General features: G+C 69.1%; 117 protein-coding genes and 1 pseudogene (1 of these 118 only partly in view). 50 read left to right on the top strand and 68 right to left on the bottom strand.

Translation table 11 applies throughout. The features are described from left to right. From ABCR94_RS28455 to ABCR94_RS28420, 7 genes are all read right to left on the bottom strand, one after another. On the bottom strand, positions 1–2,097 hold the 5' portion of the coding sequence (locus ABCR94_RS28455; RefSeq protein WP_347123065.1) for a tyrosine-type recombinase/integrase. The gene continues 333 nt to the left of window position 1, outside the view; 2,097 of the gene's 2,430 nt are visible here — the first part of the coding sequence; its start codon is at positions 2,095–2,097; its stop codon lies beyond the left edge, outside the window. Next, positions 2,090–3,286, bottom strand: a complete 1,197-nt coding sequence (locus ABCR94_RS28450; protein ID WP_347123136.1) for a tyrosine-type recombinase/integrase — start codon at positions 3,284–3,286, stop codon at positions 2,090–2,092. The genes ABCR94_RS28455 and ABCR94_RS28450 overlap by 8 nt, the downstream gene beginning before the upstream one ends. A gap of 391 nt (positions 3,287–3,677) precedes the next feature. Continuing rightward, positions 3,678–5,477 carry a hypothetical protein gene (locus ABCR94_RS28440; RefSeq protein ID WP_347123050.1) on the bottom strand — a complete coding sequence of 600 codons (1,800 nt, stop codon included), beginning with the start codon at positions 5,475–5,477 and terminating at the stop codon, positions 3,678–3,680. Beyond that, the gene (locus tag ABCR94_RS28435; protein WP_347123135.1) at positions 5,474–6,616 is read right to left on the bottom strand and encodes an AAA family ATPase; all 1,143 of its coding nucleotides are present in this window, start codon (positions 6,614–6,616) and stop codon (positions 5,474–5,476) included. The genes ABCR94_RS28440 and ABCR94_RS28435 overlap by 4 nt, the downstream gene beginning before the upstream one ends. 193 nt (positions 6,617–6,809) lie before the next feature. After that, the gene (locus ABCR94_RS28430; RefSeq protein ID WP_347123134.1) at positions 6,810–7,031 is read right to left on the bottom strand and encodes a hypothetical protein; all 222 of its coding nucleotides are present in this window, start codon (positions 7,029–7,031) and stop codon (positions 6,810–6,812) included. A 251-nt stretch (positions 7,032–7,282) separates the two neighbouring features. Beyond that, complete coding sequence (locus ABCR94_RS28425; protein WP_347123049.1) at positions 7,283–8,575, bottom strand: MFS transporter; 1,293 nt, start codon at positions 8,573–8,575, stop codon at positions 7,283–7,285. Between the two features lie 93 nt (positions 8,576–8,668). Then, a complete protein-coding gene (locus tag ABCR94_RS28420) occupies positions 8,669–10,249 on the bottom strand; it encodes an IS1182 family transposase (RefSeq protein ID WP_347119510.1) in 1,581 nt (526 codons plus the stop codon). Between the two features lie 130 nt (positions 10,250–10,379). Here ABCR94_RS28420 and ABCR94_RS28415 point away from each other — a divergent pair, with 130 nt between their 5' ends. The 4 genes from ABCR94_RS28415 to ABCR94_RS28405 all read left to right on the top strand — a co-directional run bounded on the left by ABCR94_RS28415 (position 10,380) and on the right by ABCR94_RS28405 (position 14,152). Continuing rightward, complete coding sequence (locus tag ABCR94_RS28415) at positions 10,380–11,273, top strand: IS982 family transposase (RefSeq protein WP_347117916.1); 894 nt, start codon at positions 10,380–10,382, stop codon at positions 11,271–11,273. A gap of 32 nt (positions 11,274–11,305) precedes the next feature. Further along, positions 11,306–12,493 (top strand): hypothetical protein, encoded by a 1,188-nt coding sequence (locus ABCR94_RS28410; RefSeq protein ID WP_347123048.1) that lies wholly within the window; start codon positions 11,306–11,308, stop codon positions 12,491–12,493. Positions 12,494–12,518: 25 nt separating this feature from the next. Further along, the gene (locus ABCR94_RS39235) at positions 12,519–12,971 is read left to right on the top strand and encodes a hypothetical protein (RefSeq protein WP_521978018.1); all 453 of its coding nucleotides are present in this window, start codon (positions 12,519–12,521) and stop codon (positions 12,969–12,971) included. Positions 12,972–13,054: 83 nt separating this feature from the next. Next, entirely contained in the window at positions 13,055–14,152 is a 1,098-nt protein-coding gene (locus tag ABCR94_RS28405; protein ID WP_347123042.1) for a hypothetical protein, read from the top strand. A gap of 18 nt (positions 14,153–14,170) precedes the next feature. Here ABCR94_RS28405 and ABCR94_RS28400 read toward each other — a convergent pair whose 3' ends face one another. From ABCR94_RS28400 to ABCR94_RS28325, 16 genes are all read right to left on the bottom strand, one after another. Beyond that, on the bottom strand, positions 14,171–15,064 hold the full coding sequence (locus tag ABCR94_RS28400; RefSeq protein WP_347117916.1) for an IS982 family transposase: 894 nt from the start codon (positions 15,062–15,064) through the stop codon (positions 14,171–14,173). Between the two features lie 63 nt (positions 15,065–15,127). Further along, positions 15,128–15,928 (bottom strand): glycosyltransferase, encoded by an 801-nt coding sequence (locus tag ABCR94_RS28395; protein WP_347123133.1) that lies wholly within the window; start codon positions 15,926–15,928, stop codon positions 15,128–15,130. Further along, on the bottom strand, positions 15,925–16,704 hold the full coding sequence (locus tag ABCR94_RS28390; protein ID WP_347123139.1) for a hypothetical protein: 780 nt from the start codon (positions 16,702–16,704) through the stop codon (positions 15,925–15,927). The genes ABCR94_RS28395 and ABCR94_RS28390 overlap by 4 nt, the downstream gene beginning before the upstream one ends. A gap of 15 nt (positions 16,705–16,719) precedes the next feature. Then, positions 16,720–17,721, bottom strand: coding sequence for a DUF8094 domain-containing protein (locus ABCR94_RS28385; RefSeq protein WP_521978016.1), 1,002 nt, complete (start codon positions 17,719–17,721; stop codon positions 16,720–16,722). Between the two features lie 95 nt (positions 17,722–17,816). Then, positions 17,817–18,362, bottom strand: coding sequence for a hypothetical protein (locus ABCR94_RS28380; RefSeq protein ID WP_347123032.1), 546 nt, complete (start codon positions 18,360–18,362; stop codon positions 17,817–17,819). A 52-nt stretch (positions 18,363–18,414) separates the two neighbouring features. Next, positions 18,415–19,182 carry a hypothetical protein gene (locus ABCR94_RS28375; protein WP_347123030.1) on the bottom strand — a complete coding sequence of 256 codons (768 nt, stop codon included), beginning with the start codon at positions 19,180–19,182 and terminating at the stop codon, positions 18,415–18,417. A 35-nt stretch (positions 19,183–19,217) separates the two neighbouring features. Next, positions 19,218–20,162, bottom strand: coding sequence for a hypothetical protein (locus tag ABCR94_RS28370; protein WP_347123028.1), 945 nt, complete (start codon positions 20,160–20,162; stop codon positions 19,218–19,220). 423 nt (positions 20,163–20,585) lie between these two features. Next, the gene (locus tag ABCR94_RS28365; protein ID WP_347123027.1) at positions 20,586–21,086 is read right to left on the bottom strand and encodes a hypothetical protein; all 501 of its coding nucleotides are present in this window, start codon (positions 21,084–21,086) and stop codon (positions 20,586–20,588) included. Then, positions 21,083–22,015 carry a ParB N-terminal domain-containing protein gene (locus ABCR94_RS28360; RefSeq protein WP_347123023.1) on the bottom strand — a complete coding sequence of 311 codons (933 nt, stop codon included), beginning with the start codon at positions 22,013–22,015 and terminating at the stop codon, positions 21,083–21,085. Before ABCR94_RS28360 ends, ABCR94_RS28365 begins: the two co-directional genes overlap by 4 nt. After that, positions 22,012–23,517, bottom strand: coding sequence for a VirB4 family type IV secretion system protein (locus ABCR94_RS28355; protein WP_347123021.1), 1,506 nt, complete (start codon positions 23,515–23,517; stop codon positions 22,012–22,014). Before ABCR94_RS28355 ends, ABCR94_RS28360 begins: the two co-directional genes overlap by 4 nt. A 28-nt stretch (positions 23,518–23,545) precedes the next feature. Then, the gene (locus tag ABCR94_RS28350; protein WP_347123020.1) at positions 23,546–24,004 is read right to left on the bottom strand and encodes a DUF6238 family protein; all 459 of its coding nucleotides are present in this window, start codon (positions 24,002–24,004) and stop codon (positions 23,546–23,548) included. A 55-nt stretch (positions 24,005–24,059) separates the two neighbouring features. Next, complete coding sequence (locus tag ABCR94_RS28345; protein WP_347123018.1) at positions 24,060–25,532, bottom strand: SCO6880 family protein; 1,473 nt, start codon at positions 25,530–25,532, stop codon at positions 24,060–24,062. 81 nt (positions 25,533–25,613) lie between these two features. Then, on the bottom strand, positions 25,614–26,984 hold the full coding sequence (locus tag ABCR94_RS28340; RefSeq protein ID WP_347123016.1) for an SCO6881 family protein: 1,371 nt from the start codon (positions 26,982–26,984) through the stop codon (positions 25,614–25,616). Between the two features lie 29 nt (positions 26,985–27,013). Next, positions 27,014–27,700, bottom strand: coding sequence for a hypothetical protein (locus ABCR94_RS28335; protein WP_347123012.1), 687 nt, complete (start codon positions 27,698–27,700; stop codon positions 27,014–27,016). Beyond that, positions 27,700–28,014: a DUF6112 family protein gene (locus ABCR94_RS28330; protein WP_347123006.1), complete on the bottom strand. Its 315-nt coding sequence runs from the start codon at positions 28,012–28,014 to the stop codon at positions 27,700–27,702. Before ABCR94_RS28330 ends, ABCR94_RS28335 begins: the two co-directional genes overlap by 1 nt. Positions 28,015–28,151: 137 nt before the next feature. Continuing rightward, complete coding sequence (locus ABCR94_RS28325) at positions 28,152–29,276, bottom strand: C40 family peptidase (RefSeq protein WP_347123004.1); 1,125 nt, start codon at positions 29,274–29,276, stop codon at positions 28,152–28,154. Between the two features lie 511 nt (positions 29,277–29,787). Here ABCR94_RS28325 and ABCR94_RS28320 point away from each other — a divergent pair. The 4 genes and pseudogenes from ABCR94_RS28320 to ABCR94_RS28305 all read left to right on the top strand — a co-directional run bounded on the left by ABCR94_RS28320 (position 29,788) and on the right by ABCR94_RS28305 (position 32,559). Then, complete coding sequence (locus tag ABCR94_RS28320) at positions 29,788–30,543, top strand: DNA-methyltransferase (protein ID WP_347123001.1); 756 nt, start codon at positions 29,788–29,790, stop codon at positions 30,541–30,543. A gap of 250 nt (positions 30,544–30,793) precedes the next feature. After that, a complete protein-coding gene (locus tag ABCR94_RS28315; RefSeq protein ID WP_347122999.1) occupies positions 30,794–31,357 on the top strand; it encodes a DUF4913 domain-containing protein in 564 nt (187 codons plus the stop codon). Further along, positions 31,354–31,839, top strand: a pseudogene (locus ABCR94_RS28310) (hypothetical protein). The gene ABCR94_RS28315 and the pseudogene ABCR94_RS28310 overlap by 4 nt, the downstream one beginning before the upstream one ends. A gap of 18 nt (positions 31,840–31,857) precedes the next feature. Continuing rightward, the gene (locus ABCR94_RS28305) at positions 31,858–32,559 is read left to right on the top strand and encodes a hypothetical protein (protein WP_347122998.1); all 702 of its coding nucleotides are present in this window, start codon (positions 31,858–31,860) and stop codon (positions 32,557–32,559) included. Positions 32,560–32,629: 70 nt separating this feature from the next. On the opposite strand, the gene ABCR94_RS28300 is transcribed toward ABCR94_RS28305, so the two are convergent. Next, a complete protein-coding gene (locus ABCR94_RS28300) occupies positions 32,630–33,547 on the bottom strand; it encodes an IS982 family transposase (protein ID WP_347122997.1) in 918 nt (305 codons plus the stop codon). An 89-nt stretch (positions 33,548–33,636) separates the two neighbouring features. Further along, positions 33,637–33,867: a hypothetical protein gene (locus ABCR94_RS39230; RefSeq protein WP_521977991.1), complete on the bottom strand. Its 231-nt coding sequence runs from the start codon at positions 33,865–33,867 to the stop codon at positions 33,637–33,639. 21 nt (positions 33,868–33,888) lie between these two features. On the opposite strand from ABCR94_RS39230, the gene ABCR94_RS39225 reads away from it, so the two are divergent. The 17 genes from ABCR94_RS39225 to ABCR94_RS28215 all read left to right on the top strand — a co-directional run bounded on the left by ABCR94_RS39225 (position 33,889) and on the right by ABCR94_RS28215 (position 47,421). Next, a complete protein-coding gene (locus ABCR94_RS39225) occupies positions 33,889–34,329 on the top strand; it encodes a hypothetical protein (protein WP_521977989.1) in 441 nt (146 codons plus the stop codon). Between the two features lie 146 nt (positions 34,330–34,475). Next, entirely contained in the window at positions 34,476–34,826 is a 351-nt protein-coding gene (locus ABCR94_RS28290) for an SH3 domain-containing protein (RefSeq protein ID WP_521977987.1), read from the top strand. Positions 34,827–34,934: 108 nt separating this feature from the next. Continuing rightward, positions 34,935–35,423 carry a hypothetical protein gene (locus ABCR94_RS28285; protein WP_347122995.1) on the top strand — a complete coding sequence of 163 codons (489 nt, stop codon included), beginning with the start codon at positions 34,935–34,937 and terminating at the stop codon, positions 35,421–35,423. Next, positions 35,420–35,869, top strand: a complete 450-nt coding sequence (locus tag ABCR94_RS28280; RefSeq protein WP_347122993.1) for a hypothetical protein — start codon at positions 35,420–35,422, stop codon at positions 35,867–35,869. The genes ABCR94_RS28285 and ABCR94_RS28280 overlap by 4 nt, the downstream gene beginning before the upstream one ends. A 10-nt stretch (positions 35,870–35,879) precedes the next feature. Continuing rightward, positions 35,880–36,290: a hypothetical protein gene (locus ABCR94_RS28275; protein WP_347122992.1), complete on the top strand. Its 411-nt coding sequence runs from the start codon at positions 35,880–35,882 to the stop codon at positions 36,288–36,290. 41 nt (positions 36,291–36,331) lie between these two features. Continuing rightward, on the top strand, positions 36,332–37,183 hold the full coding sequence (locus ABCR94_RS28270) for a winged helix-turn-helix transcriptional regulator (protein ID WP_347122990.1): 852 nt from the start codon (positions 36,332–36,334) through the stop codon (positions 37,181–37,183). Continuing rightward, on the top strand, positions 37,180–37,689 hold the full coding sequence (locus ABCR94_RS28265; protein ID WP_347122985.1) for a regulator: 510 nt from the start codon (positions 37,180–37,182) through the stop codon (positions 37,687–37,689). The genes ABCR94_RS28270 and ABCR94_RS28265 overlap by 4 nt, the downstream gene beginning before the upstream one ends. Continuing rightward, positions 37,686–38,915: an MFS transporter gene (locus tag ABCR94_RS28260; protein ID WP_347122981.1), complete on the top strand. Its 1,230-nt coding sequence runs from the start codon at positions 37,686–37,688 to the stop codon at positions 38,913–38,915. The genes ABCR94_RS28265 and ABCR94_RS28260 overlap by 4 nt, the downstream gene beginning before the upstream one ends. A gap of 36 nt (positions 38,916–38,951) precedes the next feature. Further along, a complete protein-coding gene (locus ABCR94_RS28255) occupies positions 38,952–39,254 on the top strand; it encodes a hypothetical protein (RefSeq protein ID WP_347122979.1) in 303 nt (100 codons plus the stop codon). Between the two features lie 45 nt (positions 39,255–39,299). Beyond that, entirely contained in the window at positions 39,300–40,529 is a 1,230-nt protein-coding gene (locus ABCR94_RS28250; RefSeq protein ID WP_347123130.1) for an ATP-grasp domain-containing protein, read from the top strand. Beyond that, a complete protein-coding gene (locus ABCR94_RS28245; RefSeq protein ID WP_347122977.1) occupies positions 40,526–41,395 on the top strand; it encodes an SPDY domain-containing protein in 870 nt (289 codons plus the stop codon). The genes ABCR94_RS28250 and ABCR94_RS28245 overlap by 4 nt, the downstream gene beginning before the upstream one ends. Positions 41,396–41,425: 30 nt before the next feature. After that, positions 41,426–41,902: a hypothetical protein gene (locus ABCR94_RS28240; protein WP_347122974.1), complete on the top strand. Its 477-nt coding sequence runs from the start codon at positions 41,426–41,428 to the stop codon at positions 41,900–41,902. A gap of 97 nt (positions 41,903–41,999) precedes the next feature. Then, the gene (locus ABCR94_RS28235) at positions 42,000–43,055 is read left to right on the top strand and encodes a SpaA isopeptide-forming pilin-related protein (RefSeq protein WP_347122969.1); all 1,056 of its coding nucleotides are present in this window, start codon (positions 42,000–42,002) and stop codon (positions 43,053–43,055) included. Positions 43,056–43,277: 222 nt separating this feature from the next. Further along, complete coding sequence (locus ABCR94_RS28230; RefSeq protein WP_347122967.1) at positions 43,278–43,604, top strand: DUF6087 family protein; 327 nt, start codon at positions 43,278–43,280, stop codon at positions 43,602–43,604. Positions 43,605–43,613: 9 nt separating this feature from the next. After that, complete coding sequence (locus ABCR94_RS28225; protein ID WP_347122964.1) at positions 43,614–44,354, top strand: hypothetical protein; 741 nt, start codon at positions 43,614–43,616, stop codon at positions 44,352–44,354. Between the two features lie 1,942 nt (positions 44,355–46,296). Then, positions 46,297–46,587, top strand: a complete 291-nt coding sequence (locus tag ABCR94_RS28220) for a hypothetical protein (RefSeq protein ID WP_347122959.1) — start codon at positions 46,297–46,299, stop codon at positions 46,585–46,587. 15 nt (positions 46,588–46,602) lie between these two features. Next, positions 46,603–47,421, top strand: coding sequence for an SPDY domain-containing protein (locus ABCR94_RS28215; RefSeq protein WP_347122956.1), 819 nt, complete (start codon positions 46,603–46,605; stop codon positions 47,419–47,421). 156 nt (positions 47,422–47,577) lie between these two features. Here ABCR94_RS28215 and ABCR94_RS28210 read toward each other — a convergent pair whose 3' ends face one another. From ABCR94_RS28210 to ABCR94_RS28165, 10 genes are all read right to left on the bottom strand, one after another. Then, positions 47,578–48,276: a hypothetical protein gene (locus ABCR94_RS28210; protein ID WP_347122955.1), complete on the bottom strand. Its 699-nt coding sequence runs from the start codon at positions 48,274–48,276 to the stop codon at positions 47,578–47,580. Positions 48,277–48,354: 78 nt separating this feature from the next. Beyond that, positions 48,355–48,795 (bottom strand): hypothetical protein, encoded by a 441-nt coding sequence (locus tag ABCR94_RS28205; RefSeq protein ID WP_347123129.1) that lies wholly within the window; start codon positions 48,793–48,795, stop codon positions 48,355–48,357. Between the two features lie 83 nt (positions 48,796–48,878). After that, a complete protein-coding gene (locus tag ABCR94_RS28200; RefSeq protein WP_347122953.1) occupies positions 48,879–50,597 on the bottom strand; it encodes a relaxase/mobilization nuclease domain-containing protein in 1,719 nt (572 codons plus the stop codon). Between the two features lie 14 nt (positions 50,598–50,611). After that, positions 50,612–51,256 (bottom strand): plasmid mobilization protein, encoded by a 645-nt coding sequence (locus ABCR94_RS39220; protein ID WP_521977980.1) that lies wholly within the window; start codon positions 51,254–51,256, stop codon positions 50,612–50,614. Then, positions 51,253–51,489 (bottom strand): hypothetical protein, encoded by a 237-nt coding sequence (locus ABCR94_RS28190; protein ID WP_347122949.1) that lies wholly within the window; start codon positions 51,487–51,489, stop codon positions 51,253–51,255. Before ABCR94_RS28190 ends, ABCR94_RS39220 begins: the two co-directional genes overlap by 4 nt. A gap of 86 nt (positions 51,490–51,575) precedes the next feature. Further along, complete coding sequence (locus ABCR94_RS28185; RefSeq protein ID WP_347122948.1) at positions 51,576–51,767, bottom strand: hypothetical protein; 192 nt, start codon at positions 51,765–51,767, stop codon at positions 51,576–51,578. Next, complete coding sequence (locus tag ABCR94_RS28180) at positions 51,764–53,473, bottom strand: collagen-like domain-containing protein (protein WP_347122947.1); 1,710 nt, start codon at positions 53,471–53,473, stop codon at positions 51,764–51,766. The genes ABCR94_RS28185 and ABCR94_RS28180 overlap by 4 nt, the downstream gene beginning before the upstream one ends. Further along, positions 53,470–54,111 carry a WhiB family transcriptional regulator gene (locus tag ABCR94_RS28175; RefSeq protein ID WP_347122945.1) on the bottom strand — a complete coding sequence of 214 codons (642 nt, stop codon included), beginning with the start codon at positions 54,109–54,111 and terminating at the stop codon, positions 53,470–53,472. Before ABCR94_RS28175 ends, ABCR94_RS28180 begins: the two co-directional genes overlap by 4 nt. Positions 54,112–54,272: 161 nt before the next feature. After that, positions 54,273–54,971, bottom strand: a complete 699-nt coding sequence (locus ABCR94_RS28170; protein ID WP_347122944.1) for a zinc finger domain-containing protein — start codon at positions 54,969–54,971, stop codon at positions 54,273–54,275. A 2-nt stretch (positions 54,972–54,973) separates the two neighbouring features. Beyond that, on the bottom strand, positions 54,974–55,870 hold the full coding sequence (locus tag ABCR94_RS28165; protein WP_347122942.1) for a helix-turn-helix domain-containing protein: 897 nt from the start codon (positions 55,868–55,870) through the stop codon (positions 54,974–54,976). Positions 55,871–56,954: 1,084 nt separating this feature from the next. On the opposite strand from ABCR94_RS28165, the gene ABCR94_RS28160 reads away from it, so the two are divergent. The 4 genes from ABCR94_RS28160 (at position 56,955) to ABCR94_RS28145 (ending at position 59,904) form a co-directional block, all read left to right on the top strand. Continuing rightward, positions 56,955–57,404, top strand: a complete 450-nt coding sequence (locus ABCR94_RS28160) for a helix-turn-helix domain-containing protein (protein ID WP_347122940.1) — start codon at positions 56,955–56,957, stop codon at positions 57,402–57,404. Positions 57,405–57,600: 196 nt separating this feature from the next. Continuing rightward, on the top strand, positions 57,601–58,131 hold the full coding sequence (locus ABCR94_RS28155; protein WP_347122938.1) for a secondary metabolite protein: 531 nt from the start codon (positions 57,601–57,603) through the stop codon (positions 58,129–58,131). Beyond that, positions 58,128–59,318: an MAB_1171c family putative transporter gene (locus tag ABCR94_RS28150; RefSeq protein WP_347122936.1), complete on the top strand. Its 1,191-nt coding sequence runs from the start codon at positions 58,128–58,130 to the stop codon at positions 59,316–59,318. The genes ABCR94_RS28155 and ABCR94_RS28150 overlap by 4 nt, the downstream gene beginning before the upstream one ends. Further along, positions 59,311–59,904 carry a phosphatase PAP2 family protein gene (locus ABCR94_RS28145; protein ID WP_347122934.1) on the top strand — a complete coding sequence of 198 codons (594 nt, stop codon included), beginning with the start codon at positions 59,311–59,313 and terminating at the stop codon, positions 59,902–59,904. The genes ABCR94_RS28150 and ABCR94_RS28145 overlap by 8 nt, the downstream gene beginning before the upstream one ends. Positions 59,905–60,003: 99 nt before the next feature. On the opposite strand, the gene ABCR94_RS28140 is transcribed toward ABCR94_RS28145, so the two are convergent. Beyond that, positions 60,004–61,281, bottom strand: coding sequence for an IS701 family transposase (locus ABCR94_RS28140; protein ID WP_347122932.1), 1,278 nt, complete (start codon positions 61,279–61,281; stop codon positions 60,004–60,006). Between the two features lie 128 nt (positions 61,282–61,409). Here ABCR94_RS28140 and ABCR94_RS28135 point away from each other — a divergent pair, with 128 nt between their 5' ends. Then, positions 61,410–61,781, top strand: a complete 372-nt coding sequence (locus ABCR94_RS28135) for a hypothetical protein (RefSeq protein WP_347122931.1) — start codon at positions 61,410–61,412, stop codon at positions 61,779–61,781. A gap of 287 nt (positions 61,782–62,068) precedes the next feature. After that, positions 62,069–63,649: an ISL3 family transposase gene (locus ABCR94_RS28130; protein ID WP_347122929.1), complete on the top strand. Its 1,581-nt coding sequence runs from the start codon at positions 62,069–62,071 to the stop codon at positions 63,647–63,649. Between the two features lie 628 nt (positions 63,650–64,277). Here ABCR94_RS28130 and ABCR94_RS28125 read toward each other — a convergent pair. Beyond that, on the bottom strand, positions 64,278–64,868 hold the full coding sequence (locus ABCR94_RS28125) for a hypothetical protein (RefSeq protein ID WP_347122927.1): 591 nt from the start codon (positions 64,866–64,868) through the stop codon (positions 64,278–64,280). 53 nt (positions 64,869–64,921) lie between these two features. Between ABCR94_RS28125 and ABCR94_RS28120 the strand changes: the two genes are divergently transcribed. After that, positions 64,922–66,301, top strand: a complete 1,380-nt coding sequence (locus ABCR94_RS28120) for an IS1380 family transposase (RefSeq protein ID WP_347117434.1) — start codon at positions 64,922–64,924, stop codon at positions 66,299–66,301. A 137-nt stretch (positions 66,302–66,438) separates the two neighbouring features. Here ABCR94_RS28120 and ABCR94_RS28115 read toward each other — a convergent pair whose 3' ends face one another. The 18 genes from ABCR94_RS28115 to ABCR94_RS28030 all read right to left on the bottom strand — a co-directional run bounded on the left by ABCR94_RS28115 (position 66,439) and on the right by ABCR94_RS28030 (position 84,079). Further along, positions 66,439–67,104 carry a hypothetical protein gene (locus ABCR94_RS28115; protein ID WP_347122925.1) on the bottom strand — a complete coding sequence of 222 codons (666 nt, stop codon included), beginning with the start codon at positions 67,102–67,104 and terminating at the stop codon, positions 66,439–66,441. 1 nt (position 67,105) lies between these two features. Next, positions 67,106–69,193 carry a methyltransferase, FxLD system gene (gene fxlM / locus ABCR94_RS28110; RefSeq protein ID WP_347122923.1) on the bottom strand — a complete coding sequence of 696 codons (2,088 nt, stop codon included), beginning with the start codon at positions 69,191–69,193 and terminating at the stop codon, positions 67,106–67,108. Between the two features lie 18 nt (positions 69,194–69,211). Then, positions 69,212–70,471 carry a lanthionine synthetase C family protein gene (locus ABCR94_RS28105; RefSeq protein WP_347122921.1) on the bottom strand — a complete coding sequence of 420 codons (1,260 nt, stop codon included), beginning with the start codon at positions 70,469–70,471 and terminating at the stop codon, positions 69,212–69,214. Then, on the bottom strand, positions 70,458–73,556 hold the full coding sequence (locus ABCR94_RS28100; RefSeq protein WP_347122919.1) for a lantibiotic dehydratase: 3,099 nt from the start codon (positions 73,554–73,556) through the stop codon (positions 70,458–70,460). Before ABCR94_RS28100 ends, ABCR94_RS28105 begins: the two co-directional genes overlap by 14 nt. 89 nt (positions 73,557–73,645) lie before the next feature. After that, the gene (locus ABCR94_RS28095) at positions 73,646–73,786 is read right to left on the bottom strand and encodes an FxLD family lanthipeptide (RefSeq protein ID WP_347122917.1); all 141 of its coding nucleotides are present in this window, start codon (positions 73,784–73,786) and stop codon (positions 73,646–73,648) included. Positions 73,787–73,892: 106 nt separating this feature from the next. Continuing rightward, positions 73,893–74,021, bottom strand: a complete 129-nt coding sequence (locus ABCR94_RS28090) for an FxLD family lanthipeptide (RefSeq protein WP_347122915.1) — start codon at positions 74,019–74,021, stop codon at positions 73,893–73,895. Positions 74,022–74,033: 12 nt separating this feature from the next. Then, a complete protein-coding gene (locus ABCR94_RS28085; RefSeq protein ID WP_347122913.1) occupies positions 74,034–74,228 on the bottom strand; it encodes a hypothetical protein in 195 nt (64 codons plus the stop codon). 205 nt (positions 74,229–74,433) lie between these two features. After that, complete coding sequence (locus ABCR94_RS28080; RefSeq protein ID WP_347122912.1) at positions 74,434–75,009, bottom strand: DUF6624 domain-containing protein; 576 nt, start codon at positions 75,007–75,009, stop codon at positions 74,434–74,436. After that, complete coding sequence (locus tag ABCR94_RS28075) at positions 75,006–75,569, bottom strand: hypothetical protein (RefSeq protein ID WP_347122910.1); 564 nt, start codon at positions 75,567–75,569, stop codon at positions 75,006–75,008. The genes ABCR94_RS28080 and ABCR94_RS28075 overlap by 4 nt, the downstream gene beginning before the upstream one ends. 83 nt (positions 75,570–75,652) lie before the next feature. Continuing rightward, on the bottom strand, positions 75,653–76,147 hold the full coding sequence (locus tag ABCR94_RS28070) for a winged helix-turn-helix transcriptional regulator (protein WP_347122908.1): 495 nt from the start codon (positions 76,145–76,147) through the stop codon (positions 75,653–75,655). A 125-nt stretch (positions 76,148–76,272) separates the two neighbouring features. Next, positions 76,273–77,526 carry an acyl-CoA dehydrogenase family protein gene (locus tag ABCR94_RS28065; protein ID WP_347122907.1) on the bottom strand — a complete coding sequence of 418 codons (1,254 nt, stop codon included), beginning with the start codon at positions 77,524–77,526 and terminating at the stop codon, positions 76,273–76,275. 87 nt (positions 77,527–77,613) lie between these two features. Further along, on the bottom strand, positions 77,614–78,255 hold the full coding sequence (locus tag ABCR94_RS28060; RefSeq protein ID WP_347122905.1) for a GAF domain-containing protein: 642 nt from the start codon (positions 78,253–78,255) through the stop codon (positions 77,614–77,616). Beyond that, the gene (locus ABCR94_RS28055) at positions 78,255–78,923 is read right to left on the bottom strand and encodes a GTP-binding protein (protein WP_521977969.1); all 669 of its coding nucleotides are present in this window, start codon (positions 78,921–78,923) and stop codon (positions 78,255–78,257) included. Before ABCR94_RS28055 ends, ABCR94_RS28060 begins: the two co-directional genes overlap by 1 nt. Beyond that, the gene (locus ABCR94_RS28050; protein ID WP_347122903.1) at positions 78,895–79,308 is read right to left on the bottom strand and encodes a DUF742 domain-containing protein; all 414 of its coding nucleotides are present in this window, start codon (positions 79,306–79,308) and stop codon (positions 78,895–78,897) included. Before ABCR94_RS28050 ends, ABCR94_RS28055 begins: the two co-directional genes overlap by 29 nt. Then, complete coding sequence (locus ABCR94_RS28045) at positions 79,305–79,823, bottom strand: roadblock/LC7 domain-containing protein (protein ID WP_347122901.1); 519 nt, start codon at positions 79,821–79,823, stop codon at positions 79,305–79,307. Before ABCR94_RS28045 ends, ABCR94_RS28050 begins: the two co-directional genes overlap by 4 nt. Before the next feature lie 70 nt (positions 79,824–79,893). After that, the gene (locus ABCR94_RS28040; protein WP_347122899.1) at positions 79,894–81,420 is read right to left on the bottom strand and encodes an ATP-binding protein; all 1,527 of its coding nucleotides are present in this window, start codon (positions 81,418–81,420) and stop codon (positions 79,894–79,896) included. A 47-nt stretch (positions 81,421–81,467) separates the two neighbouring features. Beyond that, complete coding sequence (locus ABCR94_RS28035; RefSeq protein ID WP_347122898.1) at positions 81,468–83,351, bottom strand: glycoside hydrolase family 15 protein; 1,884 nt, start codon at positions 83,349–83,351, stop codon at positions 81,468–81,470. A gap of 233 nt (positions 83,352–83,584) precedes the next feature. Beyond that, positions 83,585–84,079 (bottom strand): DUF6415 family natural product biosynthesis protein, encoded by a 495-nt coding sequence (locus tag ABCR94_RS28030; protein WP_347122896.1) that lies wholly within the window; start codon positions 84,077–84,079, stop codon positions 83,585–83,587. Positions 84,080–84,267: 188 nt separating this feature from the next. On the opposite strand from ABCR94_RS28030, the gene ABCR94_RS28025 reads away from it, so the two are divergent. Beyond that, complete coding sequence (locus tag ABCR94_RS28025; protein WP_347122894.1) at positions 84,268–85,656, top strand: NsdA family TPR-like regulatory protein; 1,389 nt, start codon at positions 84,268–84,270, stop codon at positions 85,654–85,656. A gap of 72 nt (positions 85,657–85,728) precedes the next feature. Beyond that, positions 85,729–86,211, top strand: coding sequence for an SAM-dependent methyltransferase (locus ABCR94_RS28020; protein WP_347122892.1), 483 nt, complete (start codon positions 85,729–85,731; stop codon positions 86,209–86,211). Between the two features lie 44 nt (positions 86,212–86,255). Here the strand turns inward: ABCR94_RS28020 and ABCR94_RS28015 are convergent, their stop codons facing one another. Together ABCR94_RS28015 and ABCR94_RS28010 are read right to left on the bottom strand one after the other, a co-directional pair. Beyond that, positions 86,256–86,690, bottom strand: coding sequence for an ATP-binding protein (locus ABCR94_RS28015; protein WP_347122890.1), 435 nt, complete (start codon positions 86,688–86,690; stop codon positions 86,256–86,258). After that, entirely contained in the window at positions 86,690–87,226 is a 537-nt protein-coding gene (locus ABCR94_RS28010) for an ATP-binding protein (protein ID WP_347122888.1), read from the bottom strand. The genes ABCR94_RS28015 and ABCR94_RS28010 overlap by 1 nt, the downstream gene beginning before the upstream one ends. 237 nt (positions 87,227–87,463) lie before the next feature. On the opposite strand from ABCR94_RS28010, the gene ABCR94_RS28005 reads away from it, so the two are divergent. After that, the gene (locus tag ABCR94_RS28005) at positions 87,464–88,843 is read left to right on the top strand and encodes an NsdA family TPR-like regulatory protein (RefSeq protein WP_347122887.1); all 1,380 of its coding nucleotides are present in this window, start codon (positions 87,464–87,466) and stop codon (positions 88,841–88,843) included. A gap of 1 nt (position 88,844) precedes the next feature. Here the strand turns inward: ABCR94_RS28005 and ABCR94_RS28000 are convergent, their stop codons facing one another. Further along, complete coding sequence (locus ABCR94_RS28000; RefSeq protein ID WP_347122885.1) at positions 88,845–89,876, bottom strand: NAD-dependent epimerase/dehydratase family protein; 1,032 nt, start codon at positions 89,874–89,876, stop codon at positions 88,845–88,847. A 904-nt stretch (positions 89,877–90,780) separates the two neighbouring features. Between ABCR94_RS28000 and ABCR94_RS27995 the strand changes: the two genes are divergently transcribed. From ABCR94_RS27995 to ABCR94_RS27955, 9 genes are all read left to right on the top strand, one after another. Beyond that, positions 90,781–91,092 carry a helix-turn-helix transcriptional regulator gene (locus ABCR94_RS27995; RefSeq protein ID WP_347122883.1) on the top strand — a complete coding sequence of 104 codons (312 nt, stop codon included), beginning with the start codon at positions 90,781–90,783 and terminating at the stop codon, positions 91,090–91,092. A gap of 8 nt (positions 91,093–91,100) precedes the next feature. Further along, a complete protein-coding gene (locus ABCR94_RS27990) occupies positions 91,101–92,417 on the top strand; it encodes a tyrosine-type recombinase/integrase (protein ID WP_347122881.1) in 1,317 nt (438 codons plus the stop codon). Between the two features lie 78 nt (positions 92,418–92,495). Beyond that, positions 92,496–93,347 (top strand): HipA family kinase, encoded by an 852-nt coding sequence (locus ABCR94_RS27985; protein ID WP_347122880.1) that lies wholly within the window; start codon positions 92,496–92,498, stop codon positions 93,345–93,347. Then, positions 93,344–93,730 carry a DUF3037 domain-containing protein gene (locus tag ABCR94_RS27980; protein WP_347122879.1) on the top strand — a complete coding sequence of 129 codons (387 nt, stop codon included), beginning with the start codon at positions 93,344–93,346 and terminating at the stop codon, positions 93,728–93,730. Before ABCR94_RS27985 ends, ABCR94_RS27980 begins: the two co-directional genes overlap by 4 nt. 176 nt (positions 93,731–93,906) lie before the next feature. Beyond that, positions 93,907–94,668 carry a 3-oxoacyl-ACP reductase FabG gene (gene fabG, locus ABCR94_RS27975; RefSeq protein WP_347122878.1) on the top strand — a complete coding sequence of 254 codons (762 nt, stop codon included), beginning with the start codon at positions 93,907–93,909 and terminating at the stop codon, positions 94,666–94,668. A 32-nt stretch (positions 94,669–94,700) separates the two neighbouring features. Then, positions 94,701–95,480: an SDR family oxidoreductase gene (locus tag ABCR94_RS27970; RefSeq protein WP_347122876.1), complete on the top strand. Its 780-nt coding sequence runs from the start codon at positions 94,701–94,703 to the stop codon at positions 95,478–95,480. Positions 95,481–95,620: 140 nt separating this feature from the next. After that, positions 95,621–97,201 (top strand): ABC transporter substrate-binding protein, encoded by a 1,581-nt coding sequence (locus ABCR94_RS27965; protein WP_347122874.1) that lies wholly within the window; start codon positions 95,621–95,623, stop codon positions 97,199–97,201. Between the two features lie 123 nt (positions 97,202–97,324). After that, positions 97,325–98,014: a uracil-DNA glycosylase gene (locus ABCR94_RS27960; protein ID WP_347122872.1), complete on the top strand. Its 690-nt coding sequence runs from the start codon at positions 97,325–97,327 to the stop codon at positions 98,012–98,014. 84 nt (positions 98,015–98,098) lie between these two features. Continuing rightward, the gene (locus ABCR94_RS27955) at positions 98,099–98,572 is read left to right on the top strand and encodes a hypothetical protein (RefSeq protein ID WP_347122870.1); all 474 of its coding nucleotides are present in this window, start codon (positions 98,099–98,101) and stop codon (positions 98,570–98,572) included. Positions 98,573–98,682: 110 nt separating this feature from the next. Here ABCR94_RS27955 and ABCR94_RS27950 read toward each other — a convergent pair whose 3' ends face one another. The 3 genes from ABCR94_RS27950 to ABCR94_RS27940 form a co-directional block, all read right to left on the bottom strand. After that, the gene (locus ABCR94_RS27950) at positions 98,683–99,165 is read right to left on the bottom strand and encodes a hypothetical protein (protein ID WP_347122868.1); all 483 of its coding nucleotides are present in this window, start codon (positions 99,163–99,165) and stop codon (positions 98,683–98,685) included. Positions 99,166–99,238: 73 nt separating this feature from the next. Beyond that, positions 99,239–99,751 (bottom strand): DinB family protein, encoded by a 513-nt coding sequence (locus ABCR94_RS27945; protein ID WP_347122864.1) that lies wholly within the window; start codon positions 99,749–99,751, stop codon positions 99,239–99,241. A 57-nt stretch (positions 99,752–99,808) separates the two neighbouring features. Further along, positions 99,809–100,405 carry a TetR/AcrR family transcriptional regulator gene (locus tag ABCR94_RS27940; RefSeq protein ID WP_347122862.1) on the bottom strand — a complete coding sequence of 199 codons (597 nt, stop codon included), beginning with the start codon at positions 100,403–100,405 and terminating at the stop codon, positions 99,809–99,811. A gap of 84 nt (positions 100,406–100,489) precedes the next feature. Between ABCR94_RS27940 and ABCR94_RS27935 the strand changes: the two genes are divergently transcribed. Both ABCR94_RS27935 and ABCR94_RS27930 read left to right on the top strand, forming a co-directional pair. Then, positions 100,490–101,710 carry an FAD-dependent monooxygenase gene (locus ABCR94_RS27935; RefSeq protein WP_347122861.1) on the top strand — a complete coding sequence of 407 codons (1,221 nt, stop codon included), beginning with the start codon at positions 100,490–100,492 and terminating at the stop codon, positions 101,708–101,710. Positions 101,711–101,720: 10 nt separating this feature from the next. Beyond that, positions 101,721–102,626, top strand: coding sequence for a Gfo/Idh/MocA family protein (locus tag ABCR94_RS27930; RefSeq protein ID WP_347122859.1), 906 nt, complete (start codon positions 101,721–101,723; stop codon positions 102,624–102,626). Here the strand turns inward: ABCR94_RS27930 and lnt are convergent. From lnt to ABCR94_RS27915, 3 genes are all read right to left on the bottom strand, one after another. Continuing rightward, entirely contained in the window at positions 102,550–104,139 is a 1,590-nt protein-coding gene (gene lnt / locus ABCR94_RS27925; RefSeq protein ID WP_347122858.1) for an apolipoprotein N-acyltransferase, read from the bottom strand. The genes ABCR94_RS27930 and lnt overlap by 77 nt on opposite strands. Before the next feature lie 147 nt (positions 104,140–104,286). Further along, complete coding sequence (locus tag ABCR94_RS27920) at positions 104,287–104,805, bottom strand: nuclear transport factor 2 family protein (RefSeq protein ID WP_347122856.1); 519 nt, start codon at positions 104,803–104,805, stop codon at positions 104,287–104,289. Between the two features lie 221 nt (positions 104,806–105,026). Then, the gene (locus ABCR94_RS27915; RefSeq protein WP_347122855.1) at positions 105,027–105,203 is read right to left on the bottom strand and encodes a hypothetical protein; all 177 of its coding nucleotides are present in this window, start codon (positions 105,201–105,203) and stop codon (positions 105,027–105,029) included. A 365-nt stretch (positions 105,204–105,568) separates the two neighbouring features. On the opposite strand from ABCR94_RS27915, the gene ABCR94_RS27910 reads away from it, so the two are divergent. The 4 genes from ABCR94_RS27910 (at position 105,569) to ABCR94_RS27895 (ending at position 108,688) form a co-directional block, all read left to right on the top strand. Then, positions 105,569–106,411, top strand: a complete 843-nt coding sequence (locus ABCR94_RS27910; protein ID WP_347122853.1) for a pentapeptide repeat-containing protein — start codon at positions 105,569–105,571, stop codon at positions 106,409–106,411. 121 nt (positions 106,412–106,532) lie between these two features. Next, the gene (locus ABCR94_RS27905) at positions 106,533–106,847 is read left to right on the top strand and encodes an alpha-amylase inhibitor (RefSeq protein ID WP_347122851.1); all 315 of its coding nucleotides are present in this window, start codon (positions 106,533–106,535) and stop codon (positions 106,845–106,847) included. Positions 106,848–106,939: 92 nt separating this feature from the next. Beyond that, entirely contained in the window at positions 106,940–107,581 is a 642-nt protein-coding gene (locus ABCR94_RS27900) for an HAD family hydrolase (RefSeq protein WP_347122850.1), read from the top strand. A gap of 183 nt (positions 107,582–107,764) precedes the next feature. Beyond that, a complete protein-coding gene (locus ABCR94_RS27895) occupies positions 107,765–108,688 on the top strand; it encodes an N-acetylmuramoyl-L-alanine amidase (RefSeq protein ID WP_347122849.1) in 924 nt (307 codons plus the stop codon). Positions 108,689–108,725: 37 nt separating this feature from the next. On the opposite strand, the gene ABCR94_RS27890 is transcribed toward ABCR94_RS27895, so the two are convergent. The 4 genes from ABCR94_RS27890 to ABCR94_RS27875 all read right to left on the bottom strand — a co-directional run bounded on the left by ABCR94_RS27890 (position 108,726) and on the right by ABCR94_RS27875 (position 111,225). Beyond that, the gene (locus tag ABCR94_RS27890; protein WP_347122848.1) at positions 108,726–108,998 is read right to left on the bottom strand and encodes a DUF4873 domain-containing protein; all 273 of its coding nucleotides are present in this window, start codon (positions 108,996–108,998) and stop codon (positions 108,726–108,728) included. Positions 108,999–109,203: 205 nt separating this feature from the next. Then, positions 109,204–109,395, bottom strand: coding sequence for a CsbD family protein (locus ABCR94_RS27885; RefSeq protein WP_347122846.1), 192 nt, complete (start codon positions 109,393–109,395; stop codon positions 109,204–109,206). 101 nt (positions 109,396–109,496) lie between these two features. Next, a complete protein-coding gene (locus ABCR94_RS27880) occupies positions 109,497–110,372 on the bottom strand; it encodes an undecaprenyl-diphosphate phosphatase (protein ID WP_347123117.1) in 876 nt (291 codons plus the stop codon). A 121-nt stretch (positions 110,373–110,493) separates the two neighbouring features. Next, positions 110,494–111,225, bottom strand: a complete 732-nt coding sequence (locus ABCR94_RS27875; RefSeq protein WP_347122844.1) for a TVP38/TMEM64 family protein — start codon at positions 111,223–111,225, stop codon at positions 110,494–110,496. Between the last annotated feature and the right edge of the window lie 234 nt (positions 111,226–111,459).

Below are 111,459 nucleotides of genomic sequence, written 5' to 3'. Positions count from 1 at the left end.
GACGTCGCGGTATTCGTCGTCGGAGCGGAGCTGGCGACGTTCGTTGAGGTGGGTGAGGTAGTGGCGGACGACGTCTTCATCGAAGACGGCGACGTAGCCACGCGTTGTCTGGATGTTGAGGTGGCCGAGCAGGGCGGCGCCGATGTGGATGGGAAGTCCGCTGTTGACGAGCTCGGTGGTGAAGATTCTTCGAAAGTCGTGCGGGGTGAACTTGACTGAGCGGAACGCAGGATGGCGTTCAGCGAGGTCCCTGCCGCGTCGTTCGAGCATGCTCAGGACGGTTACGGGGCTGATCACGCTGCGGGTGGAGCCGATCTTGCGCTGGAACAGGAACGGCATCGGAGGGCTCCAGACCTTGTCGTGCGGGTCGAAGCGGCGCAGGAGTGGGACGGGGTTTCCGTCGCGGGTGTGCCGTCGGATGACGGAGGCGATGACGTGGAACAGCTCGGCGGACATCGGGATGACGCGCTCACGATCTGTTTTGGACGGGCTGACGACCAGGAGGGCGATCATCTCGCCGCTGTTGCGCTGGTAGTGACGGATGCTGAGGTGACTGACCTCGCACATCTCCTCGATGCGGACGCCCGAGTGGCGCAAGGTCTCGACCGCGGCCCAGTCCCAGAAGGCTGTCTCCTCCTCTGCTTCGATCATGATCAGCTTCCCGGCGTCGTCCCGGACACGGACGGGCGTGCGGTGGCCGCCGCGGGCGAGCGTGAGATCCTCCTCGGTCAGGACGCGGCGGTAGGTGCGGCCGACGTGGGTGAAGGGCGCGTCGCCGGCTGATGCTGATGCCTGTTCCAGAAGAGTGCGGGTGTGGTCGTAGCGCTCCTCGACGTGTTGGACGAGAAGTGGCAGGAGCGGCTGGCGCTGTCGGGTTCGGTCGGCGGACCGCTCGTTGACCCGGCGGCGGCGCTTTGCCAGTCCGCGCAGTTCGCTGGGCGAGACAGGACACGGGGCGACCCAGGGGGCCCAGCGTTCGGGTTCGTCGGCGGCCCAGGTGTGCAGGTCGTAGTAGAAGCTGCGGACGGCGATGACGATGGCGTCGACGCCGATGCGGGGCTTGCCGTCCTTGCGGATGCCGATCTTCTTGCGCCAGGCGCTGTAGAGGTCAGCCGGGATGCTCAGATCGGCTTGCTCGGGGTTGATCTCTTCGATGCCGGCCCAGAAGTCGTGGGCGAGGTGTCGGACGATATTGACCAGGGAGGCGTAGTCGGTGTCGGCCTTGCGGCGGTGGAAGTAGTCGAGCAGGAGCCGGCGGACGCTCTGGTTGCGGATGGTGTGACGGTCGACGAGTTCCTCGAGGGTGAGCTGGCCGCGGTGCAGGGCCTGACGCATGGTGGCGGGTGTGCTGGGCGAGAAGTGCCCCATTGCGTGGAGGACGTTCCAGGAAGCGCGACCGGCGAACACGTTGGCGTCCTTCTTGCCCGGCCGCAGGGAGGCTTTGGCTTTCCGCGATTCGTGGGCGTGGTGGAGGAGGGCCGCAGGGGTGAGATCGGCGAAGCCGATGCCCTGGACCGCGAGCAGGGAGCACACGTCGAAGAGCGCTTCACGTTTGTGCGGCCAGGAGATGTCATGGGCGGTGACGTGTTCGGCGTACTTCTCCAGCAGCGGGTCCTTCTGGGCAGCGATGAACTGGTCGGCGAACCCGTTGAAGTTGTGCTTCTTCATCACCAGCAGCGTGGGCTGGACGATCCGCAGGCAGAACAGCGTCTTGATGCCGATGCTGTAGTTCTGCCCGTACCGGTTGGTGCCTAGATCGGCGGCGTTGATATCGCCCAGGCCCAGTGGGCTGGCATCCCAGCGGCGCTGCCAGGTGCTGCCCTCGAACCGGTCAAGGTAGGCCAGGACACGCCGGGTTGAAGCCCGGTGCTGATCGGCGGTCTGCGCGGCAGCTGCTGTACAGACGTCGTGCGCGAGTTCGCCGATGCGCTGTGACGAGGCGGTGGACAGGTCACCGAAGGGACGGGGCCGTGTGGTCGGGGAGGCTGGGCGGGCCTCGATTTGGCCTGCGACGAAGCGGCCAGCGAAGCCGGGCTCGTCGCTGACCTGGACGTGGCGGCGGCTGACTCCGGTGGTGGGGCGCGTCAGGTCAGCCACCGAAGACCGCCTCGATGTCCGCAGTGGCGTAGCTCGCGGGGTAGTGCCGTGGCGGCCGGGGCGCGGAGTAGTGCTCGGTGAGCTTGTCGAAGAGCTCCTCTATGTGGACGGCCAGATAGCGGCTGGTGGTGTGGATGTCAGAGTGCCTCATGATCGTCTGGACCTCGGGGAGTGTGAGTTTCCCGCTGTTGGCCATGCGGTAAGCGGCGGTGTGCCGCAGATCGTGAAGGGACCAGTTCGTGCCCAGCAGCGTGTTCGCTCGCTGCATGACACGGCGCATCGCCCAGTAGGTCAGCGGACGCTCGGGTCCGCGGATCGTCCGCCAGACCGGTGCACCCTCGGCGGGAGTGCCCGCCGCGTCGAGATAAAGGGCCAGGCGGAACAGCCCCTGCGGGGAGACCGGCACCGCTTCCCTGGCCCGCGTGCCTTTGGTGATCACGTAGATGCGCTGGCCGGACCAGTCGATATCACCGACCTCGATGCCGAGGAGTTCCTCGGCACGGGCGCCGCTGGAGACGTAGATCTCCAGCAGTGCCCGGTCCCGGTCGCAGTTCATCGCGGCGAACAGTTCGTCCCACAGTCGGTCGGGAATGGAGCGCGGCGGCCGGTCGGGCACTCGCTGCCGCAACCGGGCCCGTCCGACCAACGGCGTGGGCTCCAGCGGACTACGGTGTCCCAGTGCCCGGCGCCGCTGTGACGAGTGCGGCACTGGGTTCACGACCGGACCTTGCCCCTGATGGGCGTGGAACTCGTAGAACCCGCTGATCACCGTCAGGGCGTGGTTGATGGTCCTCGGCGCGTACCCGGCCCCCAGAGACGCCTTGCCCGTGCGGAGATTCACCGCTCCGGCCACCTGCGCGTCGGCCCTGTGCCGTTGGCGCTGTGGGTTGGCCGCCGAGCGAAGCCAACCCGTCAGCACGGCGACCTCGGACTCCGTCGCGCGGTCCCACTCGGTGCCCAGCAGCCAAAGCAGGCGGAACCACCGCAGCATCCCGTAGCCGTAGCTCCGGCAGGTCAGCGGGCTGGAATCCCCAAGCGCCAGGTCCCGCAGAAATGCTGTGACCGGCTCGACCTCGGCTCCCACCGGGTCGAGCACTGCGTACGGCGGATGCGCCCGGTTCACCTCGACGACTCGTCCGAGGCGGGGAATGACCCGCTGCCCCTCCATCAACTCATCGCGTACATCCATCACTTGCTCCTTGATTGTGGCATGTAACGCCGTGACCAACGAGGCGAGGACGGTGCAGTTAACAGAGCAGTCCTTGGCCGCGAGCCAGCGGGCGAAGCCGGCCCGCTTGGCGGCGGGACGGTTGGACAGGTCATGGACTACCTGGTGGGAGCACGAGTGCTCGACAGTCCACTGAGTACGGACCCCCGGGGAACTCCGTTTGCTGGGCGTTACGTTCGAGGTCGGGCTGCTGGTCTGGGGCTTCAAATCGAGTGCCTTTCGTAGGCGGTTGGGGTGGTGCCCTGCGTCGTTGCGGAGGGTCGTGCATCAGATGCACGATTCATGCGGCGGGCGGAGGCGGTCTGGAGTGCTCGGCGGTGGTCTCTGGGACGCTTCCGCCTTCTGCGTCGTCTCAGCGTGTCCTGCGGATGGCATCTGTGGCCGCCTTGGCGATGGCGACGGGAGCGCTGGAGGGCCGGGGCAGGTGCAGCAAGGTGGCCCCCGGCAAGTGGCGGGACTCTGCGGTGAGGGTGAGCTGGAGCACGGCGCAGCCAGCGGTCGTGAGCTGCTTGACACGGGTGACGGCTTGAGCGGTTTCGTCGCTGCCGTACCGGGCGTCGGTGACGATCACGAGGAGGCGGCCGGCGCCGTGACGGCTGAGTTCGAGGCCGTGGTCGAGTGCGTCGATGGCGTCGCCGAGGTTGTGGTGGCCGCCGTTGGTTGCGAACGTCGTCACGCGCTCTGGCGCTCGGTGGGTGGGCCGGATCAATGCGGTCAGGTGCCTGTCATAGGCGATGGTGGCGGTAAGGGAGTCGGGGTCGGTCAGGGCCGCTGCGCGCGCCACGATCCAGGCAGCGGACGCGACGGGCGCGCAGGCGGCACGCATGGAGCCGGAGACGTCGACGGCGATACCCACACGCAGCGGTGGGGTGGGGGAGTTGCGGCGGCGGGTGTGGGTGAACGGTTCCGCGGTGGGGACCGACCCGGCCGCGCGTTGAGCGTCGCGGGCGAGGGCCGCGCGCATGTTGAGGCGGCCGGGCGGGGTGGGGCTGGTGGTCCGCTCCTCGGTCCGCTCGCGGTAGGCGGCGGCACGCAGGGCGCGGCTCAGGCGCGCGGCGGCACTCTGCTCGGCGGCGGTGGGCCTGCGGGTGCCGGTGACCGGGTTGTCGCGGGGCGACGGTTTGCCGTCGGGGGTGACGGTGGTGCCACGGGCGTTGAAGACCGACTTGGCGGTGGCGGCGGCTTTGCGTCGCTGGCCGGCCCGCTGGGCGCGGTCCCGAGCCTGCGCTTTGGACTGCGCGGCCACGGCGTTGGCCGCTGCATCCTGTGCCGCGAGGTCGGCGGCGTCGGTGGCGGCCGTGCTGCCCATGACGACCCCCACGGCGCCGGACAGCAGATCGGTGAGGTTCTCCGGCACGGGCAGGGCAGGGGCCGCGATGTCCAGAGCGTCGCACCATTCTTGACCGTGCGCGAGCATGGTCGTGGCGTCGTCGTCGGCGCACTGGTGGGCTGTGGTCCAGATGCGGGTGAGCGTGGCCAGCAGGTCTGCGCCCAGCACCTTTTCGCACAGATCGGCGACCGCCCGGGCCTCGCCGGCGTCCAGGATGCCGACGTCACGGCGGCCGAGGACCAGGGCCGCCACGCCAGCGGCGTGCTCGATGCCCTGGAGGGTGGGGTGGGCGATGTCGGGCATGACCAGGGTTCGGGCACTGGTGCGCAGGTACGTGCGGTCCGTGGGCCGCGTGATCAGGTGTGCGCCTTCGATACGGCTCTCCTCCAGCAGGAGCGCGGCCTCGACGACACGGGGGTTCGCTCCGGCAGGCTGTGTCCAGACGGAGTGGGCCGCGTGCGCGGCCTCGTGGACGAACACTCCCCAGGCGGCGGGATACCGCTCCTCGTCGCCCACGATCCGCGGATGGATCTCGTGGGGCTGGAGCGGGGCGAACAGGCCGGCGTCGAACTCGACCTCGCCCAGAGTGGGGAAGAACGCGGCCGGTGCGCCGCTGCGCGTGCCGGGGCGGCAGGTGACGAGGAGGTCCTGGCGGCCGGAGAGGGCGACCAGCCGATCGCCGAGTTCGGCTCCCACGCGCAGCCACGCGGCCGGGGAGGAACGGGATTGCGCGGGCGGGGCGCCGTCGTCGTCCCAGCGCGCGAGGTCGGCGTCGTCGTCCCGCGTGGTGGCGCGGGACTGGACGTGGTGGTGGGCGCTCATCGCGAGAGGCCCCGGTGCGCGGAGCCGGTGCTGCCCGGGGGCTGCCGGACGGCCGAGGCGGAGAGCTGTTTGCCGAGGGTGAGGGGCGCGATCTTCTTGACGCCGACAGCCTTGATGACGGCGTCGGCGACGGCGTCGCGATCCTCCACAGGAGCGATGCCGACGAGGTTCGCGAGCGCGGCCTTGGTGCCGAGGACGGCCTCGGTCTTCTGGTAGCTCAGCAGTTCCCGCAGTTGGGGGGCCCAGCCCAACTCGCCGAGTTCGACCTGGCGGGCGAGGTTCCGGGCGACCCGGACCACCCGGGCATCGATCCTCAGCGCCAGGGCGAGGTCGTAGTCCGTGCCGATCTGGATCTGCACGCTGAACCGGGACGACAGCGCCTCCGACAACACCGCCCCGTGGACGCCGGGATTGTGGCCCGCCACCACGTAGAAGCCCGGCTCGGCCTTGATGGTCTCGCCCTTGTGGGCCTTGACCTGGATCTGCCTGCGCCCGTCCATCGCGGGATACAGCGCCGCCAACACCTTCGGTGAGATCAAGGTGGCATCGTCGATCAGCAGGGCACGGCCCTCGGTCATCGCGGTGACCAGCGGACCGTACTGGAAGACGTAGCCTCCCGCGTCGGCCTGCGTGTACTCGCCGATCAAGTCGCCGACCGTGGTGTCGCCGTCACCGGCGACGGTGAGCAGGTCCGGGAACGCCGCCTCGACCAGACTCGTCTTGCCGGTGCCCGGAGGGCCGTAGAGCAGCACCGGCACCTCGGCGTCGCGCAAGCGATTCAACGCCTCGACGTCAGGCAGATCGGCCAGCTCCCGGGGGTGGTAGACCTGGCCCCCCGCGCGGCGGATCGGGCCGGTCTGCCTGGGCGTGGCTGCCGCGGGAATGGTCGTGCGGGCCGTGCACGCCTGGGCGCGGGGAGAGCGGGTGCCCGGTGGGCTGATCACAGCAGTCTGCGCGGCTGCGGCGGATTTCGCGTTCGCGCGGAACTCCGGTTGCCCGGTTCCGCCTTGGTCGGCCTCGCCGCGTCGCACCAGGGTGAGGGCGGCGTTGCGGACGGCGCCGTGGGAGTGGCCCAACTGCCTGGCCATGTCCCCGATGGTGAGCGTGTCCGCCGGCCGGTCGGCCAGCAGTCGGGCCACCTTGGCCCGTAGTTCGCCGCCCTTGGTGCGCGCCGGACTGGTAGGCGTTCCGGGGGTGGTCAAAACGAGGCCCCTTCAACAGGTGCGGGTGTGGGCGGGGTTGGCGATGAGCTGGAGAGGCTGGCCGCTCTCGAAGCGACCACGGACTGTGCCGACATCGGCGACCGGGCCAACCGGGGCGCACCGTCGACGCTCACCGGCCGACCGAGGGCTCGGCGCAGGTGCAGGGGATGGCCGGAGACGAGCAGCTCGCTGGCCGCCGAGCAGGCCCGTGCGTCCGCTCCGTACCGGGTTCCGCCGCTCGGCAGACGCAGCCTGGCGTCTCTTCGAAGCCGTCCTGGAGCAGGATCCGCCGGGCGGCGGCGTTGTAGCCGGTGGTGGTGATCTCGCCGGTGATGGTGTGCCGGATCGTCATGAACGGCTCTGCTGGTGCTTCGGGCACGGCGGATCTCCTATCGGTGGTGGCGGGAAAGCGGTGGGGTGTTGGGCGAAGGCGAGGCAGGCTCGGAGCTTCCAGCACATCAACGGTGCGTGGCTGGACCACGAACGATGGGCAATGACTGCCGACATGCTCCAGGGCGGGCCTCACCGCCCCGCAGCTACCTGACTCGCCTGTCCGCACGTTCTGATAGCCGGGTGTACCAACGACAGCCGTAGGCGATCTCCTCAAGTGTGTTTGCTGGACGTTGAGTTGGGGTGGTGATATGTAGCTCGGGGTGAGGCGGCGGCGTTGCCCGCGCCGGGGGATCGGGCGGGGACGGTGTGGGAGCGCGCGGCGAGCAGGACGGCAAGCGCGAAGGCGGCGCCGACCGCGGGGAGCGCGGCGCTGTCGAGGGGGTGCTCGGCGAGGCGTCCGGCGAGCGCGGTGCCGGCGGACTGTCCGGCGCCGATCGACAGGATCAGCCACGCGTACGCCTCGCTGGTGCGGCCTGCGGGGGCGAGGGCGTCGGTGGCCTGGTAGGCGCAGGCGACCACGACCGTGAGGAACGCGCCGGGCACGACGACCGCGGTCGTGGCCGTGTACGGGCCCAGCAGGGCAAGGAGCGGCAACCACCCGGCCAGGAACGCGCCGCCTGCGATGACCAGGCGCCCGGTGGCGGTGCCGGCCTGGGCACGGCGCCCGTAGAGGAGGCCGCCGAGGAAGCTGCCGGTGGAGAACGCGGCTGGGATGATCCCGGACAGCATGTCCTGCCCGTGCTGCTTAGCCATGGCGATGGCCCACACGTTCATGGCGCCGATCGCGAACCCGACCCCGGTCAGCGAGACGAACAGCAGCACCAGGCCGGGGCTGGTCAGCCGCCGCTGCGGTCCGGGGCCCCTGCTTGCGGACTGTGCGGGGCGCCAGTGCCGGGAGGGCGGCGTGAGGGCGACGGCGACGGTACCGGCCAGGCCGAGGACGGCGCTGGCGGCGAGCGCGAGTGACGGGCTGTGCGCGGAGGCGAGCGCGGCGACGAGCAGCGGGCCGACGATGTACAGCAGGCCCTGAGTGCCCGTGTCGAGGGCGAGCGCGGCGTGCCGCAGCCGGGGGTCGGGCAGCACGCTCGGCCACAGGGCCCGTAGCCCAGCCTCCAATGATGGCGCGCTCAGGCCGGCGGCGACCACGATCGCCGTGGCGAGGGCCGGCCCACCGTGCGGGCCCGCCAGGGGCAGGGCCACCAGGAGTGCGGAGTTGAGCAGCGCGGCGGGGAGGTGCACGGCCGTCTGCCCGTGGCGGTCCATCAGGCGCCCCTTGACCGGCTGCGCCACAGAAGAGGCCAGCCCGTACAGGGCGCTGAGCAGCCCGCCGAAGGCGATGCTGCCTCCGGTCGCGGTGACCCACAAGAGGATGGCCACCGGGACCATGCCGTTGGGGAGGCGGCCGGTGAGGGTGCCGCCGAGCAGGCGGACGACGTACGGGCTGCCCAGCACCGCGCCATAGGTGATGCGCGGTGCCGGGGCCGGAGGGGCGGTCAGGGACAACGGGTGCTTTCTCTTAGAGAGCGGTGCCTAGAAGTGCACTGAAAATCTTGTCTTGGGTCTCGGCTGGATCGGGATGGGACATCCCCGGCTGGCCTATGTGGTGGCAGGGGTGAGTGTCCAGGTGCCGCTGGTGCGGGTGAGTCCGAGGTTGATGAGTCGGCGGAGGTTGAGGGCGGCGGCGCGGTTGTGGAGCCAGGTGTCGTTCTTGAGGACGCCTCGGTAGGGGACCCGGCGGTTGCCGCGGGCGACGAGCCAGGCGATGGCGCGTTCGACCGGTGGTCTCCAGCGGCGGTACTCGTCCTGCCATTCCTTGCTGGTGGCGGCCTGGTGTCGGGCGGCTTTGAGGGTGTCGTATTGGGGGTGGACGCTGAAGACGCGTCCGGTCTTGGACGTGGTGCAGCGCTCGCGCAGGGGGCAGTCGCGGCAGAGTTTCTTGAACTGGGCCTGGCGGTTGCCGCCTTTGAGGGGGCGGCCGAGGGTGACGGTGTTGCCCGCCGGGCAGGTGACGGTGCCGGCGGAGGTGTCGACCTGGAAGTCGTCGCCGGTGAAGCCGCCGGGGATGGTCTGCCGCAGCGGTGGGGGCTTGATGACCAGGGTGTGGCTGTCCGCCTGGAGGTTCTCGCGTAACTCGCCGGTGCCGTAGGCGGCGTCGCCCAGCACCGTCAGGTCCTGGTCCTCGTCGGCGAGGAGGTCCTCGGCGACGGCGGCTTCGTGGTTGTCGGCGCCGCTTCCGGCGGTGAGGGTGACCTCGGTGAACAGTCCGGCCTCGGGCTCGAAGGCGGCGTGCGCGCGGAAGCCTTCCTGGTGGCGGCTTCGGTTCTTGTGGATGTGCCGGGAGGTGGGGTCGACGGTGGAGACCACGCGGTCGTGGGCGGTTCCCTTGGTGATCTGCCAGCGGCCGTCCCGGCCGTCGGAGCCCTCGACGGGTTCCACGTCCTGCCCGGCGATCAGGGCCAGCAGGGCGAGGGCTTGGGCCGCGCGCTCGCCGAGTTCCTGCTCGGGGAGCCGGCCGAGCAGGTTCAGGGCGTCGCTGACCAGGGCGTCGACGAGGTCGGCCCGCGCGGCCTCGTCGTTCCATGCGATGCGGGGCTTGCCGGGGTCGGTGTAGTCGTGGGCGGTGCACCACCGCGAGACGACCTCGCCTGCGCCGGGGACCTCGCGGATCACTTGCCGGATCGCGGCGACGAGCTGGGTGACGGTGTCCTGGGTGGCCACCGCGTCGTCCAGCACGGTGGAGTCCAGCGCCCGGCGGTGCTTGCCCTTGAGGACACCGGTCGCGGCCACGACCTCCTTGACCTTGGTGAAGATCCGGTTCGGATCCGCCGAGCGTTGCAGGCGACGACGGAAATAGGTCAGCAAGGAGGGGTCGAAGGCGGTGTCGTGCAGTCCAAGACCGCAGGCCGCCTTCCACCGCAGGTCGCACCGCAACTCCTGGACGGCATCGAAGTCCGAGACCCCGTACAGGCTTTGCAGTACCACTGCGGCGGACAGCACCTGCGGCGGCATACTCGGCCGGCCGTTGGCCGAGGGGTACATGTCCGCGAACATCGACCTGGGGAACAGCGTCTCGCGGTGCTCGGCCAAGAACGCGAACACGCTCCCGGCCGGGATCAGCTCCCGGCAGGTCTCCCACACATCCGCCCCGACCGGCTCCCCGGCCCAGTCCCCCTGCATGAAAACGATTCTGGCCCCATCCCACCCAGGACGGGTCCAGAACCCAACATTTTCAGTGCACTTCTAGACGAGTCATTCCGAATGCTGACGGTGTGTCCGGGAACGCAGACAGGGCGTCCAAGATCGTTGTGTGACGAACAACCTAGACGCCCTGCTGACCGCACTTTACGTGAAGATCGACGACGAGATCGGAGGCACCCGGTGGCTGGGCAGACCGCCGCAGCTGACGGATTCCGAGCTTGTTTGCCTCGCCGTCGCACAGGCGCTGCTGGGCTTCACCTCGGAGTCGCGGTGGCTGCGGTTTGTGGACTCCCGTCTGGGGGCGATGTTCCCGTACGTGCCCAAGCAGCCGGGTTGGAACAAGCGGCTGAGGGCCGCGTTGCCGCTGGTCAAGAAGGCGATACGGCTGCTGGCAGTGGACACGGACTTCTGGTTCGACCCGCACTGGATCGTCGACTCCACGCCGGTGGAGTGCGGTCGCTCGCGTCCGACGGTGAAGCGGTCGGACATGGCCGGCTGGGCCGGTTACGGGTACTGCGCCAGCCACAGCCGGTTCTTCTGGGGCCTGCGCCTGTTCCTGGTCTGCACCCCGACCGGGATGCCGATCCTGTGGGCCCTGGCGAACCCGAAGATCGACGAGCGGGAGGTACTTACCGCGATGCTCGACCGTGAACCGGAGACGGTTACGGACCGTCCGGGATTGCTGGTGATCTCGGACAAGGGTTTCGCCTCCAAGGAGTTCGAAGCCGATCTGGCCTTGCGGGGCGCGGAGTTGTTGCGGCCGTCGTTCAAGCGCGAGAAGAAGCGCAGGGGCGAGAGCCTCCTCAAGTCGGTGAGACAGCTCATCGAGTCGGTCAACGACACCCTCAAAGGCCAGCTCGACCTGGAACAACACGGCGGGCGGACCTTCGAGGGCGTCGCTGTTCGCGTCGCCCAGCGCATCCTCGCGATGGCCGCAGCGATCTGGCACAACCACCAGACCCGCCAGCCGATCACACGGTCACTGATCGCTTACGACCACTGATCATTCGGAATGACTCGTCTAGGACCACCGACATGACCAACCCGCCCGATGCGGAACTCATCCTCTCAACCAGCCACACCCACGGCCTCGTCGCCATCGCAACCGGCGAGAGCTTCCTCCAAGCCCGCGACGTGCTGCGGGAGGCCGGGTTCAGCCGTCTGCCCGACGGCGCCTTCGCCTCACCTCTGAGTGACGCGCAGGCAGCTCGCGACACCGCCAGCGCCCTGGTGCACGGCGCTCACGAACGCGGCGTGAGCATCACCACCAGCAGCCGTCCCTACCTCGGCGACACCGGCCAGGAGATCGCCGCCCGGCTGCCCGGCACTTGGAGCGCGAAGCTGGAGATCTACCCCCGCCAGCACTGGCAGGAGGACCTCGTCGGCGCCCTGTGGGACAGCGGAGACCTCCTTCAGGCCATGCTCCACGACCGCGTCCCGTGCGCGGTCATGCTGAACAACCACGCCGGCACCGAGCTGCTGCTGATCGAACGCCCCGGGCACGCCAGCGGCTATCTCGTGGGCGCCTTCGCCACCGAGGAGTACGACGACAACTGGGACGAGCCGAACGCGCCGCGCAGCCTCGCGCTGCCCGCCGCACCGGACCTCGCCGCACGCGCCGTCGCCCACACCTTCCTGCCCAACTACCGCAGGGCCCTGCACCACCGCCGGATCGACACCGTCATGACCGCGTTGAACCGGATCCGCCCGGAGCACGAAACTCTGCAGGCGATCAAGGAATCCGGGCGGAACAGCGACGGTGTGCCGCTCGCCAACTCGCGGCTGCAGCCGGAGATGGAGCGCGTGTTCGCCGACCACGCCTGGCTCTCCTTCCGCGACGTCCTCCAGCACACGCCGACTCTGCTCACCCGGTGCCGACCCGCCGCGAGTCCCTGGCCGCAGGACGCTGCCGCCCTGACCCGGCTGCGCGAGGCACTCGCCAGCAGTCAGGACACCTGGGCTCAGTTCAACAACCTGCGCGCGGAGCTCTACTCCACCCCCGCGGTCCTGCCGGCCCGCGAGTGGAGCCAGATCCGCAGCGAGCTCGGCGCCGCCGTGCTGCCGGCGATCGAAACATGGCTTGCCGACAGCGAGGCGTTCGAGCGCCAAGCCCGCGCCGCCGTTCCCGGCGGGCCCATGGCCCTGTCCGCGCCCAGCCCGCGTCTGCTCACCTCCCGCCCGGCCCAGCCCGCCACCACCAAGCTGGCGAACGCGCATCTCTGACGTCGTAGAAGAAAAGGATTCCCCCCTGTCTGATCATTTCCGCTTCGGTACCCACCCCGACCTGGGCTTCGTCGCCGCCGCCTCACGTGAGTTGCCCCCACATCTGGCCGACTGGTATCTCACCCGCGAGCAGTTCGAACCCGTCCCCACCCATCCCGGGCTGTATCGGCTCAGCGAACCCGAGCGCGACGGCCCCCGCCGCACGCGTCAAGCCGTAACTGATCTGCGCCGTCAAGGATATGCCGTGCAGGCTGACATGGTCCTCGAACCCGTTGCCCCGGCCAGGCCACCACGCCCGGTCCTGCCGGACGGGCTTGGGGAGCGTCGCACCCGGCTGGTGCAGGCCGCCACCGGCCGAACCACGCAGCGCAGTGTGCCACCCACGACCTCGGCGCCTTCGGCCCGGCCGATCCCGCCGAAGCCCACCTACGCACCGACTGTCCACTTGACGGCCTCGGGCTCCGGACGGTCCCGGTGAAGCCCACCACCGGGCCGGCCCCCGGCAGTCCCCCGCCCGCGGTAGCCGACGCCGCGCACCGAGCGCGTGACTTCCGCCTACGGATGTCCGTCATCGACACCGAGGCCGAGACCGCGCTCGACCTGACACGCGACCGCTCCGGGCGCACCGTTCACCCGAGCGCCGCGGTAGCCGCCCGCGCCCACCGCGACCAGGCAGCGGTCGAGGCGTACACCACCTACCTCGCCCCGTACGCAGACGTACTGCTTGACGCCGCGCACCGGGCGCTCGACGAGCTGCCGCCCGCCTCGCACACCGCTGGGTGGCAAGCCGTGTTGGACAGTCTCGCCGCCTCCGCCTCCGAGGTCCGCCGCGCCCTCGACCTCCCCGCCGCCCCCGGGTCGGCAGCCGAACGCGCGCAGCACAAGGCGCTGTGGCCGCACCTCAGCGCCTGGGCGGACCACAGCCTCATCGCCACCAACCTCGCCGATCAGCACCAGCAACCCCAGCCCCCGCTGGCCGGCGAGGAACAGCAGCGGTGGACCGAGCGGGCCCAGGCCGCGCGCCGTCGCGGCGAACTGGATCTGATCGAGTCGTGGTACGCCGCGGACGGCCAGCCGATCACCCTCGCCTACCTGGTCGAGGACGAGGACACCACGGTGATCGCCCTACGGGGCGACCCGGACGCACCCGGCTTTCAGGTCATCGGGCACTACGCCCACGAATACGAAGCCGGGCAGGCACTGCCCGCCGCAGTTCCGCCCGGCGTACTGCGCGCGGACGTCTCCCGGTTCAACCGCCCCGAGCCCGCCCCCGAGGTGTCGCCGCAGGACCTCATCCGGGAGGTCGTCGAAGCCCAGGCCGCCGGCGACGTCTCCAACGCACTACTCACCGTCACCCAGCGCGGCTACAACGCGGGCCCCATGATCCGCCTGAAGGAACTCGTCGACACCGCAGGCCAGTTCGCCACCGCACTGGAGACGGTGCAGGGCCGGCAGGTCGCCGCCCGCCTCGCCGCACTCGGCCGGCAGCTCGATTTCCTCGCCCACGAAGTGCACGAGGCGGCCGAAGACCTCGGCGCAACCGTCGCCGTGCTGCCGCCGCACCGCGTCCCCCGCCCACGGGCCCGCCCGCGCCCCGCCGTGGACACCACACCGCCCACACCGCCACCCCGCACCACCGCTCCCGCCCGCCACCACTAGACGAGTCATTCCGAATGATCAGTGGTCGTAAGCGATCAGTGACCGTGTGATCGGCTGGCGGGTCTGGTGGTTGTGCCAGATCGCTGCGGCCATCGCGAGGATGCGCTGGGCGACGCGAACAGCGACGCCCTCGAAGGTCCGCCCGCCGTGTTGTTCCAGGTCGAGCTGGCCTTTGAGGGTGTCGTTGACCGACTCGATGAGCTGTCTCACCGACTTGAGGAGGCTCTCGCCCCTGCGCTTCTTCTCGCGCTTGAACGACGGCCGCAACAACTCCGCGCCCCGCAAGGCCAGATCGGCTTCGAACTCCTTGGAGGCGAAACCCTTGTCCGAGATCACCAGCAATCCCGGACGGTCCGTAACCGTCTCCGGTTCACGGTCGAGCATCGCGGTAAGTACCTCCCGCTCGTCGATCTTCGGGTTCGCCAGGGCCCACAGGATCGGCATCCCGGTCGGGGTGCAGACCAGGAACAGGCGCAGGCCCCAGAAGAACCGGCTGTGGCTGGCGCAGTACCCGTAACCGGCCCAGCCGGCCATGTCCGACCGCTTCACCGTCGGACGCGAGCGACCGCACTCCACCGGCGTGGAGTCGACGATCCAGTGCGGGTCGAACCAGAAGTCCGTGTCCACTGCCAGCAGCCGTATCGCCTTCTTGACCAGCGGCAACGCGGCCCTCAGCCGCTTGTTCCAACCCGGCTGCTTGGGCACGTACGGGAACATCGCCCCCAGACGGGAGTCCACAAACCGCAGCCACCGCGACTCCGAGGTGAAGCCCAGCAGCGCCTGTGCGACGGCGAGGCAAACAAGCTCGGAATCCGTCAGCTGCGGCGGTCTGCCCAGCCACCGGGTGCCTCCGATCTCGTCGTCGATCTTCACGTAAAGTGCGGTCAGCAGGGCGTCTAGGTTGTTCGTCACACAACGATCTTGGACGCCCTGTCTGCGTTCCCGGACACACCGTCAGCATTCGGAATGACTCGTCTAGAGGTCAGCGGTGCGCGCGAGGCAGCGGTCCTGCGGCAGGCTCCGGCGGTCGGGTGTCGAGGCGGACCTCGGCTGGTGGGTGCGCAGGGCGTCGCGCAGGCTGCGGCCGTACTGCCAGGCGTGCTCGCGGGCCGCCGCCTCCAGCTGGTCGTATCCGGGCTGGGCCGTGAGCTGGCCGGTGTGCTTGCGGTATCTGTACACAGCGGCAGGCAACAAGATCCCGGGGGCCAGATTCGAGATGCCGACGGCCGTGCAATAGTCCTCGCCCTGGACGAGGCCGCCCATCGGGGCGGCGCGGACGAGGTCGGTGCGCGCGAGGATGGTGGTGGGCCCGATCGGGATGGTGTCCGCCGGGGACTTCCAGTACGTCCACACGTCGCCGGCCTTGTGCCGGCCGGGCGGGGTGGGGCATCGCCACAGTCGGGTGGACCCGTCGGGATGGAGGTCTTCACTCCATCCGGCACACCAGCCCACCCCGGCCGCTTCCAGGGCGTTCAGCCGCATGGACATGGCATCGTCGGTGAATTCGTCATCGTCGTCCGCCCAGTTCGTATAGGGGGTACGGACCTGGGCCAGGGCGAGGTTACGGGCGCAGGCGGCACCGACTGGGCGGGGCAGGGCCAGGGTGCGGACGCGCGGGTCCTGCGCGAGCGCGGCGGGCAGCCGGTCGGGTGAGATCCCGTCGAGCGCGATCAGGGCCTCCCATGGCACGGACTGCCGGGTGAGGCTGGCGTGCATGGCGGCTAGGTAGCCGAGCCGGTCCTCGCGCAGGCGGCTGGCGATGACGACGGTGATCAGAGGCGTGGCGTGCGGGGACAGGGAAGACTCCGGGGAATGAGGAGGGACTGGCAGCGTGTGGCGGGGTGCCGGGGTTCGCCGCCGGTCAGTGCGATGCGCGGCGCGCGGGGGGCTGGACCGGGCGCGGGGGCGGCTGGGGCGGTCGGACTGGCGGTCTGCGCTCCGTGGGCGGAGGCGGCGTTGTGCTTGGCTACCGCGAACGTGGGGCTGAATCGCAGCTCGGCCAGTCGCCGCGCTACCTGTTGGGTGCGCTGGATGGCGTCTTCGCTGCTGACCGTCGCGGGCAGGTAGCACTGGCCGGACGCGGGATCGAGGCGGAAGTCGTCCCTGCCGAGGCTGATGTCGACGGGCAGGTGCGGTCCGGCGCCCGCCCTGCTCTGGACCATCATCGACGCGACGCGGAAGTCGAACAGCTGACGGCGGTGGACCGCCGCGCTGGCGCGGGCCGGATCCGCGGGAACCGTGATGCCCCGCGGGGCGGTGACGCCGACGGTATGGCGGTGACCGGTTCCGGCGGGAAACAGCGGGGCCACGACGAACTGGTTCCGCCGGGTGGGGTGTTCGGTGACGTACAGCTGGGCCCCGCCGACCGAGGTGAGGACCGAGCGGTGAGCCGGTGCGGGACGGAACGCGATGTATGCGAGGGGGCCGGAGTCCCAGATACGGTCGCTGGCCGGATCCTCGGCCAGCGGGGTGGGGTGGGCGTCGGCTCGCCACCGGCCGGGCAGCCGGGCGCCGAGGGCCTGCACGAATCCGGTGAGGTCAAGGTGGGGCAAGGGCACCTCCGTGGGCTACGCGCGCTCCGACCATCCGGAGGCAACCGGCGGGCCGGAGGCGTCGGTGCGGGCGCAGGTGTAGCCGATGAGCCGGGACGGGGCGGCCTTTGCGGGGACGGTGGCCGCGTCGTTGCACACGAACGTGTACTGGATGGAGCGGCGCGGTACGCCGTGGAGCCAGGCCCGGTCGTCCTTGCCGGGGTTGAGCTGCAGACCGGAGTGGGCGACGGCGTCGGTCTGGGTGTGCGTGTGGGAGAAGAGGATCAGGGCGCCGCCGTCGGTGGTCTTGAGCGCGTGGGCATCCTTGTAGCGGTTGGTGCCACCGGCGAACACGGTGGTGCCCTGGTCCCCGAACCGGGTGCCGGTCTTGTCGTGGACCATGATCTGCTGCTTGCTCGCCGTGGTCGGCTCGAAGACCTTCGTCCCGGTATTCGTGCCGCCGGTGGCGAAGTTGTCGAGGACCGCGGTGCGCAGAAGGTCGGCGCCGACTGCCAGCTGCTTGTTGTCATTGGCGGCGACGGCCGTCGCGTAGCCGTCCTGGTCCAGGGCGACGTTCGGCAGCTGCTTGCTGTCGAGGTCGACGACGGAGACCATCTCCCAGCGCTGGTGCTGGGGACGTTCGGCGAAGACGGCCAGGCGGGAGGGCTTGTCCTGCCGGTTGGAGAGCGCGGCGGCGAACCAGCGGTCCTGTCCGGGCGCCAGGCGCGGGATGTACAGCTTGGCGCGCGCGGTGTCGTAGGACCACGGCTTGTACGGCTTGCGGTCGGCCTTGGGCAGGCCCTCGGTCTCGGTGTAGTCCGAGAGGGACATCGCCTTCAGCGGGCCGTCCTCGGCGGTGTCGAGCAGGGCGCGGTCGCGTGTGGCGTTGGCCCTGTTGTTGATCTTCGAATAGTTGGTGATGACGTCTCGGGCCTGGGCGGCGCTGAGGGCGGGCGTCGGCTTCGGAGCGGTGGTGGCGCTGGCGTTGGGAGCCTTCTCGTTGCCGGGGTTGGCGCTGTTGTTGGCGCAGCCGGTCAGGGCCAGGGCGAGACAGGCGGCGGAGACGATCAGCGGCAGAGTGCGACGGGCGATGCGGATAGGGGGCTCCAGAATTCTTCGGGGCGGGGGCGGGATCAGTGACTGCGGGGGGAGGCGGCCGAGGGTGCGGCGGGCCGTTGGGCAACGGGTGCGGCAGATGGAGCCTGCGGGCTGTGGGCGGTGCGCGGCGGGGTGAGTCGCATTGCGTCGGTGAGCAGTTGGCGGCCCGCCTTGTTGAGGTGCCGACGGGCACTGTCGAGCCGGTCATCCAGCTCAGAGCCCGTGGACCGTTGGGTACCGACGCGATCCGATGAGGGCGAAAGGCGGGCCGCTTGGCGCAGGCCCCCGGCGTGGGCGACGGCTTCACCGAGATCGGCCAGGGCACGGCCGAGAGTGCCCACGGTGTGCGTCAGCGCGGTGACCCTGCACTGGGTGGCCCCGGCCTGTTGCCCGGGGTGGCCCTTCGCCTCACGATCGGCGTACGCGGCGGCGGTCGCGACGTGGGTGAACAGACCGGCGATCTCGCGGACGCTCTCGTCCAGTGCGTCGAGATTGTCACTGGCCGACTGTGTGGCGGCGGTGTGCGGCAGTTCGTTGGCCGCGTGATGGATGCGCTCGGCCAGATTGTGCAGCTGGCTCATGGCGTCGAAGTCGGGAAGCAGAAGAACTCCGTGGGACACGAGCGGGCGAGGATCAACGGTGGTGCGCGCGGACGGTCCCCGCCGCTGCCGGCGGAAGGCCAGGGCTGGTGGTGGGGGCGGAATGGCGAAGGTTTACACCGATGCCCTCGGCCGTGAGCTGTTGGGCCACGGCCTGGACCAGCAGTGCGCGACCGCTCTCGCCGTATGAGGCGGGGAGGAGGAATGCGGCCTGGTGCGGGGTGTACTGAAAGCCGTGGGCGTACAGCGTCGCGCGGGCATCAGGCGGCACGCTCTTGTAGGGGGCGCCCAAGGCCCCGTCGGCGTATAGCGTCAAGGTGAGGACCTGGGAGACCTGCGGAGGGCCGAGCCGGTGCGGGGGCTCGGGCTGGTCCGCCGCGTTGCGGAGAACCTTGTGCAGGGCGTGCTGGTAGCGGGGGAGTACCCGGCGGGCGACGTGGGCAGCGGCGCGTGCGGGGTCGTTGGGGACAACGATGCCGTTGGGCTCATCAACACCGGCGAAGTGGTGAGGCTTGATGCCATCCCCGTCCGGTTCGAGCGGCGCAACCACGAACTGGTGGCGATACCGCGGCCGGTCGGACACATAGAGCTGCTGGTTCTCGGGACCGTGGAGGAGGGCGTCGTGGGAGAGCACGTAATTGCTGACGATGTAGCCGACGTGGCCGACGTCCCAGAGCCGGTTGGTTGTGGGGAACTGGTCCTCGTACTCGGCGTGGGCCTGGTGCGTGATCGTCCAGGCTCCGGGCAGGCGCTCGGCCAGGCCGGTGGCGAAGGCGGACAGGTCGGCGTTTCGGGTGGGCATGGGCTCCTGGGGTGACGGGGGCGGGGGTGGCGGCATCAGCGTGTGTGCCGTGGACGAGCGGGAGGAAGCGCCGGCAGGGGCAGAGGCGGTGCGTGGGCCGGGAGCGCTGCTGGCCGGTGTGCCTGCGGGGGTGTAGTGAGGGATCGCATCCGGTCCTCGGCCACGTGAAGATCTTCTCCGAGGGCGCGGATCTCGGCAGCGGCGTGAGCCAGGTCGTCCGACAGATCGAAGCCGTCGTCCTGCTCGGCTTCCTTGGCCTTCTCACCCGCTGCTTCGAAGAACTCTCCGAGCCGCCCCAGAAGGCCCTGGGTCGGATCCAGGACCTGGTGCAGTAGCGCGGCTGCCTCGGCATGCGACTCGGCTCCGTTGAGGCGGTCGGTGAGAGCCAGGACGGCGTCGCCGTAGACGTAGGCGGCGGGGCCGTTTCTGTCGGTGGCCTCGTGCCGGGCCTGGTGGGCGCGGGGGCGCGGGGCTGTGGACGTGAGTGGGCTTCCGGTCGGCGTGGGAAGCAGCCCGAGTTGGGCGAGCCGCTGGTCGATGGCCTCGATCAAGTGCGAGGCGCTGCCGCCATTGCGGAATTCGGGCCTCCCAAGGGCGCCGGGGTCCGTGGAGGGGGTTGAGTCGTAGATCAGCTCGAACAGCGCATGATCGTCTCCGTGTTGGCGGGTGACGATCCAGCCCTCCGGATCCCCCGGCGAACGGTTGGACGCTGGCTCCTGCGGCGGGGCAATGATCAGGTAGCTGTCGTCGGGGAGCGCGACGTGCACCAGGAACGCGCTCAGCCCGACCTCGATGTCGCACTTCAGCCCGCGCTGCCGCAGGGGCATGGTGATGTGTGTGTGGCGGCGCCACAGCTCCTGCCACCACCCGGTGTTCACGTCGCGGTGCTCGGGGAGGGGCGCCAATAGCGAGGTGTCGACAGGTACGAGGTGCTCGCTGTCGGGGAGGGCGCTGGGAGTGTCCTTGCCGTCAGTGTCCACGGCCGCTCCTGCATGGAGCAGTGCCGCGAGGGAACGGCGGTACTGGACGGTGTTGCTGCGCAGGGTGGACGGGGAAGGTGTAGTCGAAGTCGTACTCGTCGTATGTGTTGATCAGTCCGTGTTCCAGCTGGGTCTCGCGATCAGCGACCTGGTCCATGAGGTCGTCGTTCTCGGTTTGGCACTGCTGGTATTCGGCCCAGTCGGCGTCGCTGAAATGGGCGGGGTGGTTCAGGGGACTCCTTGGGGGGTGATGCTGACGTGGATGGTTCGGGGTGACTAGCACCTCAACCGGGGCGATCTCCGGCCGACTGGTGGTAGACCTCGCACCGCTTTGAGGTGACGACGGATCCGGTCGGCCCGGTGACGGAGCGGCCCGGGTCCGCAGGCTGACAGCGCAGAAGGGTAAGGAGCGAGGCGGCGGGCCTAGGCCACGTCGAAGGCGAGGTCGTCGAGGGTCCCCTGCCGGTACTGGAAGACGACTTCTTCGAGTTGGGAGAGCCGCTCGCAGGACGGGTTCTCACGGAAGGCGTCGGTGCGGTCGAGGGCGTACTGCTGCTTCTCGGCCTCTGCGCTGATGACGCGGACGGTGTTCCGGGAAGACAGGCGGGCCCACTGGGTCATGTCGGTGGGCGTTGCGTCCTTCATCCACATCCAGATGCCATTGCCGAGCTTGAGGACACTCCCGGGGTGGTAGAGCCCGCCGGTCTTGTGGTGGCGACGCGGGCTGCGGCGCTCGCCGAAGTCGCGCATCATGGCCTGCGTGGCCTTGTAGATGGCCGCGTCGTACAGTTCCTTGTTTTCGCGCAGGCGCCCGGACAGCGCTGCTTGGAAATCTGCCGTGTGGATACGTCCGATGTCGGTGGTGACCTGTTCGGCGGCTTCGAGGGCGATCCTCCGCAGAGCCGGGTTGAAGGCGTGCCTCACGGAAGATCGCGCTCCTTCCACACCGACGCCATCTCGGCCAGGGCGGTCGCCGCGTGCTCGATTACCTCGCGGGTCACGGCGCGTCCGGGCGGAGCGAACTCAGGGTCGTACAGAGCGAAGGTACGGCTGCCTCGGATCTGGGCGAGCGAGGGCAGGACTTCGCACAGCAGTTGCGTGGCGACCCTGCGCTGCCGCAGGTCCTCTTCCATCCGCGCTTTCCGCTCTGCCCAGGCACCCTGCAAGGTCAGCTCCCCTTCGACCACGCGGTCGGCGAGCCGGGGGTCCTCGGCACGAAGCCGAGCAAGCTGAGATTCCGCAGAGTCGGTCTGCGCCTTCTTCTCCCGAGCGGTGTTGTACGCACCGTCCAGGCCCATAGCGCCACTGATCACCGCGTCAACGAGATTGGGCGCGTATTGCCAGACGATGCTCGCTCGTCCGATCACGGCTCGGGCGACCCCAAGCTGCTCCCCGAGGTCCCGCACCGTTTGTCCCTTCTCGGGACGAGAGCCTTGTCCCGGGTCGGGACACGGCTCCTGTCCCTTCTCGGGACAGACCTCATACCCCAAGACTGAACGGGCCTTCACGGTAATCATCGCGGACTGACCTTTGGTGAAGCTGCGGCGTATGAGGTTGACGGACAGGCTGTAGGTATCGGGGGCATCACCGTCGTATGTGACGAAGGCCGGGTCGATGTCGAGGCGCTCGCACGCCGCGAGCCGGCCGCGGCCGTCGAGAATGCGTCCTGTGTGGTCTAGGACGATGGGCTGCATGAGCCCGTTTTCCTGGATGTCGTGAGCGAGGGCAGTGAGGTCATCCTCGTCGAGCTGAGGGATGAGGGAGTTGGTCGGGTGGGATTCGATAGCGATCTCCTCGCTGGAAAGAGAAAGGTGGTGTGACTGGCGGTTCTGGTGGGGTGAGAGTTTCCTCAATGCATCCGGGCATCGGTGTCGAATAGCGACAACTCGTGTGTGTGGAGCAGGTGTTGGACGATAAAAGATCGTCCTGCGACCTTCCACAGGCCCCGACCGCGGTTGAGGTGCGCGATGGCGTCCATCTCGACGGAGGTCAGGCCGAGCAGGGAGGCGGCGGTGTGGAGCTGGTCGGTTTCTTGCCGGTAGATGATGCGGGTGCTGCAGTCGGCGAGGAGGCCCTCGGCGAGGGCACGCCCTCGTGATCCGGCGTCGCCTGCGGTGAGCAGGTCGCTGAGTCGGTGGATCACCATGAGGTTGGCGATGCCCAGGCCGCGGCTCAGTTTCCATTGCGCCTGCATGCGTTGCAGGAGGCCGGCGTGGCGCATCAGGCGCCATGCCTCGTCGTAGACGATCCAGCGCCGCCCGCCGCGCGGGTCGGTGAGGGCGGACTCCATCCAGGCGGAGGCGCAGGTCATCGCCAGGACCAACGCGGTGTCGTCGCCGGAGCCGCCGAGCCGGGACAGGTCGATGGTGAGCATCGGCGCATTGGGATCGAAGGTCACGGTGGAGGGGGCGTCGAACATGCCGGCCAGGTCGCCGTGGATCAGCCGGCGCATGGCGTGGGCCAGGTCGCGGGCTGAATCGCCGAGCCGTCCCGACATCATCCCGGCGGCCTCGTCGAGGGTGGCGGGGTTGTTGAGGGTGGTGGCGATGTCACCGAGCAGTGCGGTGCGGCCGGTGGCGGCGGCGCGGGTGACGACGCTGTCGAGGGCGATGTCCAGCGCGGTGTGTTCCATGGGCAGCAGGTCCCGGCCGAGGACGGTTCGGGCGAGGGAGCCCAGCAGGAGGAGGCGCCGCTTGCGGATCTCGCCGACCCAGTCGGCCTCGGAGACGCTCTGCGGCCTCGGTGCCGCGTCCAGCGGGTTGAGCCTGCCGGGGAGTCCGGGGCCGAGGGCAACAGAGGTGCCGCCCAGGGCGTTGGCCACCGCTGTCCACTCGCCCTTGGGGTCGCACGGCACGTAGACGCGGTAGCCGAAGGCGACCGAGCGCAGCGCGAAGCTCTTGGCCAGCGCGCTCTTGCCCTGGCCGATGACCCCGGCCAGCAGGATGTTGGGGTTGGTGAAGCCTTCGATCTTTCCGTACAGGGCGAACGGATCGAAGACGAAACTGGCTTCGGCGTGGACGTCGCGGCCGATGTAGATGCCTTCGGCGCCGAGGCCGCCTTCGGCGAGGAAGGGGTACGCGCCGGCGGCCACGGCGGTCGTCATGCGGTGCGCGGGCAGCTTCAGCCGGTTCTTGCGGGCCGAGGCCGGTCCGGGCCGTCCGCCCAGGGGATAGAGCGGGGCCGGTGTGTCGTGCTCGGCGGGGGCGCTGCCTGAGCGGCGGGGGCCCGCTTCGGCGCGGGCCTTGGCGGTGGCTTCGGCCAGCTGGCTGCGGGCTGCTTTGCGGCTGGCCCGGTCGCCCCCGTGGGGAGTGAACAGGGGAGACGCGGAGGCGCGGCGGGCGGGCCGGTGGCTCATCGGAGGCCCTCGATTCTACGGACGGTGCTCATCGCGCGCAGAGCGTGGTGTGCGCGCGGAGATCGGTGGGGGTGGTCTTGCGCCGGATGATGTGGCCGGCGGCGAGGTGGCGCTGGCAGATGGTCAGCACGGGCGGTCCCGCCGGCAGCCGTTCCGGATGACACTCGCTCGCCTCGGCGCTTTCTGTCGATGTGTTGCTGGGCAGCAGGTGGAAGGCCGAGTGGATCTCGGTGGTGGCCTGCCAGAGCCGGGTGTGTGCGCTGCTGAGGTGTCGGCCTGCCGCGGGGTGCGGTGGCCGGGTGGTCTCGGCGAGCTGATCGAGGAGCTGGTGCAGGGCGGTGAGGTGAGCATGGAGCACGTCGAGGTGCACGCGATCCGCCGGCGCTGTGCGGGCGGTGGTTGCCTGGGCGCGGGTGTGGTGGCGGACTCCGGCGCTCGCGGCCCGGAGGTAGGGGTGCCCGTCGTCCGGACGCGGGTGAGAGGTCAAAGGTGGTGATCCTTCCTGCCGGGAGGCAGGGACGGCGGCGGTGGTTCCGGCCCGGTCACAGGGCGGTCCGGGCGAGCGGCAGTGCGGCGAGGGTGAAGGCGTCGGGCTGCTGGTAGTTGAGCCGTCGCAGGTCGACGCCGGAGGTGACGGCGTGGGTTTCGATCTGGGCGCAGGCGGCGTCGAGGAGGGCGTCGGTCTCGGCGGTGACGGTGACCAGGCCGGTCAAGGCGACGTCGGCGTGCCCGGCGATGAGCTGTCGCTCTCGCGTCTTGACGTCGGCGTATTCGACGGAGTCTTCCTCGCTGTCGACCTGCCCGCGCCGTACGCGCTCGTTCGCGTCGGCGATGATGGCGGACTTCTTTCGCTGGACGTCTCGCAGCGCGGACTCCAGTGCCTGCGGTGCGTAAATGAGGGACAGACTGCGCCGCACGCCGGCCGTGAACATGATTCCGTGGAGGAACCCCGCCCCCATTTCGGTGCGCGGCCAGTTCTCCACCCAGTACGTGGCGTGGTGGGCGGAGTCGGTGGTGAGCCGGTCGTACTCCTCGAACTGGACGACGGGGCCGGCGGCTGCGGGGTCCGCCTCGGCGCGGCCGTTCTCGGACCACTGCTGGAGGGCGGCGAGGGCCTTCGGGTCGTAGGCGGTGCGGATGACCGCGGCGATCTCCCGCGAGCTGAGCCATCCCGTCACCATCAGTCCCGCGCCGCGGGCGGCTTGGGAGATGGAGGCGGTTGTCTGTTCCATGACGGTGAAGGCGCCCGGCAGCCCGCCGCCAGCCTGCGAGATCAGGCGCTTGGCGGCCTTGAGGTCGAGGGAGATGGCGAGGTAGGTCTCGTGCGGTGCGGCGGCGGGGCCGGCCGAGGTGACGAGTTCGGAGTAGATCTGTCCGGCGACGGGGGTCTGGGGTTGGCCGTTCTGGGTCCAGTGGCGGGTGAGGGTGTCTCCGCTGTCCGGGACGGTGCGCTCCAGGACCTGAACGGTGGCGATGTGCCCGGTGCGGGCGATGCCGGCCAAGGCGCGTCCCCAGCTGTGGACGTTGTGGTTTTGCGTGGCGGGGTCGAGCAGGGCGAAGGCGCGGCTGGTGACACGGGCGATGGTGGTCAGGGTCTGGTGATGCGGGTCGTGTACGGCGGCGGCGCCGTTGGCGGAGTCGCCGGGGGTGACGACTTTGAGGGAGGCGGCGGTGCCGGGCAGGTGCAGGATGCCGTCCTGGCGGGGCCGGGTGACGGGCCGGGCGAGCCAGAGCGTCTGGCCGGTGCGCCGACGCTCGGCGTATCGGGCCACGATCGGCGCCCAGTCGATCAGCGAGCGGCCATGCCGTCGGATCGCGACGAGCGCGGCGACCGCCGCCCACAGTGGGGTCAGAGCGATGGCACCGAGCAGGCCGGTGGACACGACCGTCATCAGCAGCAGCGCCAACGCGCAGGATGCGAGAGTTAGTTGGGGGAGAGAGAGTCCGAGGAGGATGCCGCGGCGGGACCGGTGCGGGAATTTCACCGTGACCGGGGCTATTGAGAGGTCAGTCAAGAGGCAGGTCCTGGGGGCGCTGGTGGAGCCCGGGTGCGGGAGATGCGGAGCACCTCCCGCACCCGGGAAGCGGGCAGAGAGTTAGAGGCCGGTCGGTGGCGGTGGCGGCTGCGCCGCTCCGCTGGCCGTGGCGGGCTGTGCGCCGGAGGACGGCGGGGCGCCCTGCGGCGGCTGGGTCGTGGTCGGCGGGGTGGACTGCCACCCACCGCCCTGCCCGGACGCGGCACTGGCTCCGGAACCGTCCGGTCCCTGGCTGCCGCCCACCTGGCCGCTGGTGTCGTCGGAGACGCTCGTGGGCGGGGGCTGGACGGCCTTCTCCAGGCCGGACTTGACGGCATCGCCGCCGGGCGAAACACCCGTGCCGCCGCCTGGCGAATCTTGCTTTTCGCTGCATCCGCCGGTGGGGTTGGAGGCAATGTCGCCGGGGAATCCCCCGCCGGCGTCGGGGCCCTGCGGGGCGGCGCCCGCTCCGGCTGCCGCACCGCCGGTTCCGGCGGTGGCCGCCATCGCGGCGGCCTTGCGTCCGGCCTTCTCCGCGTGCTGCTTGGCGAGCTGGGCACCGGCTCCACCTGCGCGGTGGATCGTTTCTCCGTCGGAGCCCTCGGCTGCCCAGTGCACGAATTTGAACGTGGCGTACGGGCACAGCAGGACCAGGACCATGATGACGATGCCGGCCATGACATCGGCGAGGGCGGCGATTCCGTCCTTGGTCTCGGTCTTGCCCATCGCGGCGATACCGAGCACGAAGATGATCGTCATCAGCAGCTTGGAGACCACCAGGGTGGCGGTGGCCTCGATCCAGCCGCGACGCCACCGGCGTGCGGCCTCCCATCCGCCGCCCGCTCCGGCGAAGATCGCCAGGGTGACCATGATGAGGATGCCGACCTTGCGGACCATCATCACGCACCAGTACATGACCGCTCCGATAGCGGCGCCGAGGCCGGCGAGCACCGTGACGAGCCAGCCCATCCCGGTCAGGGCCGCGATCTGCTGGACCTTCACGATGCGGCGCACGGCGGACGCGATGTCCAGGTTCGCTGCCTTGAACAGGCCGGCCGAGAGGGCGTCGACCACCTCGATGGCGACCGTCGTCAATGCGATGGCCGCGAAGGCGAAGATCACGCCCGAGGCGGTGCCGGTGAACGCCTGGGTAAGGGCCTGTCCGTCGCGTTTGATGGCCGCTCTGACCAGCTGGGCGCAGAAGGTGGCGACCAGGATGATCAAGCCGATCGGCAGGAGCATCTGGTAGTTGGCGACGAACCAGCCTGCGTGGAGATCCACCTTGGTGGTGACGTTCACGGCGGTGGCGGCCAGGTCGGCCGAGGCGGCGGCGAGTTCGCCGGCGCTCTTGGCCATCCAGTCACCGATCGCCTTGGCAGGGTCGGACGCGAAATCCACCGCGTCGCCCACCGAGCACATCGTGTCGGTGAGGGGGAGGTCGCAGAAGCCCATGGGGAGGTCCTCCTTTCAGTTGGGGCTGGTCACTGCGCGACGCGCGGAGCGATGGCGACCAGGGAGCAGTCGTGGCTCGGCCGGCACTGCACCGCGAGAGTCACGGCACGCTCTTCGGCTCCGGCTCCACCCTTGTGCCAGGCGATCTGCTGCTTGCCATTGACGGTCACGGCGTAGATGTACGCCTCGGTGATCGCGGACGGGTCGTCGGCCAGGGCCTGCTTGAACGCGGAGGGATAGTGGCCCTCGGTGATCGCAGAGGTCGCGTGCTGCTTGTTGTCGGCCATCCGCGACCACAGCAGCGGGGCGGGGACCTGAGAGGTGACGGAGTTCCAGTCGGCGTACTTGGTCTCCTTGGACATCCACGCGTTCATGCCGGCGAGTTGCTGGTCGCGGCTGGTGTCGCGGGTGTCGTAGGACCACAGCATCTCGGCGGCGGCCTTGGCGTAGGCGACCGGCTCGGCGATCTGCGGCGGCTTGGGCACCGACCCTGATCCGGCGGCGGCCTTGGGGGCGGCCTCGGAGGAGGACGGGCTGTTCGCCGGGGACGGGGCGGCGTGGTTCTGGCCCTGCTGATCGCTCCCGGTCATCCAGGCGACGGTGGCCGCGAGGGCGAGCAGGATGGTGACGACCAGCGCCACGATCATGATGCGCTTGTTGGCCGACCAGCCGACACCGTAGGAGGACAGGGAGACGGAGGGGAGTCGTTTCTGCATTACTGAACCTGCGACCCCAGGCCCGAGAAGAAGGCCACGATGCCGTTCGCGGCACCCAGGCCGAGAGCGGCGCCCGCGGCCACGACCGCGCCCTTCTTTCCGTTGGCCTCGGCCTGATGGCCACCGCTGTGGTGGCCCCAGGCCCACACACCGAGGGAAATGGCGAGAGCACCGACGACGGCGATGATCCCGAACATGTTGATCGAATTGACGACGTTCTTCAGGACGGCCAGACCCGGTAGTCCGCCACCCTGGGGCTTGATACCGGGGTCGAAGGCGAGCTGGATGAGGCGGTCTGCGAGAGGTAGGGGCATAGGCGTAGCGGGGCTCCTTGCATACGCAGGCCAGGCGAGGGGCCGGCGGGAAAGGTGAGAAGAGGAGGGGCGCGCTCGGGGCGCGGGAAGTGGCCGCGGTGGCGGCCCGCCCGGAGAGGTGTCCGGGCGGGGCGGCGTCAGAGGACGCGGCGGACCACGAGGATGTTCCAGTCCTTGATCGGAGTGATCCGGACCGGCTTGGATGTGCGTGGCGCCTCGATCACGAGGCCCTCGCCCATGTACATGCCGACGTGCTCAGGACGGCTCGCGGTGCCGCGGCTGAAGATCAGGTCACCGGGCTGGAGCTTGCTGGGCGAGACCGGCTTGCCCTCGTTGACCTGTGTGTACGTGGTACGGGTGAGCTTGATGCCAACGTGGGCGTACGCCTGTTGCATCAGGGAGCTGCAGTCGCAGCGCCCCATCGGGTCGGGGCCGTGCGAGTCGGTGCAGGTGCCGCCCCACTGGTACTGCGTGCCGAGCTGGTGCATCGCCCAGTCCAGTGCCTTGCGGGCCTTGGGGGCGGCATCCTTGGGGATCTTGTATCCCTTCGGGACGCTCCCCTCGGGGATGCGCCCGAAGCCGGAGCCGTCCTTGCCCGGAGCGCAGCCGGTGGCGGACTCCTTGCTGGGGTCGGGCTCCTTGTCGTCCTGGTCCTGGCCGGTGCTCGGGAAGGTGGCGGCGATGGCCTTCTGCAGCGCGGTAGACAGGTCCTCCCACTGCGCGTACGCGTCGGGAAAGCCCGATGCCTGGACGGCCTGGGCTGCCTGTGTGACGGTCATCTGCTGCCAGCCGTCCACCTTGAGCAGCGCCTTGTAAAAGCGCTCGCTCGCGTAGACGGGGTCGCGGATCTGCTGGGCGGTACCCCATCCCTGGGAGGGGCGCTGCTGGAATAGGCCGAGGGAGTCGCGGTCTCCGTAGTTGAGGTTGCGCAGCCGCGATTCCTGCATCGCGGTGGCGAGCGCGACGATCTGCCCCTTCTTGGGCACGTCGAGACTGATGCCGGTGGCCACGATTGTCTGTGCGTGGGGCACTTGCTCGGCGGGCAGGTCCAGCCCCTTGATCCCGACGTCCTTGCCGGACGCACCATCGAGAATCTTGGTGACCTGCTTGGCGACCTCGCCGGGATCGATGTCGGTCAGGCAGCTGCTGAAGGAGCCGGTGCTCTGCACGGCATCGGCGGAGGAGGCCACCATCATGGCCGTTCCGGCGAGCAGAAAGGGGGAGAGGCAGACGACGCCGATGCCGGCGGCGAGCGCCTTCAACCGGAGCGGATGACAGGCGCGTCAGCGATGGCGGGCAGGGGCGGGTAGCGAGACGTCATGGACGTGTCCTTCGGGGTGCGGTGTCCGGCGTGCCGCGAACGCGTGACGTGCTGGAAGGGCGCGGCAGCCGGGGTGGGCGATCGGGGGAGGCCGGCGCGGGCGAGTTGCCGCTCGCTGCGCAGGGCCGGGCCGTGCGCTAGGTGTGCCGGGGCAGGGGGAACCTCCGAAAGGCGTGGTGGGGGAGTAGCCAGTGGCGGTGTGCGCCGGGCGTTCCAAAACAGTAGGTGCGGATTGGCGGTTGACCAAAAAGTTGGTGCGAGGGGTCGGAAACCGGACCCTCATCACGCACTTCTTGGTCAACGGCGGATTCGCACCTACAGTTTTTGAACTCCCCCTCTCCCTCCCCGGTCTGTGGCCCCGGGCATTTCTATGCCCACTTTTGGCCCGCGGGGATTCATGTGCGAGACGGCGAGTTCCCTCCGCGCTTCCACACCCGAATTGGGGTTCCTCTTTGCCTTTTTCCCTGCACCAGGGCGACGCTCTCAGTGTTCTTGCCGGCCTGCCGGACGACTGCGTCGACTCCGTCATCACCGACCCGCCGTACAACTCGGGTGGCCGGACTGCCAAGGAGCGCACGAGCCGTTCCGCGAAGCAGAAGTACACCTCCGTCGACGCTCAGCACGCCCTGCCGGATTTCACCGGCGAGAACATGGATCAGCGCAGCTACGGGTTCTGGCTGACGCAGATCATGACCGAATCCCACCGGATCACCCGCACCGGGGGCACCGCGCTCCTGTTCACCGACTGGCGCCAGCTGCCCACCACAACGGACGCGATCCAGGCGGCCGGCTGGCTGTGGCGTGGGGTGCTGGCCTGGCACAAGCCGCAGGCCAGGCCCCAGAAGGGCCGGTTCACACAGAACTGCGAGTTCATCGTCTGGGCCTCGAAGGGCCCCATCGATGCCGCCCGAAACCCGGTCTATCTGCCGGGCCTCTACAGCGCCTCGCAGCCGTCGGGGGCCAAGCGCCAGCACATCACCCAAAAGCCCGTCTCCGTGATGCGAGAGCTCGTCAAGATCAGCCCCGAAGGCGGCACAGTGCTCGACTTCTGCGCCGGATCCGGCTCCACGGGCGTCGCCACCCTGCTGGAAGGCAGGGACTTCATCGGCGTGGAGAAGACCGAGCACTACGCGTCGATCGCCGCCGACCGGCTCACCGAGACGATCCGCGACACCCTCACGCAGGACGACGTGATCCTCACCGCCTGACGCCGCATACGCAGCACCCTGTGGCGGAATTCATCGCCGTCCCCGGTTCGGGGTTACGCCCCGCCGCACATTTCCCGTGATCCGGCGCGCGGTCCGCTCTCCGTCGATTCTGCATCCCCATTTCCACGCCTTCTAGGAGGCCACGCTCCTCATGTCTGAACCCGTAGAACATTCGCCCCAGGGGGAGTTGGAGCCGGTCCGAATTCCGGACCCCCAATCGGAGGGAATCGAGGCCAGCGTCCGGCGGCTGATGGAACAGTCGACGCAGCAGGCGCGGCAGCTCGACCGTCTGGCCTCCGCACCGGAGGACCCCGCAAGCTCCTCGCCTTTCGCGGCGTTCGGCATGCCCGGATTCGGCGGACCGCCCACGCCGCCGCCGCCCGAGCCGCACCCGATCATGGAACTGGACGGCGAGGACCGCGAGGACGAGCTGGACGCCCTCTCGGACTGGGTGGACGACTTCCTCCTCCCGGTCTATGGCGCGGAGGTCACTACGGCGGCGCCCTGGTGCCTGCAGTGGCAGGAACACGACGACGTCGTGGCCTGGCTGCACGCCCTGTGGCTGGCCTACCAGCAGCACAAGGACCCCGAAGCCGGGCTGAGCGGTCTGTTCGTGTGGCACCGGGACTTCCTCACCCACGCCATCGTGGCCATCCGTGCGGCGGGAGGTCCGCTGTCGGCCTGCATGACCTCTCCGGAGCGTCCCGCGCACCGAATTCTTCCCGGGCCGCCTCCGTCGGCACGCACGGAGAAGGCGACGACAAGCGCGTCGGCACCTGCCAAGCCCGCTGAGCTGGACGAGCCGACGTCATGAACAGAGGGCAGCAGCAGTCGGCCTTCGGCCTGAGCTTCGACCCCCGCGCCCTCACCGACCTCCTCCAGGCGCCCAGCGATATCCGCGATCTCACCCTCGCCCACCTCCAGGAGGTGGTGAACGCCGAGCGCTTCGGGCTGCCGCTCACCGGTGACCTGGAGGGCTAGCGCAAGCTGTTCGTGGACTCCCGGAAAGACTGGCGCGTCGTCTACGGCGTCCGCCCAGCGCCCGAGGAGACCGCACACCGGCGGGAGATCCACGTCGTCGCGATCCGGCCTCGCGCCGGTAACGACGTCTATGACGAGGTCGGCCGCCGACTGGGGATGGCCCGCCGGCCGCTGAGCGCCCGCACCCACGCGGCACGCTCCCGCCCTCCGCAGCTCACGACCCGCAGCCCGGCGCCGAGGCCGGATCCGCTGCCCGCTGCGATGCCGGGCCTGCCTCGGCTCGCGCAGAACTCCTCGCACCAGCACATCCGCTGAGAACACGGAGCCCCATCTATGGCCTCTGATCCCGCGCCGACACCAGTTCGGCGTGCGGTCTCCCCACTCGACCACCGCATCGAAGCCGTCACCGGCCACGATGTCGACACCCTGTGGGCCCACCGCGACCGCGGCGTCCTCGACGCGCCACACGCCCGCCTGGTCGACCGCCACCGCGAGCTGGCCCAGGCCCAGACCGGTGTGACCTTCTACCGCACTCTGCTCCACCGCCTGTCCAGCGGCGAGTTCGACGTCGACAGCGATCTGTTCGAGTCGATCGACCGGGCCGTGGACCAGCTGGAGGAAGCCGCCAAAGTCCGCTATGTCGCGACCCGTCGGGTGTTCGCCGCGTTGGAACCGATCGAGGCCACGTCCCAGCGCAAGGCGCCGGACGGCCCCGCGCGGCTGTCAGCCATCGACCACGCGGCACTGGTGTCCGTCGAGGTCGGCGCCCGGGTGCAGCCGAACCTGTTCACCGATCAGATGTACGTAACCACGACCTCCGGTAACGGACTTGCGTACGCCGACCTCCAGCGCGTTGAAGCCGCCGGACTGGTCGCTCGGGACACCACCCAATCCGTCGAGGCCGGGCAGTGGCTCACCTTGACCGACACGGGCCGCACCGCGCTGGCCGTCAGCCGCAGCCACCGGACGGCAGCCCCACCGGTGGCGCCCAGGCCCGCCACCTCGCCCACTGCGCCCACGCGCCCCCACCGCTGAACCAGGGCGCCCCCGAGGAGATCTATGCCCAAACCCGAACTCAACCTCCGCCTAGATGGTTGATGTGCTTTTACGTGCTGGTCAGCGGGGTGAGGTGGTCGTAGTGGATCAACGAGCGTTTCCTTTCGGCTCCGCAGGCCCAGTTGTGCCAGATGGCCACGTTGAGTGCCAGGAGTCGCTGGAGCACCCTGGCCCACAGTCCGGCGATGATCCGGCCGCCGTGCTGGTCGAGTCCGAGCTGGCCCTTGAGGGTCCAGTTCACCGACTCGACGCGCTGGCGGAGCCAGTTCGGGAAGATCCCCGGGTCCGGCTCGCCTTTGCGGGCGGGCCGGATGACGGTGATCCCCATCGCGGCCATGTCAGCCTCGAAGTCGGCTCCGGCGAAGCCTTTGTCGCACACGCCGGTAGTGCCCGGCTCGGGCCGGTTCTTGTCCAGCGCGAACATCATCCTGACCGCGTCGCGTTCCTTGACCAGCTTGGGATTGACCAGGATGAAGCCGGTGATCAGCCCGTCCGGAGCACACACCAGCATCAGCTCGGCGCCCCAGTAGAAGCAGTGGTGCGAGGCGTCGTGCCCGTAGCCGGCCCATCCGGCCAGGTCCGAGCGTTTCGCGGTCTCCCGGGAGGCACCGCAGCGCACCGGGGTGCCGTCCCACAGCCGCACGGTGTCCGCCGACGACGGTGTCCGGGCCGCCAGCCAGCGCAGGGCTGTCTCCATCAGATCGCCCGCGCCACGCACCCGCCGGTTGTACTCGCTTTGCGAGAGCAGCCGCGGGAAGAGGTGCCCGACCAGGGAAGGGGCCGAGCGCAACCAGTGTCGCTCGCCGTTGAATCGCAGCAGCACCTGGGCCACCGCCAGACACACCAGCTCCGCGTCGGTCACCTCCAGCGGATGACCGGCCCCGGTGCGAGGTCGCCGCGAAGGGATGATGCCGTCGTCCAGCTCGACGTACAGTGCGATGAGGAGAGTGTCCAGGTCGGTGTTCACGGCGATCCCCCCGGGGTGAACGTGTCTCAACACCACCGATTCTGGGCACTCTTCGCCTTTCTGGACAGCCCCGAAAGCACATCAACCATCTAGATGACTTCGAGGCCGCAGACCCTCAGACCAAGAAAGCATTCCTGTACGCCGTCGAGATCAACGATCAGGACCTGCTCCCGCTGGCCGAGCACCACAGCCCTTCCGGAGCGGACAGCTTCTATGTCCTGCACGACGGCTCGGCCACCTGGGGAATCCCCGGAGAACCGCAGATCGTCGCCCTGCACCTTCAACGCGACCTGGTAGCCAAGACGTTCCACTTCGAGCACGCTCCGCTGCCCTTGCCGTCGATGGCGCAGTCCTGGCTCATCCACCGCGGCTGCCCTCCCGACAAGATCGCCCTCAACCCCGGCCTAGGCCCTCCGCCGGCCGATGAGGCAACACGGGCCCTGGAGCAGCGGCTCAGGGGAGACGGTGACCACTTCGCATACGGGTACTCCTACACCAGCGACAGCTCGGACGACATGGTCACCGTTGTGGCCCTGCGTGCCATGGACGAGCGGGCCCTCTCCCCGTTTCGCGTCGTAGTTGAGGAAGTCGACACCACGGTATGGACCCACACCCTGCGCGAGGGCGGATTCGCCACGCGCGAAGAAGCCGTCCAGTGGTGCAACGACCGGATCGGCGGTACGGCCGGCCCGCTCCCGCCCGTCCACCCAGCGGCGTCACCGACCCGCCCGGCTTCCCTGCCGAAGACTCCCGCTGCACGCCCTCCCGGCCGAGCACGCTAAGCACCAACCCCGCCTGGTGCGGCGCAACATAGCCGACGATCGCCGGTTAGCCAAACCGGCGAATCTCCGGACTCTTATACAGCCGACGGAACAAACCGCGGCGCCTTTCCACGCAATCCCTATGCCTGCACGGAGGTTTCTTCCGCATGCGCTCAACCCGAATTGCCATATCCGCCGTGATGCTCGGCGCACTTGCTCTGCCGGTGCTCTCCGCCACCACCGCGAGTGCGGCCCCCGCCGCCAATACGGCAACGACTGCCCGCGCGAGCTGCAACTCTCGCCCGCCGCTCCCGTACGCCGTCCACACCAAGGCCGTGACCATCCGATCCAAGGCCAGCACGAAGTCCACCGCAGTCGGGGTGCTCTACAGGAGTCACCGGTTCACCGTGGCCAAGAAGAGCGGCAACTGGCTTTACATCAAGGACAAGACCACCGGCGTAAAGGGCTGGGTCTCCGGCACCTACGTCTACCGCGACGTCCGCATGTGCCTCAGCTAGCAGCCTCGGCGCGGCAACCCGCCTAGGGGGTAGTGGAGTTACCCGGCCGGCTGTCAATTTCTTTCCCCTGAAGCCCAGGCGTGAGCGCCTTCCAGAAAGGAGTTTCCCTTGTCCGACGACATATCCGACGGTACTGAGGACGTCGTGGGCGTGCTCACCGAGCAGATCGAAAGCCACTTCGAGATGGGCATGGATCAGTTGAAGGCCGCAGTTGCCCTCGCGCCAACTGCTCATCCCGACGCCACCGAGGTCGTCAAATGGCATGGGCTGCTCGTCGAGTCCCAGACGGTGCTCGACCGCGCGGAGGACAACCTCCTCGGGGCGCTGCAAGCGCAGCCCAGCGAGATCGACGACCCGACGATGGGCCTGGCCCAGCACGTCAACGCAGCCGTTGCCGCACGCGACGGTCGGGCCCTGGTCGTGCGGTGGCTTCTTGACCCGGATGCACCGGGGAAGAAGGGCCTCGCTGCCGAACGCCTTGCCCGGTTCAGCCGTGGGTCGCGGACGGGACCGGTGGTGCAGACCAGCGCTCCGCCCCGACTTGCGGTTGCACCTGGGCCGGCGTCGTTGCCGCGAGCGGGCAGGGGCGCGCTGTGAGCGGCCGGATCAAGGCCAGCACTCTCGACGGCCAGATCCAGAGAACCTTCGGAGCTCCGATCTCCGAGCTGTACACGACAGCAGCCGGTCCCGAGGCGTCCCCCGCGATGACCCGTGCGCTGGAGCTGCGGTCGTTCCTCGCCCTGGCCGAGGAGCAGGTCGCCCGCGTCCGCGACCGCGTGCATGAGGCGATGGCGCCCGACCGAGACATGGGCGAACTGTCAGCCGAGGAACTGCGCGTTGACGCGCAGTGGCTGGAGGCAGCGCTCGACGCCGGCGACGGCTACCGAGTCGCGCTCGGCGAGCTGCTGCACACCCTGCCGATACTCCACCAGCCACCCCGTCCCGTCCGCCTGGCGCAGCCGACAGTCGCCGCCGCCCCGCCCCCGGCCATCGCCGCCCCAGCACCCCGTCGTGCCGGGGCGGCGACGACCCGCCGACCGTGAGAGCCGCCGCTTGCCCCACCTCACGTCCACCGAGATAGCCGGACGGATCGAGGACCTGTACGGCGCACCGATCGCCGACCTCGAAGCCCACGCCCAGGACCAGGTGCCCGGCATGCTCGCCGCCCTGCTCGGCATGCACCACGGCCTCGCCCTAGCGGAGCGCGGCATAGCCGTTCACCGCGACCTCCTCGCTCAACTCGTCCGCCCTGAGCGGCAGATCGACCGACACGAGGTCTCCCACCTCCTTGACGGCGCCCGCCGGCTCGCCGAAGCGGTCGCTGTCCGCGAGGCCCAAGCCAAGTCCCTCTCGGCCGTTCTGCAAAGCCTTGCTCGGGTCACCACGCCCGCGCCGTCCCCGGTCCCCGCGCCGTCCGCTCCCGCCTCGCCTGTTCCGGCCGGGAGCCCCGCACGATGCCACTGATCTCGGCGGGCAACCCCCTTACGCATCCAGGAGTTCTTCCCTTGGCCATCACCGCTCTGCCCCCCGACACCGACGCCGACATCGCCCGGGTCACCGAGGCCCTCGCCATGATCACCCCGCGATGGAACGTAAGGATCTTGCTGGCCCTGTCCGGCCCGGCGCTGCGCTACAGCGAGATCGCGGGCAAAGTCTCCTGGCTGCAGAGCGGCCAGCTCCACCCCAAGCTCAAGTCGCTGTGCGACGCCGGCTTGGTCGAGCGCACCGAGCACACCTCACGGCATGTGACCTACGGCCACACGGATCGGGGCACAGCCCTGCTGCCGGTCCTGCCGATGATCGTCACCTGGGCCGAGGAGCACCTGGAGAAGACAGAGCGGCCGCTGCCCGCCATTGAGCAGATCGAGGACAGCCTCACCCTGCTCACCCGGCGCCACGCCGCCGCCGTCCTGTGGGTGCTCAAGTCCCGCGAGGAGGTCAGTGGCCGGGCCCTGGCCAGGATCATCATGCCCCGCAGCGACTGGACCAACATCTACCCGCCGCTGCGCCAGCTCACGGCCGACGGCCTGGTCGACACCGACGGCACCGGCCAGCCCTACCGCCTGTCCGTCGCGGGCCACGGACTGGGGCCCGTGTTTGGGGCCCTGTCCGCATGGTCCGCCGGGCGCTCTTTGACACGGGCCGCCCAGCACCCGATCTGGGGGCGCCCGGAGGCCGCACCCACCCCGAAGACGTGGGTCAGTAACCAAACGCGGCTGCCAACTCCCGCCGCACCACTGCCGCCTGTCCGGCCCCGACAGACCACCCGCCCGACATGGCAGAACCCGGACCTGTTCTCGCACACTGCGACGGCCCGCCCGATGGCCGCGCTCCCGGCGGGAGGCCCGCGCCGATGACTGCCTCCCTCACCACTGCCGACATGCGCAATGCCTGCGCCTTCCTGTCCTCGCCGGCCCTGATCCGTCTGATCACCGAGATCGACGACAACGGGCCGATCCCGCCACGCAGGCTGGCAGTCACACTCCCCGACCTCTCTGCGCACCACCTTCGCCGGACCACTGACGCGGCCCGCGCCCATGGCCTCGTCCGGGTCGGACCCGGCGTCGGGCTGGACCTCACCACCTCCGGCTCGGAACTGGCCGACGTCTACGACGCAGCCGCCCGTTGGGCTCGGCGCCACGCCTACCCTGCTCCGATCTGCGACTTCACCACCCGCCTCCAGCACACTCTCTCCCTCGTGGCGCCCGCACCCCTCGCCGACCCGGCCGACGACTCCCACCGTTCGACGGTCGAAGACCTGCCCGAGGCCGACGCAGACCTGGCCCACATCCGCGACCGGCTGGCCCTTTGGCTGGCGGCCAACCCGCAGGTCACCCTCTCTGCGCCCGAGCCCGTCGCGTGAGCGGTGGCACCACACCGTTGCCCGCCCGCCGCACTGCGGGACTCGTGCGCGGCATCTACCTGCCGCGCAGTGCCGATGCCGGCGCATTCGCCATGACGACGTACGGCATCCCGTTGCTCGTGCTGGCCGCGACAGGCTCCGCGGCCCTGACGGGCTTGGCGTTCGCACTGGAGTGGACGCCACGGCTGGGGGCGTTCGTTGTGGCGGGGGCGATGGTCGACCGGTACGGCACCACGACGGTGTTCCGCATCGCCTCCGTGGCACGGGCCTTGGTCGTTCTGGCCGCTGTCTTCGTCCTCCCGGCACAGGCACATGGCCTGGGCGCGACGCTCACCGTCATGCTCCTCGCCGCCAGCACGGGAGTGCTCACCGAGTTCTCCTACATTGCGGCCGAGACCGCGGGCGGCACCGCCAGCCGTGAGGCCGGCGAGCACGCGCACCGGGTGCAGTCGGTCCTGCTGGGGATCGATCAGGTCGCAACCCTGGCCGGGCCCGCGCTCGCCGGGCTACTGCTTCAGTGGACGGGATCCGCCGGGATGCTCGCCACGATCGCCTGCTTCTCACTGCTCGGTGCCGCCCTCGCCCCCAACCAGCCGCTCAAGCCGTCGCCCGCCGAACCGGTTCCGGTGATCAAAGGGCTTCTTACCGGCTGGGCCACCTTGCGGTCCCTGCCCACCCTGGCCTGGCTGGTGGCCGGGCTGACCTTGTCGAATCTGACGCTCGGCCTGCTCCAGGCCGCCACCCCGGTGATCGTCGTCAAACAGCTGGGACACTCCAGCGCCTCGGTCGGCCTGATCTGGTCGGCCGCCGCCGTGGCCTCTCTGCTCGCCATCGCAGCCTGCCGCACCGCGATCGACCGGTACGGACTCTGGCCCGTCGGAGCCCTCTCCGCAATGGTCGCCGCCGGCGCGTGTATGACACTCGCCGCTGCCCACACCTACGGCATGTACCTGGTGCTCATCGCCGTCCTGATGGCCGGCGAGGGCGGCATGACCGTGGTCCTACGCACCCTGCGCTCCCAGCTGATCCCCGCCGAGGTGTTCGCCAGCACCTTGTCTCTGACGATCTTGCTGCTCCTGCTGCCCTTCCCGATCGCCGGCGTGCTGGTCGCGGCAACTCCGCTCGACCTGCTCGGCCACGTCATCACCGCATGCGCCGCCCTGCAGGCCCTCGGACTGTTCCTCGCCTTCGCCCGCCTGCGCACCGATCCCGCCCTGCGTACCTGACCCGTTGCTCATCCCCAGCCTGTGGAGAACCTCCCCATGTCCCCTGCCTGCCCCGGGGCGAACCGTGCGAGTGGTCGCACCATCACCGAGCAGTTCCGCGCCTTCCACGCCAAGAACCCGCACGTCTACCGCGCCCTGGAGCGCATGACCGCCCGCCAGCTCGCTGCCGGCGCCACGCGCATCGGCCTCAAGAACCTCTTCGAAGACCTCCGCCGACAACTCCCGCACGGCATAGGCGGACTGAACAACAACTTCACGGCCCTCTACGCCCGGCAGTTGATCGCCGCCCACCCCCGCTGGGCGAGCGCGTTCGAGCTGCGCCGCCGCCGCGCCGCCTGACAGCTCCTGCCCCTGTCCTGGCGCCCCATCGATTCGGAGAACCCCCTGTCCGCTCGCCCCCTCGTCCTCATCGTCTCTCCCGGCGATGAGACATCTCGCTCCTACTGCCTTGAGCAAGTGGCCGCCGCCTACGACGTCGTCCTGCTGACTGGCACCGAGCCGTCATGGGAGAAGCCGCACATCATCGACCACGTCGTCGCCGAACTCCACGACGACACCGACCTGCTCGCCGCCGCCCGTGCGCTGGCCACACGCCACGACCTCGCCGGCGTCGTCACCTGGGATGAGTGGCACCTCGTGGCGACCGCCCGCCTTGCCCGCGCCCTCGGTCTGCCCGCGAACTCCGTCGAGGTGATGCGGGCCTGCCGCAACAAGGCCATCGCTCGAGCGCTGTTCGCCCGCCACGGGGTGCCGTCGGCCACCTCGATGAAGGCCCGGACCCTGCTGGAGGCAGGACGGGCGGCGGCGACGTTGGGCTTCCCCGTCGTCATCAAGCCCGCCGCGTTCGCCGGCGCCATCGGCGTGATCCGCGTCGATGGGCCCGAAGAGCTTCCTGCGGCCTTCGAGTTCGCCTCGGCCGGTGCGAGCCGCAGCCGTGAGGACACTGGCGTGCTGGTCGAGGAATACCTCGACGGGCCGGAAGTCTCCGTCGAGTGCGTCACCCATCGCGGTGTGACCACCGCAGTCGCCGTGAACCGCAAGCAACTGGGGCCCGCCCCGTACTTTGACCAGATCGTCCACACCGTCGATGCCACCGACCCGCTCCTGGCTCAGATCACCCCGGCCGCCGCTGCTGCGGTGAAGGCGCTGGGGATCACTACCGGCGTGCAGCACGTCGAGCTGCGCCTCGTGGACGGCCGGCCCCGGCTGATCGAGGTCAACGCACGCGTTGCCGGTGACATGATCGGCCATCTCGTCCGCCTCGCCACCGGCATCGACCTGCCCAAGGCCGCCGCCGACCTCGCCTGCGGCCGGGCACCGGACATCACCCCGACCCGCAGTGGGGCGGCGGGCATCCGCATGCTCTACCCGGACGCCTCCGGCACCCTCACCGCACGGCACATCACCCAGCCCTTCGCCGCCCACACCCCCTGGCTGCGGCAGGTCCGGTGGATCCGCGAGATCGGCGACCGGCTCGTTCTGCCGCCCGAAGGCGACCTGTTCACCGCCCGAGCCGGGTTCTACATCGTCACCGGCCGCAACACCACCGAGGTCAACGAGCGGCTCAACACGGCAGCCGACGAGATCACCGTCACCACGCAGGCCGACCGATGACCCAGCAGCCCGACCCGCGCTACGACATCGACGGGGACGTCTTCGTCTCCCCGCGCTATCTCGCCTCCACCACCGGAATTGGTGACCCTGCCCTCGCTCCGCTTCTGGGCCTCGGCTGGGACCTCCAGCACGACGACCTCGGCAACGTGTACGTTCACGCCCCCGACCGGAGCGTTCGCCTCGGCTACCTCCCCGAAGGCGAGGACGACGGCCTCTGGCGCATCAACGCCTACGAGGACCCGTTCGGCCCGCCGGCCTGGGGCGCCTGCTTCAACGACCGCACCCCCACCGAGTTCGTCCACGCCTTCACCACGGCACTTGCCAGCGCCCACAACCAGGGCCCGGACGCCTACCTCGCCCGGCCGCTCTCCGGAACCGAGCACGACCCCTTTCTTGCCGTCGCCCCCCTCCTCCAGCAGGGCTGGGAGGTAGAACCCCGCAACTGGGGCGTCTTCGCCGTCCAGTCGCCGGACGGGCTCGCCGGAATGGAGTTCACCGCCGGCGACCTCAACCCAGAAACCGAACTGACCACGCGCGACGCCCGCTGGCAGCTCTGGGCCGGTAAATCCATCGACCGACCCGCCTGGTACGCCACCGCCAGCACCAACACGCCCGTCGCCCTGCTCGCCGCTGTCACTCAGAGCGTCGCCGACCCGGCCCCGCTGCCGAGGTGGCGAGAGGACACCTTCAGCTACATCAAGGGCACGGCCCAACTCACCCCGATCCTCCCGCCGGAGCCGCCGGCCCCCACCCCACTCGACATCCAGCGGGCCGCCGCATCACGCCGCCCGGCTGCCCTCCCCGCACCCAGCGTGCAGCGCTGGAGCACCACCAGCCGACCAGCCCTGCCCGGCCCGCGCCGATAGCACCAGCGCGACCTCGACCGGAGACCCTCCTTGTCCCTGCAGGCCCCCGAGTTCTTCGCCGAACTCTCCCTCCCCTTCCACGACAGCACCGCCGTGGGCAACACCTACTACGCCACCCCCGTCGCGGGCGCACCACTGCGGCTGCGAATCGGGTTCACCGGAACCATCTATGCGGACACCTACGGCGGCCTGCGCCTGGCCGTCATCCACGCGGACCGGGGCGAGATCGACGCGGTCGCCCTGAGCTTCGTGGATCACGGCACCTTCCACCGTCGGGACGAAGCGCAGCGCACCTCCGCGAACACCAAGCGGTACGGCACGTTCGACACCTACCACTGCCCCGGCCAGCCGCCGTGGGAGGGCGCCGTCACCAGCGGACTGCGCGACGCGATCGAGCAGTACACCGCGATCTGGTTCCCCGGTGCTTGGACCACGTCCGCGCCGAGCCGCGCTCCGGGCCGTACCGCTCACAAGGCTCCCGCCCCGCCAACTACCCGCACCCGCTGAATCCCCGTCCCCCACCTCACGCGCAGGGCCCAGCGGAACCCAGCTCCGGCCGGACCCGATGCCCCCTTCACCCCCTGACCAAGGAGCCACGCCTCACGTGCATGCTCGTATCGTCCGCGGCGCCGTCCGATCCGCTGCCATCGCCGCCGCGGTGACCGGCACCCTCACCTGGGCACCGGCCGCGACCGCCCAGCCGTCCGAGCCAACGCCCTCGGCCCCCACTGCCCCCTCCAAGAGGCCGGCACCGGAGGCGGGGAGCATCGCCATCACCAAGAAGGACGCGGCCGGGGACGTTCTCCCCGGTGCTGCGTTCCTCCTCCTCGATGCCACCGGCCAGGAGGCAGCCCGAGGCAAGACCGACGGCCAGGGCAAGCTGACCTTCCCCGACCTGACTCCCGGCGTCTACCGGCTCAAAGAGACGGCCTCCGGTAGCCCGCTCCACGGTGTCGTCGCCGACCAGGACGTCATCGTTACCCCGGGCGCGCCAACGGACCTGGCCATCACCGACCCGTTCAAGGCCGCCAAGGTCCTCCTCCAGGCCAAGGACGACAAGACCGGAAAGCTCTTGTCCGGCGCCACCGTGAATATCGGAACAGGCCGTCAAACCTTGCTCACCCTCACCACCGGGGCGCAGGGCACGGCCACGGGAGAACTGCCCGTGACCAGCCGTGAGAGTGACTTCTGGGTCAGGCAGGTCAAGGCCCCCCAGGGCTACGACCTCTACAAGCCCGCGAAGACGGTCACTACCGGCCCAGGCGCCCCGGTCACCGTGACCATCACCAACGCCAAGACCGCAACCACGCCGAAGCCCGACCCGTCCGAGAAGCCGACGGACAAGCCCACGCCGAAGCCCGACCCCTCCGAGAAGCCGACGGACAAGCCGACCGACAGCCCCTCTGGCAGAACGCGTCCCACGACCGCCGACGCCGCCACGCCGGACGCTGACTCCTCGCCCGCCCCGGTGGCAGTCGCAACCGAGGAAGCAACGCCGAAGGCCCCGGACGGCTCCCTCGCTCACACCGGAGCCGACGCCACCCCGTGGCTACTCGGTGCCGGCGGACTCCTCGTCGCCGTGGGCAGCGGCGCCCTTATCGCCGCTCGCCGCCGCAAGGCGGCCGAGCCCGAGCAGGACAGCAACGGCGAGACCAGCTAATCCACGATCACCCTCGACCAGCAGGCCCCCCGAGAGAGACTCTTTCGGGGGGCCTGCTGCGTATGCGCTCTGAGCCATGAGGCGGAGGAACACTTCGATCGCGTGCCTAGTTCCGCGTCCTGGACGGTAGGCCCGGACGGTAGCGCTGTGATGGCAGGTGCGGCCCGGTTGAGCGCGGGCCGAGGATGGCGGCACGGGGCGCGGATACGCCACGATGCTGCGATGCACAACGAGGAGCCGTTGGAAGAGTGGGCGCGGAGGCGCGAGGAGCGCCGGAGCGCATCGAGGGGAAAACTGCGGGCGGTCCCGCTCACAGAAGGTCCGTACCGCGGGGCGCACGTCGATGCGGACGTGCCTCGGGTGATTCAGGAGTGGACCGGTACGCAGTGGGCGACGGTCGGCGTCGCCGACAACCTGGCCGCTGCAAAGGTGTTGTTGTACCCGCCGCAGCCGGTCGAAGAGAAGTCCGCCGAGGGACACCGCCCGCTGGGGCTGGGCAAGGGGCAGGGCCGACACAGGAAGCCGAATCCAGCGGAGGAGCGGGACTAGGCTGCCGCAGTGACTGCCGCTCTCCAGCTTCCAGGCGACCCATCCGACCTGCATCTGCGCATCAGCTATGCGGATGCGCTGCTCGACACCCCGCACGCGGATGCTCTGGAGCGGTGGGACGTGGTCATTCTTCACGGCCACGATGTGCACGACGGCCCCCGATGCCCGACCGCGCCCGGCGAGTGCGTCACCCACCACTGTCCGGCGTACGCCCCGGACGGCACGGAGGTCGGGACCATGACCTTCGTTCGGATTCACGTCGATCGCGGCCAGAACGCCTTCTGGGCGTTGGAGGAGGAGGGGGAAGATCTCTACGAGATCGCCCAGGCCGTCCTCGATCCAGACACCGGGAATTTTTCCGAGGCTGCCAGCGAGACTCTGGAGTACGCGGGCACCGGGCTCCTCGTCATGGACCGTGTGACCCTGAACGAAGGGTGGCGCGGGCACGGGCTCGGCGCGGTGCTCGCCCTGGAGGTGATCCTCCGACTGATGCCTGGATGCCGGGCCATCGCCTGCTCGCCGGGCATCACCGACCTCGCTGGCAAGCGTCTGCGGGACCAAGCCGAATGGGAACGCGTGAGGGCCAGAATCACTCGCGGCTGGGAACAGCTCGGATTCCGCCACCACCAAGGAACGGTCTACCTTCTCTCGCCAACCTCTCAGGTACTGGAGGAGCAGCGTGATGTGCTGCGTCGGCGGCTCGCTGCACTCGGCGCATCCTGGCGGGCGGCGCAGTCCGAACCCTCGTAGTGAGCCGTCCACGGGCGCTGGAACCAGCGGCGTCACAAGGTGTGGGTGCCCTCAAGCTTCCCTTCAAGGGCGGCCTCGACTACCCCCTGGACCTGGCGCCGAACTGCCGCTGGTTGCTCGACGAGGTGCCGCAGCCCCGACCTCACCTTGTGTTGACGCAGGCCACTGGCGGAACGGCGGGGTCATTCGCCGCCGCCTTGGATGACTGTGCCGTGCCATCGTCCAGGTCTACTGCTTGCCTCGCTCTCCGCGACGGACTACCTCCACCACATGCGGTCCTCCGATCAGTCGCGGGGATAGCACGGGAAGACGCTGACACTCGGCACACAAGCGAATGGCCTCCATCCGCTTGTGGAGATTCCTGGCGCGGAAGATGGTCTCGACCCGCCAATGCGCGCTGCAGGTGCGCTGTGGCGCACTGGGCGCGCTCCCCGGGACCCTTATTGCCGCATACGGGTAAAGGAATGAAATTAAGGACTTATCGGGAAGGCGGGGCTTCGGCTCGACCGCAAGGCATATCGTCATCTGTGCGATGTCGGCCCGTCCGGCGCGTGCAACTCCAAGGACCAGCCGATGAGTTCGTGGCCATGCCACTCCCATTTGGTTCATTGGAGGCGCACATGAAAGACGGAGAGTCTCGCGACAAGGGGAAGGGACCAGCAAAGGTCTTGGTCGCCCTCGTGTCAGCAGCGGCCAGTCGCATTATTGCCGACTGGTTCAACGACTGGAGGAGGCGCCATGGCCTGTAGCTGATCCCCTGTCACCCTTTGCTGACCGCAACGCGGCCAGTTGGCCGGGTCTGAAGAACCCGTCCTTGCAGGGTCACGCCTTGCCGGGCGTGATCCCGCTCTTTCGTTGGCGGCAAACTATGACCCCGGCGTCGCCCATTCAATGGTCAGCTGCGTCAAGTTAATAGCGCCGTCCCAAGCACTGTAGCGCGCGGTCCCCGCGCATGCGGGGGTGTTCCCCACACGGGGGGGCGCACCGGCGATGCCCAAGCTGTGATTCCCGCGCATGCGGGGGTGGTCCTGAGCGCAAGGCCGGTGAACTGGTGCCTGCCTTGCGGTCCCCGTGTGCGGGGATGGATCGGCAGAGCGGCTCCTCAGAAGGGCCGAAGATCTGTGGGTCCTGGGCGCGGGGATGGGCCGCACTCCGCGCCCAGGACCGCAAACGCACAGCTTTAAAGCCAATTATGCAATGAAGCTAAATACCGCTCCTGGGCCACCTACGCTGCCAGCTGGACGTCACCGAGGTGCCAGTACCGGTGCCCGGACCGGGGCGGAGCAGCCAAGTCGCTCTGTCGGCCCTCGGGTCCTGGCCTTTTGACCTCAGAGCTGATTGCGGCGACAGCTTCAACAGCGGTCAGCGGAACGGTCTTCCTCGCAGTGACCTGCCGCTAGGGTTCCCACCCCGGCGCCTCCGCCGTTGCCGGGTTCCCGGTTGGCGCGTTCGTCGGTGCCAGCCTCGGATACGTGGCCGATCGGCCGGTGAGTGGCAATTTGCCGTGGGATTCGCACAGAGGGCTTGGGATCCCACAGTGGGATGCCAACGGGCAGTTCGCCGGGGGCAGACAGGAAAGACTGGCCAACAAGGGCAGGGGCATGTCAACCTAGATCACATCGCGAGAAACACCAGGTCAGAGAGGTTTCCGCTTGTGGCCGTGGCTCCTGTTAGTCCCGGATTCTCCACCGCTGTCGGAGCCTTGCGGCTGCGTGCGTGGCAGCTCGGCCCGGCCGGCCCACGCTCGTCCGGGACCACTTCTCCGCCGAGGAGTTCCACCTGATCGTCGCCGTCACTCTGGCGCACGTGCTGGAACCGCCCGGCGTGAGTATCGCCCGATCAACTGCGTCGGAAGAAGCCCTCCCCCCAGAGTGCGTGCCCGGCTGCCAGCGGCATGACCGTTCCACCGCTCACCGTTTTCCCTTGCACCAGGAGGCTTTCTGTGACGCACACGGAGATGACCGTCGGCGATCTCGTCGACCTTTTGAACGCCTGTGATCGGAGTGCTCCCGTGAGGCAGGCGATGAATCCTTTCTTCCCGATGGCGCATCGCCTGGCGCAGGTTGTGCAGTCCGTGGACGAGACCGGGCAGTCCGTCGTTTACCTCGCCGAAGGGCGGGACGCGGACACTCAGCTCGGCCATCTGCCGCCCGAGGTCGCCGTTGAACTGGCCTGGCACGGGCCAGTCCAGGCACCTCCGCGCCGCCCCCGCCGTACCGCCGGCGGCAAGTAGTTCCGCACCTAGCCTTTGGAGGCGCCCCTGTACCCCGAACTCCCGCTCGACCCGTCAGCCCCGGCTGGGGCCCAGCCCGCGTACTGGGTCGGTCCTCGGCACCTGGCCGGTGACGACGGACGCCTCTACGACACCGTCGCCGACACGCTCACCGGCCTCGGCTGGACGAACCTGACGATCGTCCGCGGGCGACACGAGCCGGACGAAGCGCAGGCCCGGCAGGTCCTGCGCAGCACCGTCCTGCACATCAGCCCCGACACCCTGCGATGGGCCCAGTGGGTCCTGGCAGACGAGCCGTTCCACCTGGGGGACCTGCCGATCGCCTGGCAGGTCTCCGCTCGCGCGGACACGAGCAGCCCGCTCGCCGCGTGGTCGGCCTACTTCACGCTCGATGTTCCCGGGGAGGTCCTCGTCGACTTCCTCGTCGCGCTCGACGCCCGCGAACAGCCTGCCGTGCCGCTTGCCAGCCCCAGCCTGGTCATCGACGCCGTCACCGCACACGGCTGGCTTCGCGACGTCGACCAGCCCCACGCGGGAGCGATGGACCCCACACTCACCTCGCACCTCAGCCTCGGCGAGGTACCGCCCCTCATCCAGGACGCCGACCCACGCGCCCTGACCACCGAGGCCGATGATGCGGGCCCGGTCGGATGGCAGGCATGGGCCGAGCCCACGCTCGGCGCACCGTGCCTGTGGGCGGCGTCCTTCGGTGCCAGCGCGCCGCACGACCTCATCGCAGCGTTCGCGGCCTCTCTTAGCTCCACCGCACCGGTCCTTCGGCGAGTGTTGCCTGAGAGCACTCGGGAGCGACTCCTGCGTGCACCGGCGAGCTAACGGCCAGCGATTTCCCTCGATTCGACGAATGTAGCCCGGCCTCCCCGAAGGGGGAGGCCGGGCTACTCGTTTGTCTACCGCTGAGTCTCGTGGGCGCAACGCGCTGCCGCCCCCGACCGGCTCGGTCGGGGGCGGCAGTTCTATGTCGGGCTCGGGTCAGCTGGTTGCTGTCGCCTTGGCGAGGGCCTTGCCAAGGTGGCTGTCGACGAGGGCCGGGGAGCCGGAGATGATCAACAGCACGCTGCCGTCACGGATCGCGGTCTGCTTCACCACGGTGTCCCGCCCACCGGCGGAGAAGGTCAGGAGCTGGCTCCACTGCTCGTCACCGAGGCCGTGGGGCGCGGGCAGCTCCTGCGAGGCCATGTCGATCGCGGTGGCGCCCGCGACGACCTGATAGGTCGGGCACCCGGTCAGGGCGTCGAAGATCTCGCCGATGCCCTTGGACAGTTTTCCAGCGGCATCGCTGTAGAGCTCTTCGGAGACCTCCGAGTTGCTGCCGCCGTTGTACGTGAAGGTGGCCTTCGCCTGCCGGGGGAAGGTGAGCGAGCCGCCGGTCGCCGCGTCGCTGCCCAGCTCGTTCAGGGCGGGGCATCCCACGACAGCCACGTCGTCGTGCTGAGAGGGGCGCTCGGGCTTGCGCAGGTAGCCGCTGCCGAGGTTGCTCTCGTCGAGTAGGCGCTTGCCCAGTGCGGCCGACGACAGCGGAGTGGCGTGCCGGTCGGCACCGGCTGGCTTCCCTGCGTGAGCGGAGGCGGCGGTGTCGTTCTTGGTCCCGGTGTTCTCGGCGGAGCAGGCAGGGAGGGAGAGAACCGTGATGGCGGTGAGGGAGAGGGCGGTGGCGACGCGAACGCGCATGGTGGACTGACCCCTTGGTGCTAGGTGACGGGTGGTCAGTGCGGGCGCGTGCGCCCGGTGGGGTCGTAGGGGTGGTGGTCAGTGGCCGAGGTGGCGCAGGCAGTCCTCGAACGTGGCGTGCGTCGCATCCGCCGGTCCGGTGTGCCGGTTGTACCAAGCGGTGTCGAGGCGTGTCTCGTGCTGCTGGTGGCCCAGACGGCAGCGCAGCCAGATCTGGTCGTGGGTGGATAGAACGAGCCAGTCCCGGTACGCGCCGCACTCGGCGCAGCCGACCAACTCGCCGTCCAGGACGAGCGGCTGCTTCCACTGCGTCATCCGGCCGTCGAGCTGGTCATGGCTCGGCATGCGCAGATCCGGCGGAAGGAAGTCGTCCACCACGGGGGCCGGCTCGGCCGGCTCCATCACGGCCCGAGCCTGTTCAACCTCCGATGGCCCCTGACCCTCCAGCCGCGCTGCCTCAAAGAACCAGCGCTGCGCCTCGCTGGGCTCCGCAGCCCGGCGTCGTATCCGGTGAAACACCTTGGCATCCTCCCTCGTCTCGCCCTGCACGCATCATGATCGTGCCCCAACTCGCCGATCACTTCAATTCACAAAGTCCACAGTCACGGCCGTGTGCGCTGAGACCCGGACCGGCCCGGTGTCCGCTGCCCCGCCGGCCGCGGCGAAGGACCGGTTCCCGGACGGTGGTTGACTTGGTCGCTGGTGTCGGCGGGCAGGCCCGCAGTCCGGCGCAGTCGCCACACCAGGACGTCGCTGACGGACTCCGCTGTGCTGAGCTCTCGTCGCTCCGCGGCGTCGGTGAGGAGAGCCGCCGGATCGTGGCCAGCCGCTTTGACGTCGCCCAGGGTGGCGGCGAGCGCGTGCCAGCCGGGCTCGGCGAGGATCTGCTCGGCCAGCTCCGGCAGCGCCTCGCGCAGCATCACCATCTGCCGCTGGAGAAGGGGCTGGTTCAACTTTCGGCCGCGCCGGTGAAGGGCTCCGAGGGGCTGGGCAGCGGCGGTTTGGTAGGCCGAGCGCAGATGCTCGGCAGCTTGGCGGGCGGCATCGGCCTGCTGCGCGTGCCCCCTTTTCGCATGCCAGAGCGCGGTGGCGGTGATGAGGAAGAACAACATGTCGATGGCCATCGCAGTGGTCGCGCCGTCTTCGTCCCGGCCGAGGGCAGGGCCACCGTGCATGAGGTCGCGGGCGGCCTGCCGCAGGCCGCGGTCGCTCCCGCGCTCGGCACGGACGTGGGAGCGGGAGGCCCGCTCGAACGCGGATGCCGCGTCGCGAAGATCATGGCGGGTGTGGGCCGCGGAGGTCTTCGCGAGCGCGTCCAGGACCTCACCAGCCGACGCGATGTACGCGGCGGCGACCGCGTCGTCGCCGTGCTCGACGATCGTGATCGCGGTCCAGACCGCCGATGCGGTCCGCCGGCGCGCGGCAGAGGGGCTGTCCGGTGTCGCGCGGACGGGAGTATCTGCCGACGGGGTCTGGTCGGGGTTCTCGGCGGACCAGCGCTCCCGGATCCGGGGCAGCGAGAGGTCGGGGGCGAGGCGCGCACCGGGGTAGAACACCGGCTCGTCGTCCTTGTTGCGGTCGTCGGGCAGAGCAACTTTGTAGCCGAGTAGGTCGCCGGAGGGGGCCTCACGTGTGCGGATCAGCAGGCCGGCGGCTGCCAGGCGGTCGAAGAACTCGCCCTCGCTCGTGGCGCCGGCCACCGCACGGCGTACGGTCTCGCGCAGCTCCTCACGCGCGGTCCGCTCGCGGCCCTGGCGCTTGGCCTTGTGGCGCTCGGCGCTGGTCGGCCGCTTCGCGGCCGTGCCGTCGCCCTTGTTGAGGCGGCGCAGGCCCAGCTCTGCTTCGAGGGCGCGGGCTTGGGTCTGCACGCGCGCGGCATCGTTGTTGAGCTCGGGTTTGTATCCGTCTTCGCGGACCAGGGTGGCGACGATGTGGATGTGGTCGTCGGCGTGCCGGACGGCTGCCCACCGGCAGCCCCCACCCATCTCGGAGTCGTCGATGCCGGCGGCGGCGACCATACGGCGAGCGACGTCGCCCCACTCCTCGTCCGTCAGGATCCGGTCCTCGGCAGCATTGCGGACGGAGAGATGCCAAACGTGCTTCTTCGGCTGTTCCGCCTGGTCGACGTTCTCGACGGGCTGGTCCAGAAGCTGCTGGAGCTGCTTGAGGGTCGCGGAGGCGTCGCGGCCGGGGTCGGGGGCGTAGTGGTTCCAGGAGGCAACCAGGTGCGGGTCGGTGTGCTCCTCGAACTTGCCCGGCCCATACAGGTAATAGAGGAGGCCGAGGGTGCGCTGCCCGCGCTTCTGGATTCTGGGGATCATGCTGGTGGGTAGTCCTAGGCGTGTGCGACAAGCTGGTCGGCGGCGTGCTGGACTCGTTGGACGGCCCGTTCGGTGGCCGCGAGAACGGCGTCGAGTTCGGTCGGATGGGCGCCGGAGTTGATCGCGCGGCTGATCTGGTTGAGGTTGCTGCCGACGTGCCCGAGGTAGCGACTGGCGGCGAAGAATTCGGCGATCACCTCTCGCTCGCCGGCAACTGCGCTGGCGGTTCGGCCGAGGTCGCGGGCGGCGCTGAGAGCGCATCGGGCGAGGAAGCCGGCGACGGTGAGGCCGGCTGCTTGGGCGCCGGCGCTCACTCGGGCGAGTTCGTCGTCGCTGAATCGTGTGTTGCGGACATGGGGTCGTTGGCGGCGCTGGTACTTGCGGCGTCGGGTACGGGGCTGCTTCGGCTCGTCGTGGTCGGGCTCGGCGGGGCTGTCTGTGTCTTGTTCCCGTCCTTGTGGCTGCGATCCGCCCTCGGTCGCAGCCTCTTCGTCTGGTGCCCCCCGGCGCCGGACGGCCCCCTGCCCCGATGGGGTGGGGGCACCTTTGGATACTCCGCTCAAGGCGGAGTATCCAAAGGGATAACTTGCTCGCCCTGAGACCGAGTTGAGGTCCGCCGCAGGTTCCTGGGTGTTGTCGTTCTGGGCCGAGCCTGTCATCGCGATTCGGGCCTCACGGAACGGATGTGGTGCTGGATGGTGGCGGCCAGTTCGAGTACGTCGGCTGATCCTGCGAGGACGCGGACGGGTCCCTCGGGCTCGTGCTGGACGAGCCACTGGCCACTCGGTACGAGGAGTGCGGCGTGGAGGAGCCGTCGGCGGACCAGGACGGCCGCCCAGGCGTCGGCCTCTGCGGTTGTGGGCGCAGATCGGCGGGCGGGACGCGGGAGCACAGCAGTGACCTCCTGGAGTGGGGCGGTGGCCCGGCACGAAGCCGGGCCACCGGTTGCGAATCGCGTTGAGCTGCTGCTTTGCCGGTTCAGCCGCACTCGGGGCAGCGCCCGACGTGGCTGCTGAGCGCCCGGGCCATCCGTGCCTTAGTCGATGTGGCCTGCTTGGCGCTGGACTTCGCTGCCGGCCTGCCCTCGTGCCGGACAGAGTGGGCGATCATGTAGCCGATCTCCCGCTCGTACTCCGCACGGACGGTCTTGAACTGGTGGCAGGTCTTCATCGGGCGGTGCTCCTTGTCTTGGTGGTGTTGTCGCTCCGCAGTTGCTGGAGGACGAGGCTCAGACGTTCGTTACGCCCGCCCTTGAGGTCCTCGCGCCGGAGGATCTCCCGGAGCTGGACTCGGGTGATCGCTTCGTTGCCGTCGCGTGCGAGCACTGCGGGGACATGGGGACGGACCTCCTGGATGAGCTGGTCCACGGACTGCTCCGGCTCGCGCCGCGGACGCTGCGTCCGCGGGCTGCGGGACCGACCGTTTCGTGTGCCCTTGTTTTTGACCTTGGCGGTCGTCTGCCGCCGGAGGGGGACTTTGTGTCCCCGGTCCCCGGTGGGTTCGGTCCCCGTGTCGGTCGGTCCCCGGTCCCCGGTGGGTTCGGTCCCCGTGTCGGTCGGTCCCCGGTCCCCGGTGGGTTCGGTCCCCGTGTCGGTCGGTCCCCGGTCCCCGGTGGGTTCGGTCCCCGTGTCGGTCGGTCCCCGGTCCCCGGTGGGTTCGGTCCCCGTGTCGGTCGGTCCCCGGTCCCCGGTGGGTTCGGTCCCCGTGTCGGTCGGTCCCCGGTCCCCGGTGGGTTCGGTCCCCGTGTCGGTCGGTCCCCGGTCCCCGGTGGGTTCGGTCCCCGACTCGGTGCCCCCCGGTCCCCGGTGCGACTCGTGAGCCTGAGCAGGAACTTCAACCGCAGGGTGGTCGGTCCCCTCGTCACTGTCCCCGGTCCCCGCGCCAGAGTCCCCGGGGACCGGGCCCCTCTGCTCACCCGGTCCCCGGTCCCCGTCCGGTCCGGCGTCATCGTGGGGATTGTCGATGGGGACCGCTGAGCTCTGGGCGCTCGGCAACGGGGCCGCGGCAGCCGTGCCCTCCCTCTCTTCCGGGGCCCAGGGGGAGGGCAGGGGGACCGTGGCGAGCGCGAGTGCGTGCCGGCGTGCCGCGAGCTGGTTGAGCAGTTCACCGCGCTGGATGGGGTCGGTGCCTACCGCAGCTCGGCCGATCGCCTTCGATAGCCGCCGCGTAAGTCGTCGGCCGCGGCGATTCTGCTGCTGCTCGGGGGTGCGCTCGGCGAGACGGGCGGCGAGGGCGACAGCGCGGGCGGTGGCCCGGTCTCGGGTGATCTGCGCGGCGTCGCGGTCCCGGGCGGCGATGCCGAGGCGCGAGAGCAGTCGTTCGCGCACCTCCCGCCCGAGGGTGGCGACCAGGCCGTGGGATGACGCTTCCGGGGTACGCAGGCGCAGTTCGATGCCCATGGCCAAGTGCCAGAGCATCGCTGCCATGATCGGGCCGACGAAGGCGCGGACCAGCCCGCCGACGGGGCCGCTCTCGGCGAAGGCGGGGATCACCTGCACGCCGGTGATCACCCAAACCAGCGTGCCCGGCAGCCCCGGCGCCCCCTGGGTTGCCAGGTTCTGGCGCGCCATCAGCGCAGTTGCGAAGAGCGCGAGTTCGGCGGCGGCGAACATACCGATGCGCTCCGCGGTGCCAGCCATATTCAGGTAGTCGGCCGCGAAGCGCCAGCTCGTATCCGCGCTGTAAGCGGTGCAGGCGAGCGCGGCGAGCGCGGCCACCTTCACCGCCGGACTGCCGAGACGCTCCTGCGGACGCGCATTCCGGCGCCGGATCGCCCAGCCGCTCAGGACCAGGGCGAGGGCGGCGACGGGAACGCCGATGACGAGGAGGAGGGACAGGTCCAATACGGCACCGAAGGACAGGACGGAGGGGGTCATGCGGCCTTTCCAAGAGGGGCGCGCGCCGAGGTCGACGTCACCGGGCGGGATACCGGCTGACTCGTGCCGGGCCTGGTGGGCGCGAGGCCGCCTGTTGTTGACGCGCCCTGCGTCCGCTTCTTCTTGGGCCTTGGCACCCCATGGGTGCGGTCCCGGTCGAAGATCTTGTGAGCGGCATGCCGGAGCAGGTCACGGGCGTGCTTGTGGCTGATCTGCAGGGCGACGGCGAGCCGGCCGGTGCGCCAGCCCCGGACGTAGGCGTGGTCGATGACGATCTGGCGCTCAGCCTCGGTCAGGTGCACATCGCGGCCGTTGAAGATCGCGCTCACGCGGGTGTAATCAAGGCGCTGGGGCAGCCCGTCGTGCCAGGGTCGCCGTTCGGCTTCGGTGAGCCCACCCCAGACGCCCTCCTTGAGAACGTTCTCCAGGGCGTAGTTGAGGCAGTCGCGACGCACCGGGCACAGGCTGCACAGCTCCTTTGCCTCGGCGATGGCCTCGTGGTCCCGGGGCAGCGGGAAGAACGCCGCGTCGGCGTCCACGGGGTCCATTCCGTGGCACACACCGCTGGTCTGCCAGCTGGTGTCGCCGATGCCGCGCAGGCCGGTGGCCGGCGCGTCGTGGGTGGTGATGTGGCGCATGGTGGTCTCCGATGTGCTGCGCGTCAGCCGGTCGGGGCCGACGTGGGCAGACGCGGCGTCGGGTGCCTGCGGCTGCGGCGCAGGGGCGTGCGCCGCCGCCGCGGCGGGACAGTGATGTGGCGGCGGCGCATCGGACGGGATGCGCCGACGGTGGCAGCCGATCAGGCCATCGCGGGCTGCTGGACCTGCTGTGCCTGTCGGGCGGCGAGGTCGAGTCGGCTGGGGTGCGGGGTGGCTCGCAGGGCGGTTCCGCGTGCTTTGTCGTCGGGGCCGATCCTTCGGCGCCGACACGGCTCACCAGCCGGGGCCAGGCACCACTCGCAGCGGACGCCAAGGGAGTCGGGCTGGCCCTGGGCGACGGCTGCCTCGCGGGCTGCGCGGGCGCGCCGGTAGGGCGCGAGGGTGGCTCGGGCCGTGGGCGGTATGCAGGAGCCGACCTCTTGCAGCCTCGCCTCCAGTTCCGGATCGAGCCGGCCGCTGGTGATGGCGCGGTACTGCGCGGGCTGCGCGGTGCCGGTGGCGACCGCGCGTCGGGTCCCGACCAGCTCGGCGGTCCAGGCGGCCTGGTCGTCCGGGTCGACGGACGGCGTGGGGTCGGTGTGGCGGCCCAGGCGGTCGCGCCGGTAGCTCTCCCAGGGGCGGGCGACGTCCGCAGGCAGGATCGGGTACGGCGAGAGCCGGATGTGCTGGCGGGCGGCGACTCGGGCGTCCCAGCCGTGCGGGGTGGCCATCGGCATGTCGCCGAGCAGCTCGTGCCACTGGGCGAGCTGGTCGCGCGCTTCGCCCTCGTCGGTGCGAATGGTGCGGTGGTCGAGTCGGCCGATGTAGGCCAGCAGGGCGGCGATTTCGCGGCGGTCCACGGTCAGCCCTCCGTTCCGGTCGGCTCTTCGAGGGCGGCGAGCAGGGCTGCGGTGTGGGCTTCGGCGCGGGTCATGCCGCCCGGCGTGGCGGTGCCGCCGCCCGGCAGGGCGTAGAGGTTCGTACGCCCCGGGGCGTGCTCCCGGGCGATCCAGGAGCGCCAGTCGGCAGCCCAAGCCCCTGCCGACCGGGGCTTCCAGTCGGCGCGGTGCAGCCGCCACTTCGCGTCAGCGGCGGCGAGGCCCCCCTCGCCGAGGCGGTCGAGGTGACCTTGTTGGCGGGTCCAGGTGTGAGTGTCTGGGTCCACCTGCCACTCGGCTGCCGGGGCGACGGAGGTGCCCCCACTGCTGTACCTACGGTTCACCTTCGGTTCACTACGGTTCTGGGGTGTGGAATCCGTACCTTCGAGGGTGCGGATTCCTGACCGTCGGGGGTGCGGATTCCGTCGCGAGGGGGCGGAAGCTGCACCGGTCGGATTCCGTGCTGAGGGTGCCGAATATGTGCCCTTCGTGGGCCAGATCCCGTGCCGCTGGAGCTTCTCCGGCTCCAGCTCGGGCACCGGATCGGTGTCGGACGGCTCGACGGGCGCGTCCGGGTCTTCCTCCCTGGCCGCGTCGACCTTGGCCTGGAAGGCGGCGGCGCGGGGCAGGCGGTAGACCGTCGTGCGAAGCGGGCCCAGGTAGCCGTCGAGCAGCTCCAGCTCGTCGCCGGCGGCGAGCGCTCGCAGAGCCGCACGTACGGCGGTCCTCGAAGCGTTGGTCCGCTCGACCAGGCTCGTCATTGAGGCCCAGGCGACGCCCTGCTTGTCGGGGACCCGGTCGGCGATCGACAGCAGGACCAGACGTGCGGTGCCCCGGCTGGAGCTGTACTTCCACACCCATTCGCGGGCATCGACGCTCATCGGTTGCCCCCGCCCACGAGGCGGGACCGACGGTTTGTCGAGGCCGTATTGGTGTGCCCCGGCTCAGGGCGGGAAGGCGCCGAGCTGGAGGCAGCTGCCGCGCAGGCCAGTTGGTTTGGCCTTTTGCGCAGGGCAGGAGGCATGCAAGAATCCCCTTTGTAGTGTTGCCACGCTGAGACGTCCCGCGGAAGGGATCAGCGTGGTGTTGGTGGGCAATCGCCGCCCTTGCCGGGGCGAGATTTGCCGTTGAGTGTTCGGCGTCCGGGAGTTGCTATCTCTCGGGCGCCGTTGCTTTTTTGCGGACCGATGCGGCGGTCCCTGCGTTGCTCGCTCCTCACGTTCGCCGTGCCGGGCTGCCCCGGGGACGACGAACATACGCAGAGACCCGCGTCAAGATCCAGAGTTGGTTCTTAACCTCTGTACTGGTTGCAGAGTGTGACGCTTGGGCAGGCTGTGTGACACGTGTCGGCACCCCCGCACGGGGGAGTCCAGTGCCCGTGTGATGCATGCGTGGTCGAGGCGGCGGGCAGCCGGCAGCGCCCTTGCCGGAGCGATGCTCTCGGCCCATTGCGGACTTCGAGGCTCATCGCCTCTCGTCGGGCGTGCTACTGCCCGACGAGAGGCGATGAAGATACGCGGAACCGTTTCGCAGGATCAGGCGCAAGTAACGAGCTGTCGACCAGCGGCAGGCCCAGCTGTGGCCGCAACGAGCGCGCGTCCCGCGGGAGCGCGTGGCGGCTCGGAGTACGCCAGACAGATCCTGTGCTCTCGTGCTGAACGCGCGACCTATGTGGTCGAAAAGCCAGGTCGGCGGGCATCGGTGGGTCCATCCTTTGTTGGCAGCTGAGGGGCTGTTACTGCCGATCCTCTGGGCGCGGCTGGGGCCTGCCCGTGCCGGTTGTGGAGTCCAGGAAGGCCAACGCCTCTCGCCACATCCGCACACTTTGGTGTCGACTGGCGTAAAAGATACGCTGTAGTGCGCACTCATTGTCAACACTAAAGTGCGCAGCGTTCCGATTTTGTTCTCAGTCGACACTGAAGTACGGTGCCTGGGTGCTTTGCATTAGAGAGAGCGGGTGAAACCGTGACGGACGCCGGTCAGAGTGCTGATGGCATCGCCGATGGGCGTGATGGGCGGGAGCTGACACTGGCGCAGAAGCTCTCCCACTTGTTTGCGACGCAGAGGAACCCACAGACGGGGCGCCCGTACACCGTTGGTGACGCCGCAAGGGTGACCGGGGTCTCGTCAAGCCTCATCACGCAGTTGAAGTCTGGGGCGAAGCCGAACCCGACCGTGAAGACGGTAGAAGCGCTCGCCAGTCTCTTTCACGTCTCGCCGTCGTATTTTTTTGCCGACTTCGATGCCGAGGAAGGTGAAAAGGTGCGCGCCTCAATGGAGTTGATCGCCGCAGTCTCGGACAATGACGTTCGCGGTCTCGCATTTAGGGCCAACGGACTCTCTGCGGACAGCCTGAAGTTGATCAAGGCGGTAATCGAGAACGCGCGGAAGGCCGAAGGTCTTACCGAGCAGTAATGTATGTCACGTCAGGGAGTCTTTCGCCTGGTCAGGGGCATTTATCCGTTTGCGTGCTGAGCGATCTTCGGGGAACCATCTCCCCATCTATGTATAGGGCACCGGCATGGTGTGCTAGATACGTGGCGCCCTTTTGGGGTGATGGGGGAGAAGCGGAGTCGCGAAAATGTTCAAACGTCGTGACCGAAGCCGTGAGGTGTACCTGCGCAAGCTGTGCATCGAGCAGCTGCGGGGTGTCGAGTTGCCTCACGCACTCACCATCGAAGAGATCTGTCTGCGGATCTCGGTGAAGCGCGGCAGGCCGCTGCATCTGCATCAACTCCCAGAACTGGGAGGCGTGAACGCCCCTTGCGGGGTGATCGTCAGTTTCGACAGCGGCGACCACATCTTCCATGCTGCGGCCACCAGCGAGCGTCATCGCGAGCAGATCATCCGTCATGAACTCGCCCACTACCTCCTTGAGCACAACGGGAACGGTCTAGGCGGCGGAGACCTCGTGGGAGCCCTTCTGGCGGCTCTCCCTGCGGGGGTGGAGCCCGAGGCCGTCCTCAGCGTTCTGGGTCGAACCAGTTATGACACGGAGCAGGAGCGTGACGCCGAACTCGCGGCATCCATCCTTGGGGAACTGTTTCAGGAGCTGGCCGTATCCGATCTGCAGGGGCGCGATGCGAGGCTTGAGCGCTTGGATGACGCGTTCGCCTACCCACGTAAGGACCGGCGCTCATGAGCAAGCAGATCTTGGTGGCCACGCTGCTGTGGGTGGTGACCCTGTGGCGTCTGCCCGCTGTGCGCCATTCACACAAGCAGAGATCGTTGGCTCTCACTTTTGCCGCGCTTGCCACATCGCAGACCTTCGACCTAGCCGTTGTCCAGAGTGCAGTGGACGCCATGGTGCCGTTTGCCCGCTTGGCGCCGTTGCTCAAGCAGGTGCTCGGTGTGGCAAGCGCCGCTCTCCTCTTGGACTTCGTCGTTGCTGTGGTCCGGCCGGAGGGTTTCGCGCGTCGTTTCCGACTGTCCGCGATTCTCACTGCCGTGCCGCTGATGCTGGTGTTCTACACGCTCGCCAACTGGGTGCCGGCCACCATCCATGCAGGGCGAGGGCCCTACTCGCTCTTCGCGGTCCTCTACATAGCCGTCTTCACCTTGTACATCGGCACCTCCATGGTTGTGGCCACGTGGCTGTTCATCGGAGGGGCACGGCACAGCCGCTCAGTGTGGACCCGCTCAGGTCTGGCGCTGCTCGGGCTCGGGACCGGCGTCGGCAGCCTCTACGCGTTCCAACGTGTCGTCTTCGTCGCGCTGAATATGATCACCGACACCGTGCACGCGGAGTTGGAGAACGTGTTCTCCACCGACTTGAAGCTGATAGCCATCGTCAGTATTGCGCTGGGGAGCTGCCTTCCGCCGATCGCGGGGGCGATCGAAGCGGTCAAGCAGTGGCGTTACCTACGCGACCTCGAACCGTTGTGGCGCGGCCTCATCGGAGGCGCACCACAAGTAGTGCTCAGCACCCCGATTCCTCGCCGGCGGCTGAGCATGAGGCTGCACCGGCGCATCATCGAGATCGGCGACGCGTCGCTCGCCCTGCGTGAGTACGTGCCGGCAGAACTGCAGCGTCAGGCCAAGCGACAAGCCGCCACAGCGGGCAACCTCGAAGGCGAGACGGCCGACGCCGTCGCCGAGGCCATGTGGCTGCACGTTGCGACCCAGACCGCACGGCACGCCGCACCCCTGCCAAATACCGAGCACCCGATGCCTGGCGGAATCGGGAAGGGATACGAGGCTGAGCTGCAGTGGCTCCGCGCAGTCAGCCATGCCTACCGAACGAGTCCGCTGGTCGACTCGTTTGCCCCGACGCCTCCATTGCCAAAGCTCTTGCACACAGACGATGACGGGATGTTCCTGCATGACTGACACGACCACAGGAGCCGAATCGAAAATCGCTCGGATCATCACTGACTGGCTCGAACCGAAAAACTGGATTCTCGCCGTCACCCTGTTGATCGGATGGCACGCAGGGGGATGGGCTGGCCTGCTGTGGGGAGCGGAGGCGGCCCTGTTCGCCGCCATCATCCCGATCCTCTACATCAAGCACGGCGTGAAACAGGGACGCTGGGGAGACCGCCACGTCGGCGCCAAGCCCGCCCGACTTCTCGTCATGGCCGTCATCCTGTCGTCAGTCGCGGTCGGCATCGGCCTCATGGTCGTTGGCAACGCACCTCAAGCCATGATCGCCCTGGTGGCCTCCATGCTCATCACCCTCGCGGTGTTGATGGCCATCACCGTGGTTTGGAAGATCAGCGTTCACCAGGCAGTCTCTGCCGGCGCGAGCGCCATGCTCGTGCTGACCTACGGCCCGTGGATGCTCTTCGCGTTCGCTCTGGTTGTCATCGTGGGCTGGTCCCGGGTGGAACTCGCCGACCACACACGAAACCAGGTGATCGCGGGCACCATCCTCGGTACTGCTGTAGCGGCTGCCACCTTTAGCCTTCTTCGTTAGTAGGACTCCGTTAGGTTGCTCTGACTCTGAGGTTCTGGCTGGTGGTGGATGTTCTGGGCAGGGGGCGGTGGCAGGTGGTGCAGGTGCCGGTCCAGCAGTTCAGCAGGTCTTGGAGGGTGTCGAGGATCTGGTAGAGGGTGAGTCCGCTGTATCGGCTTTTGGGGCCAGGCGCTGTTCGGTGAGGAACGCGTGGGCGGCGGTGACCAGGGTGACGTGGTGGTGCCAGCCGGTCCAGGAACGTCCCTCGAAGTGGTCCAGGCCGAGGCCGTGTTTGAGTTCGCGGTAGTCGTGCTCGATGCGCCAGCGGATCTTGGCGAGGCGGACCAGTTCGGCGACCGGGGTGTCTGCGGGCAGGTTGGACAGCCAGTAGTCGGTGGGTGCCTCGGCGCCGGCCGGCCATTCGGCCAGCAGCGTGACCTCGGGCAGGACACCGTCCCAGCCGCCTTCCTGCGCGGTGGCCGCGGCCTGGGCCAGACGGCGGGCTTTTACTCCGGCGGGCCGCACCCGCAGGGCCAGGAAGTACGAGCGCATCACTCCGTGGGAGCCTTCCCGCCAGGCCACGTCGGTGAACGCCTGCCGCCCGTGACCGGCCGCCAGCGCGGCGACCGAGAACGGCTTGTCGCGGTAGCGGGGCTGCGGCTTGCGGCCGTTGCCGGACCACGCCGGGGCGGTGGGCTGCAAGTGGTGAGGGTGGACGGTCACGTCCGAGCGGATCGCCACCACGTAATCGATGCTGCGATGTTCCAGTCCGTCGCGGAAGTCGGCGTTCTGCCCGTAGCCGGCGTCGGCCACCACCGCCGGCGGAACCAGACCCCATCGGGCCAGCTCGTCGATGGTGTCCAGGGCCAGGCGCCACTTCTCCCGGTGCCCGATCTCGTCAGGGATCCCCGTCTTGCGCCGGCGGACCGGATCGTCCGCCCACTCCTGGGGCACGAACAGGCGCCACTGCAGCGGGCAGGAGGCGGTGTCGGAGACCGCGTGCACGCTCACCGCGACCTGGCAGTTGGCCTGCTTGCCCAAAGCGCCGCAGTACTGGTGGGCGACCGCCACCGACATCCGGCCGTCCTTGGGGAACGACACGTCATCGACCGCCCAGGCAGCCGGGCCGACCTGCGGCACCATCCGCCGCGCGATCCGCCGTCTCACCGGCACCGGATCCCACGTCGACTGGTTCACGAACTGCTGCAGGTTCTGCTCGTTGCCGTCCGGCAGCCGCGCGGCCATCGGCTGGATCGACTTGCGCCGCCCATCCAGCATCAGCCCCCGCAGATAACAGTCGCCCTTGGCCCGCTGATCCTTCCGCGGCACCGAGGCGAACACATCAGCGACGAACAGCGCCAACTGCACCCGAGCACGGTTCACTTCATGTGCGTCCACACCTTTAACGTGCCCCCGAACAGGACCGAGAGACAGACGTAACGGAGCCCTATTAGCGCGGTGGCGGGCAATCTCTGGGCCGGACGGTACCTGCACTCACCGCGATGCCGTCGCCTACAGTCGAAGCCATGAGCATTCCGGAGCCTGAACAGGCCCGCCCCTGGCACCCGCACCGGGACGGACCTTGGCCGGAGGTCTGGACGTGGCCGCATGGCGCACGCCCGGCGCTCTCCGTCTGGTCAGCCGGGAAATGGCGACCCGCACGGGTCATGGCCCGGCAGAACTGGGCCAATGGCGCCGTGTACTACCAGGTCGAGGTTGATCCACTCGGGGACTCGCAGATCTACATCCGCACGTACCGATGGCCGCAGCCCGGCCTGCGGGCGGCGTACGGCAGCAACTTCCAGCCGTCGACGGCCGCCCGCGTGGAGCGGCAGAGGAACATGCCCCGGCGGGCCGACGTCCATGTACGCAAGCGCGCAGGTCAGCCTTCTTGTTAGAAGCTGCCCTACGTTTTTGGAGCGGCCGGAGAGGTCCATGGTCGGCAGGGAGCCGGCGCTCTGCCGATGGGGGAGAGCGCCGGCAGCCGAGATGACATCGTGCCAGGTCAACCCGTGTTTCTGGCGCTGACGTTGCCCGACAACCGGTCCCGTCCATCCGCATGTGACCGGTCGGGTCAGACGTGGAGCCCGGGCCGTAACCAAGAGTGACATCACAACTGGCCGTACGTGGGGATTCCGAAGGTTCTCGCAAGATTTTCGTGAACCGGTGACAACCCGTCACATCGGTGGCATCGTCCGTACTGTGTGCTGACTTGCTGGACGTCGTGTTTCCGCAGCTTGGCCCGGTAGAGGTGGGGCAGGTGCAGCGGGATGGTGGCGTGGTGCGGGTGACCGCGCGTACTCGGGAAGGCGTACCGGTGTCTTGCCCGGGCTGCGGGGTGGCGAGTGTGCGGGTGCACAGCCACTACCAGCGGCGCATCAAGGACTGCGCGGTCGGTGGGCAGCCCGTGGTGATCGAGTTGAGGGTGCGGCGCCTGTTCTGCGACCAGGAGCTCTGTCTCCGGCGGACCTTCGTGGAGCAGGTCGACGGACTCACGATTCGCTACGGCCGCTACACGCCGGGGCTACTGGCCGTACTCGGCGCGGTGGGCCTGGCGCTGGCCGGCAGCGCCGGGGCGCGTCTGGCCCGGGCGCTACAGGTCACCATCAGCCGTGTGACGCTGATCTCCCTGGTGATGGCGCTGCCAGAGCCGATGCTGAGGTGCCCGCGCGTGCTGGGGATCGATGATTTCGCCACCAAGAAGGGGCACCGGTACGGGACTTGTCTGGTCGACCTGGAGACCCACCGGGTGATCGATCTGCTGTCCGGCAGAACCTCAGAGGTAGTCGAGGAGTGGCTGCGCGCCCATCCTGGCATCGAGATCATCTGCCGCGACCGGAGCGGAGCGTATGCCAACGCCGCCCGAGAAGCCGCCCCCAAGGCGGTGCAGGTCGCCGACCGGTGGCATCTGTGGCACAACCTCGGACAGGCCGTCGACAAGACCGTCGTGCGCCTGCGCCGGAATTGGAGCCCCGCCCCGGCCACGGTGAAGGAGCGCGCCGCGCCTCTGGCCGATCCGGCCGAATCCCACCTGGTCAAGCGCACCCGCGAGCGGCACGCGGCCGTTCATGCGCTGATGGACCGGGGCGCGACCATCACCGTGATCACGCGTGAACTGCACCTGGACTACAAGACCGTGCGCAGGTTCATGCAGGCTCACGACGTCGAGGAACTGCTCGGCCTCGGACCGAGCGGCCGTTACGGCATCCTCGACCGGCACGCCGATTACCTGGTGCGTCGTTTCGCCGAGGGCTGCCATCGTGCCGACCTGCTTCACCATGAGCTCCAGGCCCGAGGCGTTCGCACCAGCGAGCGCACCGTCCGCCGCTTCGTCCACCGCCTGCGCGACGGCGGCGTCGCGCCCGCCAAGGCCCGCACGCCCCGCGAGGTGGCCGGGCTCCTGCTCACCCACCCCGATGAGCACTCCGAGCAGGACAAACTGCAGCTCAAGGAACTGCGCGAGCGTTGCCCCGCGCTGGCCACGACCGCCGACCTTGCCGCCGATTTCGCCAAGGTCCTGGTCAACCGGCTGGGAGCGGACGAACTCGACTTCTGGATCGCCACCGCGAAGTCCAGCGGCGTCACCGAGTTGGTCTCCTTCGCCGACGGCCTCACCCGCGACCTGGCCGCTGTCCACGCCGGGGTCACCCTTGAATGGAGCTCCGGCCAGGTCGAGGGCCAGAACAACAGGATCAAGCTGCTGAAACGGCAAACCTACGGCCGTGCCGGACTACCGTTCCTACGTAAACGCGTCACTTGTGGATGATCCATGACGGGTTGTCACCGGTTCACGAAAATCTTGCGAGAACCATTCCGAACTGGCCGCTGACAGAAAAGTGCCTCGGCCACGGCTGCACCAGCTGGGCATGGAACAGCGCCCTGCAGTTCGCCGACTGCTTCTTCAGCCGCGCAGGAACCACATGGATGTACGAGCACGCCCGAGACACTCTGCACCCCTGAGTGCCCGATTCTGCCTCTATCGCGAACGAGACTTCCGCGAAAGCCAGGTCGACTGAGAACACCGACCCTCAGCAATTGCAAACGATCTGGCATTCCAGCAGGTCAAGGGCTCGCCATCTGACACACGCGACGTGACAGGACAGCTGGAGGAGTGCCTGCGGCGGCCCCCGGAGCCGCCAACTATCACGGACAGGTCCCGCCAACTGCGCTGAATAGAAGCGCCTTGACCTGCGAGGACTCCGCGCGGGCGATCCGCCAACTACGACGCACGGTCACATCCGGGACTGCTGGTCTGGCTTCTGGCGGCTCCGGGCGGAACGCGGCCGAATCGCCGACACCGTGAGCAACAGGCCGTAAGCCGTGTGACCTTGGCTGGCACGGGGCCCAACGGGTTCCCTCCTTTCGTGGATAGGCCAGGGAAGGCCGGTTGGGCGTCACACCTCCGAATTGGAGATGTCACCACCCCTCAGCGATCGAGACGAGTTGGAGCTGCCCCGGCAGGTGAGGTGGCGTTCCCATACGTCAGAGGCGAGCGACATGGCGTCCCGCAGGGCCTCCTCCAGGGGTGCGGGAATCTGTCCCTGGCCGAGTCCGGCCGCAGCGACGGCAGCTGACAGCGTGTGGTATTCGCTGTGGCTCATCTCCCTCTGGCACAAGGGATGGGCAATGACGTCACGCGCGATGTATCCGTCCCCGGACGTCGCTGCCTCCTGGGCGAGGCGGCGCGACGCTTCGACCTGGCGGGGATGTGGGGAGAGGTCGAGCACGGCTAGTCCGACACGGGTGCGGAAGACGGCAAGCTCGGGGATCTTACTGAGGGCCAAGTAGTTTCTGACCATCGCTGCAACGGCGCCGACCGGGTTCTCGTCGGCTGCGGTGTGGCAGAGCACGGCGAGGCACGCAGCGACCGAGTGCTCCCACTCCTCAACCAGGGTGCTCCTGTTCAGGAACTCTAGCCTCGGGCTTTCGTGACGGGTGATGTCCAGTTGGTGACCGGGACAGCAGAAAGTGCTCCTGACCTGCAACGATAGGACTTACTGAGGGTCCTGTACGTGGCAAGGAAAGAAGCACTTCCCAGGTGAAGAAGAGTATCGGGTCCTATCCGCCTGTCCGTATCCAGGGCGGTGGCCGCTCGGTGGTCTCGCAGGCCGGATCGGTGCTGCTGGTCGAGACGGTCCGCAAGTCCGGGCTTGATCAGGCGATATCGACGGCCATGGCACCGTGGCGCAAGCCTCGGGCCGTGCACGATCCGGGCAAGGTCTTGCTGGATGTCGCGCTCGGAGTCGCTCTGGGCGGGGACTGCCTCGCCGATGTCGCCATGCTGCGGGCGGAGCCCGACGTGTTCGGCCCGGTGGCATCCGACCCCACAGTCTCCCGGCTCATCGACACCCTCGCCGCGGCCGGCCCGAAGTCCCTCACCGCGATCCGGTCGGCGCGGGCCCAAGTACGCTCGCACGTCTGGGAACTGGCCGGGGCACAAGGTCCGGCCGCCGACGGCCAGGTGATCGTGGACATCGACGGCGTGCTGGTCCTTGCGCACTCCGAGAAGCAGGACGCCACCGCGACCTGGAAGAAGACCTTCGGTCATCACCCGCTCGTCGCGTTCGTCGACCACGGCCAGGCCGGTTCCGGCGAGCCGGTGGCCGCGCTGCTTCGGCCCGGCAACGCGGGTTCCAACACCGCGAGCGATCACATCACCACCACGGGTATGGCTCTCGCCCAACTGCCCAAAGCCCTGCGGCGCGGGCGCCGGACGCTGATCCGTACCGACTCCGCCGGTGGCACCCATGCCTTCCTCGACTGGCTCTCCAAGCCGGGCCGGTGGCTGTCGTATTCCGTCGGAATGACCATCACCGACGCCATCCATCAGGCGGTGCTGAAGATCCCGAAGAAGGCGTGGACGCCGGCCTACGACGCGGGCGGCACCGAGCGGCCCGGTGCCTGGGTCGCGGAGATCACCGACATGCCCGACCTGAGCACGTGGCCGAAGGGAATGCGGCTGGTCGTCCGCAAGGAACGGCCACACCCCGGTGCCCAGTTGCGCTTCACCGACCTCGACGGACTGCGGCTGACGTGCTTCGCGACCAACACCAAGGGAGGCCAGCTCGCCGACCTGGAACTGCGTCACCGCAGACGGGCCCGCTGCGAGGACCGCATACGAAACGCCCGCGACACCGGCCTGCGCAACCTGCCCCTCCACGACAGCGCGCAGAACCGGATCTGGCTGGAGATCGTCTCCCTCGCACTTGACCTCCTCGCCTGGATGCCCATGCTCGCCCTGACCGGCGACACCCGCCGCTGGGAACCCAAACGCCTTCGCCTGCGGCTGTTCTCAACCGCCGCACGACTCGTCACCACCGGCCGCCGCCGCTGGCTCCGCCTGCCCGCCCGATGGCCCTGGACCAGCGTCCTCACTCAGGCGATCGACCGGCTCCAGGCCCTGCCGAACCCCGGCTGACCAGCCACTTCAACCACCCCAACAACCCTCACCACCACCCCGGGAAAGTGGAACCCGGCGCCCACCCGACGCGAGAGCCGGGCCCTCAACCTGCCACACCACCGGAAAACCGTCACTCCACAAAAGCAGAGCCCCCGTCAGCAGACCGACGAGGACTCATGAACGATCGAGGCTAGGGCGCCATTGGGCTGCCCCCCGAGGCAGTGGACGAGCACTTCCACTTGCCGCCCGTCGAAGAGGCGCTGGCCCACGCCGCGGTGCTGCTCGGCGTGGGCCAGCGCGCGGTCCCATTGGCCAGCCACGACGAGGGCGCGGGTTCCGTCACCGAGGAGGACCGTCCACAGCCACTGGCACACCTGCTGATGGTCGGCCGCCGACTGTGTGAGGTGCTCGAAGGACATAGCGCGGCCGTCGATGACCGCTTCCGTCTTCGATTTCACCGCTTGGTTCAAGGTGTCGAGCAGGTGGTACGCGCCGTTGCCATCACCGCCGCGGATGCGCAGACGAGCCAGGTTGACCAGAGGTTCCAGGGCGTACCGGGCTTCCTGCGCGCTCAGGGGCAGAGCGCGCAGGAAGCCCTCGGCGTGACGCCAGCACAGAGCGCGCGCCAGGTCCGGCATGCCGCAGTCGCTCGCGATCAGCGCCGCCTTGTTCGAGGCGACGGTCGCGGAGGTCACATTGCCGTCGCGTCCAGCGGCGCGAGCGAGGTTACTGATCTCGCCGACCCGGTCAGCAAGTGGTGGGCAGGCCGGACGTGGCCGGGCAACAAGCGGGAACCGCTGCGCTATCTGGCTGACGTCCATGTCACTGCCACTCGATGACGATGCGGTTCAGCGCGTTGTCGAAGGCGAAGCGGCCCGGCTTCGGTGCGAGCGGGGCTGCGTCGCGCGGTTGGATCTCGAACCCGACCTCGCGGCTGCGGAAGGCACGGTTCCAGGTGCGGATCTGGTCCGCGACGTCTCCGGCGAGCGCCTCACCGTCGGGGCCGTGGCCGATGACGCCGAACTCATACAGGGTGGTGCCATCGGGGGCCTTCTTCGCGTACGGGCGCCGGGTGAGGTAGGTGAGCGTGCCGTCCTCGAAGACCGCGGTCGAGGACTGGTAGGGCGCGGTGACCAGCCCCTTCTCGATGGCCTCTTCTTTGGCGGGCATCCGGCTAAGGCCGTTCGGCATGGCGCAGGCGAGCCACAGCTCCAGGTACTCCGGCGACTCTGGGCCCCGGAAGGTGACGTCCGTCCACGCCTCGGTGCGCGGCTTGCGAAAGATGTCGCTCAGGGTGTCCGGGTCGACTTCCTGGTCTCCGTTGGTGACGAGGGCGACGGTGTTGTCGGGGTCCAGGGGAACGAAGACGCGCGGGTCGTCTGCGATGCCCTGGCGCAGCGGCATGAACGTGTTCATCTGGCTGCCGACGCTGCGCCAAGCTCCGTCCTGGTTCTCGAAGGCGATCGAGCGGGAGACGCTGCCGCGCAGACGCAGCGGGGTGAGGAGCCGCCCGCCGGGGGCGAGCTGTTCGAGCCAGGCGGGCGGCACGGCGTGGGCGCCGACGGTGGCTTCGATGCGGTCGTACGGTGCGTTGGGGGCGTGGCCCACTGCTCCGTCTCCGAGGATCACTTCCACGTTGTGGATGTTGGCGGCGGCCAGTCCGCCGCGCGCTCCGTCGACGATGTCCTCGTCCACGTCGATCGTGGTGACGTGCCCCTTCTCCCCGACGAGGTAGCCGAGGAGTCCGGCGTTGAAGCCGGTGCCGGCTCCCAGCTCCAAGACCTTCTGGCCGGGTTCGATGTCGAGCTGCTCCAGCATCATGCCGACAATGTCGGGCTGGGAGGCGCAGCTGATGGACGTGCCGGACTGGTCGAACTTGGTGTTCACGGGGGCGTTGCCGTACGCCTTGTCCAGCGGGGCGTTCGGAACGAAGAGGTGGCGGGGCACGGTCCGCATGGCCTCTTCCACACGGGGTGTTCGCACACATCCCCGCTCGACCAGATAGTCGATCAACTGGGAGCGCAGACGGTCGGCGGAACTGGCTTCGACGGTGTCACTGTTCACCCCGTTGACCGTAGTGCTCGGCGCCCCCTCAGCTCGGATGGACGTGGCATTGTCGCTCGTTCCCATGACTACCTCTTTCGCGAATGTTGACAAGGTGCGTTGGTCCTCCACGGGGAGGCCCAGACGGTTCCAGTGGAAGATGCCGTGGTGGGCGATCACGGCCCGCAGCCCTCGTTCCAGGCGGCCCTGGCGGTTGAGGTCTGCGAGCTGCTGGCCGAACCACTCGAACGTGGCTATCCACTCAGCCAGCGGAGCGAGTCGCCCCTGCGTGACGCTGCGGCTGGTGGTGCTTACGTCGACCGTCATCAGCCGGTGGACAGCGGTCCTGTGCCGTTGCGGACTGCGGATCTCGTCGCCGGGGCGTTCGGCCGCGATCCTTGCCCAGACGTCGCCCTGCTCGTACCAGTCGAGTCTCGCCGCACGCATCGCCACGCTGAGCAGAAGGACCGCCAGCTCGCGGCGCCCGAGCCCGGGGCCGCTCGCTGTCTGCTGGCGGGCCAGCTCATCCAGCAGGTGACGGCTGTCGTAGTGGAACAGGGTGTGCGCGATCTTCATGGCGGCCGGACCGCCGAAGGCGGTCTCTTCAGGCTCGTAGATGCCGGGCGTCCAGGAGGCGAGGACGCCGGCACCGACCAATTCGTCCAGGGCAGCGTCCAGGACCTTCTCAGCGCCCGGGGCGGCGGGGCGATACCGCAATCGCCAACAGGGGGACTTCCGCAGGAACGACCACTGGGCCAGTTCCGACTCCTGGGCGAACAACACCGGGAGCAGATGCTCCACGGTGGTGGCCTCCGCGCGGCTCCAGTCGGTGAACTGGATGAGGCGTTGCGGCCATTCGTCTCTCATGTTGCCTCAATTCAATGGCTAGTTGGTCAGGAAGCATGTCTCCCACCCGGACGCGGACGGCGTTCCGGTATGGAAGGAGTGGAGGGCGAGGGCGGTGCCTGCAGCACCTTCGAGGAGCCCGATGCCGCCGCCGCTGGAAGGGCCGATCAGCGAGTCCGTCAGCGTGCCGGGGGCGGTGTCCGTGATCGGGGCCAGGAGCCGAGGCAGGCAGTCGGTGAGTCCGGGGGTGATGGCGTCAGCGGCAACGAGTTGCGTGATGTTTGCCAGACCCGCGAAGCCGTGGCACAGGGAGACGTCCACGGTCGCGCCGAGCTGGCCGGGGTCCGTCATCGCGCGCAGGAGGGCGGCCTCGGCCATGCGTTGGCGTACGGGATCGTGGAGGGCGAGGGCGGCGAGTTGCTGAGCGCGGGCGAGTCCCGCGGTGCCGTAGCACCAAGACGGTCGGGAGGGTCCGGGGCCGGGCGTTCCGGACCGTAGCTGCTCGCGGGTGATCCAGTATGGCCACCATGGGCCCGTGGGGCTGTCCTGCTGCCAGTGGTCGAGCCAGGCCAGGATGCGGGTGATCGCGTCGAGGTGGCCGTCTACGGTGACGCCGCGGCGGGCAGCCAGGGACAGTACGGCGAGGGGGCCGCCGATGCCGTGGGCGACGCCGTTGTTGGCGTGCCCTTGCGGATAGTCCGGGGAGGTCTTGCCGGAGGGGGCGAGGTGGCTCCACCATCCGGGCAGGAGATCCCCGTCGTGCTTGACCGGCTCGGTCAGCCGGACCAGGTATGTCAGGATCTCCCGGAGAACGTCGGTGTGGGCGGCGCGATGCAGCAGGAGTCCACCCATCCCGCTCAGGCCCCGGATCGCGTCGAATTCGGCCAGCGTCGGCATCTGGCCGCGGTCCGAGCGCGCGTGGGCGCTGACGAGCCGGTGCCGGATCGCTGTCGTGACGTGCATGTCGAGGGTGTCCAGGGCGCGGGCGTAGCGTCCGGGGCGGTCTGCGGCGGCGTGCAGGGCGAAGGCGAGCGCGGGCGCCCCGTAGTAGAGGTGGCTGTCCGGGCCCCCGACGGCGGGTTCTGCTGCGGCGCAGGCGAGCCAGTCGTGTGCGCGCTGCCACGGCCCCTGGTCGGTACGGGCGCGCTCGATATGCAGCAGCGCGACACCGACCGCGCCGTGCGCGAGCGACTGCGGCCACCAGCCCTGGCGGTGATGCAGCCCCCGTATGTCCTGCGGGGCGGCGAGCCGCTCGGCGATGGTGTCGGCAGCGCCCCGTGCGATCTCACGCAGGTCCATGGTGATCACCTCGGTGAGTCCAGGCCATTGCAGCGGCGTGGGCCAGACGCACGCACATCCGCTCGTCGTCCTTGTCGATGCCGACGGCGCGGATGTGGTGGGCGTGCAGAAGCGAGTCGAGAACGAGGTTCGGTTCGATGACGCCGGATGCGTTCAACATCTGCCGATAGCGGGCCAGTGCCTCGTCGCGCTCGCTCCAGGCGGCAGCGATGGCCGCGCCGCCGGGGGCCGCGCGCAGGCCAGCCCAGTCGTCGGTTGGATCGGCCAGACGTACCGCCTCAGCGAGCACCGTCCGGTCAAGGGGGCGCGGCTGAGTGATCTGGCCGTGGGTGATCAGCCAGTCCATGCCGGCCGTGGTGCTGCCGGTGAAGGCGACGGCAAGGGCGACGAAGTTTGCGGCGGCGAGGGCCTGTCGGTGGGGGCGTGGGCTCTGGGCGAACTGGACGGCCAGGGCTCGGGAGTCGGCGGCGAAGACCTCTTCGGCCAGGCTCATCAGCGGCCCGGTACCCCACCGGCCGGTTTCCGGGTATGAGGTGGCGAACTGCATGTCGGTGAGGAGCCCGGCTCGGCGCAGCCCGGCCGCCCAGGCACTCACGCGCTGCGCGGTGAGTGCGAAGTCCTGCTCGCTGGAGACCGCGATGCGCAGGCGCAGGTGCCATCGAGGGTCGCGGTAGCGCATATACCACCACATCGGCGGCTCGTCCCAGTGCCCGAGAAGTTTGGGAAGGTGGTCGGCGAGAACCTCGGGCTGTCGTTCGACGTGCCCGTACAGCTTGACCAGCAGCCACGGAGCGGTGCCCGGAAGGTGACCGTGGTCGCGGGTCAGGAGTTGGTCAGCGGTCACGGGTGGGGCGGCTGGCCACTGCGGCGGGCGGGTGGCCGTCATCGGGGCGATGATCTCGTGGGCCCGTCCGTCGAACCAGCCGCCGCCGGATTCCGCTTCGGTCAAGGCAGCCGACTCGTTGGTGTTCAAGTGGGCGCGCAGCAGAGCCAGGTGCGCTCGTTCGGAGAGGTCCAGCGGCAAAAGCTGGTCGCCTTCGGTCAGCGCGACCTTGTCCGGAACTCGGCGGCGCGCGCGCCATTCGTCGGCCGCTTTGTGCCACTCCTCCCAGGAGGTTCGGCGGTCGGGCAGCTCCGACCGGTCCAGCCGCCACCTGGCCGGAGCGAGGATCGTGCGTCCATAGCGCACGCGTGGCAGGTACGGCAGGGCCGTGGCGGAAGCCCATGGGAATACGGTCAGGACGGCGGTCTGGGAGCGGCTGATCTCGGTGAGGAAGCGTGCGAGCGGCGGGGTGTGGCCGCGCAGGTCCAGGGCATGCAGCGTCATGGGGTCCAGGAGGCACGCGCGGGAGAGGGCGACGAGGTAGAGCCTGCGGCGGTCGCAGCCCACGGCGAGGTCATCGAGTGTGATGGTGCGCTCGTCCGCCGGACGGTGCTCTGCCAGGCTGATCACGGCCGGCAGGAATTCGGCAACGCGGGTGACATTGGTATCGCCACGGTCGAGCGGAGCGAAGGAGACCTGTGTGGGCAAGGAGCCAGGCGTGTTGGCCGGCAGCTTCTCCAGCATGGTGGCCGCGCGGGCCTGGTCCTCTGGCGTGAGCAGCCCCAGACTTCGGCCAATGGTGGTGCCGATCCCCCGGGAGGGTGCGATGCCGTGGAGAGTGAAGTCGCCCTCTTCGAGGGCGGCTTGTGACGTGGCCCGGATTCGGAAGCGCAGTTCCGTATGGGCTGGCACCTGCGTCGTGTCCTGGTCTCCGACCGTCAGCGTGCGGATCAGTTCCTCGTCCAGGCTGATTTCGTCGCGGCCGTCGAGCACGGCCGCCTGGGCGAGGGAAAGTAACCGCTCTTCACGGGAGGAGGGGGCCTCACGATGTTCAGGTTCCGCGTCGCGGTATCCGGCCGGGAACCCGAGGCCGACGTCCGGATTTACGACGTCCCGGACAGGGACGAGCGAGTTGATGCCGTACCGCTCGAAGAATCGGTTGTGGAAGTCCTTCCACGCCGGAGTACCGAAGGGGTACGCGGTCAGCCGGGCCAGCGCGGTGGCGGCTTCCTCCGCCTCGCGGGCAACCTGCAGGGGCAGAGTGAGTGAGCAGTCCATTCGCAGGTCGAGCGTGAGGGGCTGGGCCTTGGTGGGGCTCATGGTCGTCATCTTGTGGCGCAAGGCAGTGCGTAAGCGTCGGCCGTCAGTCGGGGCAAGGACCTGGTTGTGCTGGCGAATGGCGTCTCGGACCGCTCGTAGGTCGGCCACGAGGTTAGCGGTCGTCGGCGCGTCGGCGGCCTCGGCCTGCTTGACCAGGTGGTCGAGGGCGTCGAGGGTGGCGGAGGGGGCGTGCAAGCTGCTGACGAGCACACCACGCTCGACCAGGTTCCTGACGAGTCCTTCTACCCGGTCAGCTGAAACGTCGGGGAACTCGGCCTTCACCCGTGCTGCGACGCTGTCGAAGGGGATGGGTGAGGCGGCGGCTTCGACAGCGATCCGTACGGCGGCGGTGTAACGGAGGGATACTTCGGCCTCGGGGCGACTCTCCGCGCGGCGTGAGCGGGGCGGGTAGGGCACGATTAGTCGATCCCCGCGTACGTAGGCGGTGTTGTTGCCCATCACCCTGAGCTGCCGCAGGAGTTCGGGGCTTGCTTCCATGCGGGCGATCAGGTCAGCAATCCAGTCAGCGTCGGCGCGTGCGATGGCGCGGTGCCACTTGCCCCAGGTCCATCCCGGCCGTGCTCCGAAGGAGGCGGGTGCGATGCCGGCGAACAAGCCGTGGGGGGTTGCTCGGCCGGTCATCCGCAGCAGATACCGCATGACGGACATCACCGCACGCCGTAGTTGACGGATCTCGGGTCGGGCCGCCGAGCACAGTGTGTTGATCTGCTGTGCGAACAGGGGGCTGGCCTGCTCGAAGGCGTCGGCGATCTCGGTCATCGACCAGACGTCGCGCAGCCATGTCTGCCACTGAACCTGCCGGGCCGGCGTGTCGTCGGTGAGGTCCGGCCACGCGGGCAGCAGCAGCGTCGAGTAGTGGCTGGCGCGCAAGAGTGCGGTGTCCGCGCACCTGTACAGCGGTGCGCTCTTCCTGGAATCCATGCACCCTCCCTGGTTCGTAGTGTTGGGATTGCCAGCCCGCGCGGCGGATGACCCCGCGGGCTGGCTCTTCGGCGTGCTCGTGCTGAGGGTCAGGCCACGTTGGTGGCACAGGGGTTGGAGCAGGTGCTGCCGCAGCCGTCATCGGTGAGGTTGATCAGCGTGGCTTGTCCGTCGCCGGACTCCAGGGATTCCAGGACGCTGATGTCGAGGTCGAACTCGTTGTTCTCCATGTGCTGTTTCCTCCACAGGTGTGTGCGGCTCCTATCGAGCCGCCGGGTGCGTGCCGCGTGAGCGGCGCCGGCACGGCCTAGGTGCCTTGCCGGTGGTCTGTTGTGGTCAGGTGCCGCTGGATACGCAGCTGCTGCCGCACGTCGAGCCGCAGCCGCCGTCGGAAGCGACACTCGCCACGGCCGTCCCACCGGACTCGACGACGCTGATGTCGAGGTCGAACTCGTCGTTTTCCATCTGCTATCTCCTCTACGAGGTGTGCGGCCCAGAAAGCGCCGCTGAAGGGGTGCCGCATGTGCGGCGCCGGCACGAACGGAGCGCTGTGCCGGAGAACTGGAAACGGCGGGTGCCTTTTCGGGCGGAAGCCGACATGAGCTGCATGTACTCCTCGGCCTCCATGTCGGCGGGCGCCCAGAGCTTGGCGAGATCGGGCTTGGTGGACATCCAGCTGGTTGCCTGCGAGAAGCGCTTCGTTCCGCTCGGCCTGGTGCTGCGCGTCCCGCCGGAGCCGGGCAGCGCCGACCACGGCGGTGGCGAGGGCGAGGGCGACGGCAGCGCTGGTGAGCTTCATACGTCCACGGTCCTTTTCCGGGAGGGGGATCGCTTCGCTGGGGGATTCAGTTCGGTGGAGTGGGCTGGGCCCACTGGGTCATGCGACCCCCGCGAGCACGACGGTCGAGGAGTCGTTCGCATGGTGATCCGGGGCGAGCCGGCGACGCACCGTCTCCAGGGCAACGGCTATCGGTGACAGTCCGACGGATGCCCTTCGCTGGTCCAGGGAGTCAGGCGCGCGCAATGGGCAAAGCTCAATTCCTGTTGGTTCGAGGACCAGTTGGGTTCCGTACTCCTGGGGGCGACCACTGTTGACCAGGGTGCGGTCGTAGAGGTGGGCCCAGTGCTGGATGCGCGCGTCTCCGTCCTGGACTGCGCGCTCCAACAGGGTGGTGGCCGCCCGCTGGAGGTCGGCTTCGCCGTCGGCGTGAAGAGCGAGGCTCCATGTGGCGCGGGCCGCTTCGGGCCCGACAGGGCGATGGCCGGGCCAGTCGTGTTCAGCCAGAACGCGGCGAAGGATCTTGGTGTCGGCGTGGTCGGCGTGACGGTCTTGCCCGAGCTGGATGGCGTCGAGCTGGTTGCGCACGCGCTTGGCCCGGCGCGCTGCCGACCGCCCCGCGCGGACGATGAGTTCGCGGGCGAGGTCCGGCCGCAGCGGTTCGGCGGCCGTCACGCGGTGCTCCGACTGTCTGCGGCGGACTGCGGCTCGCGGACCCGACAGCCGATGAGTGGGCCCAGTCCGGGACGCCGCTCGGCGATGAGTTCAAGGCGGGCAACTCGCTCCTTGTGCTGTCCGGTGCCCGATCCCTGTACGTCCCAGCCCATGTCGGTGAGCCGACGAAGGAATGAGGCGATCGGATCAACGTCGAGGGGACGACGGGCCAGGGCCTCGACACGCACGAGCGGCAGGTTGAGTCGGGCGGCGAAGTCGGAGGCCCACAGGGTGATCAATTGGGCGGTGTCGTCGGGGCGGTCGGGCAGGGTGTGGACGCAGCTCAGGAAGAGGCACGGGCCGTCGCCCCATCCGAGGTCGGGCGCGCACTGTGGGATCAGGCAGGCCAGCAGTTGCCCGGCCTCGAACAGCCCGGCCGGCTTCGCCTGCGGGTCGCGGAACAAGGCCGGGATATCTGCTCGGGCGGGTATCGGCAGGCCGCGCATGGTGAGCCAGCGCTGACGGTCCTGGATGAGGGCGGCGGCCTCGTCTCGCTCGGCGTCCGTGCCCAGAGTCCGCATCTCGTACACGGTTGTTGACCCTGGCGTTTGATGGTGCAGGGGCGCGGGAGACGGCTCGGTGGCCGGCGCAGAGGGTGACGTGTTCACTGGACCGCTCCGCTCTCTACTGTGCCGGTCGGCACGGTGCCCAGCAGGCGCCACGCGTGGGCCAGGACGACGAGCTGGGTGACATCGGTGGCCCCGCCCTCGGCGAGCAGTTGGTCGAGTGCAGTCCGGAGATTGGCGGGGGCGAGCTTGGCGGCGCGGGCGATGTCGCGGGGGCTGCCGTGCTCGGCGACCGCCTTCAGCAGCAGCTTCTGCTCAGCGTTGAGCTCCGGCGCCGGCTGGTCCGTCGAGGGCGGGGCGACCTGTTCGGCAGCCAACAGGAGATGCACGAGCACCTGCGGCTTGCTGCGGGGTGGGCAGTGGACGCTCTTCCGGATGTCGCGGACGTACTGGCGGACGGTGTTGGCTGACAGTCCGGTCTTCGTGGCGAGGTCTCGGTTCGTCGTAAGACCGTCCACGAGGTGCCGGGCGACGCGCTTAAGGGTTGGAGTCAGCGGTGTGATTGGTGCGCTGGTCGTCATGGGCGGTGTCACGGGCGTCTCTTTCTGGGCTGGGGTGGCGGTCACCGGAGGGGTGCCGCCGGTCCCCGAGGGGGACGGGGCTGGCGACACGGACCCGTGCGCGGCGGTCTCGATTCACGGGTGCCGTGCACGGGCGTTCACGCAGCGGTGGGGTCGGGTTGCGCCCAGGCGGTCGCGGTGGCGAGGCGTTCGGACCACTGGATGTGGTCCTCGTCGAAGGCGGCGTCGGCGAGGCGTATCCGCTGGACTTCGCCGGTCCCGGCCGGTGGGTAGGTGTGCTGGATGTCGCGCCACAGGCGCTGGAGGACGTAGCCGTGGTCGAGGGCCTGGGCGCCGTGCAGTTCCATGGCGTCCTGGGCTGACGTCCTGGCCCACTGGTGGCCGAGGTACTTCGCGTTGATCAGGTCGGCGTCGCAGGGCAGACCCTGATCGAGGAGGTGCACGGACTGGTAGGCCAGGATGCGTCCGGCTCGCAGGCGGGCCTCCATGTCACCGATGCGGTCCCGCAGGACCGGCAGATCGGACAGGGCGCCTCGGTAGCGGGGGCGGGCCTTGAGGCGGGCAGTCGTGGTGGCGACGACCGCCTCGTGGATCCCGAGGCTGACCGCGGCCAGGTTGGGACGGCCGTACAGGATGCTGCTGCTCTGCGCCACGCTCAGCCCCTGACCGATCTCTCCGACCAAGTTGTCCGCAGGGACGCGGACGCGGACAAGGTCGAGGCGGCCGGCGGAGAAGCCGTGCAAGCCGAGACCGGGGCGATGGTCGGTGACGGAGAGCCCGTGGCGGTCCGATTCGACCATGAACGCGGTCAGCGCCTGAGAAGTACGCACGCTCGCCTCAGCGGTGCGGGCGAGCACAAGGTGGGCTCCTGCGAGATGACTGTTGCCGATGTGGACCTTGCTGCCGGTGATCACCCACTGATTGCCGGTGCGCTCGGCGGCGGTCTCGATGCCGCCGATGTGCCCGCCGGCGATCGGTTCGGTCACGGCGATCGACAAGAGCAGCGAACCGTCCGCCACCCGCGGTAGCCAGCGGCCCTTCTGCTCATAGGTGGCGAAGTGCAGCAGGGCGCCGACGGGGATCAAGGTGGCCTGCAGGATGGCCGCGGCAGCCGCCGAGACACAGGCGATGCGATGGATCAGGACAGTCTTGGCCACATGGTCGGCGCCCTGCCCGCCGAAGACGGACGGGACGGTGACGGCGAACCAGCCCCGCGCGGCCATCAGATCGGCAACCTTGCGCTCCACGCTGCCCGGAGCGGCTTCCATCCTCACGGCGCGCGGTGCGATGTGCTCGGCCGCGAAGGCGTCTGCCTCGTCCCACAGCAGCTTGTGGCGGGCGGTGAGATAGGGGTGCAGCGCCGGAGGCGGCGTGGCAGGTGTGGCGGGCATGGTCGTCTCCCTTTCCCTGGGTGAAGTTCGCGCGGTGGAGCGGCCGGGGATCGCTAGCGGCTCCCGGGTGGGGGCGGTGGGAAGGGCCTAGCGGACGGGCGCGGGGGTGATGTGGTCCATTACCTGGGCGCCGGTACTGATGACGATGTCTCTGAGTCGTCGGGCCTCGCTCAGAGGCCGCTTCTCGGGGTCGATGACGCAGACCGTGCCCAGCACGGTGCCGCTGTTGTGGATGAGCGGGGCGCCGAAGTAGGAGCGGATCCCGACCGCGTCGACCACGTGGTTGCCGCTGAAGCGCGGGCTGGCGTGCACGTCATGCAGCGGGAGCGCCTTCTTGCGAGCCACGACCTCCGGGCACCAGCCGTGGTCGTGGCTCATGGTGCGGCCGACGATGACGTACCCGCTGTCCGCGGGCGGCTGGTGCAGTCCGACGAAGGTCTGCTCCTCCAGGAACAGATTGACGAATCCGTACAGGAAACCGGCCCTTTGTGCCATGTCGCGGGCCAGCTCGTCGAAGTCCTGGCTGGCAGCGGTGGACACGCCCAGGCGCTCCAGCAGCTCGTACCGCTGCGCCAGTTCGGTCGTCTGCTTGGCCTGCTGGCCGGTGACGGCGGCGCCGGCCGGGATGGACAGCCGGTGGGCGCCGTTGCGCATGCCGCGTTGCGGTAAGGACAGCGCGGGTGAGGCGGCCTGCGGTACGAGGTGGGGGTCGGTGGGCTGGTATGACATCAGGCGTCCTGGAGGGTGGTGGTGGATGTGGGGTGAGCGGGTCCGGCCGGTGCGTTCTGCACGGCGTGGCCGACGAGGGTCAGCAGGACGCCTGCGACGCTGGTCGGATTGCGGGCATCACAGGTGACCACCGGTACAGAGGCGGGCAGTTCGAGGGCGGTGCGGACCTGTTCGGGGCGGTAGCGGTGGGCTCCGTCGAAGTGGTTGACGGCGACGATGAAGGGCAGGCCGATGTCTTCGAAGAAGTTGACGGGGGTGAAGCTGCTTTCCAGGCGGCGGGTGTCGACCAGGACGACCGCGCCGACGGCTCCGCGGGAGAGGTCGTACCAGAGGTCGATGAACCGGTCCTGGCCGGGCGTGCCGAACAGGAACAGCTCCAGAGGCACGGGCGCGTCGGGGAGGCTGAGGCGGCCGAAGTCGAAGGCGACCGTGGTGGTCTGCTTGGCCTCGACGCCTTCCAGGCTGTCCACGTCCGTGCTTGCCTCGGTCAGGTACTCCTCCGTGCTCAGCGGCGTGATCTCGCTGACGGCGCCCACGGCGGTGGTCTTGCCTGCCCCGAAGCCCCCGGCGATCACGATCTTCAGCACGGTCGGTGTATCGGCATGCAAGCGCGGCGGTGTCCGCAGGCCCACGGTCGGGTCATCCGGCCTGGGGGTAAGCGATGGCATCGGGCCACTTCCTTTTCAGGCCCGCCGAGAGGGCCGCCAATAGGTGGGTGGTGGGACGTTCATCCGCGTCTGCGTCGGAGGCGGCATAGGCGTCGGTGACGGAGACGACCAGGGCGTGGGTGTCCAGGAGGTCCGAGACGAGGATCTTGACGGCGGTGACGGGGCGGCCGAGCCGTCCTGCCAGCTCGGTCACGGAACGACGGTGCTCCCGGCACAGAGCGAGGATCTCTTCGCATTCCTCGGCCTGGCCAGGGCCGGGCCATCCGGGGCCGGTGTCCAGCACGGTGTCCAGGCTCAGCAGGTGCCGCGGTATCGTGCGCCCGCGCGTCAGCGTGTAGGTCCGGACGAACGTCGAATCCTCGGCCGCGGCGCCGTGGGTGCTCACCGGACCTCATCACCTGTGCCGACTCGGACGGGGATCTGCATGTAGGGGGCGAACTTCTGTACCAGACGCCCCGTTTCGAACCCGACGGTGCCTGCGTCGGCGTCCGTGGTGGCGACGACGGCGAGGATCGTGTCCACGACACCGCGGCTGCCGGGGTGGTTTTCGAAGGCCGCGCTGTGGCCGGCGCTCTGGACGAAGAACAGGCAGTCGTCTCGCTCGATGACGACCTGCTTGGCCGGCCGCTTCTGGTGGCTCGGGCCGGTGATGTTCGCCGCGAGGGAGGCCACTCCGCTGAGTGCGGCCGACAGTTCGTCCGCCCAGTCCTTGTCGACTTCGCTGTCCAGTAGCCGCAGCCCGTCCCGCGACAGCAGGACGGCGTGCGTCACGCCCGGAACTTCGGCGGCGAAGTGTCTCAGCAGCCAGAGCATGTCGCCTCGTTTACCGCTCGCCGTCACTTCGGCCTCCGGCGCGGACGCGCCGCCGGTCACGCTGGTCATCTCAGGGTGGGTGCTCATGGGGATCGCTCCAGAAGGGGAAAAGACCGACGGATACGTGGCCACTGGGAAGGTGGGGGAGGGATGATCGTCAATGGCTGGGCAGGCTGGCCGAATCGGGGGGCGAGCTGGTGCTTCCTCCGGCCTGGATGCCGCTACGGAAGGCGCCTGCGAGTCCTGGCCTCGCCGCAGTCGCGGGGGCTTGCTCCCGCTCTCGTGGCGGGCGGAAGGAACCGGTCTGACGTGTACGCCGGGGAAGATCGGGCGCAGGAGCAGGGTGGCCCCCCTCCCCGGCTGACGGTGCTTCCGCGGCGATCGGGCGTCTGACCTGGCCTGCCGCCGCCTCGGCCATCGCGGCGTCCTGCCGGGGCGGCGGCGCGGAGGGGCGGGCTTCCCGGCGTCGGGCGCCCGCGTCACCGACGGGGGCAATCGCTACGAGGAGCCGTGCCGGAATGACCACCAGGGCCGTGGTGCCTCCCGTCACGTTCTCCTGTAGGAGAACGGACAGCCCATGCGACTGGGCGATCTTCGCGGCGACCAGCAAGCCGAGCTGTCCGGCTCGCACCTGGCCGCTGACGTCGACCTCGTCGGGGGCCTTGAGGAGACGGTTCATCTGTGCGCGGGTCTGCGGATGCATGGGGATGGCCCGGTCCTCTACCTCGACCGCCAGCCCGTTCGGTACCCGCTGCGCCCGCACCGTCACCTTCGTCACCGGATCGGAGCACTCGCAGGCGTTCTCGATCAGCTCGGCCAATAGGTGCGTCAGGTCCGGACCCACGTGTCCCGGAAGCCCCAGTTCCCCGCCCACGGAACCAGCCGCGACCACCACGCGCGGATACTGCACCACTTCGGAGATCGCACCGCGCAGCGTGGTCGTGACGGGAACCGGCCGCCTCACGCTGCGCAAGGACTGCCCGCCCAGCACCGCCGTGCTCTCCACCTGACGACGCATCCGCGTCACGAGGTGATCGATCTCGAAGATCTTCGACAGCAGCTCCGGGTCGTCGGTCAGCATCTCCAGCTGACTCAGTGCCTCCAGTGCCTTCCCGACCAGGGCGTGCTCGCGCATGGCTAGGCGGCGCAGCACTTCCAGAAGGACGATGGACTGGGACTCGTCGTGCACGCGTATCAGCGACGCTATGGCCTGCACCTGAAGTGCGCTCAATGCCTTGTCGATCTCGGCGGTCGCCCTGGCCAGTTGCGGCATCTGCATGTCCGGCAGCGGCGGCCGTGCCCCTCGGCACAGCTCGTCCGCCGACCACTGCACTGACTTCTCGACGGCCGCCGCAACCCCTGCGACCGCGGTCAGCTCCGTTGCCCGTCGGTCCTCCGCGGCTGCCTGCACGGCGCCAGCGGCCGTTCGCACTCCACGGGCCGCCACTAACGCGACGCCGATCAGCCCGCAGGCCAGGCCGACCAGGCTGGCCAAGAGCCAGCCGAGAGCGAGCGCGGCCGTCGACCAGGCGGCAAAGGCGGCGCCCAGCAGTGCCGCAAGAAGCAGCAGGGGCAGCACCACGGCACGACGGACACAGCGCACAGTGAAGGCATCGGTCTGTGGGGGCCGCCGTCGGCGGTGGCCGGTCACGGCCGGCCGGCTCGGGTACGCGCTGTCAGACATGGAAATCCTCGTCAGTGGGGAGGGCGGCGGCTAGGCGTGCTGCGACGTCAGGTCCTGGCAGGTCTGTCGCGACCTGAGTGATGGGGACCAGGACGCTGGAACGCGACCGCGCCTTGGTGAGGGGAGGACTGCGTGGACAGCAGGTGAAGGAGCCGGGCGCTTTGGATCAGGCCCATGTGGCTGAACGCCTGAGGGAAGTTCCCGAGCTGGCGCTGCTGGGCGGGGTCGTACTCCTCAGCGAGGAGTCCGAGGTCGTTGCGTAGCGCGAGAAGACGTTCGAACAGGGCATGGGCCTCATCCAGTCGGCCGGTCAGGGCCAGGGCGTCGACGAGCCAGAAGGAGCAGAGGATGAAGGCGCCTTCATCGCCCTTCAGGCCGTCCACTCCGGCGTGGTCGCCGATGGTCGGGTACCGGCGTACGAGCCCGTCCGGCGTGGACAGCTCCCGGCGTACCGCGTCCACGGTGCCGATGACGCGCGGGTCGTCGGGCGGAAGGAAGCCGACGCGGGGGATCAGCAGCGTGGCGGCGTCCAGCTCCGTCGAGCCGTAGGACTGGGTGAAGGTGTTGCGCTCCGGGTCGAAACCCTGGGTGCAGACCTCGTGGTGGATCGTCTCGCGCAGCTCGATCAGAGGGTTCAGGTCCATATCGAGGGCGCCAGCTTCGGCCAGGCGGATGGTGCGGTCGATGGCTACCCAGGCCATCACCTTGGAGTGCACGAAGTGCCGGCGTGCCCCGCGGATCTCCCAGATTCCCTCGTCGGGTTCCTGCCAGCGCTGGGCCAAGTGCTCGATGAGCCGCTGATGCAGGACCGCGGTGTCGGCGCAGTGGGCGACACCGCTCTGGTGCGCGAGGTACAGGGTCTCGATCACCTCGCCGTACACGTCGAGCTGCAGCTGGTCCGCCGCCCCGTTCCCGACCCGCACCGGGGCTGATCCCTCGTACCCCGGAAGCCAGGGCAGCTCCCGCTCCCGAAGGTCGCGCTCCCCGGTGATCCCGTACATGATCTGCAGGTTCTCCGGATCGCCGGCCACCGCACGCAGCAGCCATTGCCGCCATGCCTGGGCTTCCTGCCGGTAGCCGGTCCCCAGCAGCGCGGCCAGGGTGGTGGAGGCGTCGCGCAGCCAGGTGAAGCGGTAGTCCCAGTTCCGTCCGCCGCCGATCTCCTCGGGCAGCGACGTGGTCGGCGCCGCGACGATCCCGCCGCTCGGCCCGTAGGTCATCGCCTTCAGCGCGATCGAGGAACGCACCACGGGCTCGCGGTAGGGCCCGTCGTAGGTGCCTTCCTGCGTCCAGCCCTGCCAGAAGGCGAGCGTCTCGGTGAGCGCGGCCTCAGGGTTGGGAATGTCTGGCGCGGCTGCATGAGAGGGGCACCAACTGAGCACGAACGCCACGCTCTGCCCAGCGGCGACGGCGAAGGAACTGACGATGGCGCCGTCCTTCTCTGCTTGCCGGACGGAGGTGTCGAGCCACAGAGCGTCCGCGCCGGCCTCCGCGACCATGCGCCCCCCGACCTCGTGGATCCACGGGCTGACGCTGCCGTATCCCGGCCGCGGACGCAGAGCCGAGACCATCGGCACCGCACCGGTCATACCTTCGACGATCCGGATCACCTGGGGTGCCCCGTCGCGCGGCGGCATGAAGTCGAGTACCCGGACCGATCCGGTCGGGGTGCGCCAGACCGATTCGAGGACGAGCGAGTCCCTGCGGTATCGGCGCTCGGCGACCCCTCCGGCGTCGGATCGGCCGGCATGCGGTGTCGGGGCGATCTGCCAGGAGCCGTGTTTCTGGGTGCCGAGCAGGCCGGCGAAGACGGCCGGAGAATCGAAGCGGGGCAGGCACAGCCAGTCGATCGAGCCGTCGTCGCAGACGTGGGCGCTGGTCTGCATGTCGCCGATCAGGCCGTACTGCTCGATACGCGGAAGGCGAGTCATCGTATGGATCTCCGTAGACCCCGCGAACCGGGGCTGGCTTTGGGGCCGCCGCAGCGGCCGGGAATGGTTGATGAGGAAGGACTCTGTGATCACTTATGCGGGGGCGGTCGGTTCTGCCCCGGTGTGGAGTCCTCGTCCCCGAGAGCAGTGCGGCCGGTTGCTCGGCCACTGCGGAGAATCAGCTACGCCATCGGGCCGAAACCCACCGCGGTCAAAACAGCCGTCGGTGACGGTCATGCGCGGGGCACCGACGCGGCCAGAGCCAAGAGAGCGAAGGCGACAGCGAAGACCGAGGTGCACAGCACGATCAGCTGCGGCTTCCACCAACGCCGTCTCCGCGTCGGCTTCGCAGGGACAACGTGAGCTTGTACGGTCGCGACGAGTGCCTGGGTGGCCTCGGCCAGCTTGATCAGGTGCACCGTGCTGGGCATGTAGCCGTTGGGGACGCCCGCCGAAGCGAGCTGCTGCGCGCCGCGTAACGCGGGCGCTCCCGGCGTTACGACGAGCCCGAGTCGGCTGATGTGACCGCGCAGGCGTCGCGCGAGTTCCTCCACGTCGTCGGCGTTCTCTGGCAGCGGCGAGTCCTCGTCGAGCACGAGCGCCACCGTCTCTGCCGCAGCAACCGATTGATCCCGCGGGACATCGACCGGCTCCACGGGCAGGCGGCCCCGTCTGCCTCGGTCATCGCAGGGACAGGTTTCCCGATGCAGGACCAGCGCGAGACGCATGACATAACTCCTTTTGGATCAAGCCAAGTTGAGGGAGGTTCGCCGTGGAGTACCGACAGCCGACGTGCAGAGTGAGTGATCTGGCCGCTACGTTGAGCGAACCTTGAATCTCTGCCGAGGGGTATGCCTGCACGGCCGCCAAGGCCGCCAAAGGCGCCAAAGATCATTTCGTAACCGAGGGGCATTCCATGGCCCGTGAGCGAAACCTCGCCCTCGCCGCACTTTTGCGCGAAGCGGGCTGGTCCCAGCCTCAAGCAGCCGCCGCGGTGGCCCGTGTGGCTGCGGAGAGCGGTGTGCGCGAGTTGGAGGCCATCTCTCGCTCGCACATCTCCATGTGGGTTCTGGGCACGCAGCCCAGCGGAAGAGCGCGGCATATCCTGCGCGAGACGTTGTCCCGCAGGATCGGCCGCCACCTCGCCTTGGCTGAACTCGGGTTGGAAGAAGAGCCGACAGGCACGACTGACAGCGGTTCCGACTGGAGCGTCGACCCTTTGACCGTGCTGGCCGAGCTGGGAAGCGACGATCTGGACATGCACCGACGCAAGCTGCTGGCGACCGCCGCGTACTCCGCCGCCGGCCTCTCTTTGCCCACCGCCTCGTGGTGGGCTGCTGCGGCAGGGGCGGCAGCCAGGCGCACGGCAGTCTCGCCGCGGCTGGTGGCCCAGACCGACATCGACGACGTCCGCGACCTCACGAACTTCTACTCCGCGCGCGACCAGCAGCGCGGTGGAGCCTCTGGGCGCTCGGCCCTGGCCGGCCACCTTCGCGACGAAGCCGTGCCTCTGCTCGGCAGTCGATTTCGCACCCAACGGCACCGCCGGGACACGTACTCCGCTGTCGCGGAGATGACCTACCTCGCAGGCTGGATGGCCTTCGACGCCTCCGAGCATCGCACGGCCCAGCGCTACCTCACCCTCGCCGCCCGTATCGCAGCCGAAGCCGGAGACGGACCGCTCGGCGGCCACATCCTGCGCGCCCTCGCCCACCAAGCAGTGGACCTCGGGCACCCGCGCAGAGCACTCGCCCTGGCCGACGCGTCCATGTCCCGCGACCGCTATGGCCAGGCCAGTCAGCGTGAGAAGGCCCTGCTTGCGATCGTTCACGCCCGAGCGCTTGCGGCTGACGGCGACCGGCCCGGCACACTGGCGGCCATCAGCCGCGCGGAGCGGGACCTGGCCCGCGCCGACGACGACGATGCACCCGGCCGCGTGGAATTCTTCCAGGAAGCCTCCCTCGCCCACGAGACCGCCTGCGCCCTGCGCGACATGGGCCAGCCAATCGACGCGGAAATCCACTTCCGGCGCAGTGTTGCCACCCGCCGCAGGCAGCAATACCCCCGCACTCACAGCGTGACCCTCGGCTACCTCGGCGCCGTTCAGGTCCAGCAAGGCCGTCTCGATGAAGCATGTGCTACTTGGGGCCAGGCCCTCGACGCCATGGCTGGCGTCCAGTCCGGCCGCGCCCGCGACGTCATCGTTCGAATGCAGAGCGACCTCTCGCCCGTTCGACGACGCGGGGGTCGTCACGTCGCCGAACTGGACCGCCGGGCGCGGGAAATGCTGCGCACCATAGGCTGACCACAAGGCAGATCCGTAGGTCCGGGTGGTGGCTGCCGAACACGCGATTCCCTGGGAGAGGAACGAGCGCCGATGGCAACGTACGAGGTCGAGTCGATTGCAACGGTTGTCGGGGGCCACGCCCGCGTTCAGGACGACTATCAGGGCGGGGTCGAGTCGACTATCCGGCTGAACGACGACTTCCCGCTCGAAACGTTGCAGGGGATCGAGGCGTTCTCCCACCTGACGGTGACCTGGCGTTTTCACCTGGCACGACCCGAGGACATTCAGCTCCACGCGCGCAGCCCACGAGGAAACCCCATCTGGCCGGCGACCGGTACGTTTGTCCACCGCAACCACCGGCGCCCCAACCAACTGGCTATTAGCTACCCGAAGTTGCTGGGCGTCGAGGGCCGCGACCTTCTGGTGACGGACCTCGACGCGGTCGACGGAACGCCGGTGGTGGACCTGGCCCCGTACTTCCAGGAGATGGGGCCCAGAGGCGCCGTGCGCCAGCCGAGCTGGCCGGGCGAGATGCTTGCCACTTACTGGCTTGATGCGGCGGCGCGGCCGTAGCTCGACTTCCCGCAATGCCGTGATGGTGGTGTTCGCGTGGGCAGTCACCGGGGCCTGCCCTCAGGGACGTGGAACGTGCACCATGTTGTCCGACCGTCCGTGCTGGCTCCCCACCCTCCGGAGAGGGCCTCTACGAGGACCAAGCCGCGCCCCGATGTGGCGTCAGCACTAGCCGGACGCATGGCCGGCGGCACTGGGCTGCCGTCGCTGACTTCGACAAAGATCTCGGCTTCGAGGCACCGAACACGCAACGAGACGTCTCCCGAGCCGTGAGTTACACCGTTAGTGACCAGCTCGGAGATACAGAGCACCACGCTCCCCGCCAAAGTCTCGGGAACCTCGCATAGCCGCAGGAAGACGCCGCTGACGTGACGGGAGCGGCCGACGCTGATCGGTTCCGGGGCGAAGCACGACTCGAAGGCGGCGGGCCCGGCGTACCGCACGATTTCCTGGGGCGGCGCCTGCTGCCCGGACACCATCACGCACTCCGCTCGGTGGTGAGGATGGTGCACCAGGTGCACGTGCCGTCTTCGCTGACGCCCCACGTATCGGCGATGCTGACAACGAGAAGCAGGCCGCGCCCGTCCTCGCCGAGCGAGCCGGACTGCCGAACCAGCGGGCGCTTCGGGGAACCGTCCTGCACTTCGATGCGTACGTGTTTCAAGGTGCGGTAAAGACGAAACTTCACCTCAGGCCCATGGCCGTGCTCGAAGGCGTTGTTAATCAACTCGGTTAAGGCGAGGGTGACATCGTCTGTGAGGCAGTCCAGCCCCCAGTGCCTCAGCTTGGCCCGTCCCAGGCGACGCATTCGGCCGGGCCACACTCTGTCCTCGTCGGCAAATTCGCCCGGAGCGGTCCAATGGTGCCGGGGCATGGAGACATCCACCTGATCCAGCACCTCGCACCGCGGACTCGGAGAGAGGCCGCCCGGACGCTGCTGTATCGAGGCCGGGAATTCTGTGAGCGAGCGGAAAGCCGGTGCAGGGGCGAAGGCCGAGACGCGCTGGATGTCCATGCTGCTCTGTCCCTTCGGGAGCTGACTTCTATGCCGTGCCAGTCAGCCGCGTATCGACGCCTTAACGGAGGGTGATCAGCGTCCTGCTCTCTGCGCTGGCGCACCATCCCGCGGAGGTCTCACCTCAACACCCGCTCGATGAGCGGCATATCGCCGAGGTGTCACCTCCGTGCCATGTCGGCTCAGGGCGTTACCCGGCATGCTGGAGGGGCAATATTTAGCGGTAGCAGGCACGCATTGGCTGCCCTGGTGCCCGAGCGTTCGGAGGCAGAAGTGAGATCGATTTACGCGCGGACGCTGCTTCAGTCGTTGGTGCTCCAGCAAGGCTGGACGTACGAGGTCTTCCGCAACGAGTACGAAAAGGCGGCAAGCAGCCTCGAAGGCCGACCGGGAGTTTCTTACGCGACCGCATCAGTGTCGGAGGCGACATTCCGGCGCTGGACGAGCGGGATCATCCAGGGCTTACCGGCGCAGCCAGCCCCTCAGGTTCTGACACTGATGTTCGGGCACCCGGCGATGGAGCTTCTGGCGCCGTTGCCGGAGGGTTCGCAACTGACGGCCGCTCCACCACTGCCCGTGCTCGACGAAAGTGACATTGCAATGACCGCTCGGGACGCTGCGGCGCACGCTGGTGACGCCGCATCCCACACCCTGCCCGACATGAGCCTTGATCAGCTGGATGACGACGTGTGCGCCCTGGCGGTCGCCTACGGCCGCACCGCACCACTGGAGGTATACCGCCGGGCAAAGGACCTGCTGACGCTCGCGCAGGCGATGCTGGACCGTACTCAGATCCCGCGCCAGCGCACCCGGGCCTTCCTCGCGGCCGGCCAGGTGGCGTCCCTGCTTTCCGCGGTGTCCTTCGATCTCGGCATCGTTTCCAGCGCGACTCAGTTCGCCCGCACCTCTGCCCTATACGGGCAGGTCATCGAGCATGGGCCGCTCCAGGCGTACGCCCACGGCACGCTTGCGTTCCTGGCCTACTGGGGCGGGCGGCCCCGCGAGGCCGCACGCCTGGTCCGCACAGCACAGGCATTCGGAGGGCTCGGCGACACGGCGCATATCCGGCTGGCGGTCATCGAGGGCCGCGCCTATGGGCACTTGAACGATGAGGCACAGGCGAACCGCGCGATCCGTGTCGCTCTGGAAACGGACACCGGTACGCGCGATGAGCTACACGACGATATCGCTGGCGAGTTCGGATTCACCACAGACCGTCTCCACATGAGTAACGCCACCACCCATCTCCTGCTGAAAGATGGACGGGCCGCAGAAGAGGCAGCCACCCACGCGCTACAGATCTTGCACGGGCGCGCGGCTGAGGCACGGCCGGTGCTGATCACCTCGCAAGCCTCTGCTGATCTCGCTACCGCCCGACTCTTGCGCGGGGAGATCGAGGGCGCTGAGGAAGCGCTGGAGCCGGTCTTCCAGGTGCCCTCGGAGTGGCGGGCGGTCGGCATGATCGAGCGGGTGACGGCTGCCCGGCGATCGCTCACGCATCAGCAGTTCAGCGGCATTCCCGCAGCCCGCCAATTGGCCGAGCGTATCGAGGACTTCTGCTCGATCACCATGGCCCGCCCGCTCGCCTCGGGCGGACAACTGGCGATCGACCCGTAGGTCAGGCACCGACCATGGCGAGGATGCGTGCCTCCTTTTCGGCATCCATCCCGTGCTCGGCCCACCGCTCGTGTTTCACCGGGACGTTCCCGTTCTCCAGCCACCGCCAAGTATCGGCGACGGTCTGGGCGAGCGGCCTGCAGCGCAACCCCGCCCTGTGCGCCACCGATGAGTCGACGCGCCACACCCCCTCGTGGGTGCGCCACAGAGGAAGCTCGGTCCACTGCTCGACCCCCTGCTCGATGAGGAGATCGTCGGGTGCCCAGACCAGCTCTCCGGTGGCACCTGTCGTTTCCAGGCAGGCATGCAGCAGGCCGCCCATGGTCTCCACGCCCAGCGGGGCAGTCACATTGAACGCCCCGCCCTTGCCGGTTTCGGCTTGGTCCAGGGCGAAGGTCGCGGCGTCGCGGACATCGACGGGCTGAATGCTCTTGTCCTGGTCTCCTGGGGCCAGGATCTTCCCTCCGCGGGCAATCCGGGTCAGCCATTTAGGGAGCCGTCCGACGTACTCGCCGGGGCCGAGGATGACGCCCGGCCGCAGGATCGTGGACCGATCCTCACCAAAGGACTCCAGGACAGCCCGCTCCGCACCGGCTTTCTGCCGGCCGTAGTACCAGTCCGGACCATCCCAGCCGTCAGGGAGTTTGCCGAAGTCGGCATCCGCGTCGGACGGGGCATCCAGCAGGTCCGACGCTTCCGACAGCGGCAAGTTGGGCCAGTCTCGATAGGCGTTCACCGTCGAGATAGCCACGTAGCGTCCCGCAACGGACTCAAGATGCCTGCTTCCCGCGAGTACGTCCCGAGGTGCGAGAGCTGACGCAGAGGTATCGATAACGGCGTCCCATGGACCGCCTTCCGCCAGACGGCCGAGATCCGCATCGCATGTCCGGTCGCCTCGTATGTTGTCGACGCCCGGTGCGTCGATGCCGGAAATCCCTCGGTTGAAGGTCGCAACATCCCAGCCGCGCGCCTGCGCGCCCTCGACAACGGCCTTACCGAGAAACCACGTTCCGCCTAGTACCAAAATCTTCATGGGCTGATCCTGCTCGCCCTCCGGGCATCTGCGCCACCCCAGCGGCGCGCGATACACGAGGCGGGCAACACTGCCCCGGCCTTGTTCGATCTCGCCATCCTTGCCGGGCAGGACCCGGGCAGGAGGATGGCCGGCGGCAGTTCCCCGCCGGTCGTCGGCGGCATTCGCCTACGGCAGAAGAGAAAGAGTCTCAAAGGACTGGAAACCTCCGCCGGAAGCATGTCAACGTACAACGTCCCCGCGAACATCGGGTCAGCCGGTGCGAGAACGCCATTGTGGCATTTACTCAGGAGGCCCGTCCTGTCGGATTCCGCTATTCGATCCGCCCGCTTCACTTCCCCTGTCCTCTTTGCGCTTGGCGCTTGGCGCATTGAATGCTTGGTCCGGGCAGACAGCTGATGACTACGGCGCCGTGTCCACCGGGCTGTGCGTTTGCGCGGCTGGGCTTTTTGGTGAGGACCTACTGCAACGCAGCTATCCGCGACCGGGCCGTGCTCGCGCACGTTGCAGCGCACCCCGAAGTTGCAACTCGGCATGTGGCTTGTGCCATTGAGGCTCCGGAGCGTGTTGTAGCGCGAAGCCTTGACCGCCTCGCTGACGACGGTCTGCTGGTAGTCGTCACGGACGGCGCGACCCCAGCGCTGCGTTCATACCGGCTGGCAACCTGACCGAGGCCAGCACGGAAGTCGGCGGAATCGGCCGATACGGCGCGCAACATAGACCACGATCGCCGGTTAGCCAAACCGGCGATCGTGGTGACCATCAAGGGTGTTCGCAATCGGCTGTGCTTGGCGGTGGAGCCGTAGCGGACGCAGGGCGGTACTGCGAAGTCGAGAGGAGCACGGAGCAGTCCTGGTCTGCGCGCCCGTCTGGCCTTCGCAGCTCACAGAGATCGATTCATCTAATGCCTACGCAACCACTACGTGCCCCTTCCATCGATGCATTCAGCGATCGCGTTGCGCGCACAGCTTTTCTGTCAGTCAAGGGGGCTGCCGAATACCTTGGCCTTTCGCCCCACACGCTCTACGTATGGCGGCACCGGCGGCAGGGGCCGCCGAGTTTCCGTATGGGAACTCGCGGGCGCGTTATGTACCGGAGGGAAGTACTCGATGCCTGGATCTGCGAACAGGAGCAGGCCGACTCGCGCTCGAACCCGAGCTTGAGTCCTCTGGCTGCTACCTCGCAGCACCGGCCCAGGCGCAACTACGGCGCCTGAAACGCCAGGTGTTGCAGACGTCCTTCGCCCAACAAGCATATGAGGAGAGTCACCTGCCCGGCTACATAGAAGACCGCTGGATCAAGAAGAAGAAGGACCCGGCCACCGGGAGGAGGGAAAGAACCGCTCGCTACGGGCAGGGAAAGCGATACAAGGTCGCCGGCATACCCGGCATCCGTGACCATTCCTTCGAGATTTTCGAGGACGCCAAAGCATGGCTTCGCCGGTCTGCCACGGACGAGGAGCGCGGGGAGTTCGTGGACCCGCGCGACGGATCCATCACACTGGCCGACTACATCGCACTGCACTGGGCGCCGGGCAGAGGTGGCGCTCCGAAGACCCAGCAGAACCAGGAGCGGAGAGCGCGGCTCCATATCGTCCCGCATCTGGGCCAACTGCCGCTCAGGAGCATCACGGCGGCAGAGTTGCGTGCGCACATCGCGACCTTGGAAGCCACCGTCGCCTCTATCGACTACAGGCGCGGCATCCTGTCGGAGCTGTCGAGCATCCTGGAGGCGGCCGTTGATGACAAGCGGCTCGCCAGCAACCCGATGCGTGCGAAGTCCGTGCGGTGGCCCAGGGCGTCGCGGGAACGTCGAGAGGCGTGGCCGCTGGCTACGGCGCTCCGGGTCCGAGATGTGATCAGCCCGCGGAACCGGGTAGCTGTCGTGCTCGGTCTGGGGTGCGGTCTTCGCCAGGGCGAAGTGTTCGGGCTGAGCCCGGAAGACATCGACTACGCGAGGGGCGTGCTCCATGTCCGCCGCCAGGTTCAGTCGGTCAGCGGGAAGTTGTACTTCGCCCTGCCGAAAGGCGCGAAGACGCGCACTGTTGACATGCCCCCTTCGGTGGCTGAAGAAGTGAAGCGCCACGGCAGGGAGTTTCCGCCGGTGGAGGTGGAGCTTCCGTGGGAGAGGCCGGGACCGGACAGGGCGACAAAGAAGTTCTCCCTCATGCTCACCACGCGCTTCAGCAACGCCATCTCCGTGAACACGTGGAACACGCACGCCTGGAAGCCGGCGCTCGCCGCCGCTGACGTCATCCCACCGCGCGCCAAGGGCGCGAAGCCGTGGCAGTGGGCAGCGGCGCCGAAGGACGGTTTCCATGTACTGCGTCACACCTACGCCTCGATCCTGCTGGAGTCGGGAGAGTCGGTGGTGACGTTGGCGCAGTGGCTCGGGCACTCTTCACCGACCATCACGCTCGGTTACTATGCTCACTTCATGCCCGAGGCCGGGAGTAAGGGGCGCGCGGCGCTCGATGGGCTGATCGGGCAGGGAGAGGTTCGGAGGGTCAGTCTAAACTCCCCGGATTCTCCCCAGGGCTGATGAGGCCGTTTCGTCGGCTTGTGTGCGCTTGGAGCTAGTTGTGGATTGCAAGGCTGGAGAATCGGATGGCCTGGGAAAATGCTAAATGAGGTGACTGCGACCCGCTATGTCACGCCCTTGCGTGAGGGTGGCTCGCTCCCGGGGATCGTCGAGGCCGACGATCTCGGTACGTACGTCATGAAGTTCACCGGCGCGGGACAGGGTCGCAAGACCCTGGTCGCCGGAGTCATCTGCGGCGAACTGGGCCGCCGGCTCGGCCTTCGCGTGCCGCGGCTGGTGACGATGCAGCTCGACCCGGTCATCGGGCTCGGCGAGCCCGACCAGGAGGTCCAGGAGCTGCTCAAGGCGAGCGGCGGGCTGAACCTCGGGATGGACTACCTGCCGGGCTCGATCGGGTTCGACCCGCTCGCGTACGAGGTGGACCCTGCCGAGGCCGGCCGGGTGGTCTGGTTCGACGCGCTGATCAACAACGTCGACCGCTCCTGGCGCAACCCCAACATGCTCGTGTGGCACGGGGACCCGTGGCTCATCGACCACGGCGCCACCATGATCTGGCACCACAACTGGCCGGGCGCGCAGGCCTCGGCCGCCAAGCCGTACAACGCCTCGGACCACGTACTGGCCCCGTTCCGGCCGGACATCGCCGCGGCCGCCGCCGAGCTGGCGCCGCTGGTCACCCAGGCGCTGCTGACCGAGGTCGCCGCCGATGTGCCCGGCGAGTGGCTGGTGGACGAGCCCGGCTTTGACACCACCGACGCGCTGCGCCGCGCGTATGTCGAGGCGCTGCTGTCGCGTGCCGCGACGATCCACGAGCGGATCTCGCTCGACGCGCCCGCCAAGGACCGGCCCTCGCAGGCGCCGGGCTGGCTGACCGACCGCCTCGCGCCGTGGCCGCACCCGACGAAGAAGCACAAGGACGGCGACAAGTGAGCCAGCGGCGCGATGTTTTCGAGTACGCGGTGCTGCGCGTGGTGCCGCGCGTGGAGCGCGGCGAGATGTTCAACGCGGGTGTGCTGGTCTACTGCCGGGCCAAGTCGTTCGTCGCGGCCAGGACACATCTGGACGAGGCGAAGCTGAATGCCCTGGACCCGCGGGCGGACGTCGCGGGCGTACGGGCCGCCCTGCGCGCCGTCGAAGGCGTCTGCGGGGGCGGTGACGCGGCCGGGCAGGCGGCGGGCGACGACGCGGGGCGGCGCTTCCGCTGGCTGATCGCGCCGCGCAGTACCGTCGTACAGCCGGGGCCCGTACACACCGGGCTCACGGCGGATCCGCAGGCCGAGATCGAGCGCCTGCTGGATCTGCTCGTGCGCTGATCGGGTGCCGTGCGACGGCGCCGTCCGGATGTGACGTGCGCTGCTGAATCCCGGGCCGTTGACACCGCGTGCCATGGCTTCTAGCGTCACATCTGCTGAAGACTAAGCGGTTGCTCAGCGATCGGGGTGTCCCGGTCGACTCGGCTGAGCCGCACCCAAGGGCGAGGAGAACCAGCATGTCCACCACCGAGCAGCGCGTCGCGATCGTGACCGGGGCGGCGCGCGGCATTGGCGCCGCCACCGCGGTACGTCTTGCGGCGGAGGGCCGCGCCGTCGCCGTACTCGACCTCGACGAGGCGGCCTGCAAGGGCACCGTCGAGAAGATCACCGCGGCGGGCGGCACCGCCATCGCCGTCGGCTGCGACGTCTCCGACAGCGCCCAGGTGGAGGCCGCCGTGGCGCGCGTCGCCACGGAGCTCGGCGCGCCGACGATCCTCGTGAACAACGCGGGCGTGCTCCGCGACAACCTGCTCTTCAAGATGAGCGAGCTGGACTGGGACACCGTGATGAACGTGCACCTCAAGGGCGCGTTCCTGATGGCCAAGGCCTGTCAGAAGCACATGGTTGACGCGAAGTTCGGCCGTATCGTCAGCCTGTCCTCCAGCTCGGCGCTCGGCAATCGCGGCCAGGCGAACTACTCCGCGGTTAAGGCCGGTCTGCAGGGCTTCACCAAGACCCTCGCCAAGGAGCTCGGCAAGTTCGGCGTCACCGCCAACGCCGTCGCCCCCGGTTTCATCGTCACCGAGATGACCGCCCAGACCGCCGAGCGCGTGGGCATGGGCTTCGAGGACTTCCAGGCCGCGGCCGCCACCCAGATCCCGGTGCAGCGCGTCGGCGCGCCGGACGACATCGCGAACGCCATCGCCTTCTTCACCGGCGACGCCGCGGGCTTTGTCTCCGGCCAGGTCATGTATGTGGCCGGCGGCCCGCTCAACTGACGTGCGGGACCGACGACGTGAGGGACTGAATCATGACCACTGAGGCAACTGGGGCCCCCGAGGCCCAGGACAGCGGCAAGGTCGCGCTGATCACGGGCGCGAGCCGCGGTATCGGTTACGGCATCGCGGCGGCGCTCGTCGCCCGCGGCGACCGGGTGTGCATCACCGGGCGCAATGAGGACACGCTCAAGGAGGCCGTGGACAAGCTCGGCGCCGACCGGGTGATCGGTGTTCCGGGCAAGGCCCACGACGAGGCGCATCAGGCGTACGCCGTCGAGCGCGCCATGGAGGCATTCGGCCGCGTCGACTTCCTGATCAACAACGCGGGTACGAATCCGGTCTTCGGCCCGATGGCGGAGCTTGATCTCAATGTCGCCCGCAAGGTCTACGAGACCAACGTCATTTCGGCGCTCGGATTCGCGCAGCAGACGTGGCGGGCCTGGCAGAAGGACAATGGCGGGGCGATCGTCAATATCGCCTCGGTCGCTGCCGTCTCCGCATCGCCCTTCATCGGTGCGTACGGCATGAGCAAGGCGGCCATGGTCAATCTGACTCTTCAGCTGGCGCACGAGTTCGCGCCGGGTGTCCGGGTCAATGCGATCGCGCCCGCAGTGGTCAAGACCAAATTCGCCCAGGCACTTTACGAGGGCCGCGAGGCGGAGGCAGCCGCCGCTTATCCGTTGGGGCGGCTCGGTGTTCCCGAGGACATCGGAGGGGCCGCCGCCTTCCTCACTTCGGACCAGTCGGACTGGATCACCGGGCAGACGCTCGTCGTCGACGGCGGCATTTTCCTCAATGCGGGTGTGGGCTGAGCAAATTTAATCCGGAGTTACGCCGGATTTAAGCCGGAATTACTCTGGATAGACCTAAGTGCCCTGTCGGATCTGTCCGTTGACCCGACAGGGCGCTGCGGTATGGTCTGCCGACCCATGGCCGATCGAGGAGCGTGCACGTGTTCAACCGGACCAGACGTCTGCAGTCACTTGCAGCCCTTGCGTCCATATCCCTGCTGAGTGGATGCGGGGTGCTTTCGAGTGACACGTCCGATTCGGGGCAAAAGCTCGCTGTCGGCACGACGAGCACACCGAGCACCCTTGATCCGGCCGGCGCGTGGGACGGGTCCTGGGAGCTCTACCGCAACGTCTTCCAGACGCTGGTGAGCTACCCGAACGGGAGCGCCACGCCGGAGCCCGACGCGGCAGAGAAGTGCGTCTTCGCGGACAGCTCGAACCAGGTCTACACGTGCACGCTCCGTCGCGGCCTCACGTTCTCCGACGGGACCGAGCTCGATGCCGCGGCCGTCAAGTACTCGATCGACCGCATCCTCACGATCGATGCGCCGGGAGGCCCGGCCGGGCTTCTGACCAGCCTGGACAAGGTGGAGACGAGCGGCGATCGCAAGATCACGTTCCGGCTGAACAAGCCCGACGCGACCTTCCCGTTCGTCCTCGCCACGCCCGCGATGTCCCTGGTGAGCCCCGCGGACTATCCGAAGGGCAAGCTCCGCCCGGGCAACGCGCTGACCGGCTCCGGGCCGTACAACCTGCAGACGTACTCGCCGGACTCGGCCGCCGAGCTGGTGCGGAACGTGAAGTACAAGGGCTTCGCCGAGCGCAAGAACGACGGCGTCACCATCCGGTACTTCAAGGACTCCGACGCGATGGTGACCGCCCTGAAGACGGGGGAGATCGACGCGACGTTCCGCGGTCTGACCGCGGAGCAGATCGTCGACCTGGAGGGGCAGCCGAAGGAAGAGGAGCTCCAGGTCGTCGAGGCGGTCGGCGCCGAGATCCGCTATCTGGTGTTCAACCCCAAGGACCCGGCCGCCCGGAATCCCGCGGTCCGGCGGGCCATCGCGCAGGTCGTCGACCGCGGCGCGCTGGTCGACAAGGTCTACCAGGGCACCGCCGAGCCGCTCTATTCGATGGTCCCCAGCGGCGTCGCCGGACACACGACCAGCTTCTTCGACGCCTACGGCGAGCCGAGTGTGCCCAAGGCGCAGGACATTCTCGAAGCGGCGGGCATCACCGAGCCCGTCCCGCTGACCTTCTGGTTCACGTCGGACCGGTACGGGTCGTCCACCGCGAAGGAATTCGCCGAGCTGAAGCGGCAGCTGGACGCGTCCGGGCTGTTCCGGATCACGCTCAAGGACCGCCCCTGGAATGCGTTCCAGACGGGCTACCAGAAGGGCGAGTTCCCGGTCTTCGGCCGCGGCTGGGCGCCCGACTTCCCGGACCCGGACAACTTTGTCGCGCCCTTCGTCGGCGAGAAGAACGCCGTCGGTACGCCGTACGACACCCCCGAGATCACGGCCAGCCTGTTGCCGCAGTCACGCCGTGAGAGTGACCGTGCCGCGGTGGCCAAGCAGTTCGAACGGGCCCAGGAGATCCTGCTCAAGGATGTCCGGCTGCTGCCGCTGTGGCAGGGCAAGCTGTATGTCGCCGCGTCCGACGACATCGCGGGTACGGAGCGTGCCCTGGACCCGCAGACGATCATGCAGGTGTGGCAGCTGCACCGTAAGACCAGCTGGTAGGGCGGAGAGCGGCCGGTGCGGCGGGACACCCGCCGGCCGGGCGGAGCCGCCGGTAGGGGGCGCTGTCAGTGGCCGCAGGTAGGTTCGTGGTCGAGAACTGATCACTTACCGGAGGTTGTTGACGTGACCGACACCGACATGCTGCCCGAGTCCTGGCGCGGCGTCCTCGGCGAAGAGCTGCGCAAGCCCTACTTCGAGCAGCTCACCGACTTCGTCGAGCAGGAGCGGGCGAACGGGCCGGTGTACCCGCCGCGCGATGAGGTCTTCGCCGCGCTCGACGCCACGCCCTACGACCGGGTGAAGGTGCTGATCCTCGGGCAGGACCCGTACCACGGCGAGGGGCAGGGCCACGGCCTGTGCTTCTCGGTGCGGCCGGGTGTCAAGGTGCCGCCGTCCCTGCGGAACATCTACAAGGAGATGCACGCGGAGCTGGACACCCCGATCCCGGACAACGGCTATCTGATGCCGTGGGCCGAGCAGGGTGTCCTGCTGCTCAACGCCGTGCTGACGGTGCGGTCGGGCGAAGCCAACTCGCACAAGGGCAAGGGGTGGGAGAAGGTCACGGACGCGGTGATCCGTGCCGTGGCCTCGCGCCCCGACCCGGCGGTGTTCGTGCTGTGGGGGAACTACGCGCAGAAGAAGCTCTCGCTGATCGACGAGGAGCGGCACATCGTGGTGAAGGGCGCGCATCCCTCGCCGCTGTCCGCGAAGAAGTTCTTCGGGTCCCGCCCGTTCACACAGATCAACGAGGCGGTCGCGGCACAGGGCCACCAGCCGATCGACTGGACCGTCCCGAACCTGGGCCGGTCCTGAGCCGGATTGTCAGTGCCGGGGGCTAGCGTCGAGATCATCGGAGTTGGCCTTGCGCGATGTGCGGTGACAGAGGAGAACGCGGCGATGGAGCAGCAGGAGACGTCGGAAGATGCCACGATGACGCGGATCGGCCAGGCGGTCATGCTTCTCCACGCCGGTGACCGCGAGGAGGCCCGCAATCGCTTCGGGGTCCTGTGGTCGGAGCTGGGGGAGGACGGCGACGCGTTCCACCGGTGCACGCTCGCGCACTACATGGCGGACACCCAGGACGACCCCGGCGATGAACTGGCCTGGGACCTCAGGGCGCTGGCCGCCGCCGACGGCCTGAGCGACGAGCGGGTCGCCCGGCACGACCCCTCGGTCGCGGTGCGCGGTTTCTACCCCTCGCTCCATGTCAACCTGGCGGCCGACTATCTGAAGCTGCACCGCCCCGAAGCCGCGCGCACCCATCTCGACCGGGCGCGGGCGGCGTCCGACGCCCTGGGGGACGACGGATACGGGGACGGTGTCCGGGCCGCGATCGAGCGTCTCGGCCGGAGGCTCGCGGACGGGGAGTGAGGTGGGCGCGCGGCGGGGCGGGGGCATCCCGGTGGGGTGCCGGCCGGATCCCGGTGGTGGAGCGGTCGCCGGTCAAGGAGGCGGCCGGTCGGCGCGGGCCGGCGCCCGGGTCAACGCCCGTACGTCTCGCGGCAAATGCGGGTCTCGGGGCTGTCCGGCCGCCAGCCGCCGTAGCCCTCGCCGAGCGCGCACACGTCCGCCCCTGTGCCGGCGACCGCCCCCGCGGGCACGGGTACGGGTACGGGCAGGGACGGCAGGATGCGCGGCGGACGATCGGCGGCCTTCGGGGGCGCCGCCGGTGCGGCCGGCGCCTGCCGGGGAGGCGCGGGCGCCGGCCGCACCGCGGCGGTCCGGCGCGGTTCCTCGCGTACGGCGCCGCCGCCCGGGGGTGCCGGCGCGGGCGACGGCGGCAGTACGGCGTCCAGCGCCTCCCGCGCCGGTGCCTGCACGATCTGCGGCTGTACGTCCTGGGAGAGCCGCGGCGGCTCGGTCGGCGGTGCGTGGGCGGGCCGCGGCTGGACCGCCACGCAACCGGAGACGGCCGAGACCACCACCCCCACCAGGATCAGCGCTGAGGTTTTCGTTCGGTGCATCCGCGCAACTTTGCTGGGCGCGAGGCCGTTTGGGGAGATCGCGAGCGGATTTTGGCCCGCACGAGTGACGCCGTTACTCGCCTGTCATACCGTCGACGCGCTGACGGATGAGGTCGGCGTGGCCGTTGTGCCGCGCGTACTCCTCGATCATGTGGGTGTAGATCCAGCGGAGGTTGAAGGTCTCCCCGCTGCGGTGCTTCCCCTCGGCCAGGTCGTCGAGCGAGCGGCCCGCCACGACCCCGCGGGCGTGCGCGATCTCGGCCTGCCAGCGGGTGTTCGCCTCCTCCCAGGTGTCCGCATCGGTGAGGTGGAAATCCGCGTCGGGGTCCTCATCGGTGTAGTAGAGCGCGGGCGCCTCCTCGCCGGCCAGCGTCCGGCGGAACCAGCCCCGCTCGACCTCTGCCATGTGCCGTACGAGACCGAGCAGCGAGAGTTCGGAGGGCGGGACTGCCACCTGGCGCAGCTGTGCGTCGTCCAGTCCGGAACACTTCCAGGCGAGCGTCTCGCGATGATGGTCCAGCCAGCCGTCCAGCATGCTGCGTTCGTCGGCTGTGGTGGAGGGCTCGGTGCGCTTGGGTGTAGTCATGGCGGACATCATCACGTACGGATCATGGACGCGCCACGGCTTATCGGCGGAACCCCGCTATCGGCCGAGCATGCCGCGCATCAGTTCACCGAAGCCGGTGCGCAGGTCCGCACGGCTGGGTACCGCCGAGTGGTACGCGCCCGCGGCGCAGGAGAACATCAGCCCTTCGCACCAGGCCACCAGTGACAGGGCGTGGCGCTCCGGTTCCCGCGAACCGGCCGCGGCCATCATCGCGATCATCGGTTCACGGAACCGGTCCCTGCCCGCCGCGTCGTAGAACTCGCGCAGTTCCGGTCGCCGAGTGGCTTCGAGCCCCAACTCGTACCGGGCAATGAGCAGTCCGCGGTGGCCGCTGAGATGGCTGTGCAGGGCCAGCGCGAGGGCGTCGACGAGGGCCTCGATGCCCCCCGACGGGCTGGGCATCCGGTCCAGGGTGAGTACCCGCGCCTCGCGCTCCGCCAGCCGCCGCACCGCGGCCTCCAGCAGCGCCAGCCGGGTACGGGCGTAGTTCGACGTCGAGCCCTGGGGCAGCCCGGCGAGTTCGTCCACCGCCCGGTGGGTGAGGCCGCGCATGCCGCGCTCGACGAGCAGGGTCAGCGCGGCGTCGGCGATGAGTTCGGCGCGGGGGGCCGGAGCGGTGGTGGGAGCGGTCATAAGGCCAACCTACCGGCGTTACTACATCTGTAGTACCTTCAGGCCTGTCACTACATCTGTAGTTCCGAGGGGGAGGAGACAGCCATGGCAACGTCCCGTGCCGTCGTCGTGGGAAGCGGAATCGGCGGGCTGACCGCAGCTGTCGCCCTGCATCAGTGCGGCTGGCAGGTCACCGTCCTGGAGCGCGCGCCCTCCCTGGAGGCGGTGGGCGCCGGTATCGGCCTCACCCCCAACGGCCAGCGCGCCCTCGACGTCATCGGCCTCGGCGCCGAGATCAGGGAGCTGGCCGCCTGGCAGGGCGACGGCGCAATGCGCTCCCCGAGCGGCCGCCGGCTCGTCCGGACGAACAGCGAAGCCGCCGCCGAGCGCTTCGGCGGACCGCTCGTCCTGGTTCACCGCGCCACCCTGATCGGCCGACTCGCGTCCCGGCTGCCCGAGGGCGTCGTGCGCACCGGGGCCGTGGCCTCGCTCGCCGACCCGGGAGTCGCGGACGGCCGCCCCGCCGTGGTCACCACCCCTGACGGTGACATCGAGGCCGACCTCGTCGTCGGCGCCGACGGCATCGGCTCCGCCGTACGCCGCGCCCTCTACCCAGGGCACCCCGGCCCGGCGTACTCCGGGCTGACCACCTGGCGGGTGGTCGTGCCCGCCCCCGGCCACCCCTTCGAGCCCCACGAGACCTGGGGGCGTGGCGCGCTGTGGGGCACCCAGCCGCTCAAGGACGGCCGCGTCTACGCGTACGCCGCGGCAGCCGTCCCCGCCGGAGGCCGCGCGCCCGACGGCGAGAAGGCCGAGCTGCTGCGCCGCTTCGGCGACTGGCACGACCCGGTCCCCGGGATCCTCGCCGCCGCCGACCCTGCCCGGGTCCTGCGGAACGACGTGCACCACATGACCACCCCGCTGCCCGCCTTCCACCGGGGCAGGACCGTGCTCATCGGCGACGCCGCGCACCCCATGGCGCCCACCATGGGCCAGGGCGGCAACCAGGCCATCGAGGACGCCATCGTCCTCGCCCACCACGCCGCGTCCCCCGAGGGACTCGGCGTCGGCCTCGCGGCGTACTCCGCCGCGCGACTGCCGCGCACCACGGGCATCGTCCGCAGGTCCGCGCGCATCGTCCGCCTGGTCACCCTCGGCGGCGCCCCGGCCGTCGCCCTGCGCGACGGCCTGATGTCCCTCTCCCGGTTCGCCCCCGGCCTCGCCCTGCGCACCCTGGACGGCATCGCCGACTGGCGCCCTCCGCAGCGCACGTATGCTGCCCGGACACGGGACCGCCAGGTCCAGGACCCACACATACAGCGTTAGGGAGGCCCCTGTGAAGGTCGGCGTCATCGGGCTCGGGGACATCGCGCAGAAGGCATATCTGCCCGTACTGGCCACCCGGCCGGGGCTCGAACTGCATCTGCAGACCCGTACCCCGGCCACCCTCCACAGGATCGCCGAGACCCACCGCATCCCGGACGGGCAGTGCCACACCGACCTGGACGCGCTGCTCGCCCAGGGCCTGGACGCCGCGTTCGTGCACGCCCCGACCGCCGTGCACCCCGAGATCGTGACCCGGCTCCTGGAGGCGGGCGTACCGACGTACGTCGACAAGCCGCTCGCGTACGAACTCGCCGAGTCCGAGCGGCTGGTGCGCCTCGCCGACGAGCGCGGCGTCAGCCTTGCCGTCGGCTTCAACCGCCGTCTCGCGCCCGGCTACGCGCAGTGCGTCGAGCATCCCCGCGAGCTGATCCTGATGCAGAAGAACCGCGTCGGCCTGCCCGAGGACCCGCGCACCCTCGTCCTCGACGACTTCATCCACGTCATCGACACCCTGCGCTTCCTGGTGCCCGGCGAGATCGAGCACGTCGACGTACGGGCGCGGATCATCGACGGCCTCATGCACCACGTCGTGCTCCAGCTCTCCGGCGACGGCTTCACCGCCATCGGCACTATGAACCGGATGAACGGCTCCACCGAGGAAATCCTCGAAGTCTCCGGCCAGGACACCAAGCGCCAGGTCGTCAACCTCGCGGAGATCATCGACCACAAGGGCCAGCCCAGCGTCCGTCGCCGCGGCGACTGGGTGCCCGTCGCCCGGCAGCGCGGCATCGAGCAGTCCGTCGTGTCCTTCCTGGACGCCGTACGGGCCGGAAAGCTGCTCAGCGCCCACGACGCGCTGCTGACCCATGAGCTGTGCGAGCGTGTGGTCCGCGTGGCCGCCGAACAGGCTGCCTGAACGCGCGCACCCCCTCGGCGGCGCACAGCAGGGCCAGGACGGCCAGCGCGCCGTGGACGGCCCAGTCGCCGGCCCTGACGTACAGGGTGCTCCCGGCGGCCAGCGGTACGTCGTACACCGCGGCCTCGCTGCGGTCCGTCCCCAGCGGTGAGCCGACGCGCTCACCGCTGGGCCCGAACACCGCGCTCACGCCGGTCAGGGTCGCGTGCGCCACCGGGCGGCCGTTCTCGGCGGCCCGCAGCGCGGCGAGCGACGCGTGCTGTTCGGGTGCCCAGCTGCCCTGGAACGTCGAGGTCGCCGACTGGGTGACAAGGAGCTGGGCGCCGCCCCTGGTGAGCTTGCGGCTCATGTCGGGGAAGGCGGACTCGAAGCACACCAGGGGTCCGACGCGCAGGCCGTCCGCGGCGTCGCCGGGCAGCTCCATCACCACCGGCCTTGTGCCGCGCATGCGGTCCTCGCCCGCAGCCTTGCCCACGGAGGTCGCCCAGCCGAGCAGCGCACGCGCGGGTACGTACTCGCCGAAAGGCACCAGCCGCATCTTGTCGTAGCGATAGCCGGTCGGGCCCCGCGGGCCGACCAGTATGGAGCTCTTGAAGATGCCGGGCCGGTCGGAGCGCCGTGCGTCCACATTGACCAGTACGTCCGCGCCCACCCGCCGGGACACGGCGGCCAGCCGGTCCGCCAGATCCGGGCGGCGCGCCAGATCCTCGCCGACGCTGCTCTCGCCCCAGATCACCAGATCGAGGTCCTGCCCGGCGAGCTCGCCGGTAAGCGTCTCACTGCGGGCGAAGCGCCGCTCGGCGCCGCCGATGCCGTTGACGATGCCGGGCTGCACGACCGCGATCCGGGCCTGGCCGGTCCGCTCCGGGCGCGGGGCCCACGCCCAGGCGGCCGCCGTCAGCAGGGCGCAGGCCAGTACGCCCGCCGCCGCCGGAGTGCGGGCCGTGGGCACCGCCACCAGCACGGTGACGCCGGTGTTCACCGCGACCACCAGCAGGCTGACCAGCCACACACCGCCGACCGAGGCCACCCGCAGCGCCGGAGCGACCTGCCACTGGCTCGACCCGAGCAGCCCCCACGGGCCGCCCAAGCCCTCCCAGGACCTGACCAGTTCGACCATCAGCCATCCCGCGGGGAGCACCGCGAGCGCCGCTGTCGCACGGACGGCCGACGGTGCGCCGCCGAGCATCGACCGGACCAGCCAGCCCCACGGCAGCCAGAGCAGGGCCAGCAGCGCGGCCAGCACCACGATGAACACATGCAGGCTCGGCATCAGCCAGTGATGTGCGGCGAGCATGAAGCCCGTACCGCCGAGCCAGCCGTCCAGCGCTGCCCGCCGGCCCGTGGGCGCCGAGCGGATCAGCAGCATCCACGGGACGAGGGCGACGTACGCGAACCACCACAGGGAGGGTGCCGGGAACGCGAGCGCGGGCAGCGCGCCGAACAGCACCGCGGCCGCACCGCGCCACCAGGGCGACGAAAGCCGCTCCCACCGGCCGGCCGGAATCCGCATGCGGCGCCTCCTCGTCGTGCCCCGTGAGAAGTGTCTGCCCCCAGTGTGGGGGAGCACGACGATCGCGGACAGTGGGCCGGTCCGGGGGTGCGGCCGGGGTTGAGGGTGTTGTTCGGGTCAAATGACACCCCTTGGGAGCCCGGCGCGTCAGCGGGCGCCGTGCGCCCCCGTCGTACGCCGCCACTTCTCCTCGACGACCACGGCGAGCAGCCGCCAGCCGCCTTCCGTCCGACGCAGGCTGAAGGTGTACCGGCCGCCGGACTCGAAGTTGGGGGCCGTCGACTGCTCGGCCCCGCTGGAGCCGCCGGGCTCGGCCCCGCTGGAGCCGCCGGGCTCGGTCTCAAGACGCATCGGGTTCAGGTAGTCGGCCTGGAGTTCGGCGCGGTCCCCCGTGTCGCCGTTGAGATTCTCCAGCCGCAAGAGCCTGTTGACGATGAAGTGCTGGCGTACGGGGAAGAGGCGCATCATCTCCGCCAGCCATCCCGCGACCTCACCTGCCGGTCCCTCGATGCCGCCCGCCGTCCGGTAGTCGGCCCGGCCGTCGGCGGTGAACAGGGCCCGGTAGTCGAGCCAGTTGCCGTCGTCCACCGCCACCGCGTAACCGGTGATCACCGAGTCGATGGCAAGTCGGTCCATTACGGTCGAGAGCTCCACACGCTGCGTCATCGGGTCAGTCTCTGGCAGCGGGGGCCGCGAGCCAAGAGCACAACCGCCCGTATCTCATGGAGCCGGGCAGTAGCCGACGGAGCCGGGCGGGACGCGCCGGTCAGTGTGTGAAGACCTCGCGGAGCTTCGCCTCGGCCTCGCCGTCCAGGTTGCTGTGGACCAGCTCGGCATGCCCGCCCGGGAACGCCTGGCTGGCCTTCCCCGCCGCGTACGGTCGTCGCCTAGGCGGCTTCGGTGACCTCGCCGCGTACCGCCGCTGCCCACTTCAGCAGCAGCATCTCGTACTCCTCGGCGGGCCATTCCGACCCGTCGGCGCGCGACTCGACCAGCGCGCGGATTGCCTCGTTCGCCTCGGTCAGGGACCGCACGGAACCAGACGGCGGGGGAGAGGGGTACATGCGATAAGAGTACGGGCAGATACGCACAGTAGGGACCAGGTCGACAGTGAGTTTCCTTAGCGAGGGGGTCTGACCAGGCTTTCTCTGCGTAAAAGGGGCGGCACGCGCATGTCGCCGCACATCGAAGGAGCCCGGGGAACACCACTTTGCGTGACGACAGCCCTGTGCGGCGGCGGAAGTGGACCTTCGTGCGAGCCGCGAACGGGGTGCTCGCGTTACCCAGGTGGCACACGCTCATGGCACATGCCGGTCCGGCGCCGACCGCGCCGGGCGCCGTGCGGGGCGCTCCGTTCGTTGGAGACAATGGGAGTTCGACCTGGGCACGCCGAGAGCGGCGCCCACCACGTAACAGGAGATCTTCCACCGTGTCCGAGAAACGCGATCATACGGAACCTGTCGCCGAAAGGGACCGTTTCGGCCTGCGAGCCGACTGCGAGAGCTGCTTCGGGCTGTGCTGTGTCGCGCTGACCCTGACGGTATCGGCCGACTTCGCGATCAACAAGGACGCCGGAGACCCCTGCCCGAATCTGCGGTTGGACTACCGCTGCGGCATTCACAACCGCCTGCGGCCGCAAGGATTTCAGGGCTGCACCGTGTACGACTGCTTCGGCGCGGGGCAGAAGGTCTCCCAGGTCACCTTTGGGGGGAAGAGCTGGCGCGAAGCCCCGGACACCGCACAGCAGATGTTCGCCATTCTGCCGATCATGCGCCAGCTCCACGAGTTGCTCTGGTATCTGAGCGAAGCGCTGACACTGCGACAGGCCCGCCCGCTCCACGGTGAGATCGGCCGCGCAATCGACAAGACCGAACGTCTCACTCTCGCCACTTCCGACGCTCTGGTGGAATTGGATGTGGCGGCGCACCGGGGAGAGGTCAATACGCTGCTGCTGCGCACGAGCGAACTCGTACGCGGCGGAGCCCGGCGTCAGAAGAAGAAGGAACGCCGAGGGGCCGACCTGATGGGGGCCGACCTCAGGGGCGCCGACCTCAGCAGCGCCAACCTGCGCGGGACCTATCTCATCGGCGCCGACCTCAGGGGAGCCGACCTGAGGGGAGCCGACCTGATCGGCGTCGACTTCAGGGACGCCGACCTCAGCGGCGCCGACCTCACCGGGAGTCTCTTTCTCACCCAGGCCCAGATCAACGCGGCGAAGGGCGACTCCGGTACGAAGCTGCCGCCCAAACTCAGCCGCCCGACGCACTGGTAGCGCTCCGGACCGCCCCGAGCTTCGCTCGCGCGGGTGACTGCCCCGAGCGCCTCCCGGCACTCCCGGCGTCCGACCGGTAAGCAAGCCCTGTCCCGGAAGAACCTTTGGACAGGAGTCCCCCTTGCCCAACATCCCAGTACGGCGCACGGCCCGCGCCGCCATGTCCGCCTTCGCCGCGGCCACGCTGATGGCCGCGATGTCCCTGGTGACCGCCGCCCCGGCGGCCGCAGCCGGTGGCACCGCGCCGGCGTGCATTGCCCGTGACGTCATCAAGCAGGAAAGGAAGGCCTGGACGACCAACAACTGCGGTCGGCGGATGCATATCCAGCTCGTCGTCAAGCGCGGGCCCGACGGCCGGTGCTGGTCCACTTCCCCCGGTGAGCGCCTTGAGTGGAAGTGGTCAAGGGGCTCCTACGGGCGTATCGCCCTCTGCTGACAGAACACGGGAGAGTGGAGTAGAGGGCGAATGGAATGGATACGGGCAGTTGCTGACCGTGGATATGCCTCGCGCCCTCTACGCTTACGCCGATGATTGAGACCATCGTCTTCGATGTCGGCGAAACCCTTGTCCGTGACGACCGTTACTGGGCGTCGTGGGCCGATTGGCTCGGCATTCCGAGACACACCGTGTCCACGCTCGTCGGTGCCGTCACCGCTCAGAGCCGTGACAACACCGATGCCCTGCGCCTCATCAAGCCCGGCATGGATGTACGTGAGGCGTACCGGGCGCGCGAGGCGGCGGGACGCGGCGAACACCTCGACGAGACCGACCTGTACCCCGATGTGCGCCCGGCCCTCGCGGGCCTGCGCGACCTGGGGGTGCGGGTCGTCGTAGCGGGAAACCAGACGGGCCGCGCCGGTGAGCTGCTGCGCGGCCTCGACCTTCCGGTGGATCTGGTCGTGACGTCGGCCGAGTGGGGCGTGGCGAAGCCCTCGGCCGAGTTCTTCGCCCGGGTCGTCGAGATCGCGGGCGCCGATCCGCACGAGACCGTCTACGTCGGAGACCACCCGGTGAACGACCTCTACCCGGCGCAGGAGGCGGGCCTGCGGGCCGCGCACATCCGCCGCGGGCCGTGGGGCTATCTGTGGGCCGACGACCCCGAGGTTGTCGCCGCGGCGGACTGGCGCATCGACTCCCTCACCGAGCTCACCTCGATCGTCACCGGCTGAACCGTCCACGGACCGGACACCGGCCGACGGGATTTCAACTCACTTGCCCCGCCTGTGCGTTACGGGCGGGGCTGTTCGCGCCGGGACCACTACCAACCGGTACGGATGGGTATCACATCCTCGGGGCGTCCAGCCGCCTCCGCCCCGCTCCGCGACGGGGCCTCCCCGACCGGAGGAGGACACATGGCCTGGTATCCGGGCGCCACGAAGATGGAGCTGCAACCGGAGTCGGACAGTCAAGCGGTCATCCGGCCCACGCAGTTCATTGTGCATTCGGTGATAGCGCCGTGGACCGCACGCCGCATCTACGAGTACTGGCGCGACAGCACCAACCTGGAATCGCACTTCGGCCTCGGTTACGCGGGCGACCTCGGCCAGTACATCGGGACCGAGACCCGCGCCGACGCGAACGCCGCGGCCAACAGACGGCCCGACGGTACGGGCGCGGTGTCCATCGAGACCGCGTCCAACCTGCAGGGCTCCGACCCGTGGACGGCGCAACAGCTGGAGAAGCTCATTGAGCTGGGCGTGTGGCTGCACCGCACGCACGGCATTCCGCTGCGCGTTTGCCGTTCCGCGTCGGACCCGGGCTTCGGCTATCACCGGCTGCACCCGGCCTGGGCCGTGTCCGGCACCGCCTGCCCGGGCAACGCACGGGTGAAGCAGTTCAAGGAGACGGTCTTCCCTGCCATCGTCGCCCGCGCAACCAACCAGGAGGACGACATGCCCGAGACGCTCGGCCGCTACGACGACACCGAGAGGGCCTTGGTGCCCCGCCAGTGGAAGAACGTCACCATCAGCGGCGTCGACCTGCTCACCGGCGCGAAGTCCTACACCGCGTCGGTGTGGCTCAACCTCACCGCGCCGGCGGGCGCCACCGTCCAGGGCCGCTTCTACCACTACAGGACCGACGGCTCCCGCTGGACGGCCGCGGTCACCGAGCGCCTCGCCACCGACGGTGGCAGCTTCCTCGACTTCCACAATTCGGGGTCCATCGAGTCCGGCGAGAAGCTCCGCTTCGAGGTGGTCTACTACCCGGTCGACGGCGCCGACGAGCAGCCGGTCACCATCAGCTCCACCCGGGCCCGCGGCCTGTACTGGAAGTAGGCGCGGCAGGGCTCCGGGCCTTAACGGAGGGGACGCATCAGAAGGGGATGGTGCCGTTGCCGGAGATCCGCAGCCGTCCGCTGCCGATGGCGGTGGGCGTCGCGACGACCGGGCACTCCTCGCCGCCGGGCAGCAGGAGGGACACGTCGACGTCCTTCATGGCGGTGTAGAAGTCTTCCGCGGCCTCGCTGGTCTGTACGCTGCCGCCCCACTGGCTGAGCGCACCGGAGGGGCCGGAACTCAGTGTGGCTTCGACTTCGATCTTCGAGTCGCCGGCGATGAGGGTCGCGGGGCCCTGATAGTTACTCATGGCCCCAGTGTGCGCCTGCCGACTGCCCTGCCTTACCCAACTGGCCCGCACGGCGGTCGCGCAGCCCGAAAATGAGGTGCTCGCGAACCGGTGGCCGACTATCGTGGATCCGGTCCGGGTGCGAAGGCTGCCGGACGTTGGACTGAGGCCCCTCGCCCACGGGGGATACCGGGCGAGGGGCCTCGTCGTGCTCCGTACCCGCGGCCTACTTGTCGTCGCGGCGCATGGAGTCCTTCATGCCTTCGGCGCGCTCGCGGAGGCCGCTCACGGCGTCCTTGGCCTTGCCCTTGGCCTGGTCCGTCTTGCCTTCGGCTTCCTGACGTCGGTCACCCGTCATCTTGCCCATGGCTTCCTTGCCCTTGCCCTTGAACTTGTCCTTGGCGCTTTCGTCAGTCACTGCGGCTCCTAGCACGGTACGGTTACTTACCGTCTCAAAATAGGACAGATGACTGCGATGTGCCTGCTCGTCGTCGCCCATTCGGCCGCGGCAGCCCCCGGTCAGCCCGCCGACTCACCCGCGTGCGGGCTGAGCACGCCCATGCCGACCAGGATGAACAGCACGATGCCCAGGATGATCCGGTAGATCACGAACGGCATGAAGCTCTTGGTCGTAATGAACTTCATGAACCACGCGATGACCGCGTAGCCGACCACAAAAGCGATGATCGTCGCGAAGATCGTCGGCGCCCAGGACACATGGCCGCTCTCGTTCGCGTCCTTCAGCTCGAAGACCCCGGACGCCAGGACCGCCGGGATGGCGAGGAGGAAGGAGTAGCGGGCCGCGGCTTCACGGGTGTAGCCCATCAGGAGCCCACCACTGATGGTCGCGCCCGACCGGGAGACACCGGGGATCAGCGCCATCGCCTGGCAGAACCCAAAAATCAGCCCGTCCTTGATGCTCAGTTCCTTGAGCGTCTTGCGGTCCTTGATCGCGCGGTGCTTGCCGCCGCTCTCGTCGCGGGCCGCGAGCCGGTCCGCGATGCCGAGAACGATGCCCATGACGATCAGGGTGGTGGCGATCAGGCGCAGATCGCGGAACGGGCCCTCGATCTGGTCCTTGAACGTGACGCCGAGTACACCGATGGGGATCGAGCCGATGATGACGAGCCAGCCCATCTGGGCATCGTGGTCACCCCGCATCGACCGGTCGGTGAGCGAGCGGCACCACGCCGAGACGATCCGGGCGATGTCCTTGCGGAAGTAGATGAGCACGGCCGCCTCGGTGCCGATCTGGGTGATCGCGGTGAAGGCCGCACCCGGATCGTGCCAGCCGGCGAAGGCTGCTGTGAGACGCAGATGGGCGCTCGACGAGATCGGCAGAAACTCGGTGAGCCCCTGGACGAGTCCGAGGATGAACGATTCGAACCAACTCATGGGGCTTGTGCCGTCCCGGATGTGATTGTGCAGCGGCATGCAGGTGCAGCGTGCGGTGCAGTCAGGTCAGTTCGGGGCAGCGTATCGTTCGCGACCTTCGCCGCTGTGGGAAGGTCCCGCCTTAGGCACCGAGGCGGTGCCCCGAGTGCGGCTCACCGTCGCGCAGATGGTGACGCTTGCGCCAGGCGACCACCAGCGCACCGAGGCCCGTCAGCGCGATGAACCCCATCGCGATCAGGAAGGTCGGCGACGTCGGGGAGGCGGCGCTGCTGCCCGCGACGACGTACGCCGCCGTATTCGGGATGGAGCCGAGCCCCGTCGCCAACAGGAACGGCACCCAGCCCATGCGCGAGACGGCCGCACAGTAGTTGGCGGCGGCGAACGGCACCCCGGGGAAGAGCCTGATGGCCAGCATCGTGCGGAACCCGTGCCGGCTCAGCTGCCCGTCCGCCGCCAGCAGGGCCCGCCCGCGCAGCAGTGGCCGCAGCGCGTCCTGGCCCAGCACCCGGCCGAGCCCGAAAGCGATCCCGGCGCCGAGTACCGTGCCGGCGACGGCCGAGGCAAGGCCGGCCTGCGTGCCGAACAGGGCGCCCGCCGCGAGATTGAGGAGCGGGCGCGGTACGAACGCGGCCGTGCAGAGCCCGTACGCGATACCGAACAGCACCACGGCCACGCCACCGCTCAGCTGTGGCGGCCAGCCCGCTCTGAGCAGCTGCTGCGGCTCGAAGATCAGCACTGTCGTCGCGGCCGCTGCGAGCACCACCACGAGAAGCGAGAGCCGCGACCAGGGGGAGATCAGCACCCTGGTGCAGCGAAGAGTGAAACCGGCAGGCCGTGTGACGGGGTCGAGCATCGGGGGAGCGTAACCGACAATGGGATGTGATCGCCGTAATGTGCGTCGGACGGCCGTCGCAGCATCGGGCGGGCGAGACACCCGTACCCCCTCGGAACAGCGAACACTCCGGTATCCGCTGCGACCGTTGTGACACGTGACGCACGAGCCCCGGTACGCCACAGCCCAGCCCGGCAGTGCTGAGCACCTTCGTACGGGCGGCGTGCAACTCCCTTGCCGCGGCGCGAAAACCAT

Source organism: Streptomyces changchenzhani, assembly GCF_039766235.1.
Taxonomy (GTDB): domain Bacteria; phylum Actinomycetota; class Actinomycetes; order Streptomycetales; family Streptomycetaceae; genus Streptomyces.
Note: the sequence above shows the minus strand (reverse complement) of the source record. Positions and strands in the feature narration are given on the sequence as shown.

What these genes read in the sequence shown, in the direction of transcription:
- ABCR94_RS28450 (WP_347123136.1), bottom strand. Translation starts at nt 3,286, where the DNA reads ATGGATGTACGCGATGAGTTGATGGAGGGGCAGCGGGTCATTCCCCGC.
- ABCR94_RS28440 (WP_347123050.1), bottom strand. Translation starts at nt 5,477, where the DNA reads ATGAGCGCCCACCACCACGTCCAGTCCCGCGCCACCACGCGGGACGAC.
- ABCR94_RS28430 (WP_347123134.1), bottom strand. Translation starts at nt 7,031, where the DNA reads ATGACGATCCGGCACACCATCACCGGCGAGATCACCACCACCGGCTAC.
- ABCR94_RS28420 (WP_347119510.1), bottom strand. Translation starts at nt 10,249, where the DNA reads ATGCAGGGGGACTGGGCCGGGGAGCCGGTCGGGGCGGATGTGTGGGAG.
- ABCR94_RS28410 (WP_347123048.1), top strand. Translation starts at nt 11,306, where the DNA reads ATGACCAACCCGCCCGATGCGGAACTCATCCTCTCAACCAGCCACACC.
- ABCR94_RS28405 (WP_347123042.1), top strand. Translation starts at nt 13,055, where the DNA reads ATGTCCGTCATCGACACCGAGGCCGAGACCGCGCTCGACCTGACACGC.
- ABCR94_RS28380 (WP_347123032.1), bottom strand. Translation starts at nt 18,362, where the DNA reads ATGAGCCAGCTGCACAATCTGGCCGAGCGCATCCATCACGCGGCCAAC.
- ABCR94_RS28375 (WP_347123030.1), bottom strand. Translation starts at nt 19,182, where the DNA reads ATGCCCACCCGAAACGCCGACCTGTCCGCCTTCGCCACCGGCCTGGCC.
- ABCR94_RS28355 (WP_347123021.1), bottom strand. Translation starts at nt 23,517, where the DNA reads ATGAGCCACCGGCCCGCCCGCCGCGCCTCCGCGTCTCCCCTGTTCACT.
- ABCR94_RS28340 (WP_347123016.1), bottom strand. Translation starts at nt 26,984, where the DNA reads ATGGGCTTCTGCGACCTCCCCCTCACCGACACGATGTGCTCGGTGGGC.
- ABCR94_RS28335 (WP_347123012.1), bottom strand. Translation starts at nt 27,700, where the DNA reads ATGCAGAAACGACTCCCCTCCGTCTCCCTGTCCTCCTACGGTGTCGGC.
- ABCR94_RS28330 (WP_347123006.1), bottom strand. Translation starts at nt 28,014, where the DNA reads ATGCCCCTACCTCTCGCAGACCGCCTCATCCAGCTCGCCTTCGACCCC.
- ABCR94_RS28315 (WP_347122999.1), top strand. Translation starts at nt 30,794, where the DNA reads ATGGAACAGTCGACGCAGCAGGCGCGGCAGCTCGACCGTCTGGCCTCC.
- ABCR94_RS28305 (WP_347122998.1), top strand. Translation starts at nt 31,858, where the DNA reads ATGGCCTCTGATCCCGCGCCGACACCAGTTCGGCGTGCGGTCTCCCCA.
- ABCR94_RS39225 (WP_521977989.1), top strand. Translation starts at nt 33,889, where the DNA reads ATGGCGCAGTCCTGGCTCATCCACCGCGGCTGCCCTCCCGACAAGATC.
- ABCR94_RS28290 (WP_521977987.1), top strand. Translation starts at nt 34,476, where the DNA reads ATGCGCTCAACCCGAATTGCCATATCCGCCGTGATGCTCGGCGCACTT.
- ABCR94_RS28265 (WP_347122985.1), top strand. Translation starts at nt 37,180, where the DNA reads ATGACTGCCTCCCTCACCACTGCCGACATGCGCAATGCCTGCGCCTTC.
- ABCR94_RS28255 (WP_347122979.1), top strand. Translation starts at nt 38,952, where the DNA reads ATGTCCCCTGCCTGCCCCGGGGCGAACCGTGCGAGTGGTCGCACCATC.
- ABCR94_RS28245 (WP_347122977.1), top strand. Translation starts at nt 40,526, where the DNA reads ATGACCCAGCAGCCCGACCCGCGCTACGACATCGACGGGGACGTCTTC.
- ABCR94_RS28230 (WP_347122967.1), top strand. Translation starts at nt 43,278, where the DNA reads ATGCACAACGAGGAGCCGTTGGAAGAGTGGGCGCGGAGGCGCGAGGAG.
- ABCR94_RS28210 (WP_347122955.1), bottom strand. Translation starts at nt 48,276, where the DNA reads ATGCGCGTTCGCGTCGCCACCGCCCTCTCCCTCACCGCCATCACGGTT.
- ABCR94_RS28200 (WP_347122953.1), bottom strand. Translation starts at nt 50,597, where the DNA reads ATGATCCCCAGAATCCAGAAGCGCGGGCAGCGCACCCTCGGCCTCCTC.
- ABCR94_RS39220 (WP_521977980.1), bottom strand. Translation starts at nt 51,256, where the DNA reads ATGACAGGCTCGGCCCAGAACGACAACACCCAGGAACCTGCGGCGGAC.
- ABCR94_RS28185 (WP_347122948.1), bottom strand. Translation starts at nt 51,767, where the DNA reads ATGAAGACCTGCCACCAGTTCAAGACCGTCCGTGCGGAGTACGAGCGG.
- ABCR94_RS28180 (WP_347122947.1), bottom strand. Translation starts at nt 53,473, where the DNA reads ATGACCCCCTCCGTCCTGTCCTTCGGTGCCGTATTGGACCTGTCCCTC.
- ABCR94_RS28175 (WP_347122945.1), bottom strand. Translation starts at nt 54,111, where the DNA reads ATGCGCCACATCACCACCCACGACGCGCCGGCCACCGGCCTGCGCGGC.
- ABCR94_RS28165 (WP_347122942.1), bottom strand. Translation starts at nt 55,870, where the DNA reads ATGAGCGTCGATGCCCGCGAATGGGTGTGGAAGTACAGCTCCAGCCGG.
- ABCR94_RS28150 (WP_347122936.1), top strand. Translation starts at nt 58,128, where the DNA reads ATGAGCAAGCAGATCTTGGTGGCCACGCTGCTGTGGGTGGTGACCCTG.
- ABCR94_RS28145 (WP_347122934.1), top strand. Translation starts at nt 59,311, where the DNA reads ATGACTGACACGACCACAGGAGCCGAATCGAAAATCGCTCGGATCATC.
- ABCR94_RS28135 (WP_347122931.1), top strand. Translation starts at nt 61,410, where the DNA reads ATGAGCATTCCGGAGCCTGAACAGGCCCGCCCCTGGCACCCGCACCGG.
- ABCR94_RS28115 (WP_347122925.1), bottom strand. Translation starts at nt 67,104, where the DNA reads ATGGACGTCAGCCAGATAGCGCAGCGGTTCCCGCTTGTTGCCCGGCCA.
- fxlM (WP_347122923.1), bottom strand. Translation starts at nt 69,193, where the DNA reads ATGAGAGACGAATGGCCGCAACGCCTCATCCAGTTCACCGACTGGAGC.
- ABCR94_RS28105 (WP_347122921.1), bottom strand. Translation starts at nt 70,471, where the DNA reads ATGGACCTGCGTGAGATCGCACGGGGCGCTGCCGACACCATCGCCGAG.
- ABCR94_RS28100 (WP_347122919.1), bottom strand. Translation starts at nt 73,556, where the DNA reads ATGGATTCCAGGAAGAGCGCACCGCTGTACAGGTGCGCGGACACCGCA.
- ABCR94_RS28095 (WP_347122917.1), bottom strand. Translation starts at nt 73,786, where the DNA reads ATGGAGAACAACGAGTTCGACCTCGACATCAGCGTCCTGGAATCCCTG.
- ABCR94_RS28090 (WP_347122915.1), bottom strand. Translation starts at nt 74,021, where the DNA reads ATGGAAAACGACGAGTTCGACCTCGACATCAGCGTCGTCGAGTCCGGT.
- ABCR94_RS28085 (WP_347122913.1), bottom strand. Translation starts at nt 74,228, where the DNA reads ATGTCCACCAAGCCCGATCTCGCCAAGCTCTGGGCGCCCGCCGACATG.
- ABCR94_RS28075 (WP_347122910.1), bottom strand. Translation starts at nt 75,569, where the DNA reads ATGCGGACTCTGGGCACGGACGCCGAGCGAGACGAGGCCGCCGCCCTC.
- ABCR94_RS28065 (WP_347122907.1), bottom strand. Translation starts at nt 77,526, where the DNA reads ATGCCCGCCACACCTGCCACGCCGCCTCCGGCGCTGCACCCCTATCTC.
- ABCR94_RS28060 (WP_347122905.1), bottom strand. Translation starts at nt 78,255, where the DNA reads ATGTCATACCAGCCCACCGACCCCCACCTCGTACCGCAGGCCGCCTCA.
- ABCR94_RS28055 (WP_521977969.1), bottom strand. Translation starts at nt 78,923, where the DNA reads ATGCCATCGCTTACCCCCAGGCCGGATGACCCGACCGTGGGCCTGCGG.
- ABCR94_RS28045 (WP_347122901.1), bottom strand. Translation starts at nt 79,823, where the DNA reads ATGAGCACCCACCCTGAGATGACCAGCGTGACCGGCGGCGCGTCCGCG.
- ABCR94_RS28040 (WP_347122899.1), bottom strand. Translation starts at nt 81,420, where the DNA reads ATGTCTGACAGCGCGTACCCGAGCCGGCCGGCCGTGACCGGCCACCGC.
- ABCR94_RS28035 (WP_347122898.1), bottom strand. Translation starts at nt 83,351, where the DNA reads ATGACTCGCCTTCCGCGTATCGAGCAGTACGGCCTGATCGGCGACATG.
- ABCR94_RS28030 (WP_347122896.1), bottom strand. Translation starts at nt 84,079, where the DNA reads ATGCGTCTCGCGCTGGTCCTGCATCGGGAAACCTGTCCCTGCGATGAC.
- ABCR94_RS28025 (WP_347122894.1), top strand. Translation starts at nt 84,268, where the DNA reads ATGGCCCGTGAGCGAAACCTCGCCCTCGCCGCACTTTTGCGCGAAGCG.
- ABCR94_RS28020 (WP_347122892.1), top strand. Translation starts at nt 85,729, where the DNA reads ATGGCAACGTACGAGGTCGAGTCGATTGCAACGGTTGTCGGGGGCCAC.
- ABCR94_RS28015 (WP_347122890.1), bottom strand. Translation starts at nt 86,690, where the DNA reads ATGGTGTCCGGGCAGCAGGCGCCGCCCCAGGAAATCGTGCGGTACGCC.
- ABCR94_RS28010 (WP_347122888.1), bottom strand. Translation starts at nt 87,226, where the DNA reads ATGGACATCCAGCGCGTCTCGGCCTTCGCCCCTGCACCGGCTTTCCGC.
- ABCR94_RS28000 (WP_347122885.1), bottom strand. Translation starts at nt 89,876, where the DNA reads ATGAAGATTTTGGTACTAGGCGGAACGTGGTTTCTCGGTAAGGCCGTT.
- ABCR94_RS27995 (WP_347122883.1), top strand. Translation starts at nt 90,781, where the DNA reads ATGCCTACGCAACCACTACGTGCCCCTTCCATCGATGCATTCAGCGAT.
- ABCR94_RS27985 (WP_347122880.1), top strand. Translation starts at nt 92,496, where the DNA reads ATGCTAAATGAGGTGACTGCGACCCGCTATGTCACGCCCTTGCGTGAG.
- fabG (WP_347122878.1), top strand. Translation starts at nt 93,907, where the DNA reads ATGTCCACCACCGAGCAGCGCGTCGCGATCGTGACCGGGGCGGCGCGC.
- ABCR94_RS27970 (WP_347122876.1), top strand. Translation starts at nt 94,701, where the DNA reads ATGACCACTGAGGCAACTGGGGCCCCCGAGGCCCAGGACAGCGGCAAG.
- ABCR94_RS27955 (WP_347122870.1), top strand. Translation starts at nt 98,099, where the DNA reads ATGGAGCAGCAGGAGACGTCGGAAGATGCCACGATGACGCGGATCGGC.
- ABCR94_RS27950 (WP_347122868.1), bottom strand. Translation starts at nt 99,165, where the DNA reads ATGCACCGAACGAAAACCTCAGCGCTGATCCTGGTGGGGGTGGTGGTC.
- ABCR94_RS27945 (WP_347122864.1), bottom strand. Translation starts at nt 99,751, where the DNA reads ATGACTACACCCAAGCGCACCGAGCCCTCCACCACAGCCGACGAACGC.
- ABCR94_RS27940 (WP_347122862.1), bottom strand. Translation starts at nt 100,405, where the DNA reads ATGACCGCTCCCACCACCGCTCCGGCCCCCCGCGCCGAACTCATCGCC.
- ABCR94_RS27935 (WP_347122861.1), top strand. Translation starts at nt 100,490, where the DNA reads ATGGCAACGTCCCGTGCCGTCGTCGTGGGAAGCGGAATCGGCGGGCTG.
- lnt (WP_347122858.1), bottom strand. Translation starts at nt 104,139, where the DNA reads ATGCGGATTCCGGCCGGCCGGTGGGAGCGGCTTTCGTCGCCCTGGTGG.
- ABCR94_RS27920 (WP_347122856.1), bottom strand. Translation starts at nt 104,805, where the DNA reads ATGACGCAGCGTGTGGAGCTCTCGACCGTAATGGACCGACTTGCCATC.
- ABCR94_RS27915 (WP_347122855.1), bottom strand. Translation starts at nt 105,203, where the DNA reads ATGTACCCCTCTCCCCCGCCGTCTGGTTCCGTGCGGTCCCTGACCGAG.
- ABCR94_RS27900 (WP_347122850.1), top strand. Translation starts at nt 106,940, where the DNA reads ATGATTGAGACCATCGTCTTCGATGTCGGCGAAACCCTTGTCCGTGAC.
- ABCR94_RS27895 (WP_347122849.1), top strand. Translation starts at nt 107,765, where the DNA reads ATGGCCTGGTATCCGGGCGCCACGAAGATGGAGCTGCAACCGGAGTCG.
- ABCR94_RS27890 (WP_347122848.1), bottom strand. Translation starts at nt 108,998, where the DNA reads ATGAGTAACTATCAGGGCCCCGCGACCCTCATCGCCGGCGACTCGAAG.
- ABCR94_RS27880 (WP_347123117.1), bottom strand. Translation starts at nt 110,372, where the DNA reads ATGAGTTGGTTCGAATCGTTCATCCTCGGACTCGTCCAGGGGCTCACC.
- ABCR94_RS27875 (WP_347122844.1), bottom strand. Translation starts at nt 111,225, where the DNA reads ATGCTCGACCCCGTCACACGGCCTGCCGGTTTCACTCTTCGCTGCACC.